This window comes from Vallitalea sediminicola (genome assembly GCF_054408565.1).
On sequence record NZ_BTPT01000069.1, the window covers coordinates 57672 to 167460 of the forward strand.

92 protein-coding genes (1 of these 92 running past the window's edge) are annotated in these 109789 nt (G+C 29.3%); 9 read left to right on the top strand and 83 right to left on the bottom strand.

All coding sequences use genetic code 11. The features are described from left to right. From ACX6CF_RS22190 to ruvA, 7 genes are all read right to left on the bottom strand, one after another. Window positions 1–1161: the 5' portion of a peptidoglycan D,D-transpeptidase FtsI family protein gene (locus ACX6CF_RS22190; RefSeq protein WP_458787563.1), read on the bottom strand. Its footprint begins 258 nt before the window's first position; only the first 1161 of its 1419 coding nucleotides appear in the window; the start codon lies at window positions 1159–1161; the stop codon falls past the left edge of the window. Beyond that, complete coding sequence (locus tag ACX6CF_RS22195) at window positions 1124–2512, bottom strand: FtsW/RodA/SpoVE family cell cycle protein (RefSeq protein ID WP_458787564.1); 1389 nt, start codon at window positions 2510–2512, stop codon at window positions 1124–1126. The genes ACX6CF_RS22190 and ACX6CF_RS22195 overlap by 38 nt, the downstream gene beginning before the upstream one ends. Before the next feature lie 10 nt (window positions 2513–2522). Beyond that, window positions 2523–4919: a DUF3656 domain-containing U32 family peptidase gene (locus ACX6CF_RS22200; RefSeq protein WP_458787565.1), complete on the bottom strand. Its 2397-nt coding sequence runs from the start codon at window positions 4917–4919 to the stop codon at window positions 2523–2525. A gap of 134 nt (window positions 4920–5053) precedes the next feature. After that, window positions 5054–5482 (bottom strand): cell division protein ZapA, encoded by a 429-nt coding sequence (locus ACX6CF_RS22205; RefSeq protein ID WP_458787566.1) that lies wholly within the window; start codon window positions 5480–5482, stop codon window positions 5054–5056. Window positions 5483–5694: 212 nt separating this feature from the next. Beyond that, on the bottom strand, window positions 5695–6216 hold the full coding sequence (locus tag ACX6CF_RS22210) for a winged helix-turn-helix transcriptional regulator (protein ID WP_458787567.1): 522 nt from the start codon (window positions 6214–6216) through the stop codon (window positions 5695–5697). A gap of 88 nt (window positions 6217–6304) precedes the next feature. Then, a complete protein-coding gene (gene ruvB, locus ACX6CF_RS22215) occupies window positions 6305–7321 on the bottom strand; it encodes a Holliday junction branch migration DNA helicase RuvB (RefSeq protein ID WP_458787568.1) in 1017 nt (338 codons plus the stop codon). Window positions 7322–7349: 28 nt separating this feature from the next. After that, window positions 7350–7961, bottom strand: a complete 612-nt coding sequence (gene ruvA, locus ACX6CF_RS22220; RefSeq protein ID WP_458787569.1) for a Holliday junction branch migration protein RuvA — start codon at window positions 7959–7961, stop codon at window positions 7350–7352. 179 nt (window positions 7962–8140) lie between these two features. Here ruvA and ACX6CF_RS22225 point away from each other — a divergent pair, with 179 nt between their 5' ends. Next, window positions 8141–9646: an FAD-dependent oxidoreductase gene (locus tag ACX6CF_RS22225; protein WP_458787570.1), complete on the top strand. Its 1506-nt coding sequence runs from the start codon at window positions 8141–8143 to the stop codon at window positions 9644–9646. Between the two features lie 58 nt (window positions 9647–9704). After that, the gene (locus ACX6CF_RS22230) at window positions 9705–10607 is read left to right on the top strand and encodes a tocopherol cyclase family protein (RefSeq protein WP_458787571.1); all 903 of its coding nucleotides are present in this window, start codon (window positions 9705–9707) and stop codon (window positions 10605–10607) included. A 20-nt stretch (window positions 10608–10627) separates the two neighbouring features. On the opposite strand, the gene ACX6CF_RS22235 is transcribed toward ACX6CF_RS22230, so the two are convergent. Further along, window positions 10628–11095, bottom strand: coding sequence for an NUDIX hydrolase (locus tag ACX6CF_RS22235; protein ID WP_458787572.1), 468 nt, complete (start codon window positions 11093–11095; stop codon window positions 10628–10630). Window positions 11096–11114: 19 nt separating this feature from the next. Then, window positions 11115–11732: an NUDIX hydrolase gene (locus ACX6CF_RS22240; protein WP_458787573.1), complete on the bottom strand. Its 618-nt coding sequence runs from the start codon at window positions 11730–11732 to the stop codon at window positions 11115–11117. Between the two features lie 357 nt (window positions 11733–12089). On the opposite strand from ACX6CF_RS22240, the gene ACX6CF_RS22245 reads away from it, so the two are divergent. Beyond that, entirely contained in the window at window positions 12090–12470 is a 381-nt protein-coding gene (locus ACX6CF_RS22245) for a DUF1292 domain-containing protein (RefSeq protein ID WP_458787574.1), read from the top strand. Between the two features lie 65 nt (window positions 12471–12535). Here ACX6CF_RS22245 and ACX6CF_RS22250 read toward each other — a convergent pair whose 3' ends face one another. Genes ACX6CF_RS22250 through ACX6CF_RS22260 form a run of 3 tightly spaced genes read right to left on the bottom strand, consistent with a single transcriptional unit; the run spans window position 12536 to window position 14596 of the window. Next, window positions 12536–13783 carry a glutamate-5-semialdehyde dehydrogenase gene (locus ACX6CF_RS22250; protein WP_458787575.1) on the bottom strand — a complete coding sequence of 416 codons (1248 nt, stop codon included), beginning with the start codon at window positions 13781–13783 and terminating at the stop codon, window positions 12536–12538. Window positions 13784–13838: 55 nt separating this feature from the next. Further along, window positions 13839–14390 carry a 5-formyltetrahydrofolate cyclo-ligase gene (locus ACX6CF_RS22255; RefSeq protein ID WP_458787576.1) on the bottom strand — a complete coding sequence of 184 codons (552 nt, stop codon included), beginning with the start codon at window positions 14388–14390 and terminating at the stop codon, window positions 13839–13841. Further along, entirely contained in the window at window positions 14387–14596 is a 210-nt protein-coding gene (locus ACX6CF_RS22260) for a DUF896 domain-containing protein (RefSeq protein ID WP_458787577.1), read from the bottom strand. Before ACX6CF_RS22260 ends, ACX6CF_RS22255 begins: the two co-directional genes overlap by 4 nt. Before the next feature lie 244 nt (window positions 14597–14840). Between ACX6CF_RS22260 and ACX6CF_RS22265 the strand changes: the two genes are divergently transcribed. Continuing rightward, the gene (locus ACX6CF_RS22265) at window positions 14841–15809 is read left to right on the top strand and encodes a hypothetical protein (protein WP_458787578.1); all 969 of its coding nucleotides are present in this window, start codon (window positions 14841–14843) and stop codon (window positions 15807–15809) included. A gap of 77 nt (window positions 15810–15886) precedes the next feature. On the opposite strand, the gene proB is transcribed toward ACX6CF_RS22265, so the two are convergent. Further along, complete coding sequence (gene proB, locus ACX6CF_RS22270; protein WP_458787579.1) at window positions 15887–16684, bottom strand: glutamate 5-kinase; 798 nt, start codon at window positions 16682–16684, stop codon at window positions 15887–15889. Between the two features lie 268 nt (window positions 16685–16952). Here proB and ACX6CF_RS22275 point away from each other — a divergent pair, with 268 nt between their 5' ends. Then, complete coding sequence (locus ACX6CF_RS22275; protein WP_458787580.1) at window positions 16953–18455, top strand: carboxypeptidase M32; 1503 nt, start codon at window positions 16953–16955, stop codon at window positions 18453–18455. Window positions 18456–18544: 89 nt separating this feature from the next. Here the strand turns inward: ACX6CF_RS22275 and ACX6CF_RS22280 are convergent, their stop codons facing one another. From ACX6CF_RS22280 to ACX6CF_RS22305, 6 genes are read right to left on the bottom strand one after another with little or no spacing between them, the layout of a single operon-like run. Beyond that, complete coding sequence (locus ACX6CF_RS22280; RefSeq protein WP_458787581.1) at window positions 18545–21619, bottom strand: fibronectin type III domain-containing protein; 3075 nt, start codon at window positions 21617–21619, stop codon at window positions 18545–18547. A gap of 2 nt (window positions 21620–21621) precedes the next feature. Beyond that, complete coding sequence (gene pelG / locus ACX6CF_RS22285) at window positions 21622–23088, bottom strand: exopolysaccharide Pel transporter PelG (RefSeq protein WP_458787582.1); 1467 nt, start codon at window positions 23086–23088, stop codon at window positions 21622–21624. Further along, window positions 23076–24500 carry a GT4 family glycosyltransferase PelF gene (gene pelF / locus ACX6CF_RS22290; RefSeq protein WP_458787583.1) on the bottom strand — a complete coding sequence of 475 codons (1425 nt, stop codon included), beginning with the start codon at window positions 24498–24500 and terminating at the stop codon, window positions 23076–23078. Before pelF ends, pelG begins: the two co-directional genes overlap by 13 nt. 50 nt (window positions 24501–24550) lie before the next feature. After that, window positions 24551–26362 (bottom strand): DUF2194 domain-containing protein, encoded by a 1812-nt coding sequence (locus tag ACX6CF_RS22295; RefSeq protein ID WP_458787584.1) that lies wholly within the window; start codon window positions 26360–26362, stop codon window positions 24551–24553. After that, window positions 26362–27255: a hypothetical protein gene (locus tag ACX6CF_RS22300; RefSeq protein WP_458787585.1), complete on the bottom strand. Its 894-nt coding sequence runs from the start codon at window positions 27253–27255 to the stop codon at window positions 26362–26364. The genes ACX6CF_RS22295 and ACX6CF_RS22300 overlap by 1 nt, the downstream gene beginning before the upstream one ends. Before the next feature lie 51 nt (window positions 27256–27306). Further along, a complete protein-coding gene (locus ACX6CF_RS22305) occupies window positions 27307–29517 on the bottom strand; it encodes an NAD-dependent epimerase/dehydratase family protein (protein WP_458787586.1) in 2211 nt (736 codons plus the stop codon). 294 nt (window positions 29518–29811) lie between these two features. On the opposite strand from ACX6CF_RS22305, the gene ACX6CF_RS22310 reads away from it, so the two are divergent. Then, the gene (locus ACX6CF_RS22310; RefSeq protein ID WP_458787587.1) at window positions 29812–30624 is read left to right on the top strand and encodes an endo alpha-1,4 polygalactosaminidase; all 813 of its coding nucleotides are present in this window, start codon (window positions 29812–29814) and stop codon (window positions 30622–30624) included. Between the two features lie 67 nt (window positions 30625–30691). Here the strand turns inward: ACX6CF_RS22310 and ACX6CF_RS22315 are convergent, their stop codons facing one another. The 25 genes from ACX6CF_RS22315 to ACX6CF_RS22435 form a co-directional block, all read right to left on the bottom strand. Further along, window positions 30692–32284: an NAD(P)/FAD-dependent oxidoreductase gene (locus tag ACX6CF_RS22315; protein ID WP_458787588.1), complete on the bottom strand. Its 1593-nt coding sequence runs from the start codon at window positions 32282–32284 to the stop codon at window positions 30692–30694. Between the two features lie 47 nt (window positions 32285–32331). Continuing rightward, complete coding sequence (locus ACX6CF_RS22320; protein WP_458787589.1) at window positions 32332–33558, bottom strand: BaiN/RdsA family NAD(P)/FAD-dependent oxidoreductase; 1227 nt, start codon at window positions 33556–33558, stop codon at window positions 32332–32334. Window positions 33559–33637: 79 nt separating this feature from the next. Then, window positions 33638–36010 (bottom strand): alpha-galactosidase, encoded by a 2373-nt coding sequence (locus tag ACX6CF_RS22325; RefSeq protein ID WP_458787590.1) that lies wholly within the window; start codon window positions 36008–36010, stop codon window positions 33638–33640. A gap of 276 nt (window positions 36011–36286) precedes the next feature. After that, entirely contained in the window at window positions 36287–37270 is a 984-nt protein-coding gene (locus tag ACX6CF_RS22330) for a hypothetical protein (RefSeq protein WP_458787591.1), read from the bottom strand. A 99-nt stretch (window positions 37271–37369) separates the two neighbouring features. Beyond that, complete coding sequence (locus tag ACX6CF_RS22335) at window positions 37370–38995, bottom strand: putative polysaccharide biosynthesis protein (RefSeq protein ID WP_458787592.1); 1626 nt, start codon at window positions 38993–38995, stop codon at window positions 37370–37372. A gap of 202 nt (window positions 38996–39197) precedes the next feature. After that, window positions 39198–39578, bottom strand: coding sequence for a cytidine deaminase (locus ACX6CF_RS22340; protein ID WP_458787593.1), 381 nt, complete (start codon window positions 39576–39578; stop codon window positions 39198–39200). Between the two features lie 44 nt (window positions 39579–39622). Next, window positions 39623–40777, bottom strand: a complete 1155-nt coding sequence (locus tag ACX6CF_RS22345; protein WP_458787594.1) for a DUF3048 domain-containing protein — start codon at window positions 40775–40777, stop codon at window positions 39623–39625. A 66-nt stretch (window positions 40778–40843) separates the two neighbouring features. Next, window positions 40844–41197 (bottom strand): diacylglycerol kinase family protein, encoded by a 354-nt coding sequence (locus ACX6CF_RS22350; protein ID WP_458787595.1) that lies wholly within the window; start codon window positions 41195–41197, stop codon window positions 40844–40846. Beyond that, entirely contained in the window at window positions 41194–41697 is a 504-nt protein-coding gene (gene ybeY, locus ACX6CF_RS22355; RefSeq protein WP_458787596.1) for an rRNA maturation RNase YbeY, read from the bottom strand. Before ybeY ends, ACX6CF_RS22350 begins: the two co-directional genes overlap by 4 nt. Then, window positions 41672–43084, bottom strand: a complete 1413-nt coding sequence (locus tag ACX6CF_RS22360) for an HD family phosphohydrolase (protein ID WP_458787597.1) — start codon at window positions 43082–43084, stop codon at window positions 41672–41674. Before ACX6CF_RS22360 ends, ybeY begins: the two co-directional genes overlap by 26 nt. Window positions 43085–43098: 14 nt before the next feature. After that, window positions 43099–44070: a PhoH family protein gene (locus ACX6CF_RS22365; RefSeq protein ID WP_458787598.1), complete on the bottom strand. Its 972-nt coding sequence runs from the start codon at window positions 44068–44070 to the stop codon at window positions 43099–43101. Then, window positions 44030–45277 (bottom strand): sporulation protein YqfD, encoded by a 1248-nt coding sequence (gene yqfD / locus ACX6CF_RS22370; RefSeq protein ID WP_458787599.1) that lies wholly within the window; start codon window positions 45275–45277, stop codon window positions 44030–44032. Before yqfD ends, ACX6CF_RS22365 begins: the two co-directional genes overlap by 41 nt. A gap of 50 nt (window positions 45278–45327) precedes the next feature. Further along, window positions 45328–45618: a YabP/YqfC family sporulation protein gene (locus ACX6CF_RS22375; protein WP_458787600.1), complete on the bottom strand. Its 291-nt coding sequence runs from the start codon at window positions 45616–45618 to the stop codon at window positions 45328–45330. A gap of 168 nt (window positions 45619–45786) precedes the next feature. Further along, the gene (locus ACX6CF_RS22380; RefSeq protein WP_458787601.1) at window positions 45787–46230 is read right to left on the bottom strand and encodes a GatB/YqeY domain-containing protein; all 444 of its coding nucleotides are present in this window, start codon (window positions 46228–46230) and stop codon (window positions 45787–45789) included. A 27-nt stretch (window positions 46231–46257) separates the two neighbouring features. After that, window positions 46258–46431, bottom strand: coding sequence for a 30S ribosomal protein S21 (gene rpsU, locus ACX6CF_RS22385; protein ID WP_212694222.1), 174 nt, complete (start codon window positions 46429–46431; stop codon window positions 46258–46260). Between the two features lie 176 nt (window positions 46432–46607). Next, window positions 46608–47912, bottom strand: a complete 1305-nt coding sequence (locus ACX6CF_RS22390) for a CapA family protein (protein ID WP_458787602.1) — start codon at window positions 47910–47912, stop codon at window positions 46608–46610. A gap of 162 nt (window positions 47913–48074) precedes the next feature. Further along, window positions 48075–50714, bottom strand: a complete 2640-nt coding sequence (gene alaS / locus ACX6CF_RS22395; RefSeq protein WP_458787603.1) for an alanine--tRNA ligase — start codon at window positions 50712–50714, stop codon at window positions 48075–48077. 132 nt (window positions 50715–50846) lie between these two features. Then, window positions 50847–51098 carry a TfoX/Sxy family protein gene (locus ACX6CF_RS22400; RefSeq protein ID WP_458787604.1) on the bottom strand — a complete coding sequence of 84 codons (252 nt, stop codon included), beginning with the start codon at window positions 51096–51098 and terminating at the stop codon, window positions 50847–50849. 31 nt (window positions 51099–51129) lie between these two features. Next, window positions 51130–51708: a signal peptidase II gene (locus ACX6CF_RS22405; protein ID WP_458787605.1), complete on the bottom strand. Its 579-nt coding sequence runs from the start codon at window positions 51706–51708 to the stop codon at window positions 51130–51132. A gap of 114 nt (window positions 51709–51822) precedes the next feature. Then, entirely contained in the window at window positions 51823–52713 is an 891-nt protein-coding gene (locus ACX6CF_RS22410; RefSeq protein ID WP_458787606.1) for a radical SAM protein, read from the bottom strand. A 1-nt stretch (window position 52714) separates the two neighbouring features. Then, on the bottom strand, window positions 52715–53479 hold the full coding sequence (locus ACX6CF_RS22415; protein WP_458787607.1) for a GNAT family N-acetyltransferase: 765 nt from the start codon (window positions 53477–53479) through the stop codon (window positions 52715–52717). Window positions 53480–53617: 138 nt separating this feature from the next. Then, window positions 53618–54343, bottom strand: a complete 726-nt coding sequence (locus ACX6CF_RS22420) for an MATE family efflux transporter (protein WP_458787608.1) — start codon at window positions 54341–54343, stop codon at window positions 53618–53620. Window positions 54344–54348: 5 nt separating this feature from the next. Further along, window positions 54349–54972 carry an MATE family efflux transporter gene (locus ACX6CF_RS22425; RefSeq protein ID WP_458787609.1) on the bottom strand — a complete coding sequence of 208 codons (624 nt, stop codon included), beginning with the start codon at window positions 54970–54972 and terminating at the stop codon, window positions 54349–54351. Between the two features lie 94 nt (window positions 54973–55066). After that, window positions 55067–55987, bottom strand: a complete 921-nt coding sequence (locus tag ACX6CF_RS22430) for a hypothetical protein (RefSeq protein WP_458787610.1) — start codon at window positions 55985–55987, stop codon at window positions 55067–55069. A 56-nt stretch (window positions 55988–56043) separates the two neighbouring features. Beyond that, complete coding sequence (locus tag ACX6CF_RS22435) at window positions 56044–56925, bottom strand: helix-turn-helix domain-containing protein (RefSeq protein WP_458787611.1); 882 nt, start codon at window positions 56923–56925, stop codon at window positions 56044–56046. Between the two features lie 231 nt (window positions 56926–57156). Between ACX6CF_RS22435 and ACX6CF_RS22440 the strand changes: the two genes are divergently transcribed. Further along, complete coding sequence (locus tag ACX6CF_RS22440; RefSeq protein WP_458787612.1) at window positions 57157–58590, top strand: tagaturonate reductase; 1434 nt, start codon at window positions 57157–57159, stop codon at window positions 58588–58590. Next, entirely contained in the window at window positions 58590–60077 is a 1488-nt protein-coding gene (locus tag ACX6CF_RS22445; RefSeq protein WP_458787613.1) for a UxaA family hydrolase, read from the top strand. Before ACX6CF_RS22440 ends, ACX6CF_RS22445 begins: the two co-directional genes overlap by 1 nt. Before the next feature lie 82 nt (window positions 60078–60159). Here ACX6CF_RS22445 and nadC read toward each other — a convergent pair whose 3' ends face one another. The 26 genes from nadC to ACX6CF_RS22575 form a co-directional block, all read right to left on the bottom strand. After that, a complete protein-coding gene (gene nadC / locus ACX6CF_RS22450) occupies window positions 60160–60993 on the bottom strand; it encodes a carboxylating nicotinate-nucleotide diphosphorylase (RefSeq protein WP_458787614.1) in 834 nt (277 codons plus the stop codon). Window positions 60994–61019: 26 nt separating this feature from the next. Further along, window positions 61020–62540, bottom strand: coding sequence for an L-aspartate oxidase (locus tag ACX6CF_RS22455; protein WP_458787615.1), 1521 nt, complete (start codon window positions 62538–62540; stop codon window positions 61020–61022). 15 nt (window positions 62541–62555) lie between these two features. Further along, on the bottom strand, window positions 62556–63461 hold the full coding sequence (gene nadA, locus ACX6CF_RS22460) for a quinolinate synthase NadA (protein ID WP_458787616.1): 906 nt from the start codon (window positions 63459–63461) through the stop codon (window positions 62556–62558). A gap of 125 nt (window positions 63462–63586) precedes the next feature. Next, a complete protein-coding gene (locus ACX6CF_RS22465; RefSeq protein WP_458787617.1) occupies window positions 63587–65392 on the bottom strand; it encodes a substrate-binding domain-containing protein in 1806 nt (601 codons plus the stop codon). After that, entirely contained in the window at window positions 65389–66591 is a 1203-nt protein-coding gene (locus ACX6CF_RS22470) for a response regulator transcription factor (RefSeq protein WP_458787618.1), read from the bottom strand. The genes ACX6CF_RS22465 and ACX6CF_RS22470 overlap by 4 nt, the downstream gene beginning before the upstream one ends. A gap of 15 nt (window positions 66592–66606) precedes the next feature. Further along, complete coding sequence (locus ACX6CF_RS22475; protein WP_458787619.1) at window positions 66607–68385, bottom strand: sensor histidine kinase; 1779 nt, start codon at window positions 68383–68385, stop codon at window positions 66607–66609. A 122-nt stretch (window positions 68386–68507) separates the two neighbouring features. Next, window positions 68508–69563, bottom strand: a complete 1056-nt coding sequence (locus ACX6CF_RS22480) for an arabinose ABC transporter substrate-binding protein (protein WP_458787620.1) — start codon at window positions 69561–69563, stop codon at window positions 68508–68510. Window positions 69564–69611: 48 nt separating this feature from the next. After that, window positions 69612–70676, bottom strand: a complete 1065-nt coding sequence (locus ACX6CF_RS22485) for a uroporphyrinogen decarboxylase family protein (RefSeq protein ID WP_458787621.1) — start codon at window positions 70674–70676, stop codon at window positions 69612–69614. A 31-nt stretch (window positions 70677–70707) separates the two neighbouring features. Further along, window positions 70708–71700, bottom strand: coding sequence for an ABC transporter permease (locus tag ACX6CF_RS22490; protein WP_458787622.1), 993 nt, complete (start codon window positions 71698–71700; stop codon window positions 70708–70710). 1 nt (window position 71701) lies between these two features. Beyond that, window positions 71702–73204, bottom strand: coding sequence for a sugar ABC transporter ATP-binding protein (locus ACX6CF_RS22495; RefSeq protein WP_458787623.1), 1503 nt, complete (start codon window positions 73202–73204; stop codon window positions 71702–71704). A 154-nt stretch (window positions 73205–73358) separates the two neighbouring features. After that, complete coding sequence (locus tag ACX6CF_RS22500; RefSeq protein ID WP_458787624.1) at window positions 73359–74813, bottom strand: hypothetical protein; 1455 nt, start codon at window positions 74811–74813, stop codon at window positions 73359–73361. Beyond that, complete coding sequence (locus ACX6CF_RS22505; RefSeq protein WP_458787625.1) at window positions 74806–75663, bottom strand: ABC transporter permease; 858 nt, start codon at window positions 75661–75663, stop codon at window positions 74806–74808. The genes ACX6CF_RS22500 and ACX6CF_RS22505 overlap by 8 nt, the downstream gene beginning before the upstream one ends. A gap of 35 nt (window positions 75664–75698) precedes the next feature. Beyond that, window positions 75699–76619: an ABC transporter ATP-binding protein gene (locus tag ACX6CF_RS22510; protein ID WP_458787626.1), complete on the bottom strand. Its 921-nt coding sequence runs from the start codon at window positions 76617–76619 to the stop codon at window positions 75699–75701. Next, a complete protein-coding gene (locus ACX6CF_RS22515) occupies window positions 76619–78967 on the bottom strand; it encodes a hypothetical protein (RefSeq protein ID WP_458787627.1) in 2349 nt (782 codons plus the stop codon). The genes ACX6CF_RS22510 and ACX6CF_RS22515 overlap by 1 nt, the downstream gene beginning before the upstream one ends. A 12-nt stretch (window positions 78968–78979) precedes the next feature. Beyond that, entirely contained in the window at window positions 78980–81745 is a 2766-nt protein-coding gene (locus ACX6CF_RS22520) for a VWA domain-containing protein (protein ID WP_458787628.1), read from the bottom strand. A gap of 11 nt (window positions 81746–81756) precedes the next feature. Continuing rightward, window positions 81757–83562 (bottom strand): vWA domain-containing protein, encoded by a 1806-nt coding sequence (locus tag ACX6CF_RS22525; protein ID WP_458787629.1) that lies wholly within the window; start codon window positions 83560–83562, stop codon window positions 81757–81759. A gap of 46 nt (window positions 83563–83608) precedes the next feature. After that, a complete protein-coding gene (locus ACX6CF_RS22530) occupies window positions 83609–84475 on the bottom strand; it encodes a DUF58 domain-containing protein (protein ID WP_458787630.1) in 867 nt (288 codons plus the stop codon). Between the two features lie 16 nt (window positions 84476–84491). Next, window positions 84492–85475 (bottom strand): AAA family ATPase, encoded by a 984-nt coding sequence (locus ACX6CF_RS22535; RefSeq protein WP_458787631.1) that lies wholly within the window; start codon window positions 85473–85475, stop codon window positions 84492–84494. 299 nt (window positions 85476–85774) lie between these two features. Continuing rightward, a complete protein-coding gene (locus ACX6CF_RS22540) occupies window positions 85775–86713 on the bottom strand; it encodes an N-acetylmuramoyl-L-alanine amidase (protein WP_458787632.1) in 939 nt (312 codons plus the stop codon). Window positions 86714–86877: 164 nt separating this feature from the next. Further along, window positions 86878–88167 carry a methionine gamma-lyase family protein gene (locus ACX6CF_RS22545; RefSeq protein ID WP_458787633.1) on the bottom strand — a complete coding sequence of 430 codons (1290 nt, stop codon included), beginning with the start codon at window positions 88165–88167 and terminating at the stop codon, window positions 86878–86880. A 14-nt stretch (window positions 88168–88181) separates the two neighbouring features. Further along, window positions 88182–88409, bottom strand: a complete 228-nt coding sequence (hfq, locus tag ACX6CF_RS22550) for an RNA chaperone Hfq (RefSeq protein ID WP_113674896.1) — start codon at window positions 88407–88409, stop codon at window positions 88182–88184. Window positions 88410–88548: 139 nt separating this feature from the next. Beyond that, window positions 88549–89493, bottom strand: a complete 945-nt coding sequence (gene miaA, locus ACX6CF_RS22555) for a tRNA (adenosine(37)-N6)-dimethylallyltransferase MiaA (protein ID WP_458787634.1) — start codon at window positions 89491–89493, stop codon at window positions 88549–88551. Window positions 89494–89508: 15 nt separating this feature from the next. After that, on the bottom strand, window positions 89509–91509 hold the full coding sequence (mutL, locus tag ACX6CF_RS22560) for a DNA mismatch repair endonuclease MutL (RefSeq protein ID WP_458787635.1): 2001 nt from the start codon (window positions 91507–91509) through the stop codon (window positions 89509–89511). 15 nt (window positions 91510–91524) lie between these two features. Beyond that, window positions 91525–94197 (bottom strand): DNA mismatch repair protein MutS, encoded by a 2673-nt coding sequence (gene mutS / locus ACX6CF_RS22565; RefSeq protein WP_458787636.1) that lies wholly within the window; start codon window positions 94195–94197, stop codon window positions 91525–91527. A 70-nt stretch (window positions 94198–94267) separates the two neighbouring features. Beyond that, window positions 94268–95674, bottom strand: a complete 1407-nt coding sequence (gene miaB / locus ACX6CF_RS22570; protein WP_458787637.1) for a tRNA (N6-isopentenyl adenosine(37)-C2)-methylthiotransferase MiaB — start codon at window positions 95672–95674, stop codon at window positions 94268–94270. Window positions 95675–95796: 122 nt separating this feature from the next. Then, the gene (locus tag ACX6CF_RS22575) at window positions 95797–96171 is read right to left on the bottom strand and encodes a hypothetical protein (protein WP_458787638.1); all 375 of its coding nucleotides are present in this window, start codon (window positions 96169–96171) and stop codon (window positions 95797–95799) included. A 204-nt stretch (window positions 96172–96375) separates the two neighbouring features. Between ACX6CF_RS22575 and ACX6CF_RS22580 the strand changes: the two genes are divergently transcribed. Then, entirely contained in the window at window positions 96376–97470 is a 1095-nt protein-coding gene (locus ACX6CF_RS22580; protein ID WP_458787639.1) for a ribonuclease H-like domain-containing protein, read from the top strand. Here the strand turns inward: ACX6CF_RS22580 and ACX6CF_RS22585 are convergent. The 13 genes from ACX6CF_RS22585 to ACX6CF_RS22645 form a co-directional block, all read right to left on the bottom strand. Next, window positions 97465–98250 (bottom strand): CheR family methyltransferase, encoded by a 786-nt coding sequence (locus ACX6CF_RS22585; RefSeq protein WP_458787640.1) that lies wholly within the window; start codon window positions 98248–98250, stop codon window positions 97465–97467. The two genes, ACX6CF_RS22580 and ACX6CF_RS22585, sit on opposite strands and share 6 nt — an antisense overlap. A 183-nt stretch (window positions 98251–98433) precedes the next feature. Continuing rightward, window positions 98434–99582: a 30S ribosomal protein S1 gene (gene rpsA / locus ACX6CF_RS22590; RefSeq protein WP_458787641.1), complete on the bottom strand. Its 1149-nt coding sequence runs from the start codon at window positions 99580–99582 to the stop codon at window positions 98434–98436. After that, window positions 99563–100408, bottom strand: a complete 846-nt coding sequence (gene ispH / locus ACX6CF_RS22595) for a 4-hydroxy-3-methylbut-2-enyl diphosphate reductase (RefSeq protein ID WP_458787642.1) — start codon at window positions 100406–100408, stop codon at window positions 99563–99565. The genes rpsA and ispH overlap by 20 nt, the downstream gene beginning before the upstream one ends. A gap of 24 nt (window positions 100409–100432) precedes the next feature. Then, complete coding sequence (cmk, locus tag ACX6CF_RS22600; RefSeq protein WP_458787651.1) at window positions 100433–101095, bottom strand: (d)CMP kinase; 663 nt, start codon at window positions 101093–101095, stop codon at window positions 100433–100435. 208 nt (window positions 101096–101303) lie between these two features. Next, window positions 101304–101663, bottom strand: a complete 360-nt coding sequence (gene aroH, locus ACX6CF_RS22605) for a chorismate mutase (protein ID WP_458787643.1) — start codon at window positions 101661–101663, stop codon at window positions 101304–101306. A 32-nt stretch (window positions 101664–101695) separates the two neighbouring features. Continuing rightward, window positions 101696–102928 (bottom strand): BaiN/RdsA family NAD(P)/FAD-dependent oxidoreductase, encoded by a 1233-nt coding sequence (locus ACX6CF_RS22610; protein ID WP_458787644.1) that lies wholly within the window; start codon window positions 102926–102928, stop codon window positions 101696–101698. A gap of 28 nt (window positions 102929–102956) precedes the next feature. Further along, on the bottom strand, window positions 102957–103877 hold the full coding sequence (locus tag ACX6CF_RS22615) for a MurR/RpiR family transcriptional regulator (protein WP_458787645.1): 921 nt from the start codon (window positions 103875–103877) through the stop codon (window positions 102957–102959). A 221-nt stretch (window positions 103878–104098) separates the two neighbouring features. Then, window positions 104099–105508, bottom strand: coding sequence for an oxaloacetate decarboxylase subunit alpha (locus tag ACX6CF_RS22620; protein WP_458787646.1), 1410 nt, complete (start codon window positions 105506–105508; stop codon window positions 104099–104101). 82 nt (window positions 105509–105590) lie between these two features. Then, complete coding sequence (locus ACX6CF_RS22625; RefSeq protein WP_458787647.1) at window positions 105591–106766, bottom strand: sodium ion-translocating decarboxylase subunit beta; 1176 nt, start codon at window positions 106764–106766, stop codon at window positions 105591–105593. A 31-nt stretch (window positions 106767–106797) separates the two neighbouring features. Then, the gene (locus ACX6CF_RS22630) at window positions 106798–107178 is read right to left on the bottom strand and encodes a biotin/lipoyl-containing protein (RefSeq protein WP_458787648.1); all 381 of its coding nucleotides are present in this window, start codon (window positions 107176–107178) and stop codon (window positions 106798–106800) included. A gap of 74 nt (window positions 107179–107252) precedes the next feature. Next, on the bottom strand, window positions 107253–107549 hold the full coding sequence (locus ACX6CF_RS22635; protein WP_458787649.1) for an OadG family transporter subunit: 297 nt from the start codon (window positions 107547–107549) through the stop codon (window positions 107253–107255). 16 nt (window positions 107550–107565) lie between these two features. Beyond that, window positions 107566–109017, bottom strand: coding sequence for an acyl-CoA carboxylase subunit beta (locus tag ACX6CF_RS22640; RefSeq protein ID WP_458787652.1), 1452 nt, complete (start codon window positions 109015–109017; stop codon window positions 107566–107568). Between the two features lie 187 nt (window positions 109018–109204). Continuing rightward, window positions 109205–109765 (bottom strand): tRNA (mnm(5)s(2)U34)-methyltransferase, encoded by a 561-nt coding sequence (locus ACX6CF_RS22645; RefSeq protein ID WP_458787650.1) that lies wholly within the window; start codon window positions 109763–109765, stop codon window positions 109205–109207. Window positions 109766–109789 lie beyond the last annotated feature (24 nt).

The following is a 109789-nucleotide window of genomic DNA, read 5'->3' on the forward strand; positions in this document are numbered from 1 at the left end:
TTCATCTACGCTCATAAGCTCAGAATAGAATTCTGGTAGATTTTTAGTTATTATTTTTCCTTTAGCATTTTCAACACTATCAATTAGATAAGGTTTCATTAATATACCACCATTAGCTATAGCAGAAGTTATTAAAGCATTATGGAATGGAGTTATTACTGTTTCTCCTTGACCTATAGCTGTTTCTGCTATTGTTTTCACATAGGAATTTCCATCCAGTACAAAACTACTGGTTCTAAAATATAATGGACAAGGAAGTAATGTATTAAATAATAATTCATCAGCAACAGCTCTATACTTGTACATATTTAAATTAGTCCCTATATGAGCAAATGCTGTATTACATGACATCTTAAATGCATCTTCCAAGTTTTCTTCTCCATGTTTAGTATTAGAATAACAATGGATTGTGTTCTGTCCAAACACGTCTTTCCCCTTACAAGTATACGTATAATCCTCCCAATTAGGATTTTCTCTTATATATGCTAAAGTAGTAACAATCTTAAAAGTAGAACCTGGAGGGTACAAACCATGAGTAGCCTTATTACTTAGTGGCGAATTTATTTCATCATTATTTAGCTCAGTCCAATTACTCTCAATATAATTAGGATTAAAATCAGGCTTGGAAACCATACAAAGTATTTTCCCAGTTGAAGGCTCTATAACTACTATTGCACCTTTTCTATTGCCTAATAATTCATAAGCCTTCTTTTGTAAATCAGCATCTAAAGTAGTAATCACATTATCTCCAACACTTTTTTTCTTAGATATTGACTGTACGGTTTTCTCTATTATTCCCACATTTGATTTCAGCAAATCATAGTTTACCAAAGCTTCCATACCTGTTTTACCTTGATGGGAATAACCTATAATATGTGAAAATATATTTTCATAAGGATATATCCTATATGACTTATCACCATCTACCATAGTCTCAGCTAAGACTCTTTTGTTAGTATCTAATATCTTACCTCTAATAATGTTCTTTTCCAATTCTTCAATACGAGGATTGTAAGAATTAATAACAACATTTGTACTATCAATAGAAATGAATTTAATAATATAAATAATTAATATTACAAAAAGTCCTATAAATATATATGAGATATTATTTAAGCTTTTATTATCTTTTCGATTTACTTGTTCTTTTTTTCTTTTCATTTGTTTCACCCTTTTGATTCTTAATGTGTATACCTTCTAAGATACCTAACATTATTATTGACATTGTTAATGATGTACCGCCAGAACTTACAAAAGGTAAAGTTACTCCTGTAAGAGGTATAAGCTTCGTTACACCTGCAAGTATTAAGAACATCTGAAATGCAAATGTACAACTTATCCCACTTGCCAATAATAAATAAAAATTATCTTTTGTACCTTTAGCAATTTTGATACCACTTAAGAAAAATAAAGCCATAATTATAATTAATGATATTGAAAATATATTACCGAATTCTTCACAGATGACTGCAAATATCATATCAGTTTCAACTGCAGGTATTATCTTCGGCATCCCTTTAGTTAGCCCTTTACCCAACCAACCTCCAGCTCCTATTGCAAATAGTGATTGAGCTATTTGATATCCTTTTCTGTCAATATCTGCCCAAGGATTAATCCAGGCTTCAACTCTATCCCTTACATGTGAATAGTATTTATATGCTATCAATGAACCCATAATCCCTCCAGATAGACCTCCTAGAAAATAAAAAGGTTTATTGGTAGCAACATATATAACTGAAATAAATATTATAAAAAATATTAAAGCCGTTCCCAAATCTTTTTGGTATACTAATAAAAAAATAAGTATCAAAGATGGTATAGCTGCAATCACCACATGTATTATTTTATCCCTTTTTCTCATGTAGGCAGCTAAAAATAGGATGAATAATATTTTTATTATTTCTGATGGTTGAAAACTAAAATCTCCAATTAAAATCCAGTTAGTAGCCCCATGTTTTTCAGTACCTACAAAATTAACTGTCACAAGAAAAATTATTGAAATACCAATATAAACCCACTCTAATTTATTAAGAAAGGTAAATCTATCAATAAATATGGGTACTAATATAGCAAATAGATACCCCAGTATAGCCATTAAAAATTGTCTATAACCAACATTGTAATCTATCCTTGCTAATATAATAAAGGATATGGTTATTAGATATAAGGAAGTATTCCATAATAAATAGTTATACTCAGTATACAATTTTTTTAATAAGAACCAAATTATCATGAAAAATATAACTTGTTCTACATATAAAATCAATAGATCCAACTTATGTTTATCAGATGCTCCAAGCAATATCATAAAACCAAGAAAATGTGTAATTAACAATGTTATTCTTTGGTTTTTCAAATAGTTGTTTTCTTTTGACCCCTGTACCTTTGATTTATTTTTTTTAGTATTAGCTGGTTTATACTTACATCTATATAATTTATAGCATAGATAAGTAAAATAAATTGCTAACAATATAAATATAAATCTTGAAATATTAATTATAACCTCAAACATCTATTCCCACCTACTCTATACCTCTTAAAAAATGACCTCTGTTAAATTCTTCTACACCAACGATATTAAGTATACTTTCTCTATCATATTTTTTCACATTACATACAATGCTAAAAAATAATTTCATTATCTTTACTATGTGCTCTTTACTTTCAGTCGTAAATTCTAGCCTTAGATTACTAATACCTAGATTATTAACTTTATCTAATTGATCTAACAATATTAATGGACTTGAGTTATAAATAACATTAATACAATTACCACATCTTCTATCGATTAGAAATTTTTTTCCATATCTATCCCTTAAATAATATTTTTTATTATTATAACATAACTTGTTATTATTACTAGTATTATTTATTACACATTGTTTTGATACCATCAAAGGAAGATATCCATATACCAGTATTTCAGAATTTTTAGTGTCTAAATTATTGATTTCTCTATTATGCAATTCCGGTGACAATGTTATTCGTGATGCCCCTTCACCTATCCAAGCAGATATAGCTTCATTATTGATTATATTCATATTATAATCAATGACAATTTGTTTGTTAGTACTCCTAATTAAATTCATTTCTCCATATGTTCTAACTAGATAACCTTCAACATCTAATTTCTTGATCTGTTGGAACTTAGGTGAATATTTCTTTTCAATAGCTTCATCAAATATTCTTGGCAAAGCTATAAATATCTTTGCATTATAACTTCGACATATATTAACCATTTTCTTAATATCTTCTAATTCTATTAGTTCACTCTCAATATACACATCTTTTACATTGAATTCTTTTATCGCTTCTAATTGTGCCATATTTCTAATTAAAACATTAACGCTGATATTGTCCTTTTTGACTATTTGCTTTTCATATTTAAATTCAGGTACTTCTTGAGGCTCTCTTTTATAAGAATCCAGAAGTATATTTACCAACTTCTCTAAAGCATTTCTTCTAAGCTTATTAATCTCACTTATAGGAATAAATATGTTATCATCTATATCTATACTAATCATTTCTAATTCAAAAGGATAATCTCCAGTTTTGCTGATCTGTTTAATTATTCTTTCTTTTGTAAGTGACTGATTTTTAGCTTTCTCAACAATGCTTCCTGATTCTTTTATAATAACATTACCAAAATGCAGTTCTAAATAAATGGATTTACCTTCATTTACTTTTATATTACATTCCACTTTCAACTTTTTATTGACCTTAATAATATTATTACCTATATCATCATAAGTTTGTTTATTTTTTATCCTATAAACTAAATTACCTTGAAGAATATATTTGTTATACTCTTTTAAAGTGATGTTATGACCATCTGAAGGGTTTTTAATAGTAATGGAAGGAAATGGTTCATAGCCTGTCCATATCTCTAATTTATCACCTTTATTGACTTTTTTATCTAATCTTATTTCTATTGTTTTATTCTTCTTATTAACATTAGTAACTTTTCCTACGAAAGCTCCTTGATTGTTAGGCTTTTTCATTGACATTATATTGGATTTATCATTGTAATAACCACTAGAAAAGCCACCTCTGTTGTATATCTCAAGAAGTAATTCCAAATCTTTTTTATCTACATTATAATCATTAGGATTTTCTATATATTTATCAATATATTTTCTATAAACTGATGTGACGGAAGCAACATATTCAGGGCTTTTCATACGACCTTCGATTTTAAAGGATGTAATTCCTGCCTCTATTAGGTCAGGTAATACATCAATGGTAGCAATATCTTTAGGACTTAATAAATATTTGCCACTGTTATGATTAATTTTCTCAGACTCTTCATATAATGCGTAAGGCAATCTGCATGTACCTGCACATCTTCCTCTATTTCCACTTCTACCACCTAGAATACTACTCATCAAACATTGTCCTGAGTATGAATAACACAATGCGCCATGAACAAAGCACTCAATTTCAGTATGAGTATTACTAGTTATATATTTTATTTCTTGAAGACTTGATTCTCTACTTAATACAACTCGTTCAAAACCTAATTCCTTAAGATATTTTACTCCTTTTAAATTATGAATTGTCATTTGCGTACTTGCATGTATCTCTAGATCTTTAAATATATCTTTAATAAGTTTACATATACCAAAATCTTGAATAATTAAAGCGTCAACCCCTGCTTGGTATAAAACATCAATATATTGAATAAGATTGTCTATCTCTTTGTCCTTGAATAGAGTATTGACGGTTACATATATCTTTACACCTCTCAAATGGCAGTACTGTATAGCTTTTATCATTTCTTCTGTATCAAAATTAGAAGCATATGCCCTTGCACTAAATTGTTTGCCCCCAACATATACAGCATCACAACCAGCATTAATTGCTGCTATCATACTCTCGAATGAACCTGCTGGTGATAATAATTCTGGTTTATTGTTCATAAATTTCACCTTTCTATATATAATGAACTTAAACATCTATATGTCAATCTCAATAAGTTCAATATACTTTCCTTGATTTATTTCTATTAGCTTATTCTTATGTAAAAACAAAAGTAGTAATATACATTATATTACTACCCGTTTTCTAAATCAAATGTTTCTATATATTCATCTAGTTCTGCCTTATAATTTTCCATGTCTTCCTCTAGTTTATCTGATCGTTCTATTAGTCTGTTCTTATCTATTTCTAATTTATGTACTGTATCTTGTAATCTTTCAATTTCACGTTCTTTTTCTAGTATCAGTTCATCTTTTAGTTTAAACGATCTTTCTAAACTATCAGTACTTTCTTTTGCCTTAAAATAATCATCAGCAATATTGATTGCTAATAATATAGACATTAATCTAGTATTAAGAAATTGTCCATTCTCCGAAGCCTTTAGATCATCTAGTTTGTTATTGATATAAAGAGCCACTCTTTGAATATATTCTTCGCTTTCATTGCCAGATAATGTATAGACATTACCACCAATTATTACTTTTGTATTATTCTTTGGTGACATACTAGACCCCCTTTACTACTTATTAAAGCTTGTTCCATTATTAGCATAACCAATAAACTATAAATATTCAATGCAACATTTAGTACAGCTACTTAATGTTTAAACTTTTAATTATAATTAATGCTATTATAACACAAAGAAACAATAATTGACAATTATGAATTATTGTTTCTAAGCATATATGATTTAGTAATTCAATTTTTATTATACCACTATACTACGTCACTTAAAACATTAAGTACTAAGTAATTATCCATTGTCACGCCTTCATCATTATTCCAAGTAATAACAATTCCATCTGTATCATCAACTTCAGCTAGCGTTTCGATTTCATTATATGTAACATTATACAATCTTTTTGCTTCAATAATACTCATCTTTACTATTTTATATACTTCATCATGCTGTCCATACAAATAAAAATGGTAATATCCTTTTTCTATCTGATCTTCAATGATTTTTTTGGTCATCAATCTTACTTTACTAATCATCTTATAACTTATTACGACTTCATTATATGTTTTCATGTCTTTTGTCTTTTTACCTAAAGGAGTTATTATATATTTTAGAGCTCTAGAGTTGATTTGTTGTACCTCGATATACCCTTTATTAATCATATCCTGTAAAATCGCATTTATAGAGCCAAGGGATAATCCTAATTCTTTAGCTAGTTGTCTTTGGGTCACATGTTCGTTATTGCTAATCTTACTTAACAATTGTAATTCTCTATCCATAATGTTCCCCCCAATATAATAAAATTTCTTATATATATTTTTTTCACACTATGTATAGTTTAATATTATTGGAAGAAATTGTCAATAGTTAGTTATTATTGCCAATTTCATTATTACAAACTAATCCAAAATGTTTATAGCATAGTGATGTAACCATTCTCCCTCTAGGAGTTCTATTAATATAACCAAGCTGTATTAGATATGGTTCGTATACGTCCTCAACTGTCCCCGACTCCTCACCAATAGTCGCGGCAAGAGTATCTAGACCTACAGGTCCGCCATTATATTTTTCTATCATGGCAAGTAACATCTTCCTATCATTTTTGTCTAAACCACTTTTATCAACATCCAATAGATCAAGTGCATAATCCGCAACCTCCTTGGTTATATCACCTTTGTATTTAACTTGTGCGAAATCTCTTACACGTTTTAACAACCTATTTGCAAGTCTCGGAGTACCTCTAGATCTTCTTGCAATTTCCACAGCACCTTTTTCATCAATATCTATGCCTAGAACACATGCTGACCTTTTAACTATATGGATTAATTCATCTAAAGTGTAAAATTCTAATTTATTGATAACACCGAATCTATCTCTTAAGGGTGATGTTAATAGTCCTATACGTGTTGTTGCACCCACAAGTGTGAATCTTGGAAGATCCAATCTAATTGACCTTGCAGATGGACCTTTTCCTATGACGATATCAATAACAAAATCTTCCATAGCAGGATACATAACTTCTTCTACCTGCCTGTTAAGTCTATGAATTTCATCAATAAAAAGTATATCCCCTTCTTGAAGATTATTGAGTATAGCTGCCATATCACCAGGCTTTTCTATCGCTGGACCTGAAGTGATTTTTAGATTCACTCCCATTTCGTTAGCTATTATGTTTGATAATGTTGTTTTCCCTAATCCCGGAGGTCCATATAGCAATACATGATCAAGAGGTTCTTCTCTTAGCTTAGCGGCTTCAATAAAGACCTTCATATTTTCTTTGGCTTTTGCTTGTCCAATATAATCAGATAACAACTTCGGTCTAAGATTTTGCTCTATCTTCAAATCTTCATTAATAAGATCTGTCGTTATGATTCTTTTTTCCATTATTAATTTGCTCCTTTAACAACAATAATTAAAAACTGGCCAATTTCCCTAATGCACCTTTTATAATATCTTCTGCAGTTGTTGATTCTGTTATTTTCAGTGTTCTTACTGCTTTTACCGCTTCAGTACTTGAATAACCAAGACTAACCAAAGCAGCTATAGCATCATTTTTAGCATTGGAAGTTAAAGCTATCTGACCACCATCTATTTCTGAACTTATACTATCAATATGATCTTTTAATTTTAATTTATCCTTAAGCTCTAGTATTAATTTTTGTGCTGTTTTCTTCCCTATTCCTGGTGCTTTAGATATAGTCTTTACGTCATCTGCAATAACAGCAAATCTTAATTCGTCAGGAGTAATTGTAGACAATACTCCAAGTGCTCCTTTAGGTCCTATCCCATTAACTGTTATTAATTTCTTAAATACTTCTAAATCATCTCTTGTTATAAATCCATATAGTAACATAGCATCTTCTCTAACGTATAAATAAGTATGCATTTTAAACTCTTCACCAATACAAGGTAAATCCTGCATTGCAGACATTGAAATCTTTATTTCATATCCTATATTTCCTGCTTCAATAATTATAAAATCCTCACCAATGAATTCTAATGTTCCTTTTATGTACGATATCATTCTACCACCTACTTTTACAATAATATATTAGAACGTTTGTTCTTATTATACTTTATATTGCCACCTATTACAAGTTTTACTAAAATCTTTCTTCAACTTATTTAGCTTCTTATATTTATGACTAACTAGTATGCGACTTGGTAATAACTATAATATATTTACTTTAGGAGGGATTACAATTGTATGAATCCGACTCATATTGGATTAAATCAACACCTTCAACTAATTATGATAATCTGAAAGAAGATATTTCTGTAGATTGTGTCGTCATTGGAGGTGGTATTACCGGGATAACAACTGGTCTTTTATTACAGCAACAAGGTCTTAAAACTATTATAATAGAAAAAGATAAAATATGTCTAGGAACAACAGGTCATACAACAGGCAAAATTACATCTGGGCATAATCTTATTTATTCATATCTTATAGACACTTTTGGTAAAAAACTAGCTAAACAATACGCCGATGCCAATCAACAAGCCATAAGATTTATTATAGACACAGTTAACAAATACAATATTAACTGTAATCTAGCTATGGAACCATCTTATGTATATACAACTGATAAGGATAATATTTTATTAGTCAATAAAGAACTTGTAGCCGCACTTAGTCTAGGATTACCAGCAGAATTTGTTGATTCCACTGACCTTCCATTTGGTATTAAAGCTGGGATTAGATTTTTGAACCAAGCTCAATTTCATCCAAGAAAATATATATTAGAATTGGCACATATATACGAAGAAAATGGTGGTATCATCTATGAAAACACTCAAGCAATAAACATTGACCCCAAAAAAAGTATTGTTACTACAACCTCTAATACCATAACAGCAAAAAATATTGTTATAGCAACTCATTATCCATTTTATTCAAAAGGTCATTTGTATTTTGCTAAGATGTCTCCTTATACCTCATATGTTATTGGTACCTCTGGTAATACAAAACTAAAAAATGGTATGTACATTAGTTGTGATAGAGATACACGTTCTTTTAGGTATCTAGACACTAATAATAATAGGTTATTATTTATAGGTGGTCAATCTCACAAAACAGGGCAAACACGAAATGAAATTTCTAATTATAAAATTTTAGTGGATTATGCTAACAAATTATATTCTGATGTTTCTGTAGATTATAAATGGTTAGCTGAAGATTATATCACCATAGATAAAGTACCTTACATTGGTCTTTTATCTAATGATTATGATAATATTTTTGTAGGAACAGGATATGGAAAATGGGGTATGACTAATGGTACAGTCGCAGCAATGATTATTAAAGACCTAATAACTCAAGGGACTAATCCTTGGAAAGATATATTTAATCCATCACGTTCTTTTACCCTTGATAGCGTAAGAAACATGTTTGCAGATTCGGTCAATACTACTGGGGAATTTATTGCAAGCAGATTCAAAACAAACCAAATAGAATTAGAAGATATCAAACCTACTGAAGGCAAAGTCATAAAAATTGAAAATACAACTATTGGAGCATATCGTGATGAAAACAATAGATTATATCTAGTAGATACAACATGTCCACATATGAAATGCAAAGTACAATTTAATGATGCCGAAAAAACATGGGACTGTCCATGTCATGGTTCTAGGTTTAATTATGACGGAACATTCATTGATGGACCAGCTAATAAAGATCTAAAAAAAATTGAATTGGACTACTAAAATTATGAAAAAAAATAAATTATACAAATTATATAACCCTATTTGCTTACAAGGTAATATGAATAAAAAAAATTTTTTTGAAGGTTGGTATTATAAATGCGTAGATGCCAACAATGAGTACTCTTGTGCTTTTATACCTGGTATTTCAACTAGTACTTCTTCTTATAAACGCCATGCTTTTATTCAATTCATTGATAACTCTATTAATCTTCCCTTATATATTCCATTTCCTATAAAATCATTCTCCTATTCTGATAAGCCTTTTGTCATTAATATTAGTAACTGTATTTTTTCTGATTCACGAATAATAATTAATATTGATCACAAATCTTGCAAAATAAAAGGGAAAATTAATTTTGGTGATTTCACAGATATAAGAAGAAATTTAAAAACCCCAACAATAATGGGTTATTATAGATATATTCCATTCATGGAATGTTTTCATAGTATCATTAGTTTATCTCATCCTTTAAATGGTTATCTAAAAATAAATGATAGGAATATTGATTTCAATAACGGCATAGGGTACCTAGAAAAAGATTTCGGTACCTCTTTTCCAAAAAAGTGGATTTGGATACACTCTAATACCTTTAATATTAAAAATACTTGCTTAATGTGTTCCATAGCATCCATTCCGTTTATTAGGAAAACTTTTACTGGATTAATATGTATATTATATATAGATGGTAAAGAATATAGATTTGCAACTTATCATAATGCTAAGATAAAGAAACTACAGTGCTCTAAGAATAATCTTCATATAGAAATATTGCAAGATAATTATACATTAGATATTAGAAGTAAGTGCAGTGATAATAACATACTTATTGCACCAAAAAATGGAGATATGAACCGAAAAATCATAGAAAGTATGTCAGCAGAAATTAAAGTCAAATTACTTAACAAAGATTATGTAATATTTGAAGATACTACCTATAATGGATGTGTGGAATATAACTGATATTCCACACATCTTGCTTTTTAAACTAATTTATTATTAATCTTATATACTATATCTTCTACAGTACATTTGACTGGTGGACTTATCTTATCAGGCAAATTATTGACATCAAAAAATTTGATATCTTTTGTTTCAATACCATCTATATTAATTTGACCTTTATAAGTCCTAGTATAATAGGTTACACAAACCATATATACTTCATCTCCATTTGGGTAGATATAATGCTGGCCAGTACCAGAATATATATTAAACAACTTTAAATCATAAGCTGTAAGACCCGTCTCTTCAAAAACTTCTCTTATTGCTGCATCTTCAACTGTTTCTCCCAACTCTATTACACCACCAGGTAACCCCCAAGTATCATTATCACACCTATACTGCATTAAGAATCTATCTTCATCATCAATCAATACAGCACCTGCTGTACTTAAAATCAAAGGTCTATTCCCAACCTCTTTTCTTAGTTCGTGTATGTAATCTCCCATTCATTAACTCCTCCGTATTCTAATCAAATATAGGCTCAAATAGTTCTTTACCTCTAGCCATGAAACACATCCCAATTTGTTCTTTGGTGTTTCTTCCTAGAGATAATTCAGGTAAATTATCAGGATCAAAAAACTTCGCTTCACAAGTCTCAATATTATCTATATACTCCCCTTTTATATAATCACATTCAACAAATATTTTATATATAGAGTAAGGATAATCATCATTTATATATTTATTCCTGTCAAGAACAGCTATAATGCGTTTTGGTGATACTACCGCACCTGCTTCTTCCATAGATTCTTTTTTAGCATTTTCTGATACACTTAAGTCTATATCAGCATATCCCCCAGGTAATGCCCACTTATTGTCTTTATTTTCTTTAACCAACAATATTTTATCATTTTTAAATACTGCTGCCCTAACATCAATTTTAGGAGTTTGATACCCTGATTCATTCGCAAATAATGTCCTAACTTTTGTATTATTCAACTGTGTATATTCACTAACTATTTCAACACTGATATCTCTTATTCTCTGGAATCTATCAATGTCAAATTCATTTTCTGAGTATGCTAATCCTGATTGTGATATAGCTTGTAGTTCCTTAGCCCATTGTAGCCATTTTTTCTTCATTATGTATTGCCTCCCTATTTGGTATATAGAACATGTACTTTTATTCAATAAGTTAATGTTATATAATTATAGAAACATCAATGCAACATATCTAATTATATATTTGATTGTGTTTTTTGTATATAACCATAATAATATTTGTACAAATATTATTATATAAATAGGTTTAGTTAGGATATTTTTCTAATACAGGGGAAAAATATAAATAATAAACTCTAATATTCGTAATTATCTTTTAATAATATGTAATTATTTTTCCCTTTAATTATAGGTATATATGTAATATAATGATTAGGTAGATTAATCCAATAATATTAAAATATAATTATTAATAATTATATGGACAGGAGAATTATAATGAATAAAGAAAATAACCACGATTGTAATTGTAACCATGATCATTCAGCAAAAAACGAAGACTGTAATTGTCATGATCACGAAGAAGATTGTTGTAACCATGAACATGAGCATAACCATGAGACTATAACATTAACATTGGATAATGACGAGAATATTGAATGTCTAGTATTAGGTGTATTTGAAGCAAATGAAAATGAATATATCGCTTTACTACCAGAAGACGAGGATGACGTTCTACTCTATAAATATTCTTCATCAAATGACGAAGATATTGAACTTACAAATATTGAAGATGACGACGAATTTGATATAGTATCCAAAACATTTATGCAGTTAATTGAAGAAGAAGAAGAAGATAATACTGAGGATAATGAATAATAAAAAATAAAGGGCAGCTTCATAATACATTTTAAATGTTATTATGAGTTGCCCTTTTTTTATAACTAATTTCTTACTTGACCATTACCATATATCACATACTTGGTAGTTGTTAGCTCTCTAAGCCCCATAGGACCTCTTGCATGAAGTTTCTGTGTGCTTATACCTATCTCAGCACCAAAACCAAATTCAAAGCCATCTGTGAACCTAGTAGATGCATTAACGTATACTGCAGCTGCATCTATTTCATTAAGGAATCTTCTGGCATTAGTATAGTTTTCTGTAATAATTGATTCTGAATGCTTGGTATTGTATTTATTAATATGATTAATTGCTTCATCAATATCATTAACCACTTTAACAGATATCTTATAATCTAAGTATTCTGTTCCATAATCTTCTTCAGAAGCTTCTTCAATATCAGTTACAATTGATTTTGCCACATTATCCCCTACAATAATAACATCATGCTCTTTTAGAGCTTTACAAGCCATAGGTAAAAAATCACGAGCTATATCTACATGAACTACAAGACTTTCACATGCATTACATACTCCTGGTCTTTGAGTTTTTGCATTAATAAGAATATCCTTTGCCATATCTAGATTAGCTTCCTTATCTACAAAGATATGACAATTACCTATACCTGTTTCTATTACAGGTACCGTACTATTGTTGACAACTGCTTGGATAAGTCCTGTACCACCTCTTGGAATCAGAACATCCAGATATTCATTAAGTTTCATCATCTTAGTTGCTGTCTCTCTGCTGATATCTTCAATTAGTGATACAGCATCCTTTGGCATATCGGCACCAATAAGTGCGGCTTTAATAATTTCTACAATCTTAAGATTGGAGTTTATTGCTTCTTTACCACCTCTTAAGATTACTGCATTTCCAGTTTTGAAGCATAATGCAAAAGCATCTACAGTAACGTTTGGTCTTGCTTCATATATTATTCCAATAACACCAAGTGGTACTATTTTTTTACCTATCTCCAAATCATTAGGTCTTTTTTTCATCCACATAACTTCGCCGATAGGATCATCTAATTGGATAATTTTTTCAATTCCTTCAGCCATAGATTTAATGCGATTAGAATTAAGAGTGAGTCTATCAACCAAAGAACCTTTTACACCATTTTTCTCTGCATTAAGTACATCAATCTTGTTAGCATCAATAATAACCTTTTCATTTAATAATAAAGCATCAGCAACTGCTTTTAACCCTTTATTTTTATCGTTTGAAGAAAGCCTCGATAAAAGATAACTGGCTTCTTTAGCTTTTTTTCCTTTTATATTCAATTCTTCCATACGTATTCACCTCTTTAATTATTGTAATTCTACTAGTTTTTTATAGTCTTTATATTTAGATTACTCGTAATTCAGTAAAAATATAATCTGGTTTAACATCATAGACATCAGATGGAACCTTATCTAACAATTGATAATCATAGCACACAGCAATTAAATTAAAAGCTTTTCTATATTTAAATAAATATCTATCATAATAACCTCCACCAAAACCAATCCTATTTTTAGATTTATCAAAAGCTACTCCTGGCATTATGAATAGTGATTTTGCTGTTGGCACTCCTTCAATTAATGTTATAGGCTCTAATATATTAAATTTACCTTTTCTCAAATCCTTCATGGAGTTAATATAGTAAAATTTTATAATTCCCTTTTCTTCTACTTTTGGAACAGCCACTAACTTATTATCATTCCATGCTTTCTTGATAATATTAAGCGTATCGACTTCATTAAAATTACTTACATAAATAAATAGATCGTAACAATCCTTATATATCTTGCTATTTATTATTTTGTCATATATGTTTTTGCTTTTATTGGTAACATCATCCTTAGACATATTACTTCTTTTATCTAGATAGGTTTCTCTTATCTCTTTTTTTATCATTTCTTATTCTTAGGCTTTAATGGAGTAATATTGCCCTTCTCATCTTTTAATTTAATTGTATTCATAGTACTCTTGAAATTTTTTCTTACAGAATTCAGATACTCTTCTCTAAGGAGTGATTGTTCAATTTTTTCATCATCAGTAAGTCCTTCAATTTTGTTTTTTTTATAAAGTTCATTAATTCGGTCTATTTTTTTCTCTTCCATATTTTCCTCCAGTCATCCTATTATCACTTAACAGTTATATTTACAGTAATATGTTTATTACATATATTCTAATCTCTTATACGTAACTAATCAAGTTTTTCTTGAAAAAATACACATATATATTAATTGATAATAATTATTATAAATTATTTTATTTTTTTTTCAACTATATTTGTATTTTTTCATAGATAATATCTAATAATAAGTATAGTCCAACAATATTTCATTACTTGGAGTGAATAATATGATAAGAAAAATTATGATACCTTTACTAATATTTATAATAATTTCTACTAGTTGTTCAAATAGTGAACAAAAAGATGAAAAAGCTAATTCAACACTTGTAAACAAATCATTAAAGTATCAGTTAGTTAATATTACTGATGAGCTAATTAATCTTCTTGAAAAAAAGGATTATATTAAATGTTATGATGAATTAATGGATTTTCATGAAAAAGCAAACGAAGTGGGAATATACTATATAACAGATAATGATGAAAATGCTGTTGATTTTAAAGCTTTGATTAATGAACTAAGTAAAAACATTTCAGATGAAGCGAATAAACAAAAGATACAAAAGGTAGCAATCGATGTTGAAAAAAGCCAAATAAAAATCTTAACTGAAATGGCATCTGACGGTGGTGGTCAAGAAGAAAAATCAGAGTCTCAGGGTGATGATAGTTCTAAGTCCAGTGGTTCAAGTGGAAGTGAAGAAAGTAGTGATGACTCATCAAGTAGTAGTTCAGATAACGAATCGAGTTCAGCTACGCATGAATCTGAACCATCTGAAGATATTATACTTCCACAAGAAGAATTACTGAAAAAATATCCTGAACTAGTTACTACAGATAATGATTTAGCTATTCAAAATAAAGCCTCTGACCTCTACAAATACTGTAGTTATATACTAACATTAGAAGAAAACGACAAAAAGGCAGGATTGATTAAGTTAAAATATTATTTATACAAAATCAAGTATTTAGCAAAACTAAAAAAATTCAAGGATATTAACAAATATTATACAAAACTAGAAAGTGAATGGAAAGTGGAACTCAAAAACGCCCAAGAAGTCAGTGAAAAGGATGCTAAGATTATTAATTCTATTATTGATAATCTAATAAGCCAAGTTCAAGAAAAAAATATACCCGTAATAGAAATATCTAATAAAATAGCTGTAAAATCAATTAATAACTTAATTGATAAAACCAGTTAAAATATCAATTTACATTCTAAAAGGGACTGTCTTACAAGACAGCCCTTTTAGAATATATACTAAAGTGTACGTAATGACTATTTTGCTATAAATAAAGTTCCTATGTTTTCACCATAAACTATTTTTTCAATAACATTGTCAATATTAGCGTTGGCTATGAGCATATCAATTCCATTACTAGTAGCAATTTTTGCAGCAGTTATTTTAGTAGCCATACCACCTGTTCCGTTGACTGAGCCTGCACCACCTGCCATATGCTGTACATTAGCAGTTATTTCTGTTACTTCAGAAATAAGTTTAGCATTACTATTCTTTCTTGGATCTTCATCGAACAAACCATCTATATCTGATAATAATATTAATAGATCAGCTTTCACTAACTTACTAACAATAGCTGATAATGTATCATTATCTCCATAAACTATTTCTTCAGTAGCTACAGTATCATTCTCATTGACAATAGGAATTGCACCCATTTTCAATAACGCATTCAAAGTATTTTGAGCATTTTTTCTTCTAATTGGTTGATCTATCAAATTCTTTGTTATAAGAATTTGAGCTACATTTTGATTATACTCACTAAATATTTTTTGATAAATCATCATCAAGTTTGCTTGACCCACTGCCGCTACAGCTTGTTTCTCTTCTAAACAATTAGGTCTTCTAGGTAAATTCATTGTCTTAGTTCCAACAGCAATAGCACCTGATGTAACTAATATTACATCTTTACCCATATTTTTCAAATCAGTTATCTCTCTGATTAATCTTTCTAATCTAAAATAATTTATTTCACCTGTTTCTTCATATGTTAACGATGATGACCCAACTTTAACTATTATCTTTTTTTTGTCTTTTAATCTTTCTCGTACAGTCATTGTATTAATCCACCTTATATTTTTGCATTCGATTTATGTAATTACTAACGTAAATAACGCGACGTAATCTCTTTTAATATATATATTTAACTCAATCATCTATACAATCATTCTAATAAGTTCAATATATTACAGTAATAAACTTCTTCTATTTTACATGACAATGTTAAAATAATCAAGGAAAATAAGTTCCATTTTAATTATTTTATTGTTATAATGGGTTTATGGAAAAAATAGGTTCCAAATACAAAATATGAGGTGATATCGTATGGATATTAAAACTGCTATCAATAGACTTAATGAAGTCGATAACAAATTACATGCAATTGAACATGCACAAGGTATTATACATTGGGATGCTGCAACAGGAGCACCAAATAACAGCATAGACGGAAGGGCTAAAACTTTATCAATATTAACAGGAGAATACTATAAAACTCTTGTCAATGAAGATTTTAATGAACTTCTAATTTTCTTAGGGGACAATAAAACCCAGCTTGATTATGTAACACTTAGAAAAGTTGAAGAATTTCGTGATGAATACGATAAAATAGCAAAGATACCTGTTGAATTAGTCACAGAATATACTGAAGTTCAATCTAAAGCTAGTGCCGCTTGGGAAGATGCTAAAATCAAAAGTGATTTTTCTATTTTCGCTCCACATCTTGAAAAAGTTATTGAATTCAATAAGAAATTTATTGAATATAGAGGTTATACTAAACACCCTTACAATACATTACTAGATGATTATGAAAAAGGATTGACTACTGATGATTTGGACGAATTCTTTAGCGAACTTAAAAATTCAATAGTACCTTTAGTTGCTAAAATCAACGAATCAGAAGTTAAAATCAACGATGAATTTATTAAAAAGACATATCCGACTAAAGAACAAAATGTACTTAACGAGAAATTATTGAAATCTCTAGGATTTAATATGGATTCTGGTATGATGGCAGAAAGCGTACATCCTTTTACTACTCATTTCAATAAAAACGATGTTAGAATAACGACTCATTACTCTGAAAACAACCTTTTATCAGCACTATATAGTACATTACATGAAGGTGGTCATGCCATCTATGAACAAAATACAGGCGATGAATTAAATTATACAACTCTTGGCACTGGTACTTCTATGGGTATACATGAATCCCAATCACGTTTTTTTGAGAATATAGTTGGAAGATCTTCTTCTTATATAGAATATCTATACCCAATTATAAAAGAATCTTTCCCTGAAAACTTAAAAGACGTTACATGTGAAGAGCTTTATCTTGCTGCTAACAAATCTGAACTTTCTTTAATTAGAACTGACGCAGATGAACTTACTTATTCTCTTCACATAATGATTAGATATGAAATAGAAAAATTATTATTTGAAAATAAAATATTAGTTACTGACCTACCAGAGATATGGAATAAAAAATATCATGAATACATGGGATTAACTCCACAAAATGATGCTGAAGGTATTCTACAAGATGTACATTGGTCAGAAGGTTTATTCGGTTATTTCCCATCCTATGCGCTTGGAAATGCTTATGCTTCTCAATTTGCTAATAAGATGAATGAAACAATAGATTTTGCTAAAGATCTTAAACAAGGTAATTTAGAAAATATAAGAGAATGGTTAAAAGAATACATCCACAAATATGGAAGATTATTAACTCCAAGTGAGATAATAGAAAAAGCAACTGGAGAACCTCTTAATGCAAAATACTATACAGATTATCTAGAAAAAAAATATAGTAAAATATATAATCTATAAAACTACTGGGTATTCATAATCCCATTAACCAAAAAGAGAGCAGAATTATTTGGAATTCTGCTCTCTTTTTGAATTTGTAATTAATTAACTCATTCCCACTTATTAACAACTACCATCCCACTACCTTCTTTTGGTATGTTTTTATCTACATTATCGCTATATCCCAATTTTATTATAGTTGTATTTTTCATACCAATATAACTTTTAGCCAGTTTTATCTCATAAACATTATCTTTCTTAATTCCAGTTATCTCTCTTATATACTCAAAAGACCAATTATCACCATCACCTATATACTTATGAAGATATCCGTTAATTACCACATAATCTACTCCACAATCTGACCAATTAGAATTTTTATATCCTGTCTTATTATCATTGTCCACATCAATGTAGATATAATTCTCCTTACTTCCGTCTTTTTCTTGCACCATGATATTCAAATAGTACTTATCAATATAAGCATATAAACTAAAAATTTCATTGTCTGCAACTGGCTCTATCCCAATCCAATCGGTTACTATACCATCAAGTTTAATATGTGGTTCTGAAGCTATCAATGTCTTTGTGACTTTCTCACTCCAACCACTAGTAGTATAAGAGTTCTTGCTACGAATACGATATGTATACTCTTTTCCTATCTGGACGTCCATGTCTTTATATCTAGTTAAATCTACTTGAATAATTTTATTATTTATTTCAATCTCATAAGAAGTAGCTCCTTTTACGCCTTCCCATTCTAATGAAATATGGTCAATTGTAGGTTGAACAACTATAGATGAAGGTATTATCAGGTCTTGATATACAGCTCCAACATGATTAGTCTTAATCATTGCCTGTGTAGCTGAAGGTAAATAGATGATATCATTATTAACAAACCCAATTTTTAATTCATTCATATTGTTATTATCCAGTAATTGAAAATCTAAATAACCTTCAATCATATTACTATTTGATATGATATTAGCTTCACCAATATCTTTCCAAGACCAATTTTCTCCATTACCTATATACCTTGAAATATAGGATTCATATAACAAGTAATCAGCACCTGACTGATACCAGTCTAAGACATTATAACCAGTACTACGCCCATCAACATCTATATAAATATTGCTTTCACCGCTCACTCCTTCTCCTTGTATAAGAAAGTACAAGCCTTTTTTATCTTGTAATGTATAGAGTTTTATATTATTTTTATCATCATGAGCACTTAGCATAAGTTCATTCCAATCTTCATGCCTACCATCAACATTAATCTTTACATTGTCAGCCAATGTCTTCCTTGTCAATGGTTTGCTCCATGAACTGACTACATCATCATTTATAGCCCTTATTCTATATGAATAAGTAGTATTGGGAACTAATCCTATATGTTTATATTCATTATTTTGACTAGTACCAATTATCTTGCCATTAACTTCTATTTCATAGTTTTGTGCGCCATAAACGGGTTCCCATTTTATATCAATATTCCTAGAGCCTGAAAAAAGCTCTACCCGTTGTGGACTATATAACTGTTGAGCAGTGTCTGTTAAGACTTTATATCCTGATATCATGTCTTTTCCTTCAGCTGGTATACAGTTATTATCATCTACCATGAAACCTAATCCAATCTCACGAGGTTGTTTGAAATCAAATAGTGATATGTCTATCTTAACTTCTAGTATATCTTTTGTCTTAACAACAGATACTTCTCCCATTGGAGACCACTTCCAATCACTTCCATTACCTATATATCTGCTGATAGTTTCACCATCAATGAGATAATCTGCTTTAGGATAATTCCATGGCAGTGCTTTGTATCCAACACTATTTTCATTACCACTATCAATAAAAATGATATCCTCATTCCCCATATTTGGATTAACTACTAAAAGTCCAAGAGCATTATTGCTCCATGCAGCATAAATACCACTAGGCAGTTTGTCATTAGCTAATTCATTATATAGATATGTCCAATCATTGACCTTTCCATCAACTTTTATCTTGCCAGGTAATGGATCCATAGACTTTGTCTGTAATACCCTTTTTTTACTCCACAAACTGTTTCTTTCACTGGATTTTGCTCTTATACGATATGTATGATTGCTGCCTGGTTCAAGTCCTGTATGTCGATAGAAACTATCTTTTCCAAGATTAATAATCTGATTATCAACTTCTATTTCATAACCTTCAGCCTTGTCCACACCTTCATATTTGACTATAATTTTGGAAGCTGAGATTTCTGTTCCTAATAAGGCAGGTGGTTTTATAGCTGATAAATCATATAAAATCTCTTGACTAACAAAAAACATTTCTTTGCTCTTTTGGGGTATATGAATATCCTCTCCAAGTGAATATCCCATTCTTATATCTCCAATATCAGTAATCCCAATACTATGAAGAGGAATAATGAATTCTGCCATAGTATCCCCTATAAAATAATCAATTTCTGCTACATTATCCCATAACCAATCTGAACCTTTTCCCTTATATTGATATAATGTAGAATCACATACCATAAATTCAACACCTGTACCTATCCAACCAGTTTGAATATAACCTGTATTCTCATTACTATCACAATCAACATAAAAACAGTTTCCATCTTGTATCTGTTCCCCTTGTACCAATAAATACATATTGTTCTTATCATAGACAACTGTAATGCCGATCTGCTCATTTGAATATAATGGATCAATACCCTCCCAATCAATTATAGACCCATCCATCTCTATCTTTTCATTGAGAATAAATTTGTCTGGTTTTTTAGGTATACCTGACACTGATTCACTCCACTTGCCAATACCATATTTATCAATTGATCTTATCTTATATGTATATTGATCACCAGGTTTTATACCATCATGTATATATTCATGAGTACTTGTATTTACAATTGCTTCATCATTAATCTTTATCTCATAAGCAGAAACATTTTGAATGGCTTCCCATGATAATTTAATTTTATTAATATGTTCTTCAATAATTATTTTACTAGGTGGCACAGGAGGCTTAATCAAATCAACTTCGTCCTGTGAAAGCATGGAATCATTATTCAATTCATTATTATCAACACTCATACTATCATTCTTATATTCATCCCCATTGAACAACATCAATAAAGATATAATAAAAATTACACATAATAGAATAAAGGGAATATATCTTTTTATTTTCAAATTCAGCTCTCCTTTTGATTCGATTTTTCTGTATGATTTTTATATAAGACATCTACAATCTTATGGAATACACCTGAATTCTCTCTTGCTATTACAGGCTGTGAACAAAATGTATGATAATCAATTTCATTCAGATAGTCGGTCAATCTTGTTACTGCTATTGTAAATCCAATTATAGAAGCAACAAAAAATCCAAAGCCATAATAAACTTCTCCTAATTCTATAGAGATCTGCGTCAATATAATGTTCCCAATAAAGAAAAAGGATATAATTATTGCAACACCTTTCCTATCTTCAAAATATAAAAGTATAAGCATAATAAAAAACATCATAAAACAGCAAAATGAACCTAAAGATAAGATAATGAAAATATTCAATGATAAACCTGTAACTCCAACATAAGGCAAAAAGATATTTCCCAAAATCATACAAAGAAGAGAGATAAAAAACTGTATTTCAATCAATTTTCTTATCTCTTGCCAAAGAACGAAAATCATTTTATCTCTTGCTCTCGAAATTTCTATACCATTACCACCTGAGGTAATCAAACCATAGTACTCCTTATACCTATCGTAAAAAGAAGTCTCTACATTAACAACAAATATAACCGTAGCTGGTAGTACCGTTAAAAAAGCATAAAAGACAGCTACATCATATACTGGTGCAAAAACATACGTTTCAGAAATAGTTACACCTAGATTACTTCGCCAAAACAGAAAATTATGTCCGTATATACCCAATGTATAAAAAAATGATACATATATTAATGAAGCATATTTATCTATGTATTTAAGAAACACAAAATAATCATTACCAAGTTTATTAAAATATTTGATGATATAAAATGTCAACATGGATACAATCACAAAAAAGCCTACGTCCATCCCAATCAATATGGACATGGTCACATCCAACTGTAATATACTCAGACAAACATAAATTGTTATTACAGTAATGAAAATACCGTATAGAAATCCTTTAACAATTTTCATATAATCTCTAAAAGCTGATAAGTAAACTGTCTGTAACCATAAGATAATAAGTTCCATAAATAAAATATATGGTGGAATCTTATATTTTATATGAAGAGGAGACCTTGCATAAAATGCAAATCCCAAAACTCCTCCAACAATTAACAAAAGGGTTATAACCCCTAGAAAAGACGCATTTATCTTATTATATTCTTCTTTATACAATAAATCCGATACATATCTTGTTATGACCATAGAGAAAATACTTGTAATAATCTGTGAAAAAACAAAAGGATACACGATTGATCCTATAATCAATTGTTTTTGAATATAAGGCAATTTAACTGCATTCATAAACAATTGTATAAACACAATGAGGCATGTACACATAATAATCGGTCCTGTTGTAACAATAGTTGAGAAAAAATATGCTCTAAGTTTATATAAATATCCTTTGTCACTAAACAGTTTCTTCAGTTGAAACCCTATTCCTGCCATTCTTCCACCAACCTATTATATAATTTATCATACTGATCAATAAACATATCATGTGTATATAAATGAGATACCCGTTCATATCCATTTTTCCCCATCTGTATCCTAAGTTCTTCATTGTTGCATAGTTTCACTAATGTTTTTCCGATCTCTTCATAATCCATTACTGGTACTACTAATCCTGCCAAACCATAATTATCCTCTTCATTTCCATATAAAAGCTCTTTACAGCTTCCTACATTGGTTGTGACAAATGGCTTCTTACATGCCAATCCTTCAAGTATAGCTAAAGGTTGTCCTTCACTTATACTGGTTAATACAAGAATATCCATCTTACCTAGGTAATCTTTTATATTAACTCTGCCAGTAAATATAATGTCTTCAACCTCAAGTGCATCAACTAGTCGTTGACATTCTTCATAATATTCTGGGTCTTCGTCAATTGGTCCCATTATATAGAATCGTACATTACTTATTTGTCTTTTCACATAAGAAAACGATTCTATCATGGTCTTAATATCTTTTATAGGTACTACACGAATAACTGCTCCTATATTTACGAATTCGTCATTCTGTTGTTTTAGAGTTATATCTTTATATTTATTTACATCAATACCATTATGAATAATCATTGTTTTTCCTTCATCACAACCAATATCTATCTCAATTTGTCTGTTTTTTTCGAATAAACTAACTACACTACAAGCACAGTCATAAGAGCAATTACCCAATAAATTAAAAAAATCAATCCATATATCTTTTAGATATCCTTTTACCCAACTAGCCTTTATTATTTCTTCTTCCCTTTCCCTTGAATAGATACCATGTTCTGTTAATAGAAAAGGTTTATTATATAGAGAACTTCCCAAGCTAGCAATAATACCCGCATAACCAGTTGCAACACTATGGTAAATATCTGCTTCTGGTATATCCTGCACAATTAAGTTGAACAAAGGTAGTAACATTGACCTAATTGTCCAAAAGTATTCCGTAAATGGAATATGAGCATATTTAATATCATAACCCTGTTTTATAATATCAAAAAAATCCTTGCTCATAAAAAATTCTGACACATTCTTGAAACCAATATTCCTTATACATATAAAAAATTCTTTCCAATCAATTTTTTCTCCGCATAACATATCGGATATTATTTTAGTATGCAAAGTACTAATTTTATATCTTTTTCCATACTTACCTTTTTCTTTTAAAAATTCATCAAGAAAGATTTCTATTATCTCTGTAGTATTGTCGTGAATTTCATATTTATAATTACCTCGTTCCGATTCTTTAGCACCAATGCAGTAAAGAATGAATTCATGCTGCGGAAAATCACCTATTAGTGCATTAATCCATGAAGAAACGCCACCTACGACATAAGGATAACTACCTTCTGTAATTAAACATATCCTCATAAGCCAATTCATCCTTTCCTTTTCTTCCATATAATTAACTCTAACTATATTTAAAATTTGATTGCAAATTCAGGTTTTTTTGTATGAATAAGATATACATTTTTATCTATTTCAGCGGATGTACAACTAATGGTTTTCTTTATATCTTTTTCTGTACGTAGTATGAAATACATATCTTTCCTAAAATTGGTCATAAAACCATATATCCCATCTTCATTCTTAACAAATTTCACATCACATTTCAAATATTTTTTTAATTCTTCTGCTGCTTGTGAAGCAGTCATACTTCTTAGCCAACCATATTTATCTTTTATATCTTTTAGCATTTCATTATATTGTTCTTTCATTTCTTCCCATGAGTATCCCATATTTCTCTCTGGATCTAAAATATCATCAGGATGAATGAAATGTGAAAATACCCCAAAGAAATTAATTGTTGTATAGATAAACCAATCTTCACCTTCCTCATTGATATAATCATATGTTATACGAGGCAATTCAACCATTTTATCCTTAGCAATTTCAAACTCCTGAACATAAGCATCTGCTCCTTCGCCAGCAAGATATAAACCAGCTAAGATATTCATACTTGGAACAACCTCCTTAATAGCTGCTCTTCCCATGGGATGTAATATATTAGATGGTGGTACATAGACCTTGAAATTATAATAAGGAAACACGTCCTTTGAAAACCGATTAATTTCCTTCAATGCTGCCTTCATGTCTTCTGTACTTTTCCATGAGTTATATCCTAGATCTTCTTTTATAAAACCTTCTGGAGCAAAAGATTGATGATTATAACCGTGAAAACCAAGCTCTCCATCGTTTTTTAGCAATTCCCGTCCATACATAATTAAATTATTTTTTGTATCATAACTGCCTGGATTGAATGGAGGATTAACATCATCATTATAAGTTTCTATAATTACTCCTGTATATTTGATATCATATAACTTGGCACCTTTTAATATATCCGTCCACCAAACTCTTTTGTAGAATTCTTCAATTGTAAGACCATAGTCCCTGTATATATTTTCATCAAATCCACTAGGTACTGGAGCAGGGAAATCATCAATATAACAAATTTTCGCATTAAGAATCGGATAAATATAGTCTTCCACCAATAGTCCCAAAGCACCTGCTATTATCCCTCTGTTTTCCTTAGCTTCTAAAGATGTCCCATTATAAATCATGAACTTACCATTCTTATAATCTATATCCCATATAAAAGGTATAGAATCCGCTGTTTCTGCATAAACAGTTGCGTCTTCACTTAGTATAACTTCTCTCATGGAATTAGTTATAGTATCATTTGTAAGTTTATAGCCATCATTTTTAATGAGAAGGTTATCTTTTAATAATATACCGTCAGATTCTACTGACTCACCTACTTCTTCAATACCAAAGATTGTATTAATAAAACTATCAGTAGTGGAATGATAGACTATAAAAGCATATCCACCATTAGCTACATACCTTTCTAGATCTTCAAATGATGAAAAAGTCTCATCTTCCAGAGATGTTACTACTATAGTTTCGTAACTTTGATTAATTGTTTTTACATCTTTTACTTCAAGTAGATCATAATCTTTTTTCATATACTCATAAGATTTTATTACATTGTCTTTTACCAACTGGCTACCAGCTGAATTTTCATCATATATTATTAGATGTTTTTCAAATAGTTCTTCTTCAATCTCGTTGATATGTTGAGAATTAAGTAATGCATAATTCTCAATCTTATCATACTCATTAACGTTCTTGATGAGTTTTAAAACATAACCTGACTGCATACCTCCGTACACAATACCACCAATAGATATTATAATTATTATAATGTAAATTACTGTTTTATTTTTCATTAAGTCATCGCCGTCCAAAATCTTATTTTATTAAGTGCTTCACTTGATAAGCTGATAGGAAGCTCTTTAAGTTCTTCGATTCTTTTATTCAACATATTATAATCTTTAAGTCTATAATGCAATTTCATAAATAAGAGATATGGGTCTTCTAGCTTTTCATATTGCTCTAGAAACAAATTACAAAAGTGCCTTGCTTGTCCAAAATCTTCCATATCCAAGTCTATGTCAATTTTCATTATATAGTACTCTTTGTCTTTTATACCTAGATTAATAATCTGTGATAACAATTTTGAATAATCATTTTTAAGCCTTTTTTCCATTTGTTTTTCCATAAGACCAATATCTATATAATCTTTTAAAACCTCAATATATTCTCTTATTAATGCGCTGTCATTGTTATTTTTTTCATATTTAACGGTTAAGTCTTTTATCTTATTTTCAAATTCGCTCTTAATTTGCATGATTGCACTTGCTGCATAATGACTGGTTTCTGTATCTTCATCCTGTAAAGCCAATTTTAATCCATTGACATTACTTAATGTCTTATCTTTAATCATATTAATGACTAACTCTCGCTTTACTATATTATCATTGAGAATAAGAGCCTCTTCTATTGGAACAATATCCCTTTTATCATTCAAATCATATATAGAATAATCATTTGAAGAAGATATTTGATTAAAATCAAAATCATGGACTCCACTTTTACTTTTAAGACCTATATCAATCAATGTTAGAAAAATTATTCCTAAAATTGGAAGAACCATTGTTATAACGAATCTTATAAACACTAATTGACGACTTTTTTTGTAAAAACACAAACTATATAAGATACAAATACATGTATAAATAATAATATAATATTTGTAATTAATAAATTCCAAATTATTCATCTAACCATTCCTTTGTAACTCATTATTTTGCTCATCATAAGAGTTTATGGTTTATGCGCTTAAAAGCTTTTCACTTTCAACAATAGTTACATATACACCATTCATTCTAAACCTCTCTATGACAAGCTGAACAGCCTCTTGGTCAATGTTGGATAAGAGGATATAGACATTATTATCTCCATCCATACATAGATAATCCGTTTCTCTAATAACTTTACTAAGTCTACCTGATAATAACTTATAATATTCTTCATCCATCTTGTCTATAGAATAATCTACTGCTAATATGATATAATCAATTTCAAAACTTTTTCTAGCTTTTTCTTTGCTTTTTAATAAATTGGAAAAAGCTTCTCCTTTAAGAAATCTAGTATCCCCTTTGTATCTCATATATCTTGTGTCTTCTTTGTAACGATAAGCTCTTGATAATGAACTAGAAATAAGTCTCATAACTACATGAAATAGATTCTCATAGTATAGCGATAATTCTTCAAATTTAACATCGTGTATTGATACAATGGCAACTACATCTTCATTATCATATACTGGCGAAATAAGAATAGGTATATCAGGTTTGAGTTTTCGATTAACATAAACACCTTTACTATTAATAACATCTTGTATTTCAGCATAATCGTTAACTTTAATAGAAACTGGAATGCTTTTACCTAGTTTTTTGGACTTGGCTACTAACCGCATAAATTGTTTTGTATTATCTAATATATATAAAGTGACTCTATCTGTTTTCATTATACTCTCAATTACATTGATAGCTCCTGTATAGATATCCTCTACTTCAACACTTTCCAATTTAGCTGTAGTTTCATATATCTTAGCAAAGCTATCATTGGAATCAATAATTTGGTTTTCCAATTTATTTTTTTGTAAAAGAATACGGTCATATATCTTATTAAGAAAAGAATAGTCTTCTAAAGTCTGATCATATGCATCATTGGTAAATTTAATATCTCTGTTTTTACGATCAATAACATAACCTATAATAAGACCAATAAGTACGTATATTGCTAGATGAGCAATATTGTCTACATCATAAAAAAATGAAATAATATCTCTACCAGTATATAAATACAATACTATCTGCAATGAACAGCTAAGAGCTATTGCAATACTGACTTGTTTTATTCCATAAACAATTCCAATTAGTATAATATAAATAAGCTTGTAATCCCAATTATAAGTATACGCAACGGCTTCACGTAATAGTTGCATATAAGAAAAAACAGCAACAATTAAAAATCCTATCAAATTTTCGAGATAGGGTAATATTTTAGGACCGGCTCTTTCTGTATTCTCTACCTCTGTTTCAGAATTATCCTCCACTCCATCATTATGGATTTTATTCCAAACCAAAGTCTTTCGTAATCCTTCTTCCAAAGAATATTTGGGTTTCCAATCGATTGTATCAATCAACAGCGAATTATCCAACCTATGTTGTCCATTGTTTAGATTGGGATTTACATAGGTTACATTATCAATATCTGTAACTTTCTTTAAAAATTCAAAAATATCATTTAAGCTATTTTCTGTATTAGTAGATAAATTGAATGTACCATGACATCGCATTGCAGCACATTGATAAATAGCAAAAGCTACGTCTTCAACATAAATATAATCCCTTGATTCATAACCATTATCATTGATAACTATTTTTTCACCATCAAAAACTTTTTGCAAAATATTCAATAATGTTCCATTTTGTTTTTGCTGTCTTGGACCGTATACATTTGATATTCTAAGAATTACTGTTTCAAGGTTATAACGTTTACTGTAATACCTACAATATCCTTCTCCTGCTTCTTTACTTATACCCAGAGAAGTATGTGGCATTACCTTCATTTCCTCAGTATATGGCCCATTACCTTTATTACCATATACAGCATCTGAAGATGCAAATATAACTTTAGATACGTTATATTTAGATGAAAGCTCCAATATATTCGATAAACCAAGAACATTAGACTTTGTATATTCATTTAGTGACTCGTTAAGTCCATAACTTTCTGTTACCGCAGCAAGGTGTATAACAATATCAAATCGATTACTACGAAAAATTTCTTCACATTTTGAATCAATTATATCCAGATTGAATCGTTTATGTTTTATTGTAATATTATCTGCTCTACCAGATGACAAATCATCTATTATATAAATTTTATATCCTTCTTTACTGAATCTTTCCGCTACATGAGAACCGATAAATCCATATCCTCCAGTTATTAATACTTTTCCTAATGTCTTCATGAAACACTCCTCAGCTTTAATATTATAAAGTACAATCACTTAGAATATATTTGATAAAAAGACTTTAACAATAATTATTATTCTGTTAAAATAAATATAAGTTGTTATTGTTAACTATATAGATATTTCATTTTTGTTATTAATTATTAATCTATTATATTATTAATAATTAAAATTTCATATTATATTGTATTATAACATTGTCAACTTTTTTTGTAAATTATTTTTGTCGTTTTTTGAAGCTTCATAGCATTTTATGTATATTAAGTAATAAATAAGAAAGGACATGTTTATATGACAAGATTATTATCCCTAATATTAATAATTCCACTTTTCCTATATTGTTTGTCTGGCAACACACTTTTTAATAATTCCTATGGAGTTTTCATTGGTTGTTCTCCTGAATCAATGGATGAATTTATCGATTATGAAGAGATTGTCATTGATGCTTTCTATTATGATAATGAGCAAATAGCAACTCTACATAATAAAAATGTTAAGGTATATAGTTATCTTAATATTGGATCAATCGAAGATTTTCGCCCTTATTATAATTATTTGAAAGATATGACTTTAGATGATTACGAAAATTGGCCTGAAGAAAAATGGTTAGATTTGACCAATGAAAAATGTCGTAACTACATTATAGATGTTCTTGCTAAAGATTTGAGTGATAAAGGTATTGATGGGTTTTTCCTTGATAATTTGGATAATTATTATCTATATAATAATGATGAGGTATATAATGGATTATTGAATATAATAACACGTTTAAATAAACAATATAATTTACCTCTTATTGCTAATGGTGGGTATGAATTTTTCAATGATTCCTTAAATAGAAATGCGGATATCTCTAGTTTAGTTTATGGTGTTAACCATGAATCTGTTTTTAGTAAAATTGACTTTGATAATAATGAATTGACAGTGAATGACAAAGATGATTGTGATTTCTTATTAAGTCACATTGATAGGCTTCATAAAAACGGTGTAAATATATATGTCATTGAGTATACCTCAAACAAAAAATTACGCAAAAAAATGTCTAGATACTTTATAAAAAAAGGATATAGTTATTATATTACAGACAACATTGAATTAAATTAAAACACTATAATAATAAGAACTTGAAAATTCTTATCTAAACAGAATTAACAAGTTCTTTTATTATCTATTATTTGACACCACTATTTGTTACAGCTTCTGCAACTTTAATACCATCCATAGCAGCTGACATGATACCACCTGCATAACCTGCACCTTCTCCACAAGGATATAATCCTTTTATATTACTTTCATAATCTTTATCTCTTATAATTCTTATAGGCGAAGAGGACCTAGTTTCAACTCCTGATAAAATAGCATCTTTTCTAGCAAAACCTCTTATTTTTCTATCAAAAACTACTATCCCCTCTTTTATAGCATCACAAACATAATTGGGTAAACAATCATTGAGATTAGAAAGTGTCGCCTTATTCTCAAGAGAAGGATGAACATCACCAATACTTGTAGATATTTTATTATTCATAAAATCTAATGATTGCTGAACAGGGATATTATAGTTACTACCTCCGGCAACGTAAGCTAATTCTTCCCATTTTCTTTGAAAAGCTACACCAGCAAGTACATCCTCTTCTGGAAAATCTTCAGGAGTTACATTTACCAAAAGTGCGCTATTGGCATTATCAGCATCTCTTAAATAATTGCTCATTCCATTAGTAACGACTCTACTTTCTTCTGAACTAGCATTGACAACATATCCTCCTGGACACATGCAGAAAGAATATACCCCTCTCCCATTTTTACAATGATGTGTTAATTTATAATCAGCAACAGGTAGGTTTTTATGTTTATAACTACTTCCATATTGTGATTTATTAATTAAATCCTGGGGATGTTCAATTCTTAGTCCTATAGCAAATGGTTTCTTCTCAATAAGAATGTTTTTTTCCTTTAACATAGAAAATGTATCTCTTGCACTATGTCCTACTGCAAGAATAACATTACTTGAATCTATTTTTTGATCGTTATTAACAATCACACCGGATATATGACCATCATCAACTAACAATGAGGTAACTTGGCTATTGAATCTAACGGCTCCTCCTAAGTCAATAATTTTTTTTCTGATATTTATAACAACTTTTCTAAGATAATCTGTACCTATATGAGGTTTGTTATAATATAATATCTCTTCTGGAGCTCCACCTTCAACAAATTCTTCTAATACTTTTCTATTCCTTAGGAATTTATCTTTGACCAATGTATTTAATTTACCGTCTGAAAACGTGCCAGCTCCACCTTCGCCAAATTGCACATTAGATTTGGTAGACAATTCATTAGTCATTGTAAATTGCTCCACATCTTTTACTCGATTATCCATGTCCTGTCCTCTCTCTAGGACAATAGGCTTATAACCATTCTCAGCTAATACAAGCGCACAAAAAAGTCCTGCAGGTCCTGAGCCTACTATTATAGGCCTATCCGAAAGATTGGTATTTCTATTAGGAAATTCATATTTTTTGTTAGCAACATAACTTAATGAACGGTTTCCTTTTTTTTCAAGTAGTTTATCTTCATTATCAATATTTATATCAAAAGTATAAACTATCTTTATATCATTCTTTTTCCTAGCATCAATAGATTTTTTTACGATCGTATAGGAAAACTCAGTATCCTCATTTATCCTTAATTCATTTCTAATTTTTCTATAAATATCATTTTCATTATGATCAAGACCAAACTTAACTTGCTGTAGTCGTAACATCTAACTTATCCTTTCATGATTCAATTATTATATAATTTATCAATTCTTCATTTACTAGCATTTATACCTGCAACAACCCCTGTACTCCAAGCCCATTGTAAATTATAACCTCCACAATCACCATCTACATCTATAATCTCTCCTGCAAGAAATACATCTTCAACTTTTTTTGATTCTAGAGTAAACATGTCTATTTCATTAGTAATTATACCTCCCGCTGTAACTTGAGATTGATTCCATTGATTAGTTCCTGTTATGATTAATGTAAATTTCTTCATAATATCTACAAGATTATTTCTCTCATCTTTAGTAATATCAGCTGATTTTTTATTTGATACTATACCCGATTCTTTTATAATAACATTGATTAACTTCTTATTAATTAAACCGATAAAATTATCTTGTATTGTTTTGTTAGGCATAGATGTCAATCTTTTAATAATAATTTGGTCTAATTGTTTATTTGAAAATTTATGAAAAAAATCAATGTCAACAGTGACTTTCTTATTATCATTAAGAAAAGCAGATGCAATTCTACTAATCTGTAAAATAGGTGGACCCGATATTCCATATTCTGTAAATAAGATTTCTCCATATTCTTTACGTATCATTTCATTATTTTCATCAATGATTTTAGCTAATGCATTTATTTTAACACCTTTCAATTGTTTTAAGAAATTAGCACCCGACTTAAGTTGAACTAACGAAGGTATAGGATTTGTAATAGTATGCCCTAATGATTTAGCTAATGTGAATCCACTTCCATTAGAACCTAGGTCTGGAGATGACTTACCACCAGCTGCTATAATAATTTTATTCCCATAATACTTTTTATCTTTTGTATAAATGACAAAGTTATTGCTTCGTTCAATCTTAGTAACCTCTTCATTGCATTCAATATTTATCTTTAATCTGTCAGCTTCAAATCTTAATACATCTAGAACAGAACTTGCCTGTAATGAATTAGGATAAATTTTCCCACTTTCAAGAGTAATAGGATATATACCTAGCTCATCAAAAAATTCCAATGTTTCATCAACATCAAATTGTTCCAATATATTTGTTATGAATTCCTTATTTCCTCCATGAAAATAGCTACTAGAACAGTTTGTATTTGTTAAATTACATCTTCCATTACCTGTAGCTAATATTTTCTTTCCAATTCTATCTTTTCTCTCTAAAACAGTGACTTTTGCTCCATTTCTAGCTGCGATAATTGCTGCAACTAACCCTGAAGCTCCACCACCAATAATAATAATCTTATTTTTAGCCATAAAAAAACCTCACATCATATAATAAACCTATTTTAAGTTATTTATTATATGATTGCAAGGATATTTTATAAACAATATATTATTCTTGTTTATCTTCAATTTTTTTAAAGTAATACAATCTCGAACCAAAATCCCCAATATATCTTACCTTATCATTAAACCCTGCCCCATTGAATTGTTGTAGAGGTCTAAGCCCAGCATACATTAAACTATCACCATACTCATCTAACTCTTGAACATCATTGTTGAACATATAATTATCAGATATTGTCTTATGAACAATTCCACCTAGACCATTAGTCTTTACATTAAAAGGTACATAATCATTAATTAATTCACCAAATCTCTCTATATTCATATATTGTGCTCTTGATTCTAGATGATACATATATTCTTCTTTTAAACCTTTTAATTTGATAGTTTCTAAACTTTTGTTGCTTTCTTGCAGCTTTTGATAATAACCCACAATCGCTTCTTCTTTATCCTGAGAAACAACCATCCAAATAGCATAATTCGTTTCAAATGGTGATTTTATTCTATATAATGTACCAAATTGTAATAACTTCCTATGATTCTTATAAAACTCTACTTGTTTCCTAATAGCCTTTTTCTCGAAATTAGATAAATTATTTAGATTAAGTTCATAACCCAATAATCCGAAACAAGCTACATTGAATCTTGATTCAATACTATTTTGTCTCAATACTTGATGTGAAGGATTAGATCCAACATGAGCACCAAGTGTACTTAGAGGATAAATTAATGATGAACCATATTGAATATTCATTCTTTCCCCAGGATCAGTATTATCACTTGCCCATGTTTGAGACATATAATACAACATTCCAAGATCATATCTATTGCCACCACTGGCACAACTTTCAAATAAAACATCTTCAAAATCAGACTTTAGACGACTTAATAAATCATATAATCCAAGTATATATCTATGTGCCAATTCTTTTTGTCTATGTTTTGGTAGATAAGAGGAATAGACATCAGTTACCGACCTATTCATATCCCATTTTACATACTTGACTTTTCCTCGTCTAAAAACGCTACTTAGTTGTTTATATAGATAATTTATTACATTAGGATTAGACATATCCATCATTAGTTGATTCCTTCCAAGTGAAGGTTCTCTATTTTCAAGTTTTATAGCCCAGCTTGGATGTTTTTTATACAAGTCACTCTCTTGTGATATCATTTCTGGTTCTACCCAGAGACCGAACATAAGACCCATTTCATTAATTTTATTGCTAAGACCTTCTAAACCATTAGAAAGTTTTTTTCTATCTTCAACCCAATCTCCTAGACTTGTTGTATCATCATTACGTCCTTTGAACCAACCATCGTCCAGAACAAATAGTTCCATACCTAAATCTTTGGCAGTTTTTGCAAGTTTCAATAATTTTTTTTCATTAAAGTTGAAATATACAGCTTCCCAACTATTTGCCAGAAGAGGTCTTTTTATGAATTGCCACCTAACAGGAATTAGATTATGATTAATTACATCATGAAAATTCCTACTCATTCTCCCTATTCCATTGTTTGAATAAGTCATTATTACTTCTGGTGTTTGAAATTCTTCTTTTTTATCTAATAACCAACTAAAATCAAATGGATTTATTCCCATCTGTAATCTAGTTTGATTATGAGGACTAACTTCCGCTAATCCTTGATGATTACCACTATATAATAAAGAAAAACCATAACATGAACCATGATCTTCTGTAGTATCAATTTCTGCTAGACACATGAAAGGATTGAGATCTGAACCAGAAGTGAATTTTTTTGAATTAATGTAATATACGCCTTTACTAAGTCTTTGTTTCTGTACATGCTTTTCTCTAATCCATTTGCCTTCAAGTGTCATAAGGTCATAATCACAATTATCAAAGTCAACATTAAAACTCATAGCTTTAACAATTCTTATTTTGCCAAAATCACCGTTAACAATTTTCATGCTTCTTGTAATTACATCTCTATCATAAAAAGCCGAATACTTTAATACCACATATACATCCATTACTTGATCATATAAGGTAATCTCCAGTGAAGAAACAGTATCTTCATTCTGAAAAGTATGTGGTAATCCCTCTATATCTTTTTTACCTTCATATATGTTATATGAATGAAATAGAAAATCACTCACTCTTGAATTGTCACTAAATTCTATATGTAATGAAGGTTCTCGATAATCAGATTTACCATAAGTTGATAATTCCAATGTAGTGGTATTCAGGGAAAAATGTTCATATTTCTTACTATAATTGGTTTCGTTTCCAACTGGTGTAACGTAATTATGATATAGATTACTAAAATCATTTCTATTCTTTATTTTACGTCCATAATATAAATGAGATAGATGATTAGATTCCAATACTTTCATAATATAGCTAGTATTAGACGTTGTAAGATGAAATTCATTATTACTATTTACATAAATCATAAAGCACCTTCTTCTAATAGATTTGAGTTGGTATGATAATTATACTAAGCATACCTCACGTTCCCGATTAATCAAGTATTACCTGTTAATATTATTCATATTTATTAGTGTATCATAGTTAATAAGTACTGTAAACTTTCATTAGTTGCATGAAATCAATCATAATTCATACATATAACCCATTTTAAAAAAGTCCCTAATTAATCAATTAGAGACTTTTTCTCATTGTACAACGTATTCATTAAACTAATAGCCTATTATTAGTTAACATAGTTATCAACTTGTATAATTTTCTAATAACCTAATAAGTTCTACTTCGCTATTGACAGTAATTCCTTCTTTTAATTTATTCATTAATTCTTCTTCTAAACCATTAACAGGTGTTTCTATTACTTTTCTTAAATAGTTTTTTAGTAATTCATTTAATTTATCTTTCTGTAAATCAGAAGAATACTTTTCATCTTGTCTATAATCATAGAATACTCCCATGACACCATTGTATTCTTGCAAAATATATTTCCCACTTTGATTCAATCTGTATAGCTGCCATAATTTTTTTAGGCTTTGTGATAATTCTTCTTCACCATATACAATAATGCCACTATTTAGTTTTTCTTGCTCTTCCCAAACCAAATCATTAACTGGTATATCAATTGTATCTCTTAGATATTCATCTACATCAATGTTTTCTCCTTTATCTCTGTAATCATGAAATACTCCAATATTGGTATTATATCTTTTAATAACATAATATTTATCTGAACGATCTTCAATGATTCTTCTTAGTATAACCTTATCTGGCGAAAAAGCTATTAGTTGAAATTCAGGATAAAACTCTTCTACTTGTTCTCTTGTTAAATTTATCATATAGTATGGTGGTTCAATTTCTTTTTCAATCTCTAGTTTATCGTCTAATGTATAATAATTTTGATATTCTATACGTGTTGAAGACATAATCTTAGGCTCTTTAACAGTATCTACAGAAACTACATCATCATTATTTTTACTACTAGCTATAGGCTCAATTTCTGTAATCTTTTCTTTTAAGTTATCTTCTGGTATTAAATCTTGACCCTTATTTTCTAATATATTTTTCTTTATACTACCTTTTTCTACATTATCATCAAGTACTATTCCATCACCTTGTTCTTCTGCTGTGTTTTCATTAAAAATGTATCCATAAAATCTATTTACTGCAATAATACTGATTGCAATAATACAAATAACTGAAGCAATAACAAGTATTTTTTTACTTCTCACCAAAATCACTCCTTACGAGTACTTTTGGTATAATTATTTACAATAAATACTAATTTTATACATTTTTGAAGAAATCTTCTATATTTAGTTTAAGTGAAGTTATTTTAATAATTTAATCTTGATCAATAATCTAATTATTGATTCACCTTTTGGAACTGAGTATAACTCTTCTTTATCCAACCCTTTTAATTTAATCAATAGTATTAGATATACAAATCCCCCTACTAAAATTGATATTAATGTTGAGATTGTATTACCGATTCTCATTGCTCCAAATAAAGTATAGACTATATTACAGCTTAAACCCATAACTAGTGCAGAAATAGTGGGAATAACATAAGTTTTCATTATGTCAAATTTCATCCTAGTATATTTTTTTATAGCTCGCATATTAAAGAATGCTGAACTGAATGCAAAAATTATATTAGTAATTACTGCTCCTATTAAGTTAGTATCAAAGACATATAGAAGTATTACGTTAAAAACAATTTTAATAAGCAAAGATTTCAGAGCACTTATTACTGGTACCCTTAGTCTATCCATTCCTTGTAAAACCCCAATGGATATTGTTGATAAAGCAAAAAACACAACTGATATAGAACCTATTTTAAGCAACAAAGAAGCTTTTTCAAGATTACTGATACCAAACAACATTTTTATTATAGGTTCTGATAATATAAATAAACCTACACATGATGGAATAGCTATAAACATGGTGAATCTAATAGCCATATTTATTTTTCTTTTTATCTGCTTTTTATCTTTTAATACTATTGATGTAGTAATACTAGGTATGGTAGCCACAGCTAAAGCTGATGCAATGGATACTGGAAGGGTAATAATAATCTTATATTTACCATTTAGTATACCATATAATGTATCTGACATTTCTTGGGTATAATTGTGAAAACGAAGGGCATCATTAAACATAAACATATCTACTAAGTTAGTAAAATGAAAAGTTGCACTTCCAATCACTATAGGTAATGAAGTCATAACAACTAGTTTTCCAAAACTAAAATGAGTAATACTTGAATCCGAATTACTATCTTTATGCACTCTTTTCAAGAACACTTTCCTTGACATCAAATAAATACCACTCAAAGTTAATAATCCTGCAAAAGCACCTATTCCTGTTCCTAATGTTCCACCAGCTGCTCCCCACTCATAACCTTTTACAAGCAGAATACTAGCTAGAACTATACTAAAAATCGCATTAAATATCTGTTCAATAACCTGTGAAATAGCCGTAGGTATCATAGTATTCATACCTTGGAAATATCCTCTTAATACAGCCATTATTGAGAATATAAGCAATGTCGGCGATAGAGCCTTAATAGCATATTTAGATTTTTCACTATAAACTAAATCAGCCAATAATGAAGAACCAAAAAACATTATACTTGCTGATATCAGTCCAACAATAAGTGCTATGACTATTGCGGAAATAAATATCTTATGTGCTTCTTTATATTTTTTTACAGCTATTCTAGCTGATACAAGCTTAGATACAGCAGCTGGGAGTCCATAAGATGATACCATTAAGGCAAATGAGTATATATCAAATGCTTTACTATAGCATCCAATACCTTCTTCACCTATTGTATTTACTAATGGAATACGATAAGCAAAGCCAATTAGCCTTACTATTATCCCAGCAAAAGCAAGTATTGCACCTTGTACTGCTAAATTTCCGCCTTTTCTCTTTTGCTTCAAACTATTCATCTTTACACCTCAAAAAAATAAAATAAAGTCTATTTGTATTATATTTTATACTATAATTTTACATTTTTCAAATTAAGTTTACATTATAATTAATAAGTTATCTAATTTTTTAAATAAATCAAGCTATAGTATCAGCTTATATTGTTGACTAATACTATAGCTTTTATATCAATTCATTAATAATGATTTTAAAAAATTATAGTTATAATTCAAATCTTACAGGTAATAAATCTTCAATGCTATATTCTCTAGTTTCTCCCTTATCATTAGCCAAGATAATTTTACCTTCAGGCATTAACTCAGCTAGCACTTGTCTACAGATACCACAAGGTGGTGTATAATCTCCACTTGAACTGACAACAGCGATAGCCTCAAATTCTCTATCTCCTTCTGATACAGCTTTAAATAGTGCAGTCCTTTCAGCACAATTTGTTGCACCAAACGAAGCGTTTTCAATATTACATCCAGTATATATTTTACCAGCTTTTGTAATAACCGCAGCTCCTACCTTGAATTTTGAATAAGGCACATAGGCCATTTCTTTTGCTTTCATAGCTTCATTAACTAATTCGCTATAATTCATACAATATCATATCCTTTCATATATCTAATAACTATAAACAATAATTATTTAGTAAAAGTAATTTTACTTTTTCTATTCTTAGGAAATACTGATACCCAAGTCTTACCTTTGTTTATTTTGATTTCTTCTCCATTTTCATTATAATATAATGTTGGTTTATAATGAGATGGTTTCTTCCAAGTTATTTTTTGAGTTTCTCCATTGGTTATATAATATCCATCACCAGAAGTTATTAATTTCATATTCATACAACCATATATATCTCCTTTTATTGTCCATATGTTAGCAAATTGAATTATTATATTCTTATATTTCAGTTGTTCTTCAGTCTCTCTGTCAATGTGTTTATCACCAAATTGGAATCTATAATATAATTTATCAGCTTCATTATACTCAAACCATGGTTTTTGTTCATAATTAGAATATGGTAAATCTATATATGTAGCTTCTAAATCCGAATTCAAAGTTATCTCTTCTTCCGAAAACTTAAATTTAGCTTCAAAATCTTCTTTATTGGTTTCTCTATAACCTACTTGCTTCCATGCTTCCAATAATTTTTCGTCGCTTGTATATGTACTATGAGGTCTAACCCTCTTAGGATCTTGATAACACATTACTGCATCTAACCCTGACAAACCATCTAGATGAGGAGAATTCCATTCTTTAAATTTTTCTTTTGCGTAAGTACTTTTACCGTAATGAACATAAATAGCATCATGGTCAAAAGCAAAATCTAGATAATAATGTCTTGCACTCCTAACAGGTCCAATCTTTTTTGCATCAAAATCTCTAAATATAGCAAATAATCTTGTGATTCCACCTTCAACAAGTGTTTCATATACAATATCAGCTTGTAAAATCCCACTCTGAGGCATAGCAGCTTTTAAGTTATTTATCATTATCCCTATTGGTCTTCTGCTTGCGGCTTCTTCACTTATCCATACGCCTGTTAGAGTATTGATTACCTCTCCTTCATGATCGTTAATGACTTCTTCAACTTCTTGGTTTTCCTTATTATCATTAACATCTACTGTATTGTTCTCTTGTTCTTCGTCATCTATTATACTTGTTTCTTTATCAGCATTTTCATTTATACTTGTGTCAGATACTTTCTTCTTGCAACCAGTTATTGTAAACATTGTTAGAATCATTGCTAGTATTATTACCTTCATTATAGCTTTATTTAGTACTTTATTCATTTTATTTTCATACCCTTCTTTAGTAAAATTAAATCTGAAACTTTTGTATATCATTAAATGAATTATTTATATTTTGGGTATAAATAATATGCATCCAATAATTACTGCACCGAAAGCAGCTAATAAAGTTGCACCTGCTGCAATATCTTTTGCGTATTTGCCCAATTGACTATACTGGTTTCCACAGACTAAATCCACTGTATATTCCACAGCTGTGTTCAATAATTCAGTGATTATGACTATAATAATAGTTATAACAAGTATTATATACTCATACCTATTGAAATTAAAATACCAAGCAAATATCAAAACTATAACCATTGCTAAAACATGCAGTTTAAAATTTCGCTCAGTTTTAAAAGCCTGAAATATACCTCTAAATGCGCATTTAAAACTATCTGTTAAATGTCTGTTTTTCATCGTTTAAGACCTACTTCATTTAAGATTTGTTGTTGTTTTACATTCATAACTTGTTCTTCCTCATTTATTATATGGTCATACCCCATTAAATGTAACATGCTATGAGCTGTTAAAAAACCAATTTCTCTTTCAAGTGAGTGTCCATATTCTTTAGCTTGTTCTTTAGCCCTTTCAAGGGATATTATTATATCACCAAGCATAAGCTCTCCTGTATCAAGATCAAACCATTCGTCACTACTAGCGTCAATATCATCAAATTTACTTGGTTCACTAAAATCGATTAACGGAAATGACAATACATCAGTCGGCTTGTCCATATCTCTATATTCTTTATTGATTTTTCTTATTTCTTCGTTGTTAGTTATTGTTATACTTATTTCTACTTCATATGGGCATTTTTCTTGATCTAATGAGACATCAATTACTTTATTAATCATATTTTCATATTCTTTACTAAAGTTTTGTTCTAGATTATTATTTATTATTATCGACAACTTCATTTCCTCCTACTTTGTTATCTGGATACTTTACTCTTTCATGGTATAATCCATTATACACCTTCATAAATGAATTGCCAATAATAGGTAGTTCTTTTATTTTAAGATTACATTCGTTTAATTGCCCCTCAGCAAATTTATTATTAATAATTTCTTCTATACATTTTTCAATATTAGATAAATTTCTTTTGTTTTCTGGTAAAGAACGTATATAAGCTTCTGCACAATCTGCTAACATAATGATAGCAGCCTCATTAGTTTGTGGTTTTGGTCCTGAATATTTAAAATCATTTTCATCTATATCAAAACCATCGCTATTTTCTTTTGCTTTAAAATAAAAATATTTAACTAAAGTATCCCCTTGATGCTGCTTAATAATACTTCTAACCGCTTTTGGTAAATGATTTTCCGTAGCAAGTTTTACTCCATACTCTACATGATTAATTATTATTTCAGCACTTGCAGCAGAATCTAATTCATCATGAGGATTAACTCCATCTTGATTTTCAGTGAAATACATTGGATTTTTCAATTTACCAATATCATGATATAGAGCTCCTGTCCTAGCTAATAATGCATTTGCACCAATATCATTAGCTGCAGTTTCAGCTAAGTTTGATACCATTTGACTATGATGATATGTACCTGGAGCTTCTAACAATAATCTTTGTATCAATTTTTGATCCGAATTAGTTAATTCTAGCAGTTTCAATGGTGTAGATACATCAAACAATGTCTCCCATAAAGGCAAACTTCCTATAGTAATTATTACTGAAAATATGGAATTAAGAACTCCATAGAATATGTCAGTGACATTAAAATCAGAGAAATTTCCATTTTGATAAAGATTTATTAGTACTACTAAAACAATATTAACAATACATAAATAACCCGATACAAAAACAATTTTATTTCTCTTTTTAGCTTGTGTTATCATCAAACAAGATAGTGTACCAGCTATTGTATAGAACAAGAAGAATTCTATACCGCTACCACTTACAAGTAGCCCCACTATAGTTAATAAAATATTTGTCATAATTCCTAATCTATTGTCAATCATAATAGCTATCAACATACCCGCTATAGGTATTGGTATAAGAAGATAGGGCAATCTATTCATAGACACTACTACAATCATTAAGATAATATATATACATGTATATAGTAATATTTTATTCTTATACTTAAGTAAATCTTTATTAAAAAAGTATATATATACATATAACATAACAAACAACAGAATTACAAAGCATCCCACACTTAATTTAATAAAGAAATCACTACTACCTAGTGCTATTACAGCTGATGCAATTGTAACTAAAACTGCAAATAATGCTAAAAAAGTAATTAACAAACTTATCTTCGACTTATGATTTTCTTTTGTTTTCATAGCTTTCCCCCATATTATCGTTTATTGTTTTTATTCTCGTAATTTTCATAAGCATTTATTATTTTTTGAACTAATGGATGTCTTACAACATCTTTACTAGTTAGATTAGCTATTCCTATATCATTAATATTCATAAGTATTTTAGATGCTACTTCTATTCCAGATTTCTGACCACTTGGTAAATCTTTTTGTGTTACATCTCCTGTAATAACAGCTTTTGAATTGAATCCTATTCTTGTTAAAAACATTTTCATCTGAGCAGGAGTAGTGTTCTGTGCTTCATCCAATACAATAAAACTGTTATCAAGGGTTCTTCCTCTCATATACGCCAAGGGGGCTACTTCTATTAAGCCTTTCTCCATATTTTTTAAGAATGCATCTGCTCCCATAATCTCATATAGTGCATCATATAAAGGTCTTAAATATGGATCTATTTTACTTTGTAAATCACCTGGCAAGAATCCTAATTTTTCACCAGCTTCTATGGCTGGTCTAGTGAGAATAATCCTATTAACTTCATTATTCTTAAATGCAGTTATAGCATTAGCCATTGCTAAGTAAGTTTTACCTGTACCCGCTGGACCAATTCCAAATACAATCATTTTTTTTCTAATTAGGTCAATATATTTTTTTTGACCCAATGTCTTAGGTCTTATGTGTTTACCACCTGGTGTTACACATATTAAATCATCATTTAATTTACTCATTTCTTCTTCTTTTTGTTTTTCACATAACGACAAAGTATAATTAACATTTTGATCTGTTATTTCTATTTTTTTATTTGCAGTATCAATTAATTGTTTAATTACTCTATTTGCAATATTGACAGCTTTATTTTCTCCAATTATTTTAACTTCATTATCTCTATTTATGATGTTAACACCTAACTTATTTTCTATAATCTTAATATTACTATCATATCTACCAAATACATTTACTATTATTTCATGGGGTATTTGTATCGTCTTTTCTAAAGTATTCTTCATATCCTTGCCTCCGCTCATTTTCATCAAAGTATTTTTTTTCGCCAATTTTTTCTATCACTACTATAATCCCATCTGCAACTATCTTATCAGGTGATTCGACAATTTCAATTCCATTATTAACTATTTGCTTATTAGAATCTTCTAGTTTTTTCGTATACCTTGTTATATTTTCATTTATTATATTGGTTGCTTGTTCATTTGTATAAGTTTCTTCTATTAATTTATATTCTTCATATGAAGTTTTGTCAATACTTATTGGCAAATAAAAGTTGTCGAACAAACAAATTTCATCACATGTGGTTATTTTATCATATTTACTGTATTTAATTCTAGGTTTTAATAAATTTATTTTAAAATTTAATATTTTTAATGAATCATCTTTTTTCTTATTATTAGTATATATCTTATTTACATACTTTAAATCAACTGAATCATGATAAGGATAAATTGTTTTCATATAAATATCAGCATCAGAATGTGTAAATTCAATTGCTTTAATCTCTTCGAGTTCTTTTATTTCTAATGTTCCTGAAACCAGTACATCTCCTTCTTCAACAACATCTCCTTTAATTACCATAGGAGAGCCTGTTCTAGTTACTATAGAAACAATAACACCTTTTGTATTTGACAGAATGTCACAAGGTTTACTTAGATCTTCTATCTCAATATTATTTCGACCCTCTTCAATTTGAATAAATAATTTGGTTCCTGTCATTTCACAAGTTACCCAATTAATATTACCGTAATTCTTAAGTAGTATTTTCTCCAAATCACTACACTTAACATCTTTTTTCCACATCCCAACAAAATGTGATTGAGTATTAAGAAATTTAATAAGATGTTCATCTGTATACATAGAATTACCTTCAATATCAATTTTCCATATAAATAAAGATAACAAAAAGACTATTGCCATACAAATGATCATACCAAATAGGAATATCTTTCTTTTCCTAAAGATCAGAAATCTAAAAGGCAAACCTATTTTTCTGGTTATTCTCACCTTACATCCTGTTTTTTTGACAAGGGGACGTATTAATTTAAATCCTTTTGCACTAATATATAGATTAAACCCATTATTAACACTTTTAACGTTCCATATATATATACCTCTATTAGCACATAGGTTGATAAATCTCTCAGGTGAAAAGCCACTTACATTTATAATAACATAGCCTCTTAGATATTTCCATATTTCAAGAAGCAAATGTCACCCTTCTTCCTTTTCGAATTTTATTTTATTTGATTTACTTAATCTTAATATTTGATTTTCTTGATTTGACCAGTTATCTTGATTTCTTCATCTGTAAGATATGTAATTAAGAAATGATTACCTTCTAATTCTATTATTCCATTTTTAGTTTTCACTTTTAATAATTGTTCATCATATTCTACTATTCCTTTATAATTTTCAATAAGCATCTCTCGTTTTCCAGTAAGAGTGATAATTGAATCACCAAGCGCTACATCTCTTGGTACTTCTAACATTTCTGCTATATGAAATTTTTTATCATTGTTTTTCTCATTTTTCCTTTTTTTAATTGTCATTCATCCTCTCAACTTGTTGAAGGGTAACCTCCAACTCATATTCCCCTCCTTTATACATAAATATGTTTATTGTATATCTAATATTCTATAAGTTAAATTTAAATAGCTGGATAAGTTCAATATACATAATAAAAAGCAACTAAAAAAGCTGTTGATAAATCAACAGCTTTATTTTAAGATACTTCTAATTATTTCGCTTACCCTTTTATTATCTGCTTTACCTTGTACTTTTGGTATAATAGCAGACATTATCTTACCCATTTCTTTCATTGATGAAGCACCAACTTCTTCAATAGTTGACTTAACTATTGAAATTAATTCTTCATCTGATAACTGTTTGGGTAAATAAGACATCAAAATGTTAATTTCTACTTTTAAGTCATCAACTAAATCAGTTCGGCCACTTTTTTCATATTCAGGAAGGCTTGACTTTCTCTTCTTTACCTGACTAGATATTATATTAATAATATCATCATCAGATAATTCAACGTGATTGTCTTTTTCTTCCTGAAGAATGGCTGAGCGGACTAGCTGAATAGTGTTTTTACGTAAAGTATTTTTTTCTTTCATTGCGGATTTCATATCCTGCAATAATTGAACTTTTAATGACATAAAATCATCCTCAAATTTTAAATTTAATTAGAATTTGCGTTTTCTAGCAGCTTCAGATTTCTTTTTGCGTTTTACGCTAGGTTTTTCATAATGTTCTCTTTTACGAATTTCCTGCATAATCCCTGCTTTTGCGCAACTTCTTTTAAATCTTCTGAGTGCACTATCTAGGGTTTCATTATCTTTAATAACAATGTTTGACATAGCCAACTCCTACCTCCCTCCAGTTGCAATTTGTGCCTTACCTCACAACTATTGGGGTGTTAATTATCTAGCACTATATTAGATTATATCATATTATAGAAATACGTCAATATGTTTTTTGAAAACTTAATAGTTATTATAGTATATATTGTTAATCAATACTTCCTATACTCCTCTTAATCTAAAGAGATAGTGTACTTATAGTTATTATAAATATATTCTTTATCTATATAAGTTAATAAATGCTTAATTGTATTAGCTCTTGCATATTTTAATCTATTCATACCGTATTCATTAATATCAAGATTATAAGCTTCCATTTTATCTAGAATCTCATCCACTGGTAAAACTGCTAATTCTCGTGAATTTCGAAATGTACAAGTAGGAACAAAAGAAATACTCGTCATTTTGGGTTTGTGATTATCTATCTTTTCAAAATTAATACCCATAATAGTACTTACATCAGTTTGTGAAGGATATTGCTTGGTATATCTCTGCGATGATATAAAATTGCCTAATGAATATATAACAACACATTTTCTTGTAGTTCCATCAGCATTCTCTATCTCTCTAATTTCTAATGGTTGTAAAACATGAGGGTGGCTTCCAATAATAATATCCGCACCAGCTTCAAATAATTTATCAACCATTTTTCTTTGATGGGAATTAGGAAAATCAAAATATTCATTACCAAAATGCATTATTGCAACAACAAAATCAACTCCTGATTCATCAGCTTTCCTAACCGATTGAAGCATTTCCTCAATTTTGGCATTATCGTACATATCTAGCGTATTTATTAGATAAGGCTTATCTAATGGTACATCGAACCCATTAGTCCCGTATGTGTATGCTAAAAATGCAAAATTTATATCTTTTATAGTAGTGGTAAATACATTTTTTGCTTCTTCATCATTTCTATATGTTCCTACATGGGCTATTCCTTGTTCATCTAAAAAATCCAAAGTAGATATAACCCCCTCTTCCTTACTATCCAATGAATGGTTATTTGCTGTGGATACTAAGTCAAAACCAGCCTTTTTCATATTGTATGCTAATATTTCGGGAGTATTAAAACATGGAAAACCATGGTAACCTTGATATGCATTTTCAGGTCTAATATTTCTACCCTTATATCTTCCGGCTAATGTAGTCTCAAGATTTCCAATTGTATAATCAGAATCTTTTAGATAATCTTCAACATAGCTAAAGGAATTAACGAAATCAAAGCTATCAGTGGATACATTATAACCTCTGTACAATTGCCATTTATGAAACATTATATCTCCAACAGCTGTCAATGTCACATTGCTTATCTTATGATTAACTAAAGGTTTATCTACCATATCTTTCGCTATATTTACATTAATTCTTGAAGCAATTTTATCATTTTCATATTTAACTATATATGAACTATTAGAACAACCACTAAGTACAAGTACAAAAATTATAACTACACTAATTTTTCTTATCTTCTTCATGATATCCCTTCATTTCATTATGTATAGTAAAATTCAATAGTATATCAAAGATTAAAGTTGAATATTATTAGAAATATACAAATGAAGCACTTATATAATTTAGTAAAGCCTAGTATATTTATCTAATATTAATACTAGGCTTCATCTACTTAATCAAGTATTTCAGTTTATTTGGTTTTTCAATACATCTTTCGCTTTATCTAATGCTTCCGTTATTTTTTCAGGATTTTTCCCTCCTGCTTGTGCTATATTAGGACGACCACCGCCACCGCCACCAACAACATTAGCTACTTCTCTAATTAAGTTTCCTGCGTGAGCTCCTTTTTTGATAGCTTCATCAGTTGCCATAACAATCAAACTAACCTTATCGCCTTTAGATGTTGTTAATACTATTACGCCTTCACCAAGTTTCTGTTTCAAGCTATCTCCAAGGGTTCTTAGCCCATTCATATCTTGTTCTTCAATATTTGCAGCTAACAGCTTGACTCCATCTATATCTACAACATTATTCAATAAATCATCAGCAGCACCTTTTGAAAGTTTTGCTTTTAATTTTTTATTCTCTTGTTTAACTTTCTTGTTATCTTCAATTAGCTGTTCTGTTTTCTTAATTAACATTGAAGGCTCAGCTTTAAGTAGTTTAGAGAAGTCTTTTATTAATGACTCTAGTTTTTTATAGTGGTTGATAGCATTATTAGATGTTAATGCCTCTATTCTTCTAACACCTGCAGCAACCCCGGTTTCTGAAATAATCTTGAAGGTTCCAGCTTCTGAAGTATTTGATAGATGTGTACCACCACATAGTTCAATACTATAATCATCCATGTTAACCACTCTTACATTTGAACCATATTTTTCTCCAAACAAAGCCATAGCTCCTAATTTTTTTGCTTCATCAATGGACATTTCCCTAGTTGTAATACTAAGTCCTTCCATTATTTTCAAGTTAACTTCATCTTCAACTCGTTTTATTTCATCTTCTGTTAATGGTTGAAAATGTGTAAAGTCAAAACGCAATTTATCATGAGTTACATGTGAACCAGCTTGTTCAACATGATTACCCAAAACATTTCTTAATGCTTTTTGTAATAAGTGAGTTGCGCTATGATTCTTAGCAGTTGCTTTACGGTTAATCTCATCAACAACTAAAGCTGTTTCTTGATTAGCCTTAAGACTTCCTTCTACAACTACACCTACATGACCTATCTTATTTCCCATTATCTTCACTACATCTTCAACTTTAAACTTACCTGTTGCAGTTGTCATATATCCAACATCAGCTACTTGTCCACCACTAGTAGCATAAAATGGTGTCTCTTCAACAAATATAGTTCCTTTAGATCCTTCTTGTAATACGTCTACAATATCTTGTTCATTGGTTAAAACTTTGATTGTAGAACTGTATTCCAAATTATCATATCCAATAAAATTTGATACTACTGAAGCATCTAATTTATTATAAACCGTTTCTTCTGCACCCATATAATTACTTTCTGATCTTGCTTCACGAGCTCTTGTTTTTTGTTTTTCCATCTCTTGGTTGAATCCATCTTCATCAACAACTAATTCACTTTCTTCCAGAATTTCTTTTGTTAAATCAACAGGAAAACCATAAGTATCATATAATTTAAAGGCTTTCTCACCTGAAAGCTCTTTTTTACCTTCTTTTTCTAATTCTTCAATATAAGATTTTAAGATACCTAGACCTTGATCTATTGTTTCATTGAATCTATCTTCTTCTACAGTAATAATTTTCGTAATATAATCTTTCTTTTCTTGCAATTCAGGATAAGCATCTCTAGAAACTTTTATAACTGTTTCACATAACTTAGTTAAGAATTTGCCTTCTATACCTAGAAGTTTACCGTGTCTTGCCGCTCTTCTTAGTAATCTTCTAAGAACATATCCTCTACCTTCATTTGATGGTAAAATACCATCAGAAATCATAAAACTCACTGAACGAATGTGATCTGTTATAAGTCTTATCGAGATATCTTTTTGTGGATCTTCTCTATATTTGATATTAGCCATTTCACATACTTTTTGCAATAGAGCTTGTATTGTATCAACGTCAAATATTGAATCAACATCTTGCATTAAAAGGGCAAGTCGTTCAAGTCCCATTCCCGTATCAATATTAGGGAAATCAAGTGGAATATACTTACCGTCTTCCGTTTTTTCAAATTGAGTAAATACTAGATTCCAGAATTCCATATATCTATCACAATCGCAACCTACTTGACAATCAGGTGAACCACATCCATACTCTTCCCCGCGATCATAATGAATCTCTGAACATGGACCACAAGGACCTGTACCGTGCTCCCAGAAGTTATCTTCTTTTCCTAATCTAATTATTCTATCTTTTGGTAAACCAATTTTTTCATGCCAAATTTTTTCTGCTTCATCATCTTCTAGATAAATTGATACCAATAATTTATCTTCAGGTAATTCAAGTACTTTTGTAACAAATTCCCATGCCCACTCTATAGCTTCTTCTTTAAAATAATCACCAAATGAGAAATTACCAAGCATTTCAAAAAAAGTACCATGTCTCTGAGTTTTTCCTACATTCTCAATATCACCTGTACGAATACATTTTTGACAAGTAGTAACTCTTTTACTTGGTGGTACTTCCTGACCAGTAAAATAAGGTTTTAATGGTGTCATACCTGCATTTATTAATAACAAACTTTTATCGTTTTTAGGAACTAATGGAAAACTGTTCATTTTTAGATGATTTTTATTTTCAAAAAAATCAAGATACATTTTCCTAAGCTCATTTAAACCGTACTTTTTCATTGTTTCCTTTTCCTCCATTCAGCTATTAAAAAAAAATCCTCGCATTTACGAGGTATACATTTCTATTATAAAATTATAATTAAATGCCTTACTTTTGTCAATACTACGGGTTATAAAAACTACAAAATGATGTTATTTTTTTACTCCATCATATTTACATTTTAATTCTTGTCTTAATTCTTTGGGTAATTGATGCCATCTAACATCTCTGATTGCTCCTTCTAGAGCATAAAGTTTGTTGTAACATGTGTCACCATGTATACTTAATCTAATTATTGCATCTATGCTACCCATCGCTTTTAATTCTTCAGCTGTTTGTATACCAATATCGTTTAACTCCTTTTCAAGCGTTTTTCCTATATTGGGTAATTGTGATAATCTCATATTAGTAAACTCCCTTATATTATATAATTTATTACTTTTTTATTTTATTTTTTAATACATAATCATGAAGTATAGTTGATCTTGTATTGATAATTGATTCTTTAAGATGTTTAATAATATCCCTTATTTTTAATCTGGTAACTAATTCATGCTCAATGATTATCCAAATAATAAGTATTATTTCTGCAATCATTAAATAAATATCTTTTAAATCCAATATGAGTAAACCTTTTAAACATATATAATCCAAACTTCCACTCCATAATATTTTATCTAGTAGAGAACAAATACATCCTGCAATTAATAGACTTAATCCTTGAGCCAATACTTTCAGGTTAAGGTTATTAGCTGATATATATTTGTAGATTATAATTAATATCAATAGAACTAAAATAATTAATATTATATGAATTTGTAAACTTATATCAATACCAAAAGTACTATTCACATATGAATAATCTTTATTTAACATAGGTTTAAAGGCCATTTTACTATTTATATCATAATAATTATCAATCCAATAAACATTTATTAATAACTTGATAATCTGGTCTAATAAAATATAAATAATAATTAATATTAAATTTTTATACTTAGAAAAATGTAGCATGATAACTACTCCCTATAAATTTATACTATGTAGAAAATAATTTAGGGTAATCAACTGTCATCTTAATACTATCAATTCTACTATAACTGTTAGCAAAAGTCTAAGTATAATAAATCAATAATCAAATAAGCTAAGCTGTACCTGCCTAGAATTAGCTTTATAAGCACTAATAATATCACTCATCCTATATAATATATTATAATCCTTACAAGACTTGTTAAATACATTCCATAACTTTTTATAATTTCTACTTCTACATCCATACCTATTACCATACTGTTTAATATATTTTTCTTTTATACCTGGAAAATGTTCATCTAACTTATCATAGAAATAACACCTTTGATTCTGCCGTAATGTCACACCAAAATAAGGGTAGATGAATTTTACTCCTGCTTCATGTGCCCTATCAACAATTGAAATAATATTTTCTTCAGTGTCGTTAATAAAGGGTAATACAGGCATTAAAAGAATTCCAGTATATATACCATTATCAGCTAGAGTCGCTAAAGCCTCAAATCTTTTTGACGATACATTAACATTAGGCTCAATTATCTTACTTAAACTATCATCAGCAGTTGTTATAGTTAACATCATACATACAGGCGAATGTTGATTTATATCTTGTATAACATCTATATCTCTAGTTATCAAAGAACTTTTTGTGGCTATTGTTATACCAAAACCATATGCATTTATTAATTCTAAAGCATTTCTAGTAAGTAGCATATCCTTTTCATAAGGATTATAGGGGTCACTCATCCCTCCACAACCTATTACTCCCGTTTTGACTTTTCTCCTTAATTGGTCTCTAATAATTTCTAATGCATTTTCTTTAACTTTTACTTGATTAAAATTCTCAATATGATAACATTCACTTCTAGAATCACAATAGATACACCCATGATTACAGCCTCTATATATATTCATATTGTAATCATATCCAAACCAATAATCAGGTTTTTTAGTCTTAGTTATAATTGTTCTAGCTTGTACTAATTCCATTCTATTTACCCTCTAGTTCTTCAATAATTTTAGTGAACTTTTTCTCAGCTGTTAATTCTTGGGTTATAAATTCACCTTTATAAAATAACGAATAGATAGTAAATGGTGATGGACATTTTTTTGCTTCTTCTTTACTATCAATTAGTACTGTCTCATATTTTATACCATGTTCTTGGCTAATACTACTTTGTAGATTAATATAATAATTCATATACGGACATTGATTGGAGTAATATACTTTGAATCCACCATTATCATCACATATACCTTCTTTTGCAGTACTAATAAATCTAGGTTTATTAGCATTATCATCAAAAGGTAGATATAGTAATTCAAAATAGGGGTGTGCTGTATCAATGACCTGAAAACCATGTTTAACAAAAAACTTTTTATCTGAAACAAAGGGTCTTTTTTTATCGCTACATAGCACAACTACTCCCTTTTTCCCTTTTTCTCTGCTATCCTGTATACATTTATCCAACAGTTTTTTACCATAGCCACATCCTTTATATTTACCTGATACCCAAAAACAATTAATAACCATGTAGTCATTAGCTATTAGAGGCAAATAAGCAATCTCTGAAGGACAGTATTCAATAAATACCTTACCTCTAACATCAAGTTTAATAAAGACATATCCTTCTTCAATCTGTTCTGCTAACCACTTCTTCTTGGCTCTATATCCTTCAATTGATTTTTTATCTGAAATCGCACAACATATATGCTCATCTTCAATATTATCATTTGTTAAAGTTATAAAATTCATTACACATCCTCCTTGATTAATATGTTTTCTTACATCCATTATACAATGTTTAATATGACACCAGTATGTCATATTAAACATTCACTAATAAAGTAGTTCATACATATGATACAATCAATAGTATGGACAAATAAATTTTTATATACTTTTTTCTGAATATAACGCGATTCTATGGTTAAATCGATAGCTATTACTAAAACTTAATATAATATAATTAAGTGCCATCCCAATATAAACTCCATAAATCCCCATTTTTAATATAGTACTTAAAAACAAAATAAGTCCAATGCCTACAATATTAATTATTGCTGCATTAAGCAACACCCATTTATCATCTCCAATACCTTGTAAACTATATTTATATATATTATTAGGTATATTAAATAAACAAGAACACAGTGCAATTATAAAATACTGAAGACTATAACTTATTAAGTTATAATCATTTGTTATTAACATTACTATATATTCTTTGGAAATTATTAATATGATAGCTATGCTGATACAGTATATCATAGCTAATTTCAATGAAAATTTAGGTATTATAAACATTTTTTCAAACTGTTTTTTGCCATAATTCTTACTAACAAGAGTCAATGCTGTCGAAGCATAAGAATACATAGGCATTAACACAATACTGACAACACTTGACAACAATGTATAAATAGATAATTCCAATACTCCTATACGTGATAATATCGCATTAATACATATTACTAATATTGTGGATTCCAATATTTCTTGTCCCATCAAAGCTAAAGAATTTTTTAATAAAATGATCCCTTTTTTCATCATTTTATTAATTGATAAAATGTCTTTAATTATTACTAATTCCTTTATATATATGATACTAATATATATCATTATATTTAGTACCATATAACTGATGCAATACCTGCTCCTCTAACTCCCATAGGATCAAATCCTAATTTACCGAAGATTAATATATAATTAAGTATTACATTAGTTATTGTTGCTGTTATATTACCAACAAACAAATATTTAGTTGTATTAATTATTTTAAATAATGATGAAAACATAAACAGTATCATGTTCAAACAAATGGTTATGCTAAATAGATTCATGTAAGAAACAGATTCTTGCAATATTACATCCTGTAATCCAAAAATCACTTGAAGCAATCTATTTCCAAATCCCAATAATACAAACCATATTGATACTCCTATGAATATACTGGTAAAGATACCAGATAAAAAGTTATCTATTAATTCTTTGGCATCTCTTTCACCTTTGTTTTTAGCTCCAGCTATATTAAATGCAATTGCTATAGCCCCTAACACACCAGTAATACTATTAATAGTTGTGCTAATTAATCCAACAGCTCCAAAAGCATCTATTGATATTCTTCCTATCATAGCTGTATCAATAAGTCCTATTAACATACCAATTACAGAATTAAATATAAGGGGTATTGCCATTTTATTAATTTCTTTTATTGTTAGAGTATCTGTTTTTATAAAATGATTATTCATTTTTTTGTTTCTCCCTTCTTTTTAGAACTTAAAAAAGAAGGGTATTTACAGGCGCATATAACATTTTAATGCCTCCTCATATTCATCTTAAAATTTACTTTTCTATTCGATTGAACTTGTCCAAAGTACATAATACTTTAAAGGTAATAAGTGCAGTCCACTCTACTTTTGCTATCTCCCATTGTTCTTCGTAATTATTCCATGCCCAATTAGGTATTATCATATTATCATTTATGATACGGTCTATATAATAATCTAAATTGGTATTTATGGCTTCTTTATCAATACCATAGGTTTCATTTGGATCATTAATAAAATCTAGAGGTTTTGGAACATAATCTTCCCATTTATCAACCTGAGTATTAACAAGTTGTCTTATCGCTTTTTCCAATGTCCCCTCTAATTTATCTACTGATTCTGTTGGAAGTGTAGCATACAAAACTAAATAACAATAAATCTCATGGTGCGATTCGTATACTTCTTTGCCATTTATATTATTTATAGCATATTCCAGTATATCATCCACTTCTAAACTATTAACATATTCCCTGTACTTATATAAATAACCGATAAGTTCAGCAGAAGGATTCCCCCAGTATTTATCAATAATCGTCATTCCTTTTTCTTCGTCATAATTCCACCATGGTGCATGTGGAAAATCATTAACTTCTCTAGGTACTGCAAACCAACCTTTACGCTCAGGAACATATGTGTCTTCTAGATATGCTATAGCCTTTTTAATTATTGTAACAGCTTCTTTTTGATTATCATATCTACTCAGATACCGAAGCCCGATAGAAGTTGCCATAGCCGATGAATAGGGTAAAGAAAAATCTGATTCTAAACCATTACCAAAACCTCCGTCCGTATTTTGGTATTCCTTCAAGTCTTTAATAATATCTAGTTCACAAGGTTCAATGAAATGATTTATGAATAGATGTTGTTCTAATTCTCTACCATTCTCTAGAATATATTTCTGACACTTTTCAAATAATTCTTTTGATAGTTTATTCATGGTATGCCCCCTTAAATATCTTTGTTTCTCAAATTATAACAACCTAACATTTTCCATCATATCATCCCGTTATTTCTTCTGTATTTACCAGGTGAAATACCGCACACTTTTTTAAATACTCTATTGAATTGTGATATGCTACCGAATCCGCAATTTTCACATATATCTATTGTTCTTAACTTAGTTGTTTCTAATAATTCTTGCGCTTTTTTTATACGTATCAGTTGAATATATTCAATCAAAGTATAACTCGTCATATACTTAAACCTATGAGACAAATAGTAAGAACTAATATAGAATCTTTCTCCTAGTAATTGTAGGCTCAATTTTTCTTCATAATGACTATGGATATAGCCTATTACTTCAAGAATTTTTTGTTCAGTTGTAGTTAGATCTTTATTTATTGTTGGTTTAGAGTTTCCATTCTTTTTAATCGTGAGGAATAATTCCTGCATTATTGAATGTATTCTAAAATTGTAACCATTTCTCTTTTCTTTTGCCTCCATCCTAATAATTTGCAGATTCTGATTCCATTTTCTCTTTGTTTCTGTATCTAATCTAATTATTGGATAAGATTGCCCAAAAACTTGTAAAAACCAGCTAATATCATCTTCAGGCAGGTAGTTAAAATAAGTCTTATTAAAACTTATTAGATATCTTATATTATTAGAATTATTAGGATAAAGTGTTTTATGTAACAAATAAGGTTTAATCAATAAAACATCACCAGCTTTAACGCTTAATAGTTCACCTTCAATTAAATAATTAGCGCTTCCTTCCTTAAGGTAATAAACTTCATAAAATGGATGAAAATGAGTAACAAACATTCTCTTACTACCAGCAATCTTATTGTAAGATAAAGATAAAAATCTATTGTTATCTTTAAATTCATAAAATATTTTTTCATCAAATAAAATAGGTATCTCGAAATTATTCACATCTATTATTCCTTTTCTTATATTCTTTATAATAATTATTCCATAATGAGTAAGAATGATTAATCTTATCATAAGTATATAGAATAAGATATATATAGTAAAGCAATATTTGCGTATTTATCAATCAACCAAGCAAAATATAAGCTGTATTTGTTACTTTTGCATTTTATAATATATTTAAATGGATTCTTATGATTATAAAATTCATCCAGTAAAAAGGAGGAACAACTAATGAATCTTTCTAAAAAAGTCATTAGCACTAAAAAATATACAGAGAGAGTATTACAGTTTGGGGAAGGTAATTTTTTAAGAGCATTTGCTGATTGGATTATACACAAGATGAATCAAGAAAACATATTCAATGGATCTATAGTAGTTGTCCAACCTATAGAACAAGGTCTTATATCTATGCTTAACGAACAAGATGGATTATATACGTTATATTTACAAGGTATTAATAAAGGAAAACAAATTAGTTCACATCAGATTATTTCTTCTATAAGCAGAGGCATTAATCCATATACTGATTTTGATGATTATTTGGAAACAGCAATAAATGAAGATATGCGTTTTATTATATCCAATACTACAGAGTCTGGCATTTATTTCGAACCTGAAGATAAGTATACCAATATACAAAAATCATTTCCAGGAAAGCTTACAAGATGGTTATATGATCGTTTTCAATATTTTAAAGGAGACATCAATAAAGGAATGATTATAATGCCCTGCGAACTTATTGATCGTAACGGCGACAAACTAAAAGAAATCATCCTAAAACTAATAGATACATGGGAACTAGATGATAACTTCAAGGATTGGATTATTAATCATAATCAATTTTGTAACACACTCGTTGATCGTATCGTACCTGGTTATCCTAAAGATAGGATTGAAGAAATTACGGAGGATTTAGGATATAATGATAAGCTTGTTGTAGAAGGTGAATACTTTCATCTATGGGTAATAGAAGCACCAAGTTGGATAAAAAAAGAATTCCCTGCTGATACAGTAAAATTAAATGTAAAATTTGTAGATGATATATCTTTATATAGAACCAGAAAAGTAAGAATACTAAATGGTGCTCATACTTCACTAGTTCCTGTATCTTATTTATATGGATTAAGAACAGTAAGAGATAGTGTTATGGATAAATTGATAGGTCAATATGTAAGAGAAATCATGTTTAATGAAATCATACCTACTTTATCATTACCCCAATCAGAATTATATGATTTTGCAAATGCAGTAATTGATCGTTTTAAAAATCCTTACATCAATCATTACTTAATAAGTATAGCATTAAACTCAATATCTAAATATAAAACAAGAGTATTACCATCCTTATTAATATATATCAAAGAACAAAACGAACTACCTAAAAAGCTGATATTTTCTTTAGCCAGCTTAATTTATTTTTACAAGGGTAATATAAATGGAGAACTTATTGGGTTGAATGACGATAAAAGTATTATAGAAGAATTCAATAATCTTTGGAATATCCAAAAAGCTTCCTATGAAATTATTGCAGCTGCAATCTTATCAAATAAATCTTATTGGGATATTGATCTAACTGAGATAGATGGTTTAGAAAAATTAGTAGTTCATTACCTAGAGATAATAGATAAAGAAGGAATGCATATAGCCATAAAAGAGGTGCTATAATGAGAGATTTTATACGTATTAACAAAAAAGATAATATAATAGTAGCATTAAAAGACTTGCCGAAAGGAAAAAATCTATATGAAGATGAGTGGAATATTACACTGCAAAGTAATATCCCAAAAGGCCATAAAATTTCAATTGAATCATTACTAAAAGGAGAAGATATCATTAAATATGGGTACACTATTGGAAAAGCAACTAAAAATATTAAAAGTGGTACTCATATACACATTGATAATCTAAAAACTAATTTAGGAGGCACTATAAATTATACATATCAACCAATAGTATCAACTCTAAATAAAAAATTAGAAAACAAAACTTTTAGAGGATATAAAAGATATAATAATAAAGTCGGCATAAGAAACGAACTCTGGATAATCCCCACAGTAGGATGTGTAAACGGAACAGCCGAATTAATAGTTAATAAATTCAAAAAAAGTATTAATGATCTATGCATTGATGATATTTGTATATGGAAACATCCTTTTGGTTGCTCTCAATTAGGTGAAGATCATAAGAATACAGTTAACATCTTAAGAGATTTAGCTGTACACCCAAATGCAGGCGGTGTACTTGTATTAGGACTTGGTTGCGAGAACAATAATATAGAATCCTTTAAGGAAAGGTTCTTACCTAATGACAATAACAGAGTTAAGTTTTTAACATGTCAAGATGTTGATGATGAAATTAGCGAAGGGGTTAAACTATTAGAAGAATTATATGAAACAATGAAACAAGATGAAAGATTAGAACTTCCAATATCCAAATTAACTATTGGCTTAAAATGTGGTGGTTCTGATGGACTTTCTGGCATCACAGCTAATCCATTAGTTGGTCAAATATCTGATTTTCTAGTAGCAAATGGTGGTACTACTGTATTAACAGAAGTACCTGAAATGTTTGGCGCAGAAACCATTTTAATGAATCGTGCAATTAATGAAGAAACTTTCAATAATTTAGTAAAATTAATAAATCAGTACAAAGAATATTACTTAAGGTTTAATCAACCAATATACGAAAATCCATCTCCTGGTAATAAAAAAGGAGGCATTTCTACCCTAGAAGATAAATCCCTAGGTTGTATTCAAAAAGGTGGAAATGCTCTAATAACTGATATCCTTAATTATGGAGATATGATTAAAAAATCTGGTTTGAATATTCTATCTGCACCTGGAAATGATTTAGTAGCTACAACAGCTTTAGGTGCTAGTGGATGCCAAATGGTAATTTTCACAACTGGAAGAGGAACCCCATTCGGTGGCTTTGTACCAACTATAAAAGTCGCTACCAATTCAGAATTATATAATAAAAAACCTCATTGGATTGATTTCAATGCAGGAGAATTGATTAATGACCAGACTATAGATAATGCTCTAGAAAATTTTATTACTTATATAATTAGTGTTGCTTCAGGAGAAAAAGTCAACAGTGAAAAAAATGGTATAAAAGAAATTTCAATCTTCAAAAATGGTGTAACTTTATAGATTTATGCAAGTTGAACTAAATAATTGCTATAGAATCAGCAATTATTTAGTTCTATCAATTTTATACTCAAAGAAATTATATTCATCTAAATTTCAAACTAATGTCCAATGCCTTTACTGAATGAGTAATTGAACCAACAGATATAATATCTACACCTGTTTCTGCTATTTCTTTCACAGTTTTAATATTTACATTGCCTGACGCTTCAATAATAGCTTTACCATTTGATATGATTACAGCTTCTTTCATCATACTTGTCGTCATATTATCTAACATAATAATATCAGCTTGTGCATTAAGAGCTTCTTTTAACTGCTTAAGATTTTCAACCTCAACTTCAATTTTCATTGTATGGGGAATACTCTCTCTTGCAATTTTTATAGCTTTCTTTATACTACCTACAGCTCTAATGTGATTGTCTTTAATCATAACTGCATCAGATAAATTGAATCTATGATTATATCCCCCACCTACTCTCACTGCATATTTTTCTAGTGTCCGTAGACCAGGTGTCGTTTTCCTTGTATCCACAATTCTTACTGACATTTTATTTATAACATTAACAAGACCATTAGTCATTGTAGCTATACCAGAAAGCTTTTGTAATATATTTAATGCAGTTCTTTCACATTTTAGTATACTTTTTGTTGGACCAGATATTTCTGCAATAATATCCTTCTCTTTAATGCTATCTCCATCTTTTGTAGAAAATCTTATTTCAACTTCTTTATCAACTAGATTAAAAACTCTTGAAAACACTTCACATCCTGCAACAATACCTTCTTCTTTTGCAACTAATACAGCATTACTTTTTTGGTCATCACTAATCAATGTATCAGTAGTGATATCACCATAATTCATATCTTCTTCTAAAGCTAAAATAATTATTTTATCAATTTTTTGCTGTAAAACCATTATATCCTCCTGTCATGTATCACCTATTAATTCAAGTTTATTTTCTTGGTTATATTTTTGTTTAGATCATCGTTTATTATTGCTTTTATAACTAAGATCATATTTACTTTTTCAATTTCTTCCCTACAAATAATACTAGTTTTTTTAGCATTACAAAAAACCTTATTAACCTTATTTTCAAGTTGCTTAACCTTAGCTACAGTCCTATCAATACCAAAATATTGACCCATCCATTTTGATATAATATGCTCGTCTTCCATAATTTTATATGACCCATCAACATTAATAATCCTAATATCCTTATTGGTATCTATAAAATCATATATTTTTTTCTGGATGTTGCTTGCTACCCTTCTTCCAAAAACTATGGCTTCCAATAGTGAGTTACTGGCTAGTCTATTTTTGCCATGAACTCCTGAACATGAACATTCCCCACAAGCATACAAATTATTGATTGATGTCTGACCATTAATATCGACCTTTATTCCACCCATAAAATAATGCATCCTAGGAGCAACTGGGACTAAATCTTTTGCCATATTTATATTATTTCTTTGACAAAATCCAAAAATCGTTGGAAAACGTAATTTTAGAGCTTCTACATTCCAATGAGTTATATCTAAATATACGCATGGTGTTATTTGTTTTTTGATTTGTTGCATTATAGCCAATGATACTATATCTCTAGGAGCCAGTTCTTTCATTGGATGTACTTTTTCCATAAACCGTTCTCCTCTTTCATTATAAAGTAAAGCTCCTTCACCTCTTACTGCTTCTGATATAAGAAAACTTTGCTTATAAGAACTATTATTGTAAAATACAGTGGGATGAAATTGTAGATATGACATATTCCTAACAATTCCATTAGCACGCAACATCATAGCGATACCATCTCCATTAATACCTTTTGCATTAGTGGTTTGATCAAACAAATTCCCTATTCCGCCTGTATTGACAATGGTATATTTTGAAAAAATTGATTTTACATTTCCATCATCCAATATGAGAATACCTATACTCTTATTATCATATGTCAATATATCTATTACAAATATATCTTCTCTAATATTTATATTTTTTCTTTTTTTTGCTAGATTATATAAAGCTTCCATAACAGATTTCCCAGTAGAATCTCCTGCTCTAATAATCCTTGATACACTATGAGCACCTTCTTTTCCCAATAAGAATCCATTACAATCTTTATCAAATAGAACTCCTAGTTTTTCTAGCTGTATTATGTTATCCATAGCTTCATTAACAAGTATACTAACTGCTTCCACATCAGATTCGCCTCTACCGCATACCATAGTATCATTAAAAAACATTTCTTTTGTATCATTAATCTTATCACAAGGAGCAGCTATCCCTCCTTGAGCCAAATATGAATTTGTTTCTTTATAAGGTTCCTTAGCGACAATTGTAACATCTATATCAGAAGGTAACATCAAGGCTGTATATAATCCAGCTATCCCACAACCGACTATGACTACGTCCGTATATTCTTTAGGTGTACTATTTGTATCAAAAGGAATTAAATATTCTCTCATTCTATCACCTACAATTTATAATAAAATCATTTTTTTTAGAGCATCATATGCTTTTTTTCTTACTCTCTCATCAACCTCAATAATATTAGTTTCACTTTCTAAAGAAGTTATTACATCTTTTAATGTTGTTTTCTTCATATTCATACAATTCAACTTATCTGATAATAATATAAATTCTTTATCAGGATTTTGTTTTTTCAACGTATATAAAATACCTCTTTCTGTTCCTATAATGATTTTCTTATCTTTTAGATTCTTAACTTTTCTTATTATCTCTGAAGTACTACCAATAAAATCAGCTTCTTCTATAATCTCTGGTCTACATTCAGGATGTACCAATAAAGGAGCATATGGGTATTTTCCTTTTATATGTACTAGATTTTGGATTGTTACTCTATTATGTACGATACAAAATCCTTGCCACATGATTACTTCTTTATTTCTTATCTGTTTTGCTACATATGATCCTAAATTTTGATCTGGCACAAATAATATTTGATTGGCTTTAACGCTATTAACAACATTTATTGCATTAGATGAAGTACAGCAAATATCACTCTGGGCTTTAACTTCTGCCGAAGAATTAACGTAACATACTACAGCAGCATCAGGATAATCTTTTTTTATGTCACACAACTTTTTAGCTGTTACCATATCAGCCATTGGACATCCTGCTTCTAGAACAGGAAGTATCACTTTTTTATCAGGTGAAAGTATCTTTGCCGTTTCAGCCATGAACTTAACACCGCAGAACACAATTATATCTTCTTTTACACTCATAGCTATTTTTGATAATGCCAAGGAATCTCCAATGTAATCAGCAACTTCTTGTACTTCATCAAGCTGGTAATTATGTGCCAAGATAACTGCATTCTTCTCTTTCTTCAATTTAATTAATTTTGTTTTCAAATCTTCTATCATAGTATCACCTTTTCTTATCGTCAGTAATTTTTATGACTTTACAAGTGTCTTGTCACCTACAAATATATCATAATATTTCCTAATATGCAATAAACAAAAAATGTATTTAAGTATATTAAGAAATATTATTTATCTTCTATAACTAGTTTATCTTTACTTATAACTTTTTTAGGCGATATACCATTCATATAGTCTCTAACTACCTTAATCAATTGGCTTTGAGTAACAGGGTAAGATTGGACTAAACAGCTTATCTTGTGATTAATTATTGAAGTATCAACAGAATTACATGTTGTTACCATAATCACATCTTTTCCTGTTGTTAGTCCCTTATCTTTTATTGCTTTCAGAGCACCATAAGATATATCTTTTTCGTGTGTAAATACTACATTGACTTTATTATCATTCAATATATCTGCCATTTGTTCATAGGCTTCATCAAAAGATAAATCTGTATCTACTCTATACTTAACATTAATCCTTGAGTAACCGTTAATAACCTGACTAAACCCTTCTGTTCTCTGAATAGTGGATGCTGACTTACTATGCCCTCTAATCTCAGCAATTACTATATCATTTTTATTATAAATATTGTTTACCAAATAACTAGCTGCTAATTTACCTTGGTCATAATAATCAGAGCCTACATATGTCGTCCATAGATTCTCTTTTGAATTTACCATGTTATTTAATAATATTATAGGGGTATTCTTTTGTTTTGCTATAGTAAGCACATCATCCCACCCTGAACTAACTACAGGTGATATAGCTATCATATCTACATCATTATCAATAAGTTTTTTCATAGTTTCTATCTGTTCAACATGTTGCTCTTTAATTGATAAATTAGTATTGATATTTCTATATATCAACTTAATATCTTCTTTCTCAAATGTAGTATACGTATTCTCTAAATTAAAACTATTGGAAGTATAAGAATCAATATACCCAAGTTTGATTGATTGTCGCTTGATAGGTTCATTTTCAATACCATTCATATTTTCTTTGGTTATTGGTATTGTATTAAGTATAATCTTTCTTGGAATATCCGTTTCCCCATTTAAGATATCTATAGCATAATCAATCGCTTCTTTTCCACCTATAGGACATAAGAAAGTTGTATTCAAAATTCCTTCTTCCAAATAAGACTTATACGTATTAGACATCAAGCCAGATATACCAATAAATTTCAAATCTAATTCTTCTATTTTAGATGCATAATAAGCTCCTAGAGCCATGGCATTATTATGAGCAAATACTATGTCAAAATCTTTCTTTTTTTTCAGTAATTGATTCATTCTTTCCTCAGATTGACTAGTTAACCATTCACATGAGACACTTGATATTATATTAATATTAGGATGTTGATTAATGATATAATCGAATCCATGACTTAGTTCAACTACTGAAGGCTCTTCTATAGGTCCTCTAATTTCAACAACTTTTCCCCCATTATTCCCAAGCAAACTAACTACTCTTTCACCTACTTTTTTACCTAATGAATAATAATCTGGACCAATATAAAGAGTAAAATCATAGTTACTAACATCTCTATCCAACACAATTACTGGAATCTTTTTATTTATCTCACTTAATAAAGGACCTAAAACATTAGCATCATTTACAGTGATAATAAGTAAATCAATACCATAGTCCATTAACATATTTATATCTTTAACCTGTTTATATGTGCTAGAACCGGCATTAGTAAATATAACACTAAGGTTATCTATTTTATCTGCTTCCTTTTTCATTTGTTCGTTAACAATTATCTGCCATTCTTCACTAAGATTAGGGTGTGCCATTCCTATCAAATACTCAATTTGAGGATCTTGAGAACTATTACTTGTCAATGAATTAATAATAAAAAAAGCAACTATGATTATTGGTATCAATACTAAAATATGATAACTGTATCTTAATTTTCTCAAATACCTTCATCCTTCCCATGTCTATAAACAGTAGGTGAAACCCCAGTTATTTTTTTGAATGCTGAACTGAAATAATGCTGAGTACTATATCCAACATTCTCAGCAATCTCATATAACTTTATTGTTGGGTTATTCATGAAATCAATTGCTTTATTGATGCGTATTTTCGTTAAATATTCTTTAAAAGACATTCCTGTTTCTTTTTTAATCAATCTACTTAAATAAGCTGCACTTACATTAAGTTCTTTCGAAACTTCAATTAGACTTAAATCTTGGTCATAATATTTTTTTTCAATATAACATTTAGCTAATTGAACAATAGGTGTATATTCAATATTAGCGATAAGTTGTTTATATAAGCGTTTATAATAATCTGGTAAATCAAGAAAGTCATCATTAAGCTTTTGATAAAGCGTCACAACTTCTCTACCTAGATATTTACTAATGGTAATCTTGACATTTTTTTCAATGCTTAAAATCTCATCTTGTTGGGTCATGGGCAATAGTACTACTACAACATCGTTTTCGTGAAATATCAATGCTTGTTTATATTCATCTAACATTTCTTGTAAAATATTCTCTAGACAAAAATTCAATAAATCCCTTTCTAATTTTACTGTATCCTTATTTTCAATTTCTAATGGCTTAACTAAAAATAATAAATTTATTTTGTTATAATCAATATTTAATAAATTGAATTGATTGTATATCTTATCACTTGAAATCTTTCCCTTCAACCAATCGCTTAATAATTGCTGTAGGATAGTATTTTTATTATTGTGAACTTGATATTTAGCCCAATTGATATATTGATTATTTTTAAGGTTTTGTTTCAAAGTAACGATTGCTCTTTGTACCGTTTCCATTAATTCTTTTCTATTTACTGGTTTTAGAACATAATCAAATATCTTAAGAGTTAGTGCTTTTTTTGCATATTCAAATTCATCATAACCTGATATGATTATTATTATACAGTTTGGTAAGATTTCTTTTATCTGAGTAATTAATTCTAACCCTCCGATGAAAGGCATGCATATATCTACAAACATGATATCGGGTCTGATTTCTTTTGCTAATTGTAGAGCTACCTTGCCATTTTCAGCTTCTCCTACAACTTCAACCCCCATCTCTTCCCATTTTAGTTTACTTAATCCTCGTCTAATTTTAGGTTCATCATCTGCAATTAAAAGTTTATACACCAAAAGCCCTCCCTTTTAATCTTGTATAATTGGATGAAATATTTTAATTATGGTACCTTCTCCTTCGATACTCTCTATTTTCATTCCATAATCTTCACCAAAACTTAACTTTAATCTTTCATTTACATTAAACATACCTATTCCATATTTCCCTGTTTTCTCTCTAACTTTATTAAATATATCATTCATTTCATTTATTGTATATTCATCTATTCCTACTCCATTATCTTGAATAATAAAACAGATTTTATTTTCTATTTTAATAATTTCAATTGAAATATGACCTTTATGTTCACATTCTTTAATACCGTGATAGATAGCATTTTCTACAATCGGCTGTATTATTAGCTTAATTACTCTTGATTCTAATAATGATTTATCATAATCTATAGTATAGTCAAATTTATCCTCGTAACGTGCCATTTGAATTGTTAAGTAACTTTCAACATGTTTAATTTCGTCTTTTAAAGTTATTATTTCTTTACCTTTACTAAGGCTGATTCGAAATAGATTAGTTAGCGAAGTAACTATTTCAGAGATATCATCCGCTTCATAATCTTGTGCCATCCAATTAATGGTATCCAATGTATTATATAGAAAATGAGGCTTAATCTGAGCTTGAAAAGCTCTTAATTCAGCTTTTCTTTTTTTCCGTTGTTCAATATAAACTATATTTATGAGATTTTTAATTGATTCAATCATCTTATTAAAACTTTTACCTAATTTCCCAATCTCATCATTGTACTGACTTTCAAATCTTACATCAAGCTGTCCATTTTCAGCTTCTGCCATTAATTTTCTTAATTTACTTATTGGTTTTGTCAGAGATCTTGTTATTAAGCCTGATAAAATTATTGCAATGATTATTATTAAAATACCATATAGAATTATATACATGATAACTTCAATAATTATACTCATTGTTTCATCTGTAGGAAATATTCCAATGACATTGTATCCTGTATAGTTAGAATAATTTTTTAGGATTTGATAATCTTTATTATCAATTGTGTGAAGATTATTTTGTGGTTTCATATCTTGTGTTATTGAAGGATGTATCCTATAAACTATTTTATTGACTGGTGCATATACCACGTCACCTTTATTATCTGCTACATATAAAAACCCACTTTTCCCTAATACAACATTATCAATAATATCTTCCACAACTGATAATTTCATATCTATCATAATGACTCCTTTGAAATTTTCCTTAGAGTCTTTAACAGCCTTTACTATTGATATAACATTATCAGCACTATAGTAATCATATATACTTCTTACATTTCTCCCTATAGGTTTACTGAATAAGTGTATTTCGTTAGGGCTATTAACAGCTTTTCTATACCAGAAATCATTATTAAGAGGAGTGGTTTCAATTTTTTTCATATTATTACTGATATAATTACCATAAGTATCAGTAAATAATATACCAGAAATATCTAATTCTGTTTTTGAATAATTGTTGAAGAGATATAAAATATTGTCTTCTAATATTTTTTTTTCGCTATCAGTCGTATAACTTTGATTTACATATTGTAAAAGAGATTTATCATTAGAAATATAATTTATTGTTTTTTCCATGTTACTTATATAGAACTCAATATTATTCTGTACTTGTTTGACCATCTGTAAAGTATGATTATTAGTAACTTCTTCTAAAGATTTACTGATTCTATTAAAATTCAACCAACTTAATGTTATAACAGTAAGTAATATTATAATAATATAATTAAACATTATCTTATAGAGAATACTACTATTCCTATATAAATTGACTAATTTTATTTTCAATATTATGTGCTCCATTCTAAATTAGTAATAATGAATCATAAGTTAATAAACATATTATATCACATAATTGAAAAAAACGGGTGACGAACACCCGTTATAAAAAATACCATTATTAGCACATTTTACTCTGCATATTTACCCATAACTTCTTTATAATTATCTTTGGTTACTATTATAGCATCTACTGCATGTTCCATTGGTATCTCTGTACCATTTTTAATATGGTCAATTAAGAATTTTGCTGAATCACCACCGACAGCCTGTGCTGAAAAATATGTAGCTGCTTTCATTGCTGAATATTCTTTCTTGAATTCACCTTTTGCTAAATAAGCGCCTAGACCTATAACACAAGAGTCTTTATCCAATCCAGCTTGTTCTAAAGCTCTTACTCCACCAACTGCTCCTTCGTCATTAGCTGCCATTACCAACCATTTCTTTACTTGAGGATTTGCTGTGATAACACTTGATGCAGCAGTAAAACCTTTATCTGTTTCACCATTATAATCTGCACGGAAAATCTTGTCTTCGGAGAAATCAACATTCTCAGTGAATTTGTCATACTCTCCTTCTGTTCTAGGAACACAACTAGATACAGTATCCATAGTTAAGAGAAGTAATCCTGCTTCATCATCTTTGTCAAGCCCATTGTCAATTGCATATTTAGCCATCCATTCACCATTAGCAGCACCAATATTGTAAGCACTGATTCCTACCCATGGTGCTAATTTATTACCATCTTCATCTTGTAATGCATCATCAGCTGCAATAACAGGAATATTTGCTTCTTTTAATTTATTTACAGTTACTTGGCTAAGTTGTTGATCTGGTATACAAGTTAGTACTCCATCAACTTCTTGAGCTATAACATTATCAATAGCTTGTAAATATGTTTCAGGATTCATTTTTGCATCAATGTAAATGAATTCATCTACTCCCATTTGCTTACACATTTCTTCTGCTGCTGCACCTTCATCTATAAACCAAACTTGGTCACCAGCTTTATAAATACCTGCAATAACTATCTTATCGTCTTTCTTCTTATCTTCATTATCCTTTTTCTCTGTTGTTGATTTATTATCTTCTTTATTACTTGATTCTGTTTTATCATCTTTAGAACATCCAACAAATAACCCAATAATTAATGTTGTAGCGATTAATAAACTTAATATTTTTTTCATAACAAATACCTCCGATTTTATATTTTTTGTTAATACAATTTTAACTATTTATTTCAAAAAATCTTTACAAGCCTGTACATAAGCATTTATATTTTCCCAAGGTACTTCAGGTTCCAAAAGATGTGTAGGTGCTACTAAAAGCCCTCCTTTATCTCCTGCTATTTCTAGATTTCTAAATACCTCCTTTCTAACATCTTCTGGTGTACCAAAAGGCATTGTTGATTGAGTACCGATCGTACCATGAAACGATAATTTGTCACCAAACTCCGAATAGATATCTTTAAAATCCATACATTCAGGTTGAATGGGGTTAAGTACATCAACTCCTGCATCTATTAGATGTGGTATAAAAGGAGTTATATAACCGCAAGAATGGTAAAATACAATAAGGTTCTCATTAATCTTTTTAACTTCACTAATTAGATTCTTTAATCTTGGTTTTAGCCAAGTTACATATAAATCTTCACTCATCATGATACTTTTTTGCATTCCTATATCATCACCAATGAATAATATATCTACTCCAGCATTCACGAATGATTTTGCTCTTGATAAATTGATTTCATATATCTTATCTAATAGATAAACAGCTTTTTCATCCTCAAACATCATATCCATCATGAGTTCTTCCATACCTCTTATATACCAGGAAGCTTCCCATATAGTCATCTGCATATTACCAACAGCCGCTAGACCTTCTTTGTGTATTTGTTCAACTTGCTCTTTTTGATGTTCATTATAAGCAGAATGAAAATCAGGAAATGGATAACTTTTAATTTGTTCTAAACTAGTAATCTGCTTCAATGGATTTCTCATATATGTCATATGCTTTGCAGCCTCACTACCTGGTTCATGCCCAACACCCCAGTAATCAATCTTTGAACCTTGTTTCAATGAATCAAAATACTTAAGATATTTATCAGTATTAGTATCGACAAGTTTCATATCATCTACATATTTCCAAGGCATGTTAAAATATTCCATGTAATCTCCTATGTAATCAGTCTTCTTTCTAAACAACTTCTCCAAATCTGGGCATAATAGAAATTCTACAGGTACTTCTCCGTATCCTTCTCTTTTAAGTAATGATAATAAATTTTCTCTTTTATTCATATAATATATCTCCTATCTATATTGAAAAATCTTAACTATTTGCCATACTGCTCTCCAATATTTTTTTATCTCTTCTTCTTTTTCTAAGGAAATCGAATGTTAATGCAATTAATAATAACAATCCTCTAGCTACATATTGCCAAAACGTAGGAACATTTAACATTATAAGACCGGTGTTAAATCCTTGTAATATAAATACACCCAGTACAGTACCAAATATTGTTCCAACTCCACCAGAGAATGCTGTTCCACCTAATACAGCTGCTGTAATAGCATCAAATTCTAATCCTACACTTGCAGCTGGTTGCCCTGAATTCATTCTAGAAGCTAATAAAGCACCTCCTAATGCAGCTAATGCTCCATTAATCATATATAAGATTAAAGTTATTCTTTTTGGATTTAGTCCTGCTAATCTAGCAGCCTCTTTATTACCACCAACTACATAAATACTTCTTCCAAATCTAGTTTTGGATAAAATGATACCAAATATTATAAAAGAAATTATTAATATAATGACAGGGACAGGAATACCTAGTATCCTCTGACTACCTAACTTAAGAAAACTAGTATTAGTTATAAAAACAGGTTTTCCATTACATATTATGTATGCTAATCCTCTAACAATGGACATAGATGCAAGAGTTGCAATGAAAGGCTCTAACTTCAAAGCATTAACGGTAACAGCATTAAAAATACCAATCAATAAACCAGCTATAATTACAACTACCACTGTAACAAAAACATTACCTGTAGAAGATAATACTACTGCTGCTAGAACACTACCAAATGCAGCAACTGAACCTGCCGATAAATCAACTAATCCTGCAATAACCAGATATGTTTCACCTACAGCAACCAAACCAGTAAGTGAAGCTGCGATTAGTATATTTATCATATTCTTATATGAAAAGAAATGTTTATTGAATAAAGAAAATATTGCAATCATAACTATTAATGCTATCAATAATCCTATTCTATCACTTGGTATCTTTTCTCTTAATGTCTTGAATTTTTGTTTATTCATCTTAATTGACCTCTCCTTCTAACATTGCATAGGCAAGAATTTTTTCTTCTGTAGCCTCTTCTCTCATGACTTCACCTGTTATATATCCATCTTTCATAATGATAATTCTATCGCTTAACCCTATAACTTCTGGAAGTTCGGAAGATATAAGAATAACACCCATACCATTTTTAGCACAGTCGCATATTAATTTATAAAATTCAGCTTTAGCTCCCACATCAATACCTTTTGTGGGTTCATCTAATATTAATACTTTTGGATTAGTAGCCAACCATCTTGCAACGATAGCTTTTTGTTGATTACCACCACTTAATTCAACAATCTTTTTTAATCCATTAGGAGTTTTAATATTAAACTTCTTTATATTATCATTAATCAGATTATTTTCTTTTCTCTTGTTGATAAATCCTATCTTACTAATAAGATTATCTAAAACAGCAATACTGATATTGTATCCAACAGATAAGTTTGGTAAAATACCCTGAAGTTTTCTATCTTCTGGACATAGTACTATACCTTTTTTTATAGCCTGTTTTGGAGATTTACTATTAATTTCAAAGTTTTCTAATAATATTTTTCCACTATTAATTTTATCTGCTCCAAAGATTGCACGCATTACTTCTGTTCTACCGGCACCTACTAATCCTGAAAAACCAAGAATTTCTCCTTCTTTCAATGAAAATGATATATTATCTACGTCATTTGTCGTTAGATTATTAACCTCTAGAATAGTATCTCCGTACTTTTTACTCCTATCTAATTCATTGAAGATATCTCCTAGGTCTCTTCCTACCATCATTGTGATTAAGTCTTCATTAGTAACTTCTTTTCGGTTAACTAGATTAACATATCTACCATCCTTGAAGACAACTACTTTATCCGCTATTCTCTCAAGTTCTTTCATTCTATGAGAAACATAGATAATAATTTTATTTTCCTTTTTAAGTTTGTTTATTATATCAAATAGGATTTCGATTTCACTATCAGATAGACTAGCGGTTGGTTCATCAAAAGCGATAACTTTCAATTTACGGCTATATGCTTTCATTATTTCAACCATCTGTTGATGTGCAATACTTATATTTCTAACTTTAGCTTTTGGATCAATATTAAGACCAAATTCATCAATTATTTTCTTTGCCTCATGATATAACTTTTTATAATCAATTAAACCATTTTTTTTAATTGGCTGTTGCCCTAAAAATATGTTTTCAGCAACACTTATATCTAATACTATTTGACGCTCTTGGTATATAATGCTAATCCCTTCATCTATGGCTTCTTTTGGTGATTTAAAATGTTTTGCTTCTCCATTTAGTATATATTTACCACTAGTTGGCTGAAAATCACCATTCAAAATTTTTAAAAGAGTAGATTTACCAGCTCCATTTTCTCCAACAAAAGCTAGTACTTCTCCACTGTTTGCTGTAAAACTTATATTATCCAATGCTTTAACTCCTGGAAAATATTTTGTTATACCTGAAAATTCCAGTGTATCTTTCACATTTGAACCTCCTTAAAATGATATATCATATAATGTTTAAAAAAATTATACTAAAAAATTGAGATTTTGTATTTACAATAAAGTAGAATAATTTATAAAAATATGACATAAAAAAAAATTGACAATTTGCATTGTCAATTTTTTTAACCTACGATTAATTAAGTCCTGAAAAATATTCTTTAACCACTTCTTGCATTCCTTTCGGGATATCTGATGTATTCATTGATTCGTAAGCTTTGCTCTCATATTCACCAATCACTCTAGCATATGGTACTTTCTCACCATCAATAGATATTCCTTCTTTGATAATCTGAATTTTGGATTCATCTTTGTTCCCACGTTGACCATTGATGCTCTGATCTTCTGTAGAAGCATTTAATGATTCATTATCTGTTTTAGAATTAGCACTACCTTTACCTCTGCCTTCACCATTTCCCGTTCCATTTGTATTACTATTTCCATTACCTTGTTGATTCCCTTGACCATTTCCTTCGCCATTACCCTGACCATTACCTTGTCCGTTTCCATCACCATTAGATCCCTCATTAGTACTTTGAGAAGAATTTCCTGAACTCGAATCAGTATTATCAGCCTTACTATTAGCCGAAGCATATTGACTAGTTGATAGTGATATACTGGTCATTTCCATTTCACTTGATAAGTTATCAAGTGCATCTTGTAATTGATTAATGTCAAGCCCAACTAACTGGTCTGATATACTAGCCAACATCTCGTTATATTCTTTTTCGCCCATTTTTTTTGCTTCTTCCATCAATTTATCTACTTCTTCTTTAGCTTTATCAAATTCTTTATTATTCAACGCATTACCTAATTTTTTCAATGAATTATTTTTTAGCATTTTTTTAGCTAACTTATTAAAATTCTCTTCCCTTATTTTATTCTTCTTATATTCTATAATCTTTTTATTCGATTCAGCTTGTTTCTTATATTCTTTTTCATCATTGATACTAGATATTTCTTTATCTAATTTAGCTATCTCTTTTTCAAGTTCCTTTTTTGCTTCTTCTGTTAGATAATTATCTTTTTTTATTTCTTTTTTTATTTTTTCTATTTCTTTTTTCTCTTCTTTTTTTACAATGTGCATTTTTTCTTTTTCTTCAATAATATTTCTATGCCTATTAGGTATGGCTATTATCAAAATCAAAATAATGAAAGTTGATACACAAACCATTAGTTTTTTAGTTGGAGGTTTAAAAGAAATCAATCTTTTTAAATTCGCCTTTTTTAGATGTGAATAAGTATCCTCTATCTCAATTTTTGCATAGGGATTATCACTTTCCATTAATTCAAGAGCAGTAATAGTTCTTTCTTTCAACCCTTGTTTGTCAATAATTTTTGCTGTATATGTATTATCAGGTATATGAAATAGTAAATACACAATACCTATTAATACACTGATACTTAATATATAAGCAGATTTAATATATAAAAATGTTATTGGTGTAATATGAGCTGCTATTGCAAGTACAATACATGCAATGATACCACCAGTCATACTTATTAAAATATTTTCTATTAACATTTTTATTATTATTTTTGTTTTAACTTTCTTAATAATACTAATTATACTATCATTAATATCATTCATAGCTAACCTCTTCTATATTTTTTTTCTTCTTCTTCTTGATAGGATTAAGAATATATGCAGAAGCAAAATTCAATGCCACAGATAATACAATAAATAAAGAACAACTAATTATTGCAATATTATCATTTAATACTATTCCATCTAATTGGTTAGAGAGTATGTTTACTCCACCAAATTGCTGTAATAGTACTGCCCAGAATGTTATACCTGGATTAATATAATAAAGGCAAAATGTATTATCTTGAAAATAAGAATAATCTCTAGTTATATACATAAAAATTATAGGAATAATAATAGTTCCGATAGTTAAAAACATCATCACTAAAAATGTAAGCACTATTGAAGTTATAGTTTTTTTGAATAATGTTGAAAAAAATACTCCTATAGAGCCAAAAAAGAATGAGATAATAATATAAAATACCAACATACTCAAAATTGATGATATATTTAGCCCTCCAAACAAAAATACGAAGGAAAAAATAGGTAATGATGTCACTATTAACAATAGTACAACACTTACAGTTGTCATTAATTTCCCCATTATTATAGATATAGGTCTCATATTAGTACTAAGAAGTATATCAAGAGTTTGTTTTTCCCTTTCCAAAGATATTGCACCTGAAGCAATGATTGGTACTATAAAAGATATCATTAATACCTGTATAATTGTAATTGTCATATATATATTCTTATAATTTTCACCTAAATCGTTATTATATACACTATATAAAGTACTACTTAGCATAACTATAACTCCGAAAGCTAAAAATGTGACGTAAGATACTATCATAGCTACACTTTTCCAACTTCTCATCTTTATCTTAGCTTCTTTTAGTATAATCGATTTCATAATTTCATTCCTTCCAATAGATATTATTTATATATTTAAGCTTCCTTAGTTACTTCCAAGAAAATATCTTCAAGGTTTTGCGTCTTCTTATTAAGTGTAATAACTGGCACATCTCTAACAACAAGTAATTTAAGAAGTTTTTTGATCTGTTCATTATCCCCATTTATAGAAACTTCTAATTTATTTCCAGTGGGATTGATGTCTTGAACAAAATCAATCTCTTTTAATACGGTCTCAGCTTTATCAGGAGAATCACTAACTTCAATTTCTAATATTTTATTGTTATATACTTTGCTAGTAACATCTTCTACATTTCCACTAATGACTATTTCTCCTTTATTTATAATACCTATAGAAGTACATATCTCAGATAGTTCAGACAAAATGTGTGAACTTATAATAACTGTTTTTCCCATTCCTATTAACGTGCATAATATTTTTTTAAGATCTGCCCTAGCTCTAGGATCCATTCCTGATGCTGGTTCGTCCAAAACTAATAACTCTGGATTATGAACTAGACATCTTGCCAAGCAAAGTTTTTGTTTCATTCCTCTAGATAAACTATCAACAAAAAAATCTGCTTTATCAGTTAAGCTAACAAGTTCTAGTAGATCACCAATCATTTTTTTTCGTTCATTCCCTTTAATACCATAAATTGAAGAATAGAATTCTAGATACTCTGTAACTTTAAGATTATCATATACGCCGAAAAAATCTGGCATATAACCAATATATTGTTTAGCTCTTCTTATATTCTGTAAAGCATTAATACCATTAACATAAACCTCACCTGAAGTAGGTGTCAATAATCCACATGCTATTTTCATTGTCGTAGTCTTACCTGCACCATTTGGACCGATGAAACCAAATATTTGCCCTTTTTCTACTTTTAAATCAATACCTTTTAAAGCAGTAAATTTTTTATAGTTTTTTCTTAGTTTTCTAATCTCTAACATTATTTTCCAATCCCTTCTATATATATTTCAGGAATGTCAGTTTCTCCATCATCGTATGGTAAAATAATTGCAATCATCAATTGTCCATTATTGTTTATATATTTATCTATGTCATCCTCTTCAATAATGATTATATCATCAAATTCTTGATATGATTCTTTATCATCACCCACTAAATAATATTTAGTATCTGGATATTCATCTTTCAGATTTTTTATTCTTCTAAGTTTTATCTTGGTAATATCAATCGTGTCAGTGGGTACTTTATAATAATAACTGAATTCTTTATCTTGACTGTAGATGATATCACCTTTATTAACTCCATCTGTATAAGGTCTAACTGATCCAAATTCCAAGATAATATTAGAACCTTTAACATATCTTATAGTATCTACAACATTTATAACTGTCTTTTCAAAGTTATTTGTCTTTTTATCATTTACTATAAACCCATTAGTGAAATTATTATTTGTCCATCCTACAAAAATAGCTTCTTCACTATTTATAGTATCGTAAAAATTTATATTGAAATCAATAATTTTATTATCTTGATATTTTTCACTCTTTTCTTTGAAATTAGAAGTATTATCAACGTTATTCATTAAATCCCAATAGTAGTGCCTAAAAGATTCATAATTTCTATTCTCTATATCTTCGATACTTTTAGTTTCATTAATTTCTAGATTGTCAATTAGATATATTTTGCTTTTGAAAAATATTACACAATTCTCTAATGCAAAATCATAATTATTAGTTATAGATCCATTTAAATCAAATCCAGTAGATAATAATTCTAATTGTATTTTATTTTCCCTTGGAATATTTTCAGATGTTTCTAATTCAAAATTATTAGTACTGAAAACATTAGAATTATAATACTCTATTGATGTGTCAAGACCAAACTTCCAGTTAAATGCTATAGGGAAATCTTTATAATCTTTATTATCTTGGTTATATGAATAATAATCATACTCCTTTAATGGAATCATATATAAATTATCATTTGATTTAACACTAAGTTTATTTTTATTTGTATTCAATATAGTCCCGTAACTAATATTGGAATTATTTTTTTCAGAATAATTCATTATGTTAATAACCTGAGTTACTGGTTCTTTAATTCTAGTATTCATACCGCTAATATACATAATAAAAACAAAAATTAAGGATATGGCAGGTATTCCTATCCACATATAATGTCTTTTCTTTCTATGTTTAAGCACTAAATATAAAATAGGTCCAATTAATAAAATATATATAGTAATTATAATTATAATTGACCATAGTGATGGAAATTTCAATCCTGGAATGATGTTCATTAAATTATTTATGCGATTGTGTCTATAATAATTATTAGATAACTTATCTTTTTTATCTTGAAATTCTTGACTAAAGTACAGCTTCATAAATTTATTATTATAAGGAAATGATTTCATTGGTTCCAAACCTAAATCAAATGTGAACAAATCAATTTTGCCTTTACCTTTATTTACATTATAGACTATTCCATTATCGCCACTTGATATTGTGGTTTTTAATTTGTCACTATTAATTTCTATTATGCTTAATGAAGTACTATTAGCATTTTCGTCAGCTTCCTCTGATACATAGTCGTAAAGAAGACCATTATCTATTTCTTTAACTTCATTAATAGAATCAATACCGATAAAATCTTTTAGCAGTGCAAGTGTCTTGGAATAATTAACTCCTGAACCTATTATCAAATGTCCACCGTCATTAACCCATCTTTTAAATGTATTAATTTGATCTTTACTTAATTTCGATAAATCATAATTATTAATGATGATAACATCCAACATCTTGCTAGCAAATACATTGTCCGGGAAATTCTTAGAATTTAGTTCTACCTTTACAAAATCATTTGGTGAACTAATATAACTAAGTTCATCAAAATCATTTGCAAGAACCCCTACCATAATATTATTGTATATTCCTTGCATATAAGGTATTATTAGTTTTTCCTCGTAAATGCCTTTATTATCTTTTTTGAATATTATTTTAATGGTTGTTAATTCTTCACTAATTCTTGGAATCAAGAATTTTATGTCTTTAGAATTATTTTTTTCTATAGTAACCCGTTGAGTTAATTCCCCATCATTTCTATTACTAACATGATAACGTAATACTACATCTCCATCAAAATCTTCTACATTATTTTTTACATGAATAGATACAGGCAAATATTCATTATATTTATAGATATTATCATAACCATAATTCGCATCAATCTCAAACTCTTTATTATTTGCAGCTTGAATACTCATATCAACTTCTACGAACATAAAAATTAAAAATGTACATATTATTAATCTTATTATCCTCTTCATCATCATTCTCCCTTATCGTTTCCTTTTGGTACTACCAAGTAACTCTGAAGTATTTAGCAGATTAGGTTTATCATCTTTATTATTAATAGGTTTACTATTTCTTTTTTTATCTTTTTTTGGATTTTGTTCTTCTAACAATGCCTCTTGATTATTGTTATTGGTTTCAATAACCTGTTTATTGATTGGTTTAGTTTTAATCTTTTTTTCTTTTTTATCTAGTGAACTTATTAGTTTTTTAATAGGTGTAGCTATTTTTCTAATTCGAGACGATATATTGAATCTCCTGAAAGCAATATCAATAATCCACATTATAAGTGCTACTACAAGCAACATATTAGATATCTTATTACTTGTTTTCACCTTATTATCTATGTCACTGAAGACTTCATTAGGCTTATCAATATTTTTTCCTCCTACTTTTTCTACAAAATTACCAAAATTATCATTATCTATTACCTTATATTCTTCTGAATATGGTATAGTAATACCACTTAACCCTGTACCTACAATTTCATCTCCATCTTTTTGAATACCCTTCATCATATAAGAACCTACTTCATCAGGAACAAATGTACCTTTGTAAACTCCCTTCCTAACTGGTTCCAGGTCTACTGTAACTAATTTATTTGAAGGTGATTTAATCTGTATACTTGAATCTAATAAATAGTCTTTAGTAGAAGAATTAAGAGTTATACTAACCTCACCATTTTCATAATTACTATTAATTTCTATTGGTTCATCTGAATAATTTTCAATAGTATAATTAATGATATTCTGCCAAAACACATTATTTTTATCCCAAGTATTATATAAAGCACTCCATTCACCTGATAAATCAGAACACCAAGCTGCTGTTCTACCCAGACCATATTGCCAAACTGATAATATTGGATCATTCACAGGACTAGATAACAATACAGTTGCAGCATCTTTTGGTGATGTACCTATATATCCCTGTAACTTGGGTAACCCTTCATCATATATATCAGCTAAAATATTATGATAAGAATTAATTACTGGTGTAAATGTAGTATTATTAAGATATGTTCTTGTGGCCATAAAAGCTTCTTTAGCAAAAATCCTAGGTATATTTGCTCCATTTTTGGTATAATAATTTCTTCCATTGCCATAATTTGCTAGATATGATAATAACTTAGTATCCGCTCCATCTCCAACCCCTACAGTTGACAATGTAATTTTACTATTGTTCATATTATCAAGCAATAATTTATATCCAGTTTGTTCTGCTTGTCCATCAGTGAGTAATACTATATGTTTGATTTCTGCTTTACTTATACTTAGCTTATCATAGGTTTCTTGCAAAGCTGGTAATATGGATGTACCCCCACCTTCGCTTATATTTAGGATGCTATCATTAATACCATCCCTATCCTCAGCCTTTTGAAGATCGACTATATTATAAGGAACACTGTCAAAAGCTATCACTCCAATTTGATCATTATCTTCCAAAACTTCCACAGTTCGCATAGCAGCTTCTTTAGCAAGTCTTAGCTTCCTACCAGACATACTACCTGATTTATCAATAACTAGCATCATTGCCATATTAGGTTTATCTTTTATACCACTCATATTCATATTGACAGGTAGTACAGTTTCAAGAGGTGTCTTATAGTAACCACCAAGCGCATAAGAATTTTCACCACCAATAGTTACTAATCCTCCTCCGAAATCTTTAACATAATATTCTATGTTATTCAAAAAATCTTCGTCTAAATTATCTCCTGAAACATTACATAAAATAATACTCTTATATCTTAACATATTCTCTAATTTAGTAGGCACCTGTATACTATTGACTTTATCATAGTTTAGCCCTATACTCTTAGTTATTTTCTCTATCTGAGTAACATCTTTTTCCTGATCATAAACTAGAAGTACTTTGGGGCTACTTTTAACAAATGTAAACGCAGAATATGTATTATTAACTGTCAATCTATCATCTTCAGGCTCAATTAATAATTCATAACTAACAAATCCCATCTTCTTTGCTGTATCTTTCAACACATAATTATTGGAACCTTTTCTAAGATTAATAGTATCCGTAATTATTTTTTCACCATCAGCAATAATAGTTATTTTTGCATTAGTATCACTTGTAGAAAACACATCCATATTGATTGAAAATTGTTCTCCGAGATTTACCTTTTGAGGAACATAAAAGTTATCAATATATGCCTCGTTAGTAAATCTTGATTCTAATGTTTTAACTTTAATTTCAATTTCTTGTTCTTTAATTGACTGAATCAATTTTTCCGAATTTCCTTTATTTTCCTTACCATCTGTAATAATAACAATTCTTTTGTTGGTCTCTCTAGGCATCAAAGCCATGCTTTTTAAAATACCCTGTTCAATATCCGTATACGACCTATTGATATCTGTTTCCAATACATCGGCTGTAAAATCATTAGTAATATTAACATCTAGTGAAGCATTCTTCCCAAATATGACAGAACCAACTCTATCATCTTTTTCCTTATCTTTTATAGCATTCTTAATAAAATCTTTAATCTCTTCTTTATTATCTGAGACACTTTCTGATACATCAGATAAAAAAATGGTTGATGTTTCTTTTGATGTATTAACAATAGAAATATCTGCTAAAGATAATATTAAAAATAGCATTACAATACATCTAGTAATTGCGGTTAGATATTTTTTGAAATTATTACTATAGTATTTCTTCGAAATCATCATTATTATGAATACTATTACTGGATATAGTAACAGAATCCATGTTCTTCCAAATTCTACCCTCATAAATCACACCTCTAGCCAATAACATATTTTTTCCATTCATATAACATAATAACTATAGCAAGAATAATAAATAGGCTCATGAAATCAGCTTTTTTATTGCTTCCAGTGACCACCTCTTTTGATACATTATCATCAAGCTCCTCAGAATACTTCATAATAGTTGATTCCGAATTAGTATTATAATTTACTGTAACATAATCTACCTTTTGTTCTTTTTCCTTATTTTCCTGTATTAACTTATAAACGCCTAGTTCCCTAGTATTATCATAGTAAGTAGTAGGAAAATTAATAATAAGTTTATCCGTTTTATCTTCTGGGCTAGCTATAAAAGCTTCTTCAGTAATACTTAAAGGTTCAAAAGTAATACTTTCTCCTGGAAAATAATTTTCATCTATTTGAACAGCATCACCTAATATATCAGCTAAAAAACTATCTATCAGAACAGGAAAACTGATATTAAGGGGAAAATCACTATTGTGTATATCAAAAGAAATGATACCAAATTTTCTACCATTCTTATTACCAGTTGCTATAATACTATCTTCACCCACATTAGCTATGGATTTTATATATTCACTAGGCAATATTTTATTATATGAGGATACAATAAATTTCTCTTTGACTACATGTCTTGTAATATCCTCATCTCTAAATGATACCATGCCACTGACGGTCTGTATCTGGGTATCATATAACTCTTCAATTTTTGGTATATTAACGAACATTAAATTACCCTCATCTGGTAATGAGCTAGGTTTGATGCCATCATATATATAGAGATCATATTTTTCATTGATTACACCAGAATCCTTAGCTTTATATAAATCATATTTGTTGGATGCTAAAATAGCTTTCTCTAAAAAAATATTTTCCTCTGATATCATAAGAATTTTTTTTATTTCATTTTTATTTAATATACTGAATCTTTTATTATCTGCTACAATTAAATCTTTTTCTTTTATTTCTCCATATATAAAATTCCCTTCACATTTAATATCATCAAATAGAATATTCTTGCTTTCATTGGATTCTAATTTTATCTCCCTGCCTTTTAACCATGTATCATTTTCATCATATAAATCCATATGGATTTTAGCAGGTGTTTTGTATCTATTAGTCACTTTTGCAAGGACTTCATATGAATCTTCTGAAAGGAAAGTTGATATATTATCTATACTTACATTAGAGCCTTCAGACTGAACCAAGTAGTTGTGTACATTATTATTATTAGTTGTCTCATCAGATATTATAGAAATCTCATAATTCTCGTAGCTCTTAGCAATAGAAAATATAAAGTCCATGTTATCATTAATTTTCTTCGAACCATAAGTTGATTTTATATTATTGATGGTTTTTTTTATATTATCTTTATCAACTGCATTTGACACATTAATATTGACATCATCTCCAATAGTAATAATACTGACTGGAGTACCATCTAATAGTCCATTTATTCTTTTCTTTGCCATTTCTTTAGCATAATCAAGTCTAGTTTTCCCTTCACCGTACTCTGCATTCATACTAGCACTAGTATCCATAACAATAATTTGCATATTATTGGTTTGCTGTTTTTTGTATAAATACGGGTTAGACAATGCTAATGTAATAAGTATTATCACTATTATTTGTAATATCATTAGTATATTTTTTTTCAACTTTTGCCATGGTGTATTTACTTCGTCTTCCTTTGAAGCTAATTCCCACAAGAAGGTACTGGAAATTTCTTTTTGTTCAAAATTCTGCTTCAATATATACATTAAAATAACTATTGGAATTAGAAGCAACCCCCATAAAGCATAAGGATTACTAAACCTCATATTAATTACACATCCCTCTATGTTTTTGGTATGATTATAATAATTTCTACATCATAACAAAAGTACCTATTAAATCTTCTAGAATAACCTTTTCAATCGAATCTGTTGATTTAATATTAACGTACGATGCACCATATTTACTACAGATATCGTTAATATTATTACTGAATTTTTTCACATTCTCTTTATATTTTTTTATTAATCTTGGAGTCATTACAAGATTCTTTTCTTGTCCAGTTTCACTATCAACCAATTTTAATTTTCCATCAATTCTTGGGTTTGTTTCTTCCTCAGATAATATATGTAATACAAGTATCTGTTGCTTATTGTATGCTAGAAATTTTATAACATCTTCTATATTCTCATCTGTGAACAAATCAGAGAGTATTATACTTATACCGCTTCCATTAAAATTCATTTTTTTCAGACCAGAAAAACTAGTTTCATGGCTGTCAAAACTGATATTTTCTAAATAACTAATGTATTTCATAAAAGAATTTTTACCTTGTCCAAGAAAAATATTGCTTTCATTAGATATAAGTGGATTAATTAATACTTTATCCAAGTTATTAAGGGCTATATATGAAAATGCTGCTGCCAAGCGAAGGGCAGTTACGTTTTTACTGTTAAATGACATTGATCTACTATTATCTATGAAAATCCTGAAAACAGCTTCTTTTTCTTCCATAAACAGTTTTACATACAGTTTCTTAAATCTCCCATAGGCATTCCAATCTATTCTTCTAAAATCATCAGAAGGTGCATATTCACGATAGTCTGAAAACTCTACAGACATACCTTTCGCCTTTGATTTCCTACTTCCAGCTAAACCATATGTTGCAATGCTTTTCACACTTATAGATAATTTTTCTAATTTGTTAATAAAATCTGATGTAAAAATTTGTTCGTTCATAATAATCCTCAGCTTCCTAAGCTTTTATTTCATTGATTAACATTTTTATGAATTCATCATTATTTATTCCATCGCTTATTGCTTCAAAATTCAAGAAAACACGATGTCTAAGGCAAGGAAGAGCAACATATTTAATATCATCGAAGGATACATTATACCTTCCGTCAAGCAAAGCATTAGCTTTAGCTGATTTTAAAATGGCTTGTGCCGCACGAGGACTGGCTCCATATTTCAGATACTTTCTTGCTATTTCAGGTGCATCTGTTAATTCACTATGTGTTGCTACTACTAATTTTAATGCGTATTCTTTAACATATTTAGCTACAGGTATATCATTTATTATCTTTCTCATACTAAGTATATCATTGCTAGAGATTATTTTCTCTGGTTCACTTCCAATACCATCTACTGTTAAATCCATTATTTTGGATAATTCATCAAGGTTAGGAAATTCAACTAACACTTTAAACATAAATCTATCCAATTGAGCTTCCGGCAAAGGATAAGTCCCTTCCATTTCAATTGGGTTTTGCGTAGCTAATACCATAAAGGGTTGTGGTAATTCATAAGTATTATTACCAACTGTCACTGTCATCTCTTGCATCGCCTCTAACATAGCTGATTGAGTCTTCGGTGTTGCCCTGTTGATTTCATCAGCTAATAATAGATTAGCAAATATTGGTCCTTTTTGGTACTCAAAATGACCTTTTCCATGATTATCTTCAACATACATATTGGTACCCACAACATCAGCTGGCATCAAATCTGGTGTAAATTGAATTCTTGAAAATGATAAATCCATAACCTTAGCTAAAGTTTTAACAAGTTGAGTTTTACCAAGCCCTGGTACACCCTCAAGCAAAATATTACCACCAGTCAAAACCCCTAGAAGTACCTGTCTAATAATTTTTTCTTGTCCAATAATTCCTTTAGCTATCTCTTTTTCAGCATTATGTACCTTAAGTTTGCAGTCTTTTATAGTATTTTCATTAATTTCCATTTTTTACCTTCTTTCTTACCTGTCATATAAAAATTTAGTTCATTACAGTATCGCCAACAAATACATACTTTAATATATGTAGTTTAATTTCATCACAAATCAACTTAAATTCTACACGAATTATATTAAGATTTTGCATAAATATCATTAAAATATGATTAACATTTTGTTACTAAAAAACAAGGACAACTTTTACCCTATATGAGAATAACATGAAATACTCTCTTTTCTAGTATAGTTCGCCTTGTTCTTTATGTATATAAAATAGTAATATTCACTTTTACAAATTATGTATAACTTTACATTGAATATATTTCTGTTAAGTAACCCATAAGCCCCTCTGCTATGGACATTGCTAGATTTTCTAAAAAATCTTCATCTAATAATCTTTTAGCATCTTCTTTATTAGTAGCATATCCCATTTCAAATAAAATTGAAGGCATAGTAGGTTTTCTGGTAACATAATATGAATTAATTCTTGTTTCTTTAGCTATTTTAATCTTTTCAATTCCTGTTTTACTAATAAAATTATCACTTATTCCTTTAGCTAGTTTTTCTACTTCTTCATTATATTTTTCATCTTTATCGCAATAGAATAAGTCATATCCATTAATAGAATTAGATTCTTCATATGCATTCACATGTAATGATATGAATACGTCTGCTTCACTTTCCACAGCTTTATTTACTCTTTCAGTCAATGATATTTTATAGAGCTTCTCTTCTTGTTTTTCATCATAATTCTCAGTTCTAGACATTATTACTTTATAGTCATTAGCCTCAAGAATCTCAACCACTCTATTAGCTATTTTAAGAACAACTTCACTTTCCGTTAGTTTAAAACCAAATTCTTCAGGGGCTGCTGTCCCTGAATCCGAAAATCCATGTCCAGGATCAATAAATATAGTACCCTTTCCATTATATATTGATTTTTTATCAGTATTAGGTTTCTTATCGCCAGTTTCAGTTACTTCTGCAATTGGTTTAGATACCGGCTTAGTTTTTTTGTGAAATATTGAAAAAATAATAATTGGAATACTAATAATAAGTATTATCACAATTCCAGCAATTATCCTCATTCTCTTCTTCTTACGATTTTCTTGGTATACTTTTAGCCAATGGCGAACAGCATTAGTACTGACTCCTAATTTATTAGCTACTTCTTCTACTGTTATTCTTCTATCTATAATTAATTTTACATAATTAATTTTAACCTTATTTTCTATTTTTCTTGCCATAGCATTCATCCTATTTAATTATTTTTCGAAAATGTGTCAAACGAAACGTCCCAATGTCATGTTTTGTATTTTAAAAAACTCTTCAATTTATTCAATATGTAATAAGATTACTCTAGAGTAATCTAGAATATATAAAAAATTGAAAAGTCATTAGCGTTCTTATATCATTTTAATACAATACTTTTACTGTCAATCATTTTTTGAAATGCTGTCATGATACCGAATTTTGCATGGTGCCATGATAAACCTCCTTGAAAAAACACTGTATAAGGTGGTTTTATAGGCGCATCTGCACTTAACTCTATTGATGAACCTTGTACAAATGCTCCAGCTGCCATTATTACTTTAGCATCATATCCAGGCATATCCCATGGTTCAGGCGTCACAAAACTATCTACTGGAGATGCTGCTTGAATTCCTTGGCAAAAAGCAATAATAGCTTCTGGGGTACCTAGATTGATAGCTTGTATGATATCATGTCTCGTTTCAGTTGAATCAGGTATTACTTCGTAACCTAATCCCTCAAAAACATTAGCTGCGAATATAGCTCCTTTTAAAGCCCCTGCTACTATTTGTGGTGACATAAATAATCCTTGAAAAAATTGTTGATTAAGTCCAAGAGTCGCTCCTATTTCTTTTCCAAGTCCTGGCGCTGTCAATCTAACAGCACAATTTTCAATATAAACTTCTTTACCAACAATATACCCACCAATGGGTGCAAGTCCGCCTCCTGGATTCTTGATTAACGAACCAACAATCATGTCTGCGTCTAAATCTGTTGGTTCAATTTTTTCAACAAATTCTCCATAGCAATTGTCAACCATGCAGATAAGATCACTTCTTATACTTTTAACAAAAGAAACAATCTCACCAATCCTACTAACTGATAATGTTGGTCTAGTATCGTAACCTTTAGATCTTTGTATGCTTATTAGTTTAGTTCTATCGTTAATAGCATTTTTGATACCTTCATAATCAATACTTCCATCTTCTAACATATCTACTTGGCTATAAGTAATACCATACTCTTTTAGACAACCTTTTGTTTCTCTTATACCAATTACTTCTTCTAGAGTATCATATGGTTTGCCAACAGGAGATAATATTTCATCACCAGGTCTTAAATTAGCAGATAATGCTACAGTAAGAGCGTGAGTACCGGATATTAATTGCGGACGCACTAAAGCAGCTTCTGCATTAAATACAGAAGCATATACACTTTCTAATGTATCTCTCCCAAGATCATTATAACCATATCCAGTTGTTGCAGCAAAATGAATATCACTCACTCTGTTTTCTCTCATTGCAGAAAGTACTTTCAATTGATTATATTCAGCAGTTTCATCAACATCATTGAATCTATCTATTAACTTTTTCTCAATTTCGTTACAATAGTTATAAACTTCATTTGAGATATTTTGCTTTTGATACATCTTTTGTAAAAAATCAGTCATTTATTTATACCTCTTTATTCTTCAACAGTTAAGGATACTTCTCTTGAAGGAATAACAGTCGATATTGCATGTTTATATATCATTTGTTGTTTACCTTCAGTTTCAAGAATTACTATAAAGTTATCAAATCCTTTTACTAACCCTTTTAGTTGAAATCCATTTGTTAAATATACTACTACTGTTGTTTTGTCTTTTCTTACTTGATTTAGAAATAAATCTTGTAAATTAATTGGTTTACTCATTTAACTCGCCCCCATTAGTATCGTATTTTTAAATTATATATTGTATTAAATTTATTACCTTGTATTAATAAGAATAATCAATTTATATAATTTAACATCTTTAGTATATGGTAATTATTTCATCTCACTTACTATTGTATTATATAATTCCTAATTCTTCAATATCTTTTAACATTTTATTTGAAATTAATTCTAGATTCAAATTATAATCATCTACATTTAACCATCTTACATTTTTTTCTCTTTTAAACCACGTAATTTGTCGTTTTGCAAAATGTCTAGTATCACGTTTTAAGATATAGATAGCTCTATCTAGGTCATATTCACCATCAAGGTATCCATATATTTCTTTATAGCCTAGCCCTTTCATTGATACTAGCTCTTTCGAGTATCCCATTTCTTTTAGTTTCTGTACTTCCTCTACTAATCCTTGTTCTATCATTATATCTACTCTTCTATCGATTCTTTTATATAATAGCTCTCTCTCCATGTTAAGAACATAGAAAGCAAGATTATAAGTCGATTCTTTCTGAGCTTCTATCTCATTATGGAAAGATATCGGTTTCCCAGTTTCTCTATAATATTCTAGAGCACGAATAACTCTTTTTAGGTTATTAGGATGAATTTTATTATAAGATGCAAGATCAATATCTTTTAACTTATCATGAACATATTCATTACCTAATAGAGCTGCTGCTTCTTGAAGTTCCTTCCTATATGATTCATCTTTACAAGTATTATCAAAATCAATATCATATATAATAGATTGTATATAAAAACCTGTACCACCGACCATAATCGGTATTTTCTTATCATCTATAATTTCATTGATACTTTTCTTAGCTGATTTCTGAAAAATATTTATATTAAATTCCTCATCTGGTTTTAGCATATCTACTAAATGATGATTAATACCCTGTTTTTCTTCCTCTGTAACTTTAGCTGTCCCTATATCCATATATTTATAGATTTGCATAGAATCGGCAGAGATTATTTCGCCACCTATATTCTTTGCTAGCTTAACTGATAAACTAGTCTTACCAACTGCTGTAGGGCCAGCTATAACAATTAAAGGTTTTCTCAATATATCCACTCCTAATTATTGTATTCTTTTGAATTTCTTTTCTAGCTCATATTTAGTCATAGAAATAATAGTGGGTCTGCCATGTGGACACGTAAAAGGATTTTCAATTTCCAGTAATTCATCAAATAATTTTTCATATTCCATCACTGATAATTTATCATGTGCTTTTACTGCTGCTTTACATGCCATAGTTGCTATATCATTTCTAATTACATTGTATTTATCAGGATCATAATGTTCATTAAGACTATCCAATATTTCAATAAACTGCTTATCACTTAAAGATTTATTAAATATATATGGCACACTTCTTATTGCATAGGCATCCTTGCCAAATTCTTCTATTTCAAAACCTAAGTCACTAAATAGTTGTTTATAATCCTTGATCAGCTGTTTTTCTCTAATAGATACCTGTATAATAATTGGTTGTAGGAGACCTTGTGACATTATATCCATATTTCTTAACTTATTCATTAAACGTTCATACAACACTCTTTCGTGAGCTGCATGTTGATCAATGATATATAATTTTTCCTCTAGTTCCACAATCCAATAAGTATTAAATAGCTGACCTATTATTTTGTAACTCTTAATAGCTTTGGCATCAGCAATTTTATCATCAAATAACACAGCTTGTTCTGCAACATATTTTGGTTTAGGAGATGATTCATTATTTTTATCATCAATTATTGCTGTTTTGGTTTCATTGGTTAGATTATTATTACTAATGATTTCTGGCTGCTGTACCATCTTATTCTCTGTACTTTCTCTATTAATCCGTTCTTGAGTGTCAAGATTCAATTCCTTCAATACTTTTTTATTAGTTAATTCAGAATTCTTCTTGAATGTGTTTATAAGACTACTATTATTGTGTTCATAGTCATTTGTTTTCTCTCTTAGAAAATCTTTTCTCATTTCATCTAATCTATTTTTTTCAAAAGGTTCTGGAATAGAAACATCTTTATTAATGTTATTTGTTTTTTTAATCTCTCTTTGTCCATTATTCAATGATACTTCCGGAATAAGATCAACTTTTCTTAGCGCTTCATAGATACCGTTTTTGATGGCTTCATAAATAATCGATTCATTATGGAATCTAACTTCCATCTTGGTAGGATGAACGTTTACATCAATCAATTCAGGATTTATTTTTATATAAAATGCTGTAAATGGATATCTATGAACTGTTAATTTAGTTTTATAACCTTCTTCAATAGCTTTCATAATGATTTTACTTTTTATATAACGACCATTTATATAATAGTTTTCATAATTCCTAATTGCACGACTAATCTTAGGTTTACCAATAAAACCTTTAATCTCAAAGTCATCCTTGTTAATTTCTATAGGAATACTATTTTTAACTATCTCTTTACCATAAATATTAAAAATACAATCCTTAAGAACATTATTTCCAGAAGTATGTAATTTTATAGTATTATTGTATATAAATTTAAAAGATATGCCAATATTACCGAGTGCCAGTTTATTAATGAACTCACTAATATAAGCTCCTTCTGTTGCAGGTTTCTTGAGAAATTTTCGTCTTGCCGGAATATTAAAAAATAGATTCTTAATAATTATAGTTGTACCTTCAGGACATCCTATTTCTTCATTACTTATTTCTTGTCCACCTTCTATTACGTACCTTATGCCTGTTATATCATCATATGTCTTAGTTATAACTTCAACTTGAGATACTGCCGCAATACTAGCAAGGGCTTCACCTCTAAATCCCAATGAAGATATTGTTATCAAATCTTCTATTGATTTAATTTTGCTTGTTGAATGTCTAATAAACGCAGTATGAATATCTTCTTTTGAAATTCCTTTACCATTATCTGTAATACGAATAAAAGATATTCCTCCTTCTTTTATTTCAACTGTTATAGCACTAGCACCAGCATCAATAGAATTTTCAACTAATTCTTTTACAACGGAAGATGGTCTTTCTACTACTTCACCTGCTGCAATTTTATTAATAGTATTTTGGTCTAACAATTTTATTTCAGGCATTATGACACTTCCTTCCTAGATTAAGGCTTTCTTATGCAATTCATATAGCTTATTTAATGCATCCATAGGTGTCATTTCTACTATATTTAAACTCTTTATATCATCGATTAATTCATTATAATTACCCATTACATCAAATAATCCTAATTGTACCGGCTCTGATTCTTGTTGATTTGAAACTTCTATACCTATTTCTTCTTCCTTGATAGTTGCTATTTCTGCCACTGCATCTTTACATACAACTTTGGTATTTTTAGCAATGTCTGCATCACTAAGTTCAGATAATAGAACTTTTGCTCTATCAATAACATCTAGTGGTACACCAGCAAGCTTAGCAACCTGTACACCATAGCTATTGTCTGTACTACCTTTTATAATCTTACGTAAGAAGATTATATCATCACCTTTTTCTTTCACAGAAATACAATAATTCTGTACACCATCAACTTTACCTTCTAATTCTGTAAGTTCATGATAATGAGTAGCAAATAACGTCTTAGCTCCAATTTTCCTTTTATTCACTATGTACTCAACAACGGACCACGCAATACTTAGACCATCAAAAGTACTAGTACCTCGCCCTATCTCGTCAAGAATAAGTAGACTATCACTTGTAGCATTTCTAAGTATATTCGCTACTTCAGTCATTTCTACCATAAAAGTACTTTGTCCAGAAGCTAGATCATCAGAAGCTCCAACCCTAGTAAAAATACGATCTACTATCCCTATATGAGCTTCACCAGCTGGCACAAAGCTACCTATTTGTGCCATTAAAACAATAAGAGCAACTTGTCTCATATAAGTTGATTTTCCTGCCATATTAGGACCAGTAATTATTGAAAATCTACTATCATCTTTATTGAGATATGTATCATTTGAAATAAACATTTCATTATTCATCATTTTTTCTACAACTGGATGACGTCCATCTTTTATATCAATAGCACCGTCATTACTTAATACAGGACGCACATAATTATATTTTATGGCTATATCTGATAGTGACGTAATAACATCAAGTATCGCAACCTTATACGCAGTATCTTTAATTCTTTCAACTTCTTGTGCTACTTTATTTCGAAGTTCTACAAACAATTCATACTCAAGAGCAACTATTTTTTCTTCTGCTCCCATAATAGTATTCTCCATTTCCTTTAATTCTGGAGTTATGTATCTTTCCGAATTAGCTAAAGTTTGTTTTCTTACATATCTATCTGGAACTAGATTCAAGTTAGACTTTGTTACATCTATGTAGTAACCAAATACTTTATTAAATTTTATCTTAAGGTTTTTAATACCTGTCAATTCTTTTTCTTTTGCTTCTAATTCTGCTATCCATTGCTTTCCTCTTGTACCTGCTTCTCTAAGTTTATCTACTTGAGGATGATACGATTCTTTTATGATACCACCATCTTTTACAGATATAGGAGGATCATTAATTATTCCTTTATCTATTAAATCATATAAGTCTCTTAGATCATCAAATGTATTTTTTATTTTGGTAATATAGTTGGCACTACATTCATTTAATAATTTTTTAATAAAAGGCAACATTTCAAGTGATGTTTTAAATGCTATTAAATCCCTGCAATTAGCGGTTTTCAGACTTATTTTACTCATAAGTCTTTCCAAATCATATATAGGGTTCAAGAACTCTTTTAATTCTTCACTTATAATTGGTTTATTTTTTAATTCCTCAACTCCATCAAGCCTATCTTCTATATTCGTTCTTGAAAGTAGTGGTTGTTCTATCCATTTTCTTAGTAATCTAGAACCCATTGCAGTTTTAGTTTTATCTAAAACCCATAATAAAGAACCTCTTCGTTCTTTTTCACGTAATGTCTCAACTAATTCTAGATTACGTTTTGATGATAAGTCAACCATCATATAGGAATCTGTTAGATATGGGGTTAGTTTCGTTATATGTGCTATATTGCTTTTTTGAGTTCTATATAGATACTCTAATAATGAACCAACAGCACAAACCCCATAACCAAATTCTTTTATTCCTAAACCATCTATTGTACCAACACCAAATTGTTCTTTTATATTACCAACACATCTACTGTAATCAAAATACCATTCTTCTTCTTCACTGATATATACATGAAATCTATCTTTTAATTCTCTAATTAAATTAGCACAAATTATAACATCTTTATTACAAATAATCTCAGTAGGAACGAACTTTCCTATTTCATCTATGAGTTTTCGCTCATTATTTACTTCTGTAACAAGAAAATCTCCAGTAGTAATATCTACAAGAGCAACTCCATAATCTTCTTTATTACCAAATATACTCATTAAGTAATTATTTTTAGATTCGTCAAGAGATTGCATATTAAGGTTAGTACCTGGAGTAACTATTCTAACAACATCTCTTTTAACGATGCCTTTAGCTTGTTTTGGATCTTCTACTTGTTCACATATAGCTACTTTATAACCTTTTTTTATTAGTTTATTTATATAGTTCTCTGATGAATGATGAGGAACACCACACATTGGAGCCCTATCTGCTTGTCCACAATCTCTACCTGTCAATGTAATTCCTAATTCTTTTGATGCTAATTTTGCATCTTCAAAAAACATCTCATAGAAATCACCTAATCTAAAAAATAATATACAATCATCATATTGTTCCTTTAGATCCATATACTGTTGCATCATAGGTGATAATTTATCCTTCATTAGTAACCTCTTTTCATATAGTAGTTTATTATTGTGTTATTATATTTAAAAACTATTAGTTTAATTATCTTTAATTAACTTGCTCGCCTATTAAATAGTACCCTTTTGATTCTATTATCTTAACAGGTACAATTTTACCAATTAGATCTTTATTTCCTTTAAAGTGTACTAAATGATTACTTCCTAATCTACCAGATACAAGATTATCATTTTTTCTATTAACCTGTTCAACCAATATATCATAAGTAAATCCTACTTTTTCAGCACTTTTTTTAGATACTATTCCATTTAGAACTTCTAATAATCTGTTAAAACGTTCTTTTGCTACATTTTCAGGCACTTGATTTTCCATAGTTGCAGCTGGCGTACCAGTTCTAATTGAATACAGGAATGTAAATGCATTATCAAATTCAACTTTCTTGACTACATCCAATGTGTCTAAGAAATCTTCTTCTGTCTCACCTGGAAATCCAACAATGATATCAGTGGTAAGACCAGCATCTGGACGTGCAGCTTTTATTTTCTTTACTAATTCCAGATAACTTTCTTTCGTGTATCTCCTATTCATCTTTTTAAGAATATTTGTGCTACCAGATTGAAATGGTAAATGAATATGATCACATAATTTCTTAGAATTCTTTATTACTTCTATTAGCTCATCTGATAAATCTTTTGGATGAGATGTCATAAATCTTATACGTTCAAGACCTTCTATTCTTTCGATTTCTTCTATCAATTTAGCAAAAGTAAGAGGATTGTCCAAGTTTTTACCATAAGAATTAACGTTTTGACCAAGTAGCGTGATTTCTTTTACACCATCAGCAACAAGTTCTTTAATTTCACCAATAATATCTTCTGGTTTTCTACTTCTTTCTCTACCTCTTACATAAGGTACTATACAATAAGTACAAAAATTATTACAACCAAACATCACATTGATACTTGATTTGAATTTGAATTTTCTGATACTAGGTAAATCTTCTACTATTTCTTTATAATTCTCCCATATATCAATAACCATTTTACCAGTATCTAATCTTGTTTGAATTAACTCTGCTAATTTATATAAATTGTGGGTGCCAAATAAAATATCCACATGCTTATGAGCTCTTTTAATTTCCTTTAAAACTGTATCCTGTTGCATCATACAACCACATAGGGCAATCAACATTCCTGGCTTATGCTTTTTATTGTTTTTTAATGAACCAAGTCTACCATATACTTTTAACTCAGCATTTTCTCTAACACAACAAGTATTGTATATAACAAAATCTGCATCCTTTTCTTCTTCAGTAGGTATATAACCTATTTGTTCTAATATTCCTTTTAGTTTTTCCGAATCATGGGCATTCATTTGGCAACCAAAAGTTGATACAAAATACTTAAGTCCTTTACCTTTTATTTGCTTAGATAGTTTGTCCATTATTCGTTTTTGCCTTAAACTTTCTTCATGTGATATGTCTAGAGTCTTATTCATTTTATTCCTCCACTATCCATCTATTAAATATTATTCTATATATAGTTTCTTTTATCGTTTGATATTTTAATTTTTATAGATATTAGTATTTTACATAATATAAAAGATTTTTTCAACAGTTGTTAATCATCATTTTCAAATTCATCATTGTTATTTTTTTTATTATCGTATTTTTTTTCAAATTCTTTATATATCTCATCAAAGCAGTTGGTATTTCTTTTTTTAGCGCAATGTCTACTCTTTTTGCTACATGGGCTTCTAGCATTTAAACAATTATTCAATTCTCTCTTAGATTTAACTAACCCAGATGCACTTAGTCCTGTATACAAGCCAATAACTATACATGATTTTGAATTTGTTGAGCATAGTATCATGCCAAGAGCTAGTCCAATAACTAAATTGATAAATGGTATATATCTACTTGGAACCCCTGTTAATCTAATAGCTTCACCTATACCAGCTATCAGTGGTATCAGTATCAGATATGAGTATTCCATAACTTGTCCCTCCTTTTACTTTCTTAATACATTATATGCTGTAATTAATTAAAAGGTGTACAAGCTCTATATATTATACCACATACATGACTGCTGAAACTATTTAAAATCCTATAATAATTGATTAAATAATTAAATTAGCTTATACTGTAAATATACTTTTAATTTAGTCACTTTGCTTCAATTAGCAACAAGGAGAAATTTATGATAATAGTAAATAAAAAGATCAAAACAAATATAGATATGTTAATAAAAAGATATGACAACCTTGATGATTTATTATTATTTGACATAGAAACTACGGGATTTTCATTTAGAAAAAATATTATTTATCTAATTGGTTGTATATATTTTGTGAATAATGAACCTATCTTAATCCAATGGCTCGCTGAAAATGAAAACGATGAATACGCCCTACTATATGAATTTATAAAATTCAGCAACAATTACAAACGTATAATACATTATAATGGTACTTCATTTGATATACCTTTTGTAACTAAAAAAGCACTACTTTATAATATAAAAAACAATCTTTCATCTATAAGTAATATTGATATATATAAATTAATACGACCATGTAAACATATATTAAATCTTGAGAATTGCAAATTAAAAACAATTGAAAAATATCTAAAAATATATAGGAAAGATACTTTTACAGGTGGAGAATTAATTCAACAATACATACACTACACACAATCAAAAAACGATACAGAGAAAACTAATTTATTACTACACAACGAAGAGGACTTATTAGGACTTATTAAAGTAATTGAAATACTAGACTACGTAGATATATATAATAATTTAAGAACCAACAATTTATCATATACCGTTGAGGATATTAATATTAATATTGATGAACTACTTATTACCATATATCTTTCTGTAGATATAGAAATTCCTTTTATTTATAGTTTTACATATAATAATCATTATATAAGTATAACTAATAAAAATATAGTAATAAAAATCCCCCTTATTGAGGATGAATTAAAATTTTTCTTTGATAATTATAAGAACTATTATTATATATGTTCCGAGGATCAAGCTGTTCATAAAAACGTTGCAAAATACATTGACAAATCTAATAAGATAAAGGCCACAAGCGAAACATGTTACATAAAAAAAAGAGGTATATTCATACCTCTACTTGATACCTATATATTAAAAAATGAAAAAATATTTTATTTATCTAAAAAAAACAAAAGCAGATATGTACAATTACAAGATGACATTCAAAACAATACTGTATTTATAGAAAATTTATATACTAGTATACTTAAGAAATTATAATTCATCAAGTTTTTTATAAAAAAATGATTTGAGAGATGTAAATTTATACTCAACTGATTGGATAATCTGTTCTGTACTACCAACAAACAATATTGCATCTTTCTTCATTGCTTTATTGAAATCTTTATATATGCTATCTTTTGCTTCATCAGTAAAATAAATTAGAACATTACGGCATACTATTAAGTCACAATTACTTGGGTAATTATCTTTTAATAAATTCAATTGCTTAAATTCTATGCATTTTTTTATATCATCAGTTACTTGATAGGAATTACCCACTTGTCTAAAGAATTTTGTTTTAAATTCTTGTGGTAAGCCAATTAAACTCTTGTCTTTATATAATCCCATTCTCGCTTTCTCTAATACTTGTTTATCTATATCTGTAGCTACAATTTTTATTTTGTTTAGAGGAATAAATTTACTTAATACCATTGCTAAAGAATATGGTTCATCGCCTGTAGAACATGCTGCGCTCCATATTTTTAGGTTACCGGAAAATTTATCTATTAAATAAGGTATAATATCTTTTTCTAGAACTTGCCATTGAGTAGGATTCCTATAGAATTCTGATACATTAATAGTCAAATAGTTAATAAATTCTTCATATATCTTTTTATCTTTCTTTAATATATCAACAAATTCTTGATAGCTATTTGCATTGTTCTTCCTTATTAATGAATCTATACGCCTTTTCATTTGTCTTTCTTTATAAGCGTTTAAATCAATTTTAGAGAGTCTAAAAACGGCATCTTTAAAATCTTCATAATTTTCAATCACTATTTTATCCTTCTCCTTTATTCTGTCAAATATAGTTTTCCTAGATACAAATCTTATTTCTTATGTATTATTCATTTTTAATTATATTAGGTTATATTTTGATTTTTTGTAAAAACAAGAATGATAAAGAAAACTACAAAAAATACTCTAGAATACTTTTTGCAGCTTTTTTTATCTCATATATTATTCTTCTGATGCATCAACTGATTCCTCAGTATTAACTTCTTCTTTTACATCTTTAGTATCAGCTTCTTTAGTTTTATCATCTTGAAGAGCTTTAATACTCAAACTAATTTTCTTAGATTCTTGATTGAAATCTAATACTTTGGCAGTAATCTTTTGACCAATTTTTAGTTCATCAGATGGTTTTTCAACGTGTTTTTTAGCTATTTGAGATACATGCAATAATGCATCAACTCCTGGTTCTAATTCAATAAAAGCACCGAAGTCTGTCATTCTTGCTACAACACCTTCAACTACATTATCAATAGCGTATTTAGTAGCAGCATCATTCCAAGGATTTTCTTCATCAAATTTCATAGATAAAGATACTTTATTCTTATCAGTATCAATACCGATGATTCTAACTCTTACTTTATCTCCTACTTTAACAACATCACTAGGTTTTTTAACTCTTCCCCAAGACATTTGTGAGATATGAATTAAACCATCAATACCATCAATATTAACAAATGCTCCATAATCTGTTACATTTTTAATATTTCCTGTAGCAACCATACCAACTTCGATTTTATCCATTGCTTCTTTTATTCTATTTTGTCTATCTGCTAATAATAATTGTTTTCTATTACCAATTATTCTACCTTTTTTAAGATTAAATTCACTAATGACAAATGTAATTTCTTGTCCTATGAAGTCTCTTAAATTGTCTACATATTCATCTGATACTAAAGAAGCTGGAATAAATATTCTAACTTCATCAACAATAGCTACTAATCCACCTGCAAGAACAAGTGAAACTTTTGCAGTCAGATGATCTTTATTCTTGTAGTATTCTTCTATCTTACTAAGCCCTTGCTCTGCAAGTATTCTTTTATAAGTAAGTAGTACTTGTCCTTCACCATCGTTTACACGTAAAACTTTAACCTTGATTTTGTCCCCTGATTTCACAGTTTCTCTCAGTTCAATTTCAGGATAGTTTGAGTATTCGCTTTTAGGTATAATACCATCAGACTTGTACCCAATATTAACAAAAACTTCATTATCATTAACATCTATAACTGTCCCTTCAACTATTTCTCCCCTGTGAATTGATTTTAGGGATTGTTCTAACATTTCCTCAAAACTAATTTCATTCTGTACTTCTGACATGTGTAATAACCTCCTGAATAATGTTCTTTGGAGTTGAAGCTCCAGCTGTAATTCCTATTATCTCATTTCTACTAAAAACAAGCAACTCCAAATCTTCTATAGTTTCAATATGATATGTATTATCACATTGATTCTTGCATAATTGGTATAACTTTTTAGTATTAGAACTATGCTTACCACCTATCACCAGCATTTTATCTACACTACCGGATAGTTTTATGGCTTCTTCTTGTCTATCTCTTGTTGCTGTACATATTGTATCTTTTATATCTACATGATACCCTTTATCTAAAAATATTTCAATTATTTCTTGGAATTTAAGATAATTGAGTGTTGTTTGAGCAACAATACAGATATTTTCATCTGTAGGTAATTGAAGTTTTTTTGCATCCTCTATACTTTCTATAATAAATGCTTTTGATGCACTCCAACCTTTTATCCCAATAACTTCTGGATGGTCAGGGTCACCAACTATAATTATAGTATCACCCTTTTTACTATAATCATTTACAATACGATGAATTTTCTTAACATAAGGGCATGTAGCATCAATAATTGAAAATCCATTGTCTTTAATATAATTATATATTTGTTCTTCAACACCGTGGGATCTTATAATAACTTTGCCCTTTGGTAATTTCAGAAGTTCTTCCATTTTATTTATAACTTTGACACCTTTATCTTCCAATTCTTCAACTACTTGTAAATTATGAATAATTGGTCCATATGTATATAACGGTTTATTATCAATATTATCATATACACTTTTTACTGCTCTATCTACTCCAAAACAAAATCCAGCAGATTTTGCTACTATTACTTCCATTAGTATCTTCCTTTCAAATAATAATTAATAATTATTATTTATCATTTTAAGGATTTCATTAACTACTTCATCAATAGATAGATTGGATGTATCCACTTCTTTAGCATCATCTGCTTTTTTAAGTGGCGCAAATTCTCTATTCATATCTCTATAGTCTCTTTTATTAATCTCATCTTTTATTGATTCTAAGTCCCTAGATATACCTTTTTCTATTAGTTCTTTATGGCGTCTTTCAGCTCTTATTTCAACACTTGCTGTAAGATAAATCTTAGTTGTCGCATTAGGTAATACATAAGTACCTATATCTCTACCATCCATAACAACACTCTTTTTACTTGCAAGGTTTCTTTGCAACTCAACTAGTTTTAAACGCACATTTTTATTTACCGAGATTTCAGATGCCATTTTACCTACCTCTTCATCTCTAATAAATTCATTGACATTTTCATCATTAAGTATTACTTGCTGCTCACCATCTATATAGCTAATACTAATGTCAATATCATCTAATATATTATTAATAGTATCATTTTGATCACTTAATATATTATTCCTAATACAGTAAAGACCAAAAGCTCTATACATCGCACCAGTATCTACATATATAATATCTAGTTTCTTAGCAATCTTTTTGGCTATGGTGCTTTTTCCCGCACCAGCTGGTCCATCAATCGCTATGTTAATTATATCCACAACATTACCCTCCATAATAATATTGTCACCAATAATAAACTATAAACTGTATTCATCAAACTGTCAATACAAAGTTTTATTAATAAGAGATAAAATTATAATTATTTATTTCTTATTTTATCTTCTATTACAGTTTTACCTAGTATTCAACCTTTTTAACGTTAACTCAGTAAATTAGTTTTATATGGTAATTTATTTAATTCTACCTATCTAGTAAATCAGGTCTTAATCTTTTTGCTTTTTTCAGGTAGATATGTTTAACTTCATTTTGTGATTTATCAATATTAGCATTTACCATAACCCTTATACACATCTCTAAACTATTCTCAACATACATTTCACTAACACACATTAACGATGCATCTACAATGCCAAGCTCTCTTGCACCAACAGCAGGATATGCGGCAGTTAGATCTTTCGTTGCTGAAAAAATGATAGATATTATTTGGTTAATACTAATATTATTACTAATTAATATATCTTTTAGTAATGTTTTTGTATCATTTATAATATTTTCTCTAGTATTGGTATCAATAGTAATTGCTCCTCTTATGGAAACCATTTTTTCACTCCTATACTTTAAAATAATTAAAGCTATGATTCACTTATAGCCAACCCTGCAAGATAACCTGTAGAAAATGCTATTTGTAAATTAAATCCTCCAGTTAATGCATCAAGATCAAGTACTTCTCCTATAAAATATAACCCATTAACTTTTTTAGATTCCATGGTATTGGGATTAATCTCTTTCACACTAATTCCTCCACAAGTAATTATTGCTTCATTATAATCTCTTGTTCCTATAATATGACACGTTAAATTTTTAATCAAATTTACTAATTTCAATCTTTCTTCTTTAGAAATTTGATCTACCTTTTTTTCTTCATCAATACCAGATAATTTAATAATTATAGGTATTAATTTCTTTGGTAATAAATCATCTAATGCATTTTTAAACTGTTTACGCATATATTTATTAAAATCCTTCAATACTCGATTATCAAGTTTTTTAATATCAAGAGAAGGTTTTAAATCCATTGTTAAACTCATATCTTTGCCTTTATATGGAATAACGGATCTACTAGCTGATAAAATCAATGGTCCAGTTACTCCAAAATGAGTAAATAGCATTTCTCCAAAATTCTCATAAATAATTTTATCTCCTGTTTTTATATTGATTTTTACATTTCTAAGAGATAGTCCTTGCAATTCTTTAATCCAATTTTCTTTTGTTACTAGAGGTACCAGTGAAGGATGTGTATCACTAACTGTGTGATTAACCTTGCCTGCAAACTTAAACCCATCACCTGTTGATCCTGTAGAAGAATATGACAGTCCACCAGTAGCTATTATTATACTATCGCCTTCTATATACGAACCATTTTGTAATTTTATACCTTTTAATATATCATTTTCAACTTTAATATCTTTCACTCTAGAATTATAGTGTATAGATATACCCAATCTATCCATTTCTCTTGTAAGTGCAGATATAACATCAGATGATTTATCAGAAACAGGAAATACCCTATTCCCTCTTTCAATTTTAGTTTTTAACCCTATATCATTAAAAAATTCAATTAACATATAACTGCCAAAAGAGTAAAATGCACTATATAAAAACTTTCTATTAGTAGTAACATTCTCAAGTAATTCTTCTACATCAGTAGCATTCGTTATATTACATCTACCTTTACCTGTTATATATAATTTTTTACCACATTTCTCATTTCTCTCAAAGAGGTGGACTTCACAACCATTTCTCGCAGCAATTATTGCTGCCATCATGCCTGATGGTCCACCTCCTACTACTAAAACTTTTTTCAATGCTCATTCAAGTCCTTTCGCATACTAGTTATTCTGATTTGTCAGTGTTGCTTTTTGGTTGGATATTATAATTCATGCTATAATCTTCATCGTTATCATATACTTGATATTCATTCCATACTTTTTCTAAGTTTTCTAGGGTATCTAATACTTCATCTTTTTTCTTAATACATAATGCCACTATTAATGCATTAATCAAACTAAGTGGCGCAACTAGTGAATCAACAAATGAAGCCATATCACTTCTAGCTATAAGACTACAATCAGCAAATTGTATTAAAGGTGATAAGTAACTGTCTGTTATTGCGATTACTTTAGCATCTCTATTTTTAGCAAATTCCATAGCTTTTTTTGTGCGTTTTGAATATCTTGGAAAACTTATTCCTATAACTACATCTTCTGGACCTATTCTGTATATTTGTTCAAACATTTCACTTACACTGTTTGTGTGAATTAATTTAGTATTATCAAATATTAAATTAAAGTAGAAGCCTAGAAAACCAGCTAATGAAGCACAACTTCTTACACCCAATATATATATTTTTCTAGCATCAAGTATCATCCCTGTTGCTTCATTAAATATATCCTCATCTATTTCTTCTAATGTATGCTTAATCTTTTCTGCATCTGATTGTAAAACTGATTTTAATACATGATTTTTATCAATTCTATCTGATGTAACCTCAACTCTTTGGAACGAAGTTAATTTGGTTTTAACTAATTCTTCAAGGGCTCTTTGAAGTTTTGGATAACCATCATAGCCAAGTTCATTAGCAAATCTCACTACAGTTGATTCACTGACACCTACTATTTTACCTAGTTTTGCAGCAGTAAGAAAAACCGCTTTTTCATAATGTTCTAATATATAATTTGCTAATAATTTTTGCCCTTTACTAAGTTTTGGATAGGAATTATTAATCCTTTTCATCAAATCATTTTGTCTATGCATATTAATACCTCTCTAACAATTATTAATCTTCTCTAATTACTATATCTTGTATAGAATATTAGACCATCTTTTCTTTTGTTGATTAATATCATTATATATTAATCAAAATAATTTTACAATACGTTTTAATCAATAAAATATGCATATACAAAAGTAATAATGCTTAGAGTTCAAAAAAATAAAACCAGTACCAAAAAGGTACCAGTTTTATTATCTTAGATTTATACAGGGTATACCTTATTATCTTTATCTGCCATATTAGGATCTACTTTAGTTTGCTGTGCTTCTCTGTATTTGAAGAAATCTTCAGCTACTTGTGAGAATAATGCATAAGATAAAACATCTTCATCTTGTTGCTTATATTTCTTCATCTCAGATTCAATTTTCTTAAGCTCTGGCTTAATTAAATCAGCTGGACGACAAGTAATCTGTTTTTCATTTCCAATAATAATTTTCTTGATCTCATCACTAATTGGAACAGGAGTTCTTCCGTACTCGCCTTTAACTAAAGCTTTTGATTCTTTTGTTATCATCTTATATCTTTGACCAGAAAGAACATTAAGTACAGCTTGTGTTCCAACAATCTGACTTGATGGTGTAACAAGTGGTGGATAACCATAATCCGCTCTAACTCTTGGTATTTCTTCAAGAACATCATAGAATTTATCTTCTGCGTTTTGTTTTTGAAGTTGAGATACTAAGTTAGATAACATACCACCAGGTACTTGGTAAAGTAATGTCTTAATGTTAACACCTAATACTTTTGGATTCATTAATCCAGTTTCTAAAGCTTTTTCTCTTTGTGGTCTGAAATAATCAGCTATATCTGATAATAGATCTTGATCAAAACCTGTATCATAAGGTGTTCCCTTGAATGTTTCTACCATAACTTCTGTAGCAGGTTGAGCTGTTCCCATTGAGAATGGTGACATTGCAGTATCAATGATATCTGCTCCCGCCTCAACAGCTTTTAAATAAGTCATTGCTGCAACACCACTAGTATAGTGAGCATGTAACTGAATTGGAACTTTTACAGTTTCTTTCAATGTCTTAACTAATTCTGTTGCTGAATATGGTACTAATAGTCCTGCCATATCTTTAATACAGATAGAGTCAGCACCCATTTCTTCTAATTGTTTTGCAAGTTTTGCATAATACTCTAATGTATGCACTTCACTTAGAGTATAAGAAATAGCAATCTGTGCATGACCGCCCTCTTTTTTAGTTGCATCTATTGCAGTTTTTAAATTTCTAGGATCATTTAAAGCATCAAAAATACGTAAAATATCTATACCGTTAGCAATAGTCTTTTGAACGAAATATTCTACTACATCATCAGCATAATGTCTATATCCTAAGATATTTTGTCCTCTTAGTAACATCTGCAATTTAGTATTTTTAAATCCATTTCTTAACTTTCTAAGTCTTTCCCATGGATCTTCCTTAAGGAAACGCAAGCAAGCATCAAATGTTGCTCCACCCCAACATTCAACTGAATGATATCCTACTTTGTCTAATTTCTCTACAATAGGAAGCATATCTTCAGTTCTCATTCTAGTGGCTATTAGTGATTGGTGAGCGTCTCTAAGTATGGTATCTGTAATTTTTACAGGTTTTTTATTCACAGCCATATCTTAAACCTCCTATAATCATTGACTTTCTATTATAAGTGAGTATAAGCCTATATTATACTTATATATTCATATCACTTAATTATTTATATAATGTTAAGAATACCCCAGCAGCAACTGCTGAACCTATAACACCTGCTACGTTAGGTCCCATAGCATGCATTAATAAGAAGTTTGTTGGGTTTTCTTTTTGTCCTACTTTTTGAACAACTCTAGCCGCCATCGGAACAGCTGATACACCAGCAGCTCCAATTAATGGGTTAAATTTACCGCCAGATAGTTTACACATAATCTTACCAAAAATTACTCCTGTAGCAGTACCAATTGCAAATGCAACTAATCCTAATGTTAATATTTTAAGAGTATCTATTGTTAAAAACTTTCCAGCACTTGCTGTAGCTCCAACAGTGATACCTAAGAATATTGTTACAATATACATAAGCGCATTAGAAGCTGTATCAGCAAGTTTTTCTGTAACACCAGAAACTTTTATAAGGTTACCAAACATAAGCATACCGATAAGTGGCGCTGTTGATGGTAAAATAAGTATAACTACTATGGTTACCACAATTGGGAATAAAATCTTTTCTAATTGTGATACTGGTCTTAATTGTTCCATTTTGATCATACGTTCTTCTTTAGTTGTTAAAGCCATCATAATTGGTGGTTGAATTATAGGTACTAATGACATATACGAATAAGCAGCAACCGCGATAGGACCTAGTAGCTCCTTAGCTAACTGAATTGTAGTGAATATAGCTGTAGGACCATCAGCTCCACCAATAATACCTATAGAAGCCGCTTGTTCAGGTGTAAATCCTAATATTAATGCACCAAAGAACGCAAAAAATATACCAAATTGAGCAGATGCACCTAATAAGAAACTTTTAGGATTTGCTAATAATGGTCCAAAGTCAGTCATAACTCCTACACCCATAAAGATTAATGGTGGGAATATACCAAGTTCGTCTCCTTGATATAAATAATGTAGTAATCCACCTATTTGATCTCCTACAGGTTCATTCATAACTCCACTTAAAGGCAAGTTAACTAACAACATACCAAATGAAATTGGTAATAATAATAATGGTTCATATTCTTTTTTAATAGCTAGATACATTAAAGTTAATGCTACAACTATCATAACTATATTTCGCCAAGCTTGTTCTTCAGCTGTAAATTTATCAATAATCCAGTAAATACCTGTATCTTGAACAAATCCGTACAAAGCGTCTCCAAGCCTACTCCAAAATTCCATTATCGAGTTACCTCCCTACTATGTTAAATTCTTAGTTTAGAGATACGATTAAATCTCCTGTCTCAACGCTTTGTCCTGCTGAAACATTTACTGAAGCAACTGTACCAGCTGCTGGAGCTACTACTTCATTTTCCATCTTCATAGCTTCAAGTATAGCAAGTACATCTCCTGCTTGAACTTTTTGTCCACCAGATACTTTAACATCTACAATCTTTCCTTGCATTGGAGCAGTTACTTTAGTAGCTCCTGCTGGAGCTGACGCTGCAGCTGCTGGTTTCTTTGCAGGTGCTGCTGCTCTATTAGGTACTGCTGTTGGTGCTGATACTACAGGAGTTGCAACTTGTCCGTTTCCTAATTCCTCTACAGCAACTTCGTATGTATTACCATTAACAGTAACTTGAAAATTTCTCATGATAAATCCTCCTATCAAATATTTGCTAACAATTTTTAACAAAAGTTTTTATTTAAAATTATTATCTCTCTAAACTACCATCTTGATCTATTTGAACCTATTTTTCTAAAAGATTTTACTTGCAATTTATCAGTTGTAGTATTAAGAGATGCTGCAATAGCAGCAGTGATAACAGCAACTAATTCTAAGTCGTCTGTTTCTTCTTCCACAGGTGCTTGTACAGGAAGAGGTTCTGGAACTACAACTTCTTTTTTATCAGGTTGTTTAATAAACTTAAAAGCCCATATAATTATGGCAATCAGTATAAGTACTGCAAATACTATACCCATTCCACTTATAAGCGCAATTACACCTTCAGATAAGTTACTCATATTAAATTCACCTCATTTAAACAGTTACATGTTTTTTTTCAGGTCTTGATTCTCTTTTGCTATATAGCATTTCTAATGCAACTATAACACGCTTTCTAGTAGCAGCTGGTTCAATAATATCATCAACATATCCTCTACTTGCTGCAGCATAAGGACTAGCTTGAAGTTCTTCATATTCTGCAGTTCTATTATTGATATCCTCTGTAGAGATACTTGAATTACTTAATTCATCTGCATACATAATTCTAACAGCAGAATCAGAATTCATCATAGATATTTTACTATTAGGCCATGCATATACAAAATCCGCTCCTATATGTTTGCTATTCATAGCAACATATGCAGTTCCAAAACCTCTACCTACAACAACGTTTATTTTTGGAACTGTTGCACTTGCGAAAGCGCAAAGTAATTTTGATACTAGTTTTGAGATACCTGCTTTTTCTTCTGCTACTGTAGCATTGTATCCAGCAACATCAGTTAAAGTTACAACAGGTATGTTAAAAGAATCACAAAAAGCAATAAATTTGGTGCCTTTTTCACACGCTGAAGAAGTTAATAACCCATCATTATCTGCACTTTGATTTGCTAATACACCTACAGTTTGTCCATTTAATCTAATAAAGCCTGTTATCATTGACTTAGCATAGTTAGCTTTAGTCTCAATGTACATATTATTATCAGCAATATGAGAAATAACTACTTTCATATCAATTCCTGCAGCTACATCTTCTGGAACCATTTCATTTAATTCGTTTGATACTCTATTGAGATCATCATTAGTATCAAATATTGGTGCTTCATCGAAATTGTTTGAAGGTAATAAACTGACAAAATTTCTTAAATCAGTTAATAAATTTCTCTCATCTTCACATACAAAATCAACAATGCCAGTTTCTTTAGAATGGAAATCAGCACTTGCTATAGTTTCTAATGTCTCTGATTTACTATCTAAAGAATTAGGACTATTAACAAATAAACTAGTAGCTTTCTTAGTCATGAATGTAAAATCTGATAAAGAAGGAATAATTGTAGCTCCTCCTCCACATGTACCAAGAACAGCTGTAATTTGTGGTACAACTCCTGATGCCAGCGTCTGTTTCAAGAAAATTTGTCCGAAACCATTAAGTGCATCTGTAGATTCTTGAAGTCTTACTCCTGTAGAATCAAGTAATGCGATGATTGGGGCACCCATTTTCATAGCCATATCATAAACAGCACATATTTTCTCAGCATGCATTTCACCTAATGCACCACCAAGGACTGTTACGTCTTGGCTGTATACGTATACTAATCTTCCTTCAATAGTACCATAACCAGTTACAACGCCATCAGCTGGAGTATCCTTAACACTTAAATTAAAATCAGTTGTACGGTGCTTTACGAACGCACCAACTTCAACAAAGCTATTAGTGTCAAGTAGTTCTTCAATTCTTTCTCTAGCCGTCAATTTAGAATCAGCATGTATCTTACTAATTGCTTCTTCTCTACCTGTTTCAATAACATTTCGACGGTTAGTGAGTTCATTGATCATGTTTTGAATACTCATGCATTAACCCTCCATTTTTATGTTTATGTAAAACAATGCAATCTTCACCAAGTATCATTTTACATTAATTCGTTGCAAATATCAAGTATAATTAAGAAATAAGCAACTATTTTTTCTTTACTAAATAAATAATGGGAGCATTCATCTTTCGATTTTCATAAGCAATGGATATTACATCATATGCCTTATTATTTAACTCTCCTAAATATTTATTTAATATATTTTTTTCTAACATGCCACCTTCATGTCCATAATATGAAATAATTGAAATCAAACCATTCTTTTGTAATAAATCCAGTATAGCTTCAATGGATTTAATGGTAGATTCAGGTTTTGTAATTATTTCTTTATTTCCTTTTGGAAGATAGCCTAAATTGAACATAGCAACTTTAACTGAACCCCCAACATAGTTTTTAACATATTCATGAGAATCCTTTATTAGTGTTACCCTATTTAATAATTTTCTTTCATCTAATTTTTCTTTTGTTAATTTAATTGCGATATCTTGAATATCGAAGCCATAGACTTTACCATTATCGCCAACTTGTTGTGCCAGAAAATCAGTATCATAACCATTTCCTATTGTAGCATCAATAACAGTATCACCTTCGTTAATGTAAGTTTTAACAATTTCTTGTACAGTTTCAGTGATTTTAGGTTCAAACATGTATTCACCTCCTAGTATAATAAT

Excerpts from the sequence above, each read along its gene's own strand:
- ACX6CF_RS22195 (WP_458787564.1), bottom strand. The coding sequence starts at position 2,512 with ATGTTTGAGGTTATAATTAATATTTCAAGATTTATATTTATATTGTTA.
- ACX6CF_RS22200 (WP_458787565.1), bottom strand. The coding sequence starts at position 4,919 with ATGAACAATAAACCAGAATTATTATCACCAGCAGGTTCATTCGAGAGT.
- ACX6CF_RS22205 (WP_458787566.1), bottom strand. The coding sequence starts at position 5,482 with ATGTCACCAAAGAATAATACAAAAGTAATAATTGGTGGTAATGTCTAT.
- ACX6CF_RS22210 (WP_458787567.1), bottom strand. The coding sequence starts at position 6,216 with ATGGATAGAGAATTACAATTGTTAAGTAAGATTAGCAATAACGAACAT.
- ruvB (WP_458787568.1), bottom strand. The coding sequence starts at position 7,321 with ATGGAAAAAAGAATCATAACGACAGATCTTATTAATGAAGATTTGAAG.
- ruvA (WP_458787569.1), bottom strand. The coding sequence starts at position 7,961 with ATGATATCGTACATAAAAGGAACATTAGAATTCATTGGTGAGGATTTT.
- ACX6CF_RS22230 (WP_458787571.1), top strand. The coding sequence starts at position 9,705 with ATGAATAAAAAAAATTTTTTTGAAGGTTGGTATTATAAATGCGTAGAT.
- ACX6CF_RS22235 (WP_458787572.1), bottom strand. The coding sequence starts at position 11,095 with ATGGGAGATTACATACACGAACTAAGAAAAGAGGTTGGGAATAGACCT.
- ACX6CF_RS22240 (WP_458787573.1), bottom strand. The coding sequence starts at position 11,732 with ATGAAGAAAAAATGGCTACAATGGGCTAAGGAACTACAAGCTATATCA.
- ACX6CF_RS22245 (WP_458787574.1), top strand. The coding sequence starts at position 12,090 with ATGAATAAAGAAAATAACCACGATTGTAATTGTAACCATGATCATTCA.
- ACX6CF_RS22250 (WP_458787575.1), bottom strand. The coding sequence starts at position 13,783 with ATGGAAGAATTGAATATAAAAGGAAAAAAAGCTAAAGAAGCCAGTTAT.
- ACX6CF_RS22255 (WP_458787576.1), bottom strand. The coding sequence starts at position 14,390 with ATGATAAAAAAAGAGATAAGAGAAACCTATCTAGATAAAAGAAGTAAT.
- ACX6CF_RS22260 (WP_458787577.1), bottom strand. The coding sequence starts at position 14,596 with ATGGAAGAGAAAAAAATAGACCGAATTAATGAACTTTATAAAAAAAAC.
- ACX6CF_RS22265 (WP_458787578.1), top strand. The coding sequence starts at position 14,841 with ATGATAAGAAAAATTATGATACCTTTACTAATATTTATAATAATTTCT.
- proB (WP_458787579.1), bottom strand. The coding sequence starts at position 16,684 with ATGACTGTACGAGAAAGATTAAAAGACAAAAAAAAGATAATAGTTAAA.
- ACX6CF_RS22275 (WP_458787580.1), top strand. The coding sequence starts at position 16,953 with ATGGATATTAAAACTGCTATCAATAGACTTAATGAAGTCGATAACAAA.
- pelG (WP_458787582.1), bottom strand. The coding sequence starts at position 23,088 with ATGGCAGGAATAGGGTTTCAACTGAAGAAACTGTTTAGTGACAAAGGA.
- pelF (WP_458787583.1), bottom strand. The coding sequence starts at position 24,500 with ATGAGGATATGTTTAATTACAGAAGGTAGTTATCCTTATGTCGTAGGT.
- ACX6CF_RS22295 (WP_458787584.1), bottom strand. The coding sequence starts at position 26,362 with ATGAAAAATAAAACAGTAATTTACATTATAATAATTATAATATCTATT.
- ACX6CF_RS22300 (WP_458787585.1), bottom strand. The coding sequence starts at position 27,255 with ATGAATAATTTGGAATTTATTAATTACAAATATTATATTATTATTTAT.
- ACX6CF_RS22305 (WP_458787586.1), bottom strand. The coding sequence starts at position 29,517 with ATGAAGACATTAGGAAAAGTATTAATAACTGGAGGATATGGATTTATC.
- ACX6CF_RS22310 (WP_458787587.1), top strand. The coding sequence starts at position 29,812 with ATGACAAGATTATTATCCCTAATATTAATAATTCCACTTTTCCTATAT.
- ACX6CF_RS22315 (WP_458787588.1), bottom strand. The coding sequence starts at position 32,284 with ATGTTACGACTACAGCAAGTTAAGTTTGGTCTTGATCATAATGAAAAT.
- ACX6CF_RS22320 (WP_458787589.1), bottom strand. The coding sequence starts at position 33,558 with ATGGCTAAAAATAAGATTATTATTATTGGTGGTGGAGCTTCAGGGTTA.
- ACX6CF_RS22325 (WP_458787590.1), bottom strand. The coding sequence starts at position 36,010 with ATGATTTATGTAAATAGTAATAATGAATTTCATCTTACAACGTCTAAT.
- ACX6CF_RS22335 (WP_458787592.1), bottom strand. The coding sequence starts at position 38,995 with ATGAATAGTTTGAAGCAAAAGAGAAAAGGCGGAAATTTAGCAGTACAA.
- ACX6CF_RS22340 (WP_458787593.1), bottom strand. The coding sequence starts at position 39,578 with ATGAATTATAGCGAATTAGTTAATGAAGCTATGAAAGCAAAAGAAATG.
- ACX6CF_RS22345 (WP_458787594.1), bottom strand. The coding sequence starts at position 40,777 with ATGAATAAAGTACTAAATAAAGCTATAATGAAGGTAATAATACTAGCA.
- ACX6CF_RS22350 (WP_458787595.1), bottom strand. The coding sequence starts at position 41,197 with ATGAAAAACAGACATTTAACAGATAGTTTTAAATGCGCATTTAGAGGT.
- ybeY (WP_458787596.1), bottom strand. The coding sequence starts at position 41,697 with ATGAAGTTGTCGATAATAATAAATAATAATCTAGAACAAAACTTTAGT.
- ACX6CF_RS22360 (WP_458787597.1), bottom strand. The coding sequence starts at position 43,084 with ATGAAAACAAAAGAAAATCATAAGTCGAAGATAAGTTTGTTAATTACT.
- ACX6CF_RS22365 (WP_458787598.1), bottom strand. The coding sequence starts at position 44,070 with ATGAAGAATACTTTAGAAAAGACGATACAAATACCCCATGAAATAATA.
- ACX6CF_RS22375 (WP_458787600.1), bottom strand. The coding sequence starts at position 45,618 with ATGACAATTAAAAAAAGGAAAAATGAGAAAAACAATGATAAAAAATTT.
- ACX6CF_RS22380 (WP_458787601.1), bottom strand. The coding sequence starts at position 46,230 with ATGTCATTAAAAGTTCAATTATTGCAGGATATGAAATCCGCAATGAAA.
- rpsU (WP_212694222.1), bottom strand. The coding sequence starts at position 46,431 with ATGTCAAACATTGTTATTAAAGATAATGAAACCCTAGATAGTGCACTC.
- ACX6CF_RS22390 (WP_458787602.1), bottom strand. The coding sequence starts at position 47,912 with ATGAAGAAGATAAGAAAAATTAGTGTAGTTATAATTTTTGTACTTGTA.
- alaS (WP_458787603.1), bottom strand. The coding sequence starts at position 50,714 with ATGAAAAAGTACGGTTTAAATGAGCTTAGGAAAATGTATCTTGATTTT.
- ACX6CF_RS22400 (WP_458787604.1), bottom strand. The coding sequence starts at position 51,098 with ATGAGATTATCACAATTACCCAATATAGGAAAAACGCTTGAAAAGGAG.
- ACX6CF_RS22405 (WP_458787605.1), bottom strand. The coding sequence starts at position 51,708 with ATGCTACATTTTTCTAAGTATAAAAATTTAATATTAATTATTATTTAT.
- ACX6CF_RS22410 (WP_458787606.1), bottom strand. The coding sequence starts at position 52,713 with ATGGAATTAGTACAAGCTAGAACAATTATAACTAAGACTAAAAAACCT.
- ACX6CF_RS22415 (WP_458787607.1), bottom strand. The coding sequence starts at position 53,479 with ATGAATTTTATAACTTTAACAAATGATAATATTGAAGATGAGCATATA.
- ACX6CF_RS22420 (WP_458787608.1), bottom strand. The coding sequence starts at position 54,343 with ATGATATATATTAGTATCATATATATAAAGGAATTAGTAATAATTAAA.
- ACX6CF_RS22425 (WP_458787609.1), bottom strand. The coding sequence starts at position 54,972 with ATGAATAATCATTTTATAAAAACAGATACTCTAACAATAAAAGAAATT.
- ACX6CF_RS22430 (WP_458787610.1), bottom strand. The coding sequence starts at position 55,987 with ATGAATAAACTATCAAAAGAATTATTTGAAAAGTGTCAGAAATATATT.
- ACX6CF_RS22440 (WP_458787612.1), top strand. The coding sequence starts at position 57,157 with ATGAATCTTTCTAAAAAAGTCATTAGCACTAAAAAATATACAGAGAGA.
- ACX6CF_RS22445 (WP_458787613.1), top strand. The coding sequence starts at position 58,590 with ATGAGAGATTTTATACGTATTAACAAAAAAGATAATATAATAGTAGCA.
- nadC (WP_458787614.1), bottom strand. The coding sequence starts at position 60,993 with ATGGTTTTACAGCAAAAAATTGATAAAATAATTATTTTAGCTTTAGAA.
- ACX6CF_RS22455 (WP_458787615.1), bottom strand. The coding sequence starts at position 62,540 with ATGAGAGAATATTTAATTCCTTTTGATACAAATAGTACACCTAAAGAA.
- nadA (WP_458787616.1), bottom strand. The coding sequence starts at position 63,461 with ATGATAGAAGATTTGAAAACAAAATTAATTAAATTGAAGAAAGAGAAG.
- ACX6CF_RS22480 (WP_458787620.1), bottom strand. The coding sequence starts at position 69,563 with ATGAAAAAAATATTAAGTTTATTAATCGCTACAACATTAATTATTGGG.
- ACX6CF_RS22485 (WP_458787621.1), bottom strand. The coding sequence starts at position 70,676 with ATGAATAAAAGAGAAAATTTATTATCATTACTTAAAAGAGAAGGATAC.
- ACX6CF_RS22490 (WP_458787622.1), bottom strand. The coding sequence starts at position 71,700 with ATGAATAAACAAAAATTCAAGACATTAAGAGAAAAGATACCAAGTGAT.
- ACX6CF_RS22500 (WP_458787624.1), bottom strand. The coding sequence starts at position 74,813 with ATGAATGATATTAATGATAGTATAATTAGTATTATTAAGAAAGTTAAA.
- ACX6CF_RS22505 (WP_458787625.1), bottom strand. The coding sequence starts at position 75,663 with ATGAAATCGATTATACTAAAAGAAGCTAAGATAAAGATGAGAAGTTGG.
- ACX6CF_RS22510 (WP_458787626.1), bottom strand. The coding sequence starts at position 76,619 with ATGTTAGAGATTAGAAAACTAAGAAAAAACTATAAAAAATTTACTGCT.
- ACX6CF_RS22515 (WP_458787627.1), bottom strand. The coding sequence starts at position 78,967 with ATGAAGAGGATAATAAGATTAATAATATGTACATTTTTAATTTTTATG.
- ACX6CF_RS22520 (WP_458787628.1), bottom strand. The coding sequence starts at position 81,745 with ATGAGGGTAGAATTTGGAAGAACATGGATTCTGTTACTATATCCAGTA.
- ACX6CF_RS22525 (WP_458787629.1), bottom strand. The coding sequence starts at position 83,562 with ATGAGGTTTAGTAATCCTTATGCTTTATGGGGGTTGCTTCTAATTCCA.
- ACX6CF_RS22530 (WP_458787630.1), bottom strand. The coding sequence starts at position 84,475 with ATGAACGAACAAATTTTTACATCAGATTTTATTAACAAATTAGAAAAA.
- ACX6CF_RS22535 (WP_458787631.1), bottom strand. The coding sequence starts at position 85,475 with ATGGAAATTAATGAAAATACTATAAAAGACTGCAAACTTAAGGTACAT.
- ACX6CF_RS22540 (WP_458787632.1), bottom strand. The coding sequence starts at position 86,713 with ATGGCAAGAAAAATAGAAAATAAGGTTAAAATTAATTATGTAAAATTA.
- ACX6CF_RS22545 (WP_458787633.1), bottom strand. The coding sequence starts at position 88,167 with ATGACTGATTTTTTACAAAAGATGTATCAAAAGCAAAATATCTCAAAT.
- hfq (WP_113674896.1), bottom strand. The coding sequence starts at position 88,409 with ATGAGTAAACCAATTAATTTACAAGATTTATTTCTAAATCAAGTAAGA.
- mutL (WP_458787635.1), bottom strand. The coding sequence starts at position 91,509 with ATGCCTGAAATAAAATTGTTAGACCAAAATACTATTAATAAAATTGCA.
- mutS (WP_458787636.1), bottom strand. The coding sequence starts at position 94,197 with ATGAAGGATAAATTATCACCTATGATGCAACAGTATATGGATCTAAAG.
- miaB (WP_458787637.1), bottom strand. The coding sequence starts at position 95,674 with ATGAATAAGACTCTAGACATATCACATGAAGAAAGTTTAAGGCAAAAA.
- ACX6CF_RS22575 (WP_458787638.1), bottom strand. The coding sequence starts at position 96,171 with ATGGAATACTCATATCTGATACTGATACCACTGATAGCTGGTATAGGT.
- ACX6CF_RS22580 (WP_458787639.1), top strand. The coding sequence starts at position 96,376 with ATGATAATAGTAAATAAAAAGATCAAAACAAATATAGATATGTTAATA.
- rpsA (WP_458787641.1), bottom strand. The coding sequence starts at position 99,582 with ATGTCAGAAGTACAGAATGAAATTAGTTTTGAGGAAATGTTAGAACAA.
- ispH (WP_458787642.1), bottom strand. The coding sequence starts at position 100,408 with ATGGAAGTAATAGTAGCAAAATCTGCTGGATTTTGTTTTGGAGTAGAT.
- aroH (WP_458787643.1), bottom strand. The coding sequence starts at position 101,663 with ATGGTTTCCATAAGAGGAGCAATTACTATTGATACCAATACTAGAGAA.
- ACX6CF_RS22615 (WP_458787645.1), bottom strand. The coding sequence starts at position 103,877 with ATGCATAGACAAAATGATTTGATGAAAAGGATTAATAATTCCTATCCA.
- ACX6CF_RS22620 (WP_458787646.1), bottom strand. The coding sequence starts at position 105,508 with ATGGCTGTGAATAAAAAACCTGTAAAAATTACAGATACCATACTTAGA.
- ACX6CF_RS22625 (WP_458787647.1), bottom strand. The coding sequence starts at position 106,766 with ATGGAATTTTGGAGTAGGCTTGGAGACGCTTTGTACGGATTTGTTCAA.
- ACX6CF_RS22630 (WP_458787648.1), bottom strand. The coding sequence starts at position 107,178 with ATGAGAAATTTTCAAGTTACTGTTAATGGTAATACATACGAAGTTGCT.
- ACX6CF_RS22635 (WP_458787649.1), bottom strand. The coding sequence starts at position 107,549 with ATGAGTAACTTATCTGAAGGTGTAATTGCGCTTATAAGTGGAATGGGT.
- ACX6CF_RS22645 (WP_458787650.1), bottom strand. The coding sequence starts at position 109,765 with ATGTTTGAACCTAAAATCACTGAAACTGTACAAGAAATTGTTAAAACT.